This window comes from Halioglobus sp. D3-4, from assembly GCF_055809315.1.
On the sequence record NZ_CM147907.1, the window covers coordinates 4,838,195 to 4,950,146 of the forward strand.

Below are 111,952 nucleotides of genomic sequence, written 5' to 3' on the forward strand. Positions count from 1 at the left end.
TGCGCGGCCCAACAGTTCAGGGAGAGTGGTGCCGGCGGTGACAGAGTTTCGCGTGGTCGGCGAGGATGGCAGCACGATGCCGGCGGGCGAGCGCGGTGAACTGTGTATCAAGTCTCCCGCCAATATACTGGGCTACTGGAACAAGCCTGAGGCTACCGCCGAGGCATTTGTCGACGGCTGGTTTCACACCGGCGATGTGGCCTATCTGGATGAAGATGGCTTTGTCTACATCGTTGACCGAATCAAAGAAATCATTATTCGCGGCGGTGAGAATATCAGTTGCCCCGAGGTGGAGGCGGCCATCTATGCGCATCCCGCCATCCATGAGGCCGCAGTCTTTGGTTTGCCGGATGAGCGTCTCGGCGAGATCGTCGGCGCTGCTGTGGTGCTGCGCGAAGGCCAGCAGCTGACCGCCGAGGAACTGCGCAACTACCTGACGGAACATCTTGCCTCATTCAAGATACCGCTGCATATCTGGTTTCACAGCGAGCAATTACCGCGCATCGCCTCAGGCAAAATCTTCAAGCGGCAGCTCAAGGCTGATTACGCAGTGGAGCTGGCATCGCGCTAGCGCTCTGGCGTCATTTATTACAGACAATCGATACATTAACGGGATGGGAGAGAGAGTATGACAATGGAGTTGGGTATCAGTGCAAATGTGGCACCGCTTCTGGCGGAGGTAAAACAGTTTATTGAGGAAGAGATACACCCGGTTGAAAGTGACTATTTTGAGGATATCAGCGTCGGGGACCGGTGGACTTTTACAGACCGCCAGAACGACATCCGCGAGGGGCTGAAAACCAAGGCAAAAGCCAAAGGGCTGTGGAATTTCTTTCTCACCGGTGAATCTGGCTCGGGTCTGAATACGGTGGAGTATGCCTATCTCGCAGAGGAGATGGGCAAGTCGCATCTGGCTGCCGAGATTTTTAACTGCGCGGCGCCAGACACCGGCAATATGGAGGTGCTGCATAAGTACGGTACCGAGGAACAGAAAAAGCAATGGCTTGAACCGCTGATGAACGGGGACATCCGTTCTGCATTTGCAATGACCGAACCAGGGGTTGCCTCGTCCGATGCTACCAATGTCTCCACCACGGCGGTACTGGAGGGTGATGAGTGGGTGATCAATGGTGAGAAGCACTATATTTCTGGTGCCGGTGACCCGCGCTGCAAGATAATGATCGTGATGGTCAAAACTGACCCGGAGGCGCCCAAGCACTTGCAGCAATCGCAGATTCTGGTGCCGATGAATACCCCGGGTGTTGAGAACCTCCGCCCGATGAATGTGTTTTCGATGGACGATGCGCCGCACGGCCATATGCATCAGAAATTTACCAATGTGCGGGTGCCTAAAGAGAATATTATTCTCGGTGCTGGCCGTGGATTTGAGATCTCCCAGGGCCGTCTCGGGCCGGGCCGAATACACCACTGCATGCGCGCTATCGGCGCGGCGGAAAAAGCGCTGGAGCTGTTGTGTCAGCGCGCGGTATCCCGTACAGCGTTCGGCAAACCACTGGCGCGTTTGGGTGGTAACATCGACATCATCGCCAATGCGCGAATGGATATCGAGCAGGCGCGCTTGTTGACACTCAAGACTGCCTGGATGATGGACAATGTAGACGCTAAAGAAGCTCGCGTCTGGATTTCCATGATCAAGACCGCTGTGCCGAATATTTCAATCCGTATCGTCGATGAGGCGATTCAGATGTTCGGTGCGCTGGGCGTGTCGCAGGACACCCCGCTGGCGAATATGTATATGGCACAGCGAACCTTGCGCCTTGCGGATGGCCCCGACGCAGTGCACCGCATGGTCGTGGGCCGTAACGAGCTGAAAAAGTACGCTGAGCAGGATGGTGTGCGAGCAACCTTCAGGGATGGCTGATACACGCTGACTCCCTATGGACGGGTGGCGCCCGCTGTCCGTCCTGTTGTGTCCTGCATATTTATTGGGCCCTCTATAATATTGCGCTGATCTGCGGTAGCCTCTGGGCAATAAGTAAATAATAAGAGTGTGCTCCGATGGTGATATCCAATAGGCGATATTTCCTGTCCCTGTTTGCCGTGTCTCTTGCAGCGGCTGCACCTGGCCTGCTGGCGCAGGGCAATGCGCTGGAGGAAATCATTGTCACCGCGAATAAGCGTGAGGCCTCACTGATGGATAGTGCCGCATCGCTCAGTGCGTTTGATTCAGCCACGCTGAACCAGTTGGGTATTACCGGCGCCCAGGATCTTGTCGCGCATACACCATCGCTGTCGATAACCACCTTCCGGGTGAGTATTCGCGGCGTGGGGCGTCCGAATCTGGCGGTGGGCTCCGAGCCGGGCATCGGCATTTACTGGGACGGTGTCTACAACTCGGAAAACGACGTATTCGGCCTGTCTGAGTTCATGGACATAGAGCGCGTTGAGGTGTTGCGCGGGCCACAGGGTATTCTGTACGGACGCAACTCGGTAGGCGGCGCCATCAACTTCGTCAGCAAGCGACCCAATGCGCAGTGGGGCGGTACTGCGACGGCCCAGTTGACCAATTACGATGGCCGCCTGATACAGGGCTTGGTCAGTGGGCCGGTCACCGACAAGCTCAATGTTCTGGTGGGGGCTTCCTATATTAGCCATGAGGGGTATCAGAAAAATATTTACAACGGCAAGGACTACCAGGAGCAGCAGACCCCCTATGGCACATTCAGCCTGGAACACCAGACTACGGATCGCTGGAATACGGTCCTCAAGGTACTGGGGACAGATCAGAAGTACAGGCCGGCCAATGGGTATATGCTGGAGCCTTTTTCACGCGAATTGAATCAGCAGGTGGCCGATGATGAGACCGGGGAGCTCATCAGCCTGCCGGGCATGTTCCCTGCGCAGAATTTTGTCAATATGCGTCAGGGGCTGGCGATCTCCAACCCTGCGCTGGACAATGAAGACAGGGTGAAACAGGACCACGACCCCGAGGTGAAGATCCGTCGCTGGGCGGCCTTTCTCAACAGCGAATACAGCGCGGATACCTTTTCCCTGAAATACACCGGCGGCTACTCCCGATACTGGTTTGATTCCGACACCGACGCCGATGGCACTGCGGCGGAGGATTCGGGCGTGGATTGGAGCAAACTGTTGTTAAGTGGTATTCCCGTGTCCCGGTTTCCGGGGTCCCCCGGGTATGTACTGACTCCCGCCGAAATGACCTACGTGGTGAATCAGGAGGCCACCTTCGAGTCCCACGAACTGCAGTATTCCTCGGAGTGGGGGGGGGATTATTCGCTGCTGGGCGGACTTTACTATTACCACAGCGATGAGGAGCAGGTGGTGAGTTACCGCGAGTGGAACGATCAACTGATGGAGATGTACGCATTTCTGGGGAGCTTCGTAACCCCCGTGGTAAGCGATGACAACTACCTCTATCGCGGTGATGCGCACGTGGACACAAGGTCATATGCCACTTACGGTCAACTTACCTGGGACTGGCGCCCCGACACCGCACTGACATTTGGCCTGCGCTATTCGTATGACGACAAAAAAGGTGAGGACAATACCTTTGTGCAGTTTGTCGGCGACCCCGACGATCCCACAGTGTACAGAAAGCAGGATGATAGCTGGGACAAGTGGACATGGCGCGTGGGGGTGGACCACTACATCACGCAGGAGCAATTCCTGTACGCGTTCATCGCCACCGGTTACCGCTCGGGCGGTTTCAATTTCCAGAAACCTACCGCCAGCCCGCTGGTGGATGTGGTGAAACCGGAAGAAATCATTTCCTATGAAATGGGATATAAAGGGTCGCTGCTGCGAAACCGACTGAACCTGGCCGTGTCAGCCTACTATTACGATTACATGGATCTACAGGTGATCAAGCAGGACGTGGAAAACGGTATTGCCCTTAATACCTTCGAAAATGCCGATGATGCCCGCGCGATGGGACTGGAACTGGAGGCTTGGGCACTGCCGATTCCGGAGATCATGCTCAGCGCAACATATTCTTACAACAACACCGAGTTCAAGGATTTTTCCAGCAAGGACGCCAATGCCTGTACGCTGGGGCCTTATGCCGTGGGGGATACCCAGGCCCCGTTATGCACCGATGAACAGGATCTCAGTGGCAATGAGTTCGCACTGACGCCGGAGAACAAACTGTCGCTGAATGCCACTTATTTCTGGCAGATGTTCGAGCTGGACTGGTCGATCACCGGTAGCTATTACTACCAGGGCGAGCAGTGGATGACGCCCTTCAATAACCCCGAGTACGATAAGGTTGGCAGTTGGGACCGCTGGGACGCACGCCTCAATGCCGCCGCGCCTGATCTGGCGTGGGAAGTCACCGCGTTCGTCAAAAACATTACCGACGACCGGGAAATCGTCAACCGGGGTAGGCCCAGTACGGTAACGCACAACGCTCAAACCACGCTGACGGATCCGCGGATATACGGCATCAAACTGCAGTACAATTTTTAGGCCTGATACGGCGGGTAGATTTAGTCGCTCCGGGTGCGTTGGCGGGGTGTGTGCCGCGCGGCGGATACCCCGTTTGGCGGTCCCTGTCCAGCGGTGTGCAGGACAAAAAATACTTGAATGGACTAAATACATACTGTATGTTCAAATCCCTTTTTGAGTGACCAGTAGCACCACACTACTTCCCCGTCTGCGCGATTTTCGCCGTCAGGAACGCGGCCTGTGAAAATGCGATGGGAGTGTGTGAAATACCAAAGCTCGACTACACTAGATGGTTTCCGTGACAGCAACCGATTGCAGCACTTTTAATGAGGAGCACTCCATGGCAGTAAAAATCGTACCGAAGGAAGAAATGCTGGATGCCATTGGCACTAAGTTTGAGCCGGGCCCCTGGATTGAGGTCACGCAGGACCGGATCAACACCTTCGCCGACTGTACCGAAGATCACCAGTTTATTCACGTGGACGTTGAGGCGGCCAAAAATACGCCCTTTGGCGGCACTATCGCGCATGGCTTTTTGACCCTTTCGCTGCTGTCCAAGTTGGTAGAGGGTAGTGGTGTCGTTCCCGAAAATATTGTGATGGGCCTGAATTACGGTTTTGACAAGGTGCGCTTCCTGACGCCGGTGAGTGCGGGCAAGCGTGTGCGGGCCCATGCCGAAATTTCAGATGTCACGGAGAAGGACGGCGGCCGTTTTCTGGTGAAACAGACCATCTCTGTGGAGATAGAGGGCGAAGACAAGCCGGCGTTAATAGCCGAGTGGTTGACCATGGTCATTTGCGGCTGAGCGGCCGTTACATCCAATTTTTTTTTAGTTAGGGGATATCAGCAATGTCTATTCGATACGACGGAAAAGTGGCTATTGTTACTGGCGCAGGCCAGGGTCTGGGTCGCAGCCATGCGATAGAGCTGGCCAAGCGCGGTGCCAAGGTGGTCATCAACGATCTCGGCGGTGGTGTCGACGGTTCCGGTGGTTCTTCCGAGGCGGCTAAAGCGGTTGTAGCCGAGATAGAGGCACTGGGCGGTGAAGCCATTGCTAACGGAGCCAATGTTGCCAAGTACGACGAAGTAGAGGCCATGGTTAAACAGGCCATGGACAAGTGGGGCCGGGTGGATATTCTGGTCAACAACGCGGGCATCCTGCGCGACAAGAGTTTCGCCAAGGGCTCGCTGGAAGACTTCAAACTGGTATTGGACGTCCACCTGATGGGCAGTGTGAACTGCACCAAGGCCTGCTGGGAAATCATGCGTGAACAGGCTTACGGACGCATCGTGGTAACAACCTCCTCATCCGGCCTGTACGGCAACTTCGGGCAGACCAACTATGGCAGCGCCAAAATGGGCGTCATCGGCATGATGAACACACTCTCCCAGGAGGGGGCCAAATACGACATTAAAATCAATGCACTGGCACCAACAGCCGGCACGCGCATGACAGAGGGGTTGATCCCCGAGGAAGCGTTTGCCCTGCTGACTCCGGAGACAGTGACACCGGCGGTACTGTATATGGTGAGCGAAGAAGCGCCCACCAAGACAATCATCTGTGCCGGCGCTGGCGCCTACTCCGTGGCCAAGATCATTGAAACGGATGGCGTCTGGTTGAAGCCCGAAGAGCAGACACCCGAAGGTATTGCTGCGAACTGGGATGCCATCTCCTCTCCTGAGGGCGAAGCACAGCCCCAGGCCGGATTTGAACAGACCGTGAAACTCACGGGCAAGGCAATGGAAGGTCTGGGCCTGAACAAATAGCGAGTGACTCAGTGGCGTCCTCGCGGCGCCCTCACAACTGGAGAGATATCATATGAGAGAAGCAGTAATTGTATCGACCGCACGCACGCCTATTGCAAAGGCATTCCGTGGCGGTTTTAACAACCTCGGTGGCGCGACACTTGGCGCGGCTTCTGTGGCCGAAGTCGTCAAGCGCGCCGGGATCGATCCGGCCCGCGTAGAGGACGTGATTATGGGCTGTGCGCTGGAGCAGGGCGCAACCGGTTCCAATATCGCGCGCCAGATCGCGCTGCGCGCCGGTCTGCCCAATACCACATCCGGTATGACCATGGATCGCCAGTGCTCCTCCGGCCTGATGGCGGTAGCGACCGCAGCGAAACAGGTTATGTACGATGGCATGGATTGTGTGATTGGCGGCGGGCTGGAGTGCATCACGCTGGTACAGAACGAGCATATGAACCTGCACCGTATGGTGGACGAGGAATTGTTGGCGATAGAGCCCAATATGTTTGTGCCCATGCTGGAGACCGCTGAAATTGTTGCCGACCGCTACAACATCTCTCGCGATGCGATGGATGAGTACGGCCTGCAATCGCAGCAGCGCACGGCCGCCGCTTATGAAGCGGGCAAGTATGCCGATGAACTGGTTTCAGTGACCTGCGAGCGCACTGTCTGGGACAAGGCAACCGGTGAAGCCTCACTGGCTGAGAACACCGTATCTGCCGATGAAGGCCTGCGCGCCACTACGCTGGAAGGTCTGCAGGGCCTGCGTACGGTTGTTGAGGGTGGCACAATCACCGCAGGTAACGCCTCCCAGCTGTCCGACGGGTCTTCCGCGCAGCTGATCATGGATGCAAAAACGGCCGAGAAGGAAGGGCTGCAGCCACTGGGCTATTACCGCGGCATCGCGGTGGCCGGCTGTGCGCCGGATGAAATGGGTATCGGTCCGGTCTTTGCTGTGCCCAAACTGCTCAAGCAGCACGGGCTGAAGGTGGACGATATCGGCCTGTGGGAGTTAAACGAAGCGTTTGCGGTACAGGTGATCTACTGCCGCGATCAGTTGGGTATCGATAACGACAAGCTCAATGTTAACGGTGGCGCGATCTCCATTGGTCACCCCTATGGCATGAGTGGCTCCCGCATGATCGGGCACGCACTGATCGAGGGCAAACGGCGCGGCGTCAAATACGTGGTGGTCACCATGTGTGTGGGCGGCGGTATGGGTGCCGCAGGCCTGTTTGAAGTCGCCTGATACCCGGCTTGTTAGAACGGCGCCTGCGGGCGCCGTTCTTGTTTTAGACCGCGATTAATTTTCGTTCGCATAGAGGAAAGACAATGAAAGCAGTGATATGCAGGGAACACGGATTACCTGACAAACTGGAACTCGCGACAGACTGGCCAGAACCGGAAGCAGGTGAACACGACATACTGATCGATGTGAAGGCCGCCGGTCTCAATTTCCCCGACGTATTGATCATTCAGGGGAAATACCAGATGCAGCCGGACATGCCGTTTATTCCGGGCGGTGAATGCGCCGGTGTGGTGGCGGCAGTCGGAGAAAAAGTCAGCCGCTTCAAAGTGGGCGACAAGGTAATTTCCGCCGGGGGTTCGGGCGCGTTTTGCGAGAAAATTGCGGTTCACGAACTCGGCGCATTTCCGATGCCGGATGGGCTGAATTTCGAGCAGGCAGCCGGAGTCTGTATTACCTACTTTACCTCCTACTATGCCCTCAAGCAGCGCGCCGATCTGCAGTCGGGCGAAACCTTGTTGGTGTTGGGCGCCGCTGGTGGCGTCGGGACCAGTGCCATCGAACTGGGCAAGCAGATGGGCGCGAAGGTGATCGCGGCTGCCAGTACCGATGAGAAGCTCGAGCTGTGCAAAAAGCTGGGCGCCGACGAGGTGATCAACTACAGCAAGGAGAACCTCAAGGATGCCATCAAGGCGCTGACGGGGGGCAAAGGCGTAGACGTGGTGTACGACCCGGTAGGTGGCGATTACGCTGAGCCGGCGATTCGCGGCATGGCCTGGAACGGCCGCTACCTGGTGATCGGCTTTGCCAGCGGCCCCATTCCCAAAATCCCGCTCAACCTGACCCTGCTCAAGGGGTGTTCCGTGGTCGGTGTGTTCTGGGGCCGGTTTGTCGGTGAGGAGCCCGAGGTCAACCTCGCCAACATCGAGGCATTGTGGGAATTGTTTTCCAGCGGCAAAATTAGCCCGGTGGTGACCGACAGCTTTCCGATCGAACAGTATGAAGAGGCCTTTAACTGTATGATGGAGCGCCGCGCGCGCGGGAAGGTTATTCTCACTATGTGAGGCAACATCTGCACAGGGAGTACTGGACATGTACAGTTTCGAATTCAATACGGTGGCGCGCATCGTCAGTGGGGCGGGCAGCGCGCTGAAACTCGCAGACCAGTGCCGGTTGCTGGGGGTGGAGAGACCGCTGCTGGTCACTGATCCCGGGTTGATGGCAATCGGCCTCGTGCAGCCGGTGCTGGCCTCGCTGGAGCAGGCCGGATATGCACCACTGGTGTTTGATCAGGTGCGCGAGGATCCCCCGGAAGAGACCGTGTATGCAGCGGTGGAGTTGGCGCGCGGTGGCAGTGTTGACGGTGTTATTGCGGTTGGCGGCGGCAGTTCCATGGATGTGGCTAAGGTCGTGGCCGTATTGCTGGGTGGCAGCCAGTCACTGGCAGATATTTACGGCGTCGGCCAGGTGAGTGGCAACAGGCTGCCATTGATTCTGGTGCCGACGACTGCGGGTACCGGATCAGAGGTTACGCCCGTGGCAGTGATTACCACTGGCGAAACCACCAAGGCGGGTGTTTCCTCGCCTGTTCTGCTGCCGGATGTCGCGGTGCTGGATGCCGCGTTGACGCTGGGGCTGCCGCCTGCTGTCACTGCAATGACCGGGGTCGATGCAATGGTGCACGCCATTGAGGCCTATACCTCACGGCACAAGAAAAACCCGCTGTCCGACAACCTGGCCGTGCATGCGTTACAGCTGTTGTCTCGCAATATCCGCACTGCGGTGCTGGAGGGTTCGAATCAGCACGCGCGGGAAAACATGCTGCTCGGTGCCTGTCTCGCGGGGCAGGCATTTGCCAATGCCCCCGTGGCGGCGGTCCACGCGCTGGCCTATCCCCTCGGTGGGCACTACCACATCCCCCACGGTCTCAGTAACTCGTTGGTATTGCCCGCCGTGATGGAATTCAACGCACCGGAGGCGAGCACCCTATACGCTGAACTCGCCGAGGTCGTGACGGGGGCGCCGGTGGAGGGCAGCGCCGAGGCCAAAACTGCAGCGCTAATCGCCGCGTTGCGGGAGCTGATTGACGATGTCGCTCTGCCGGCAACCCTGCAGCAGGCGAATGTGCTGGAGAATGATCTGGAAATGCTGGCTACTGACGCCATGCTGCAGCAGCGACTGCTGGTGAATAACCCGCGCGAGGTCAACTACGATGACGCGCTGGCGATCTATCAGGCCGCCTATGGCGGCGCGGCATGAGTGCGTCAGAGCGGCCCTCCCGCGCCCACTACAAGGTGTTTTACCCGATCTCAACGCGGTGGTCGGACAACGATATCTACGGCCATGTGAACAATGTCGTTTACTACTCCTACTTTGATACGGCGGCTAACCGCTACCTGATAGAGGAGGGTGGCCTGGATATTGGCGACGGCAGCATCGTGGGCTATGTTGTGAACTCCGGCTGCGAGTATCACGCGCCCATCACTTACCCGGAAGCGGTGGAAGCAGGCGTCAGGGTAGATCGCCTCGGCAATAGCTCCGTGCAGTATGGCATCGCGATATTTAAAGCGGGCGAGGAGGAGGCGGTGGCGCACGGACATTTTGTGCACGTGTTCGTCGAGCGCGCTGAGAATCGCTCCGTGCCTATACCTCAGCAATTGCGAGAGGCGCTGGAACGCATCGCCTGATATCTCACCGGTGAGCAACATCGGGGCGCTCGCCAGGGCGTGATTGTAGTCCGCCGGCGAGGCCTTTGAGCCGTGTGCCTCAGCGGTCCTTTATAATAAAAATAATGAGTACGGCGAGGAAGACGCCCGCACTGAACAGCGGCGCCAACGGGCTGTGTATCTGGTAGAGCCCACCTGCACAGATCGGGCCTACCACGAAGCCGATGGCCGGGCAGGAACTCACCAGCCCCGCTGCGCCACCCTGTTCTTCCGGTGTGACGGCCAGTGACGCACCCGATGATATCGAGGGCATACACAGCGCCAAGCCTGTACCGAGAAAGGCCATTCCCACAGCCAGTACGGTGAATACCTCGAAGCCTGACACAATCACGGCGCCGACCAGCAGCGAACACAATCCGATACGGATAAACTGTGTCGGTTTGAGATTGACGCGCTGCATGACAGTCACCTGCGTGACAAACGTAAAAATGGCGGAGACCATCAAAGCGGCACCCGTCATTTGTGCAGTTTCAATGCCGCTCAGCTGCAGTTTGTCCTGCAGCTGAAACCCCAGCGTCTGCTGGATGCCGGAGAAGCCAATGAATAGCCCAACCGCAGTCGCCAATAGCAGCGCTATGCGGCGGTCTGAGTAGCGCAGTTTCACTGTCGTCGTGCGGCGCGTGAGTTGCGTCGGGGGTGTCGCTGGCAGGTTGCGCCACACCACCACGGCTGCCACTGCCGCGAGTCCGCCTGCGAAGTACAGCGGTGCCAGCAGGCCGAACGTGGCCAGCGCACCGCTGACGGCAGGCCCCAGTATGGTGCCCATACTGCTGGCCGTCCCTAGCTTGGCCATGGTTTTGGTGCGTTGGTCACGGCTGGTGTGATCGGCAGCATAGGCCATGCTGGCCGGGTTGGTGGCAGACATCACCATCGATTGGCTGCTGCGTGTTACCAGTAAAATGCCATACAAGGTCGCGCCACTGAGCAGGCCTGTCAGGCCGCCGTAAAATACGCTGGCGAACAGTATGGTGCCGATGGTGTAACCCACCAGCCCGGTGATGATAACGGGTTTGCGCCCGATGCGATCGCTGAAACGGCCCCAGTATGGGGCTGCGACGCCGAAGATCAATGCGGAGACGGCGATAATGGAAGTGATCTGCAACTCGCGCAGATTCACCTCCCGGCCCAGCGGGGCCAGGATGGCGAACACCAGCGACTGACCTATCCCGGTACCCATCAGGGCGAGGATAAGTACAGTCAACTGCTTGCGCGTCAGCTGCCCGGGTGATGCTGTATTCACAGCATTGGGCTACTTGAGCTCTGCAGAAGATTTCTCCAGCACTCTGCGCGCGACAATCAACTGCTGGATCTGCTGCGTTCCCTCGAAGATATCGAGGATTTTGGAATCGCGGGCAAATTTTTCCAGCAAGGTATTTTCGCTGTAGCCCAGACTCTGGCACAGGGCCACACAGCGCAGCGTGATGGCATTGCCTACTCGTCCGGCTTTTGCCTTGCACATGGAGGCCTCCATCGAGTTCGGCGTGCGGTTGTCCGCCATCCACGCCGCCTTCAGGACCAGCAAACGGGCGGCATTCCACTCGGCTTCCATCTGGCAAAGCTCGGCTTCTATCGCGCTGAGGTTACTGGGCTTCTTGTCGAACTTGAGCTCCACGCCCTCTGCCTTTAATAGCTCGCGAGCCATGTCCAGCGCGGCCCGCGAGGTACCGATCGCCATCGCAGCGACGGGTGGGCGGGTGTTGTCAAAGGTCTGCATCACGCCGCCAAAGGCCTTTTTGCGGCCCTCCGCGTCGGTTGCGACCTCTGCGCTGCCGAGGATATTGTCCTTTGGAATACGGCAGTCATTAAAGCTGATAGAGGCGGTATCGGACGCGCGGATACCCAGTTTGTGCTCCAGTCGTGTCACCTCGCAGCCTGGAGTGCCCTTTTCCACGATGAAGGATTTGATCGCCGCCTTGCCGAGGGATTTGTCCAGCGTCGCCCACACCACCAGGGTGTCGCTGCGCTCGCCATCGGTGACAAAAATCTTCTCGCCGTTGAGTACCCATTCGTCACCGTCGAGAACAGCCGTGGTATTGATGTTGGCCGAGTCAGAACCGGTGCCCGGCTCGGTGATACACATGGCCGCATAGCTGCCACCGTATTTTTTGACCTGTTCGGGTGTGCCCACGGCGGTGATCGCGGCATTGCCCAGTCCGCTACCGGGCATGGCCAGAAACAGGCCGACATCGCCCCAGCACAGTCCGAACAGGCCGACGACCGCGCCCATGTTGCCGCCATTGACGATCGTGCCCTCGGGAATGGGCTCGCGCGAACCTTTGGTTTGCGAGGCGCGGGCACCACTGATCAGCTGTGCAACTTCTTCCATCTCTTTAGGATAGGTGTGCTCTTCCTTGTCGTACTTGCGTGAATAGGGTCGGATCATGTGTTCAGCTAGCATCATCACCTGGCTGAAGGTTTCCTCGTGTTTTTTGGCGAGTTCCAGATTAATCATAGTGTGTAATCCTGTAAAAATTGTATGGGCTTAGACGCTGGCGACACCTTCGAGTATGTCGATGGCACGTAGGTTGCGATACCACATTTCCACCGGGTGCTCGCGGCAGAAGCCGTGACCGCCAAGTAACTGCACGCCATCGGTGCCGATTTTCATCGCGTGTTCCGCACAGAACACTTTTGCCAGATACGCCTGCTCGTGAAAATCCAGGCCCTGCTCCGCGCGCGCGGCTGCGCGCCATGTCATCAGCCGCATGGCCTCCAATTCAATGGCAATGTCGGCCACCATAAAAGCTACGGACTGGCGGTTGCTGATGGGTTCGCCAAAAGCCACTCGCTCGTTGACATACGGTTTCACATAATCCAGCACCGCCTGGCAGGTGCCGACAGCCAGTGCACAGAGGCCGATGCGGCTCAGGTCGGTAAATCGTTGCAGATCGAAGGCGCCGTCGCCCAGCAGGGCGTCCGCCGGCAGTTGCACATTGTCGAACTGCACCGTGGCGAGCTGCGCACCGAGTAGGCCCATATTGGACTCCGCTGTTCGGGTCATGCCATCGGGAGTGCCCTCGATGATGAAGGCCGCATCATCGCCGTTTTCCAGCCGTGCTGCGACCAGCATCAATTCGGCATCCATACCCAGCGGCACCATACTCTTTGTGCCCGACAGATTGAACCCATCGCCGCTGGCAGTTGCCGTGGTTGCGGGGGCAGAGGGCTCGAAGGTCGCGCGCGGTTCCAGCAGAGCGGTGGTGGCTGCTTTGAACTCGCCACTGCAAAAGAGTGGCAGGTACTTTTCGCGCTGGGCGTCCGAACCCTGATCCAGCAGCGTATTCACAAACGCCATCGGGGTGATGGACCCCAGTGCCAGAGACAGATCACCGTGGGAGAGGTCTTCAAAAATCAGCGCATTCGAGGTGGGTGAGCGTGTGACGCCGGCGCCACCAAGCGCTTCTGGAATGGGCAGTAGCGTGAGCCCCAGCTCGGCCGTTGCAGGGTAAAAATCCTGTGCTGTACTGGAACCTTCGTCAACAGGTTTTGCCCGCGTGCGAATTTCTGCGGCAGCAAAGCGCTGCATGCTCTCGCGATTCATGCGCTGCTCGTCTGTCAGCGTCAGGTCGAACAACAGGTCGGGTGCGGTATCGGTCATCGTCTCTCTCTCGGGTCAGGGGTTTACAGCGGTGAGGCTCGGGGCCTGTAACCCGCCAATCAGATAGTCCACCAGGTGGTCAAGCAGCGTGTCTTCGTCGAAATCACTGAGGTCGCCCAGCGGAGTGTGTGTGAGCCAGCTTACTTCTGCAATTCCGTGCAGGACGTTGGTGGTCATAAACATGAGTCGCAGTCGACGCACCGGTGCTGGCAGGTCGGGCAACTGTGATTCCAGTGCCCGGTCCACGTGTTGCCAAAACGGTGCAAACACCGCGTTGACCATTGTGGCGATGTCTGCATCATTCTCGCTGACCAGTCGCGACAGAAATTGTACGCCATTGGCACCCCAGTTCTGTCGCGCCGGCAGCTGTACCAGCGGCAGCAGGGTGTCCCGGCAGGCGCTGCGCAGCGAGCGTGCCGGTGTCTGCGCTGTTCGCAGCGCACCGGCGATGTGGCGCAGTTCCTGGGCGATCAACTCTACCAGCGCCTCTACCACACCGAGTTTGTTGTGGAAGTGGTAGTGCATTGCGGCGGAGTTTTTCGAGCCGGCCTCGGTACTGATGCGGCGCAGGGAGACCGCATGCAGCCCCTCGGTCGCGTACAATTTCAGCGCTGTCAGTAAAAGGCGTTCGCGTGTATCCGCGCCTTTTTCTTCCGCTGTGCGCGCGGGTGCTGTCATTTGCGCCTGAGTTGTTCAGTGTTACCCAGCGCGAGTATAAAACGGGTATAGCTCACGGGGAAAAGGCGGCTGATAATAGAGATGACGACGGCGTCCAGCCCGATCAGTAGGCGTTTCTTGCGCTTTTCGATCGCGTGAATGATTTTTTGCGCGGCGACCTCGGGGGTGGTCTTGGCGAGTTTTTCAAATTCGCGGCCACGCTCTTCGGGCGTCAGGCTCTCGTCACCGCCGCGCGCGACCCGTGCAATATTGGTCTTTATGCCACCGGGGTGAACGCAGCACACATGCACATTGCTTCCGGCCATTTCCTGACGCAGCGCCTCGGTGTATCCGCGCACCGCGAATTTTGCCGCGTTATAGGCGGACTGGGTGGGTACGCCGATCAGTCCGAACACCGAGGACAGATTTACCAGATGACCTTGCGCAGAGTTGCGCAGGAGCGGCAGGAAGGCCTGTGTGCCATAGACGACCCCCCAGAAATTGATGCCCATCAGCCACTCCTGATCCTCGTAGCTGCTTTCCTCGACGTTGGCCATCAGCGCTACGCCGGCATTGTTGATGACGATATCCACGTGGCCCTTGCTGCTGCCTATTCGATCGGCCCAGGCATGCATGCCCTCTTTGCTGGCCACGTCCAGCACCTCGGCATCGACAGGAATATCCTTGAGCGGCAGTGCTGTGATGGTTTCATTCAGTGCGTCGGAATTGATATCGCTCAGAAACAGTTCACATCCTTCGCGGTTTAATTGCATGGCCAGCGCGCGGCCGATGCCTGAACCCGCGCCAGTGATAACAGCGATTTTGCCTTTTGCGTATGCCATGATGCGCTCCGCAGTGGTTGAGGTGAGGTAATAATAGGCGCTTTTTATATTAAAGCAATTGCTTTACAGGGTCTTTTTTGGGTGTCGTACTGGTTGCGTGGGTCTGCGCTGAGTCGCCGTACTAAGCGTAAGGGTATAGGAATTACAGCCGACGAATCTGCTCGTCGGGCAGTTTATAGGGCTGAGGAGTCTGGACACATTCAGGCCCTTCCCCTACAATGCCACGCCAGATTACACACACTCGGCCAGCGCACCGGGTTGCAGTGTACCCCTGTGGTAAACCTGAGTTGTATTTCTATGATAAAAAGGCGAGATGCGGTTTCCCATCTCGCTTTTTTGCGAGCGCGCGACTGGCATTTTGCCCCTGACCGACGGAGGTTTTCTTGTCCATTGTGGCCATCTTAGCCCTTGAAGACGGTAGTATTTTCAAAGGTTTGGCAATCGGTGCTACTGGTACCTCGGTGGGCGAGGTGGTATTCAATACCGCGATGAGCGGCTATCAGGAAATCCTGACAGACCCCTCCTACGCCCGTCAGATTGTTACGCTTACCTACCCCCATATTGGCAATACCGGTACCAATGCAGAAGACGAGGAGTCTTCTGCTATCTGGGCGACCGGCCTGGTGATTCGCGATCTGCCATTGCTGGCAAGTAACTTTCGCAATCAGCAGGGTTTGTCCGAGTATCTCAAGCAGCGCAATATTGTGGCGATTGCCGATATCGACACCCGTCGACTGACGCGAATCCTGCGTGAAAAAGGCGCCCTGAATGGCTGCTTGATGGCGGGGGAGTCTGTAGATACGGATGAGGCCCTGAAACGCGCGCGAGAGTGTGCTGGCCTCAAAGGCATGGATCTGGCGAAGGAGGTCACTGCCGCATCCAAATACAGCTGGCGGGAAGGCAGTTGGACGCTGGAGGACGGCCATCGTGAGCGCTCGGACGCGGAGTTGTCCTGGCATGTCGTCGCCTACGACTATGGTGTCAAACGGAATATTCTGCGTATGCTGGTTGATCAGGGCTGTCGCATTACCGTTGTTCCGGCGCAGACGCCCGCGGAGGAGGTGCTGGCGATGAATCCGGATGGCATTTTCCTGTCTAATGGCCCCGGAGATCCAGAGCCCTGCGATTACGCGATAACTGCGATCAAGGCGTTTCTGGAGACGGATATTCCAGTCTTCGGCATCTGCCTGGGTCACCAGTTGCTGGCGCTAGCCAGTGGTGCCACCACGCTCAAAATGAAGTTTGGTCACCACGGTGCCAATCATCCGGTGCAGAATCTCGATGACGAAACCGTGTTGATCACCAGCCAGAACCACGGTTTTGCAGTGGATGAGGCGAGCCTGCCCGATAACCTGCGCGCCACGCACAAGTCGCTGTTCGATGGCAGCCTGCAGGGCATTCACCGCACTGACAAGCCTGCATTCAGTTTTCAGGGGCACCCGGAAGCCAGCCCCGGCCCTCATGATGCCGCCCCTCTATTCAGGCATTTTATTGATTTGATAACCGCACGCGCCGAGAAGAAGTAAGCCATCATGCCGAAGCGTACCGACTTAAAAAGCATCCTGATCATCGGCGCCGGCCCGATTGTTATCGGGCAAGCCTGCGAATTCGATTACTCCGGTGCCCAGGCCTGTAAAGCCCTGCGCGAAGAGGGTTACAGGGTTATTCTGGTGAACTCCAATCCGGCCACCATCATGACCGATCCAGCGATGGCCGATGCGACCTATATCGAGCCCATTGAATGGCGCACAGTGGCGCGAATAATTGAAGTCGAAAGGCCCGATGCCCTGCTGCCCACCATGGGTGGCCAGACCGCGCTTAACTGTGCCCTGGACCTGGCGCGCGAAGGCATACTGGAAAAGTTCGGCGTGGAGATGATCGGCGCGACCAAAGAGGCCATCGACAAGGCTGAGGATCGCCAGTTATTTGATCAGGCAATGAAGCGCATTGGTCTGGCGACACCGCGCTCTTCCACGGCCCACAGCCTGGAGGAAGCTTTTCAGGTTCAGGATTCCATCGGCTTTCCCTGCATTATCCGCCCCTCTTTCACCATGGGTGGTTCCGGTGGCGGCATCGCCTACAACCGCACTGAATTTGAAACGATCTGTCGGCGCGGGCTGGATCTCTCGCCCACCAATGAGTTGCTGATTGACGAGTCCCTGATCGGCTGGAAAGAGTATGAGATGGAGGTGGTTCGCGACAAAAAGGACAACTGCATCATCATCTGCTGTATCGAAAACTTCGATGCGATGGGCGTACACACCGGGGATTCCATCACAGTGGCCCCGGCCCAGACGCTGACCGACAAGGAGTACCAGATCATGCGCAACGCCTCGCTGGCGGTGCTGCGTGAAATCGGTGTGGAAACCGGTGGCTCCAACGTGCAATTCGGGCAGGACCCGAAAACCGGGCGTATGGTGATCATCGAGATGAACCCGCGGGTGTCGCGCTCCTCTGCGCTGGCCTCGAAGGCAACCGGATTTCCCATCGCCAAGGTCGCGGCAAAGCTGGCCGTTGGATTCACTCTGGATGAACTGCAGAATGACATAACCGGCGGTGCTACACCGGCCTCGTTCGAGCCCTCCATCGACTACGTGGTTACCAAGATCCCACGTTTTGCGTTTGAGAAATTCAGCGGGGCAGACAGCCACCTCACCACCCAGATGAAGTCAGTGGGTGAAGTGATGGCGATTGGCCGCACTTTTCAGGAGTCGCTGCAGAAAGCATTGCGCGGCCTCGAAGTCAGTTCGGCCGGCTTTGAACACCAGATCAATGTCGACGACCCCGATCAGCGTGGCGAACTGGTGGCGGAATTAACCAATCCCGGGCCGAACCGTATCTGGTTCGTCGGCGATGCATTTCGCGCCGGGATGAGTGTGGATGAGGTGTATCAGTACTCGGGAATCGACCCCTGGTTCCTGGTGCAAATTCAAGACCTGATCAGCACTGAGGACAGATTGAAAGCGGTCAAACTCACCGAGATTGATCACGCGCAGATGTTCGGCCTTAAGCGCAAAGGCTTTTCCGACGAGCGCCTGGCCGTCTTACTGGCCGCCTCTGAAGCACAGGTACGGCAGCATCGGCAGGCTCTGGGTGTGCGTCCGGTTTACAAGCGTGTTGACACCTGTGCTGCGGAATTCGCATCCGCGACAGCTTATATGTATTCCTCATACGAGGAAGAGTGCGAGGCAGCGCCTAGCGACAGAGACAAAATACTGATTCTCGGTGGAGGCCCCAACCGCATTGGCCAGGGTATTGAATTCGATTATTGCTGTGTGCACGCCGCATTGGCGCTGCGTGAAGACGGTTATGAGACCATCATGGTCAACTGTAATCCAGAAACCGTTTCTACTGATTACGATACCTCAGATCGCCTGTATTTCGAGCCGGTGACGCTGGAGGATGTGCTCGAGATCGTCGATCTGGAGAAGCCCAAGGGTGTGATCGTGCAGTTCGGTGGCCAGACACCGCTGAAACTGGCACGCGCGCTGGAAGCGCAGGGTGTGCCCATTATAGGTACCACCCCGGATGCCATCGATCGCGCAGAAGATCGCGAGCGTTTCCAGCAGATGATCCAGAAGTTGGATCTCAAGCAGCCGGTGAACACCACAGTCCGCAGTGTGGAAGCCGCGCTGGAAGCCGCTAGCAATATCGGCTATCCGCTGGTGGTGCGCCCCTCTTATGTACTGGGCGGTCGCGCCATGGAGATCGTGTACCGAGAAGAGGATCTGTTGCGGTATATGCGCGACGCAGTGCAGGTCTCGCACGAGTCGCCTGTGCTGTTGGACAGTTTTCTAAGCTCTGCAATTGAAGTGGATATCGATGCCGTCAGTGACGGCAGTGAAGTTGTGATCGGCGCCATCATGCAACATATCGAACAGGCGGGTGTGCACTCCGGTGACTCAGCCTGTTCGCTGCCACCGTACAGCCTTGATGCCGATCTGCAGGACGAAATGCGCGAGCAGGTGAAGAAGATGGCGCTGGAGTTGGGCGTCAAGGGCCTGATGAATGTGCAGCTGGCCTGGCAGGACAATGAAATCTACGTCATTGAGGTCAACCCTCGTGCCTCGCGTACCGTGCCGTTCGTGTCAAAAAGTATCGGTGTTTCGCTGGCCAAGGTTGCGGCGCGCTGTATGGCGGGACAGACACTGGCCGAACAGGGCTTTAACCGTGAGATCGTGCCTTCCTATTACTGTGTGAAAGAGGCGGTGTTGCCGTTCAATAAATTCCCCGGCGTCGACCCGATTCTCGGGCCGGAGATGAAATCGACCGGTGAAGTGATGGGTGTCGGTGACACTTTTGCCGAAGCTTTTGCCAAAGCCGAGCTGGCCGTAGGTAGCGGCGCGCCCAGCAGCGGTACGGCCCTGATCAGTGTTCGCGATGTGGACAAACCTGGCATCGTTGGAGTGGCTCGCGATCTTGCAGAGCTGGGCTTTACGTTGGCGGCAACGAGTGGCACAGCGCGGGTACTGGAGGAGGCGGGCCTGACGGTGCGTCATGTGTACAAGGTGCATGAGGGCCGTCCGCATATTGTCGACATGATCAAGAACGACGAGGCAGACTTTATTATCAATACTACGGAGGGGCGGCGCGCTATCGAGGATTCTTCATCCATTCGTGCCAGTGCTGAGGCGCACAGGGTGTTCTACACCACGACTCTGACGGCTGCGCAGGCGATTGTCATGGCGTTAAAATTCAAGGGCGAAATGACGGTGCGCCGCCTGCAGGATCTGCACAGGAGAGTTGAGGCATGAATAAGTTTCCGATGACAAAAGCCGGAGAAACAGCGCTGCGGGAGGAACTTGAGCGCCTCAAGAAAGTGGAGCGACCGCGCATTGTCGAGGCAATTGCCGAGGCGCGTGAGCACGGTGACCTGAAAGAGAACGCGGAGTATCACGCGGCGCGGGAGCAGCAGAGCTTCACCGAAGGCCGCATCATGGAGATTGAAGGCAAGCTGGGCAACGCCCAGGTGATCGATATCACTGCCATTCCCAAGACCGGCAAGGTGATCTTCGGTACGACGGTTGACCTGATCAACCTCGAAACAGACGAAACCGTGACCTATCGTATCGTCGGTGAGGATGAGGCCGACATCAAGAGCCACATGATCTCAGTAGGTTCGCCCATCGCCCGTGCCCTGATCGGCAAGGAGGAGGGTGAGGTGGTCATCGTCAAGGCACCCGGTGGCGACATCGAATACGAAATCGACCAGGTGCGACACGTCTAGAGCGCGCGTGACGTAAGTCCTATTTGCCTTTGAATACCGGTGGCCTGCGCTCTATGCGTGCCATCATTCCTTCGCCAAAATCCTCGGTGGCCATTGTCTTCGCAAGCGCCGCATTTTCCTGATCCAGTGCCTCACTTAGAGCTGCCACATAGGGCTGGTGCAGGCAGCGTTTCATCTCCCGGATGGACAGCAGGGGCGCCTTTGGCGGAATCAGGTTCAGTGCTTTATCGCGGGTGAAGGACAGCAGTTCATCGTGTGGTACTACCGCGTTGGCGATGCCCAGTTCTACTGCTTCCTGCGCAATGATGCGTTCCGGAAAAAACAGCAGTTCCTTGGCTTTCTGAAAACCCAGCAATCGCGGCAGGAAAAATGTGGACCCCAGCTCTGCCGCCAGCCCCAACTTGGCGAAAGGCAGCTGCAGCCAGGCGTGCTCGGAGAGATAAATCTGATCCGCCGCGGCCAGACACAGTGTAACAGCTCCGCCGATAGCCAGCCCGTTGATCGCTGCGAGAATGGGTTTATCGCAGTTGTACATTTTTAGTGTCGTGCGTTTTTGCGCGATATCGGTCAGGTCGATCTCCGCCATGACCTCAGGAGCCAACCCCTCAAAAGCATCAGGGTTGAAGTAGCCGCCGCTGCTGAAAGCCTCTTTGGTCGGATCGTCGGCATTTGGATCCTTTGCCCCCGTCAATATCATCGCGTAGGCAGAATCGTCAGACTGGAAGTGGTCAGTCGCGTAGGCGATCTCCAGAAATGTTACGGCGCTGAGGGCGTTTTTGCGCTTGGGCGTATTCAGGGTCAGCGTAACGATGCCCGCTTCGTCTTTGGAATAGATGATATCTTTGAAATCTTCAGGTTTCATACTGTTCAACCGGCTCCGGATAGGGTGAGTATATTTGCAGGACCACCTCTGGATAAGACAGTAAAGCTTGAGGCATCATCGGAATGCTTCAAGGCACTCACAAGCGGTGGCATGAGCGTGTTCAAGAAACGCATTCTGTCGCCCTTCTCAATAATTCGCAACTCGGCTAGTCGGGGCAGATTTATTTTTTGTCTTGAATACCAGGCTCTTGCGCCTAACCGGTGAGGGGCCTGCCGCGACCGCTACTCCGGCCGCTCATACTGAAACAACCTGACCTGCGCCAGCACCAGTTGCGCCAGCATGCCGACTAGCAACGCGTGGTTTTCTTTACGTATGCCCTCTAGTCCGGCGTTGATCTGGCGGTACAGGCAGTCGCGCTCCTCGTCGCTCAGGTGTGCTGGAAGGTCAACCGTAAAACTGTACTGCTCGGATTCGCTCAGTTGCGCATACATTTTGGTGAGCTGACTGGCAGCGAAATCAACCAGCTGTTCATCCGCGCCTTTGGCAGTGAGTAATTCACGTAGCTGGCGCTCCAAATACGCCAGGCCCTGCGCTTGTTGTGAAGGAAATTCGAGGATATCTCCCATACCGTAATGCCTACAATGGAGAGGCCCCATCATAGCGAATGTGTGGGCTCTGTGAAATGAGGGCTAAACCGGCTTTATCAGATTGGACAGCCGGGGATCGGGCGTGGGTGAGCGGCGCAGTAACAGGATAATATTGCCAACACTCTGTACCAGCTCTGCGCCAAACTGCGCGGTAATCTGCTGCGCCATTTCCACGCGAGCCTCGCGCGATCCCACCGCCAACTTGACCTTGATTAGCTCGTGGTCCGTCAGGGCTCTGTCCAGTTCCGCGATCACGTTCTCGCTGAGGCCCTTGCCGGCGACCGTGACGACGGGTTTCAGCTTGTGCCCAATCGCGCGCAGTTGTTTGATATCTTGATTTGCTTTCTTACTCATTACAGTTCCAAGGTACAATGGCCGCCAGCGGGGGCGGGCCATTCTACACAAGCCCTCTCACGCACGAAACTGAAATTACAGTGACTTCCAATGGCGAAAAAAAAATCCTCCAGTAAAGCATGGTTAAAAGAGCACCGTGATGACCCCTATGTGCAGCAGGCCCAGCGCGAGGGCTATCGCTCTCGGGCCTGCTACAAATTGCTTGAACTGCAGGAGAAAGACAGGCTGCTGCGCCGCGGTATGACAGTGTTGGACCTGGGGAGCGCGCCCGGCGGCTGGTCGCAGGTGGCGCTGGAGCAGGTGGGTGAAAGCGGGAAGGTGATCGCCTCGGATATCCTGCCGATGGATGCGCTGGATGGTGTCACCTTTATTCAGGGCGACTTTACCGAAGATGAGGCTTTCTCGCAGATTATTGAGGCGCTTGATGGCAAGCCGGTGGATGTGGTGATTTCAGATATGGCGCCGAATATGAGCGGTGTGTATGCCGTAGATCAGCCGCGCGCCATGTATCTGGTGGAACTGGCGCTGGATATGGCGCAGCAGGTGCTGGCTCCGAACGGTGCGTTTGTCGCCAAGGTGTTTCACGGAGAGGGCTTCGATGAGGTCTTCAGACAGACAAAGGGGGCATTTGCGAAAGTAGTGACGCGAAAACCCAAGGCCTCCAGGCCGCGCTCCAGAGAGGTCTACATGGTGGCGACAGAGTTTCGGGGGCAGTAGGCCCGGTACCGCCCAGCGCGGGGGGCAGAGTCAGCCTCAACGGCCGAATCGACGGCGGATCTAGCGCACAGTTGGTCGCTACGAACATGCTTGAAATATGGTGGGATCGCCCCAATTGTAGTAAATTGGCAGAAAGGGCGCGCTTGAATAGCGCGTAAAGCTTCGAGTCGCGCTGTTTATCCGCGCATCACCCATCAGAATTCAAGGGGATTGGGTGTGAATTCGACACCCGTGAGGCTGTCGCAACAGTCCCCGACTCCGCCCGTAGGCGGCGTCAGAGCTAAAGCTGGCGAAATTTTCCCGTGAGGAAACGGTATTGAACACTATGGTTAAAAATTTATTGCTCTGGTTGGTGATCGCGGCAGTACTCTTGTCGGTCTTCAACAATTTTAATATGCAGGGTGCGACCGAACAGGTCGGCTACTCAGAGTTGATTACCGAGATTCAGAACGATCAGGTGAAAAAAGTCGTCGTAGACGGTTTGACGATCTCGGGCGAGCGCTATGACGGCACCCGTTTTGAGACCATTCGACCCATGGTCGAAGATCCGAAACTGATCGATGACCTGCTTGAGCACAAGGTTGAAGTTGAGGGCCGCAAGCCCGAACAGCAGAGTGTGTGGACGCAGTTGCTGGTGGCGAGCTTCCCCATCCTTATTATTATCGCCGTTTTCATGTTTTTCATGCGCCAGATGCAGGGCGGTGGCGGCGGCCGCGGCGGCCCCATGAGCTTTGGTAAAAGCAAAGCAAAATTGCTGGGCGAAGATCAGATTACCACCACCTTCGCCGATGTTGCCGGCGTAGATGAAGCCAAGCAGGATGTACAGGAACTGGTGGAGTTCCTGCGCGATCCCAGCCGTTTCCAGAAGCTGGGTGGGCGCATCCCTCGCGGCGTGCTGATGGTGGGCCAGCCGGGTACCGGTAAAACACTGCTTGCCAAGGCGATTGCCGGCGAGGCTAAAGTACCGTTTTTCTCGATCTCGGGCTCTGACTTTGTCGAAATGTTTGTCGGCGTGGGTGCCTCCCGCGTGCGCGATATGTTCGATCAGGCGAAAAAGCAGTCGCCCTGCATTATCTTCATCGATGAAATCGACGCTGTGGGTCGTCACCGTGGCGCAGGCCTCGGTGGAGGTCACGATGAGCGCGAGCAGACACTCAACCAGTTGCTGGTGGAGATGGATGGCTTTGAGGTGAACGACGGTGTGATTGTGATTGCTGCCACTAACCGCCCGGATGTGCTGGATCCCGCGCTGCTGCGCCCGGGGCGTTTCGACCGCCAGGTGGTGGTGAGCCTGCCCGATATTCGCGGTCGCGAGCAGATACTGAAAGTGCACATGCGCAAGGTGCCGCTGGCAGAGGATGTGGAACCTTCCAAGATTGCACGCGGTACACCGGGGTTTTCTGGCGCAGACCTCGCTAACTTGGTCAACGAAGCCGCTTTGTTCGCAGCGCGCGGCAATGTTCGCACTGTCGGTATGAGCCAGTTTGAACTTGCCAAGGACAAAATCATGATGGGCGCTGAGCGCAAATCGATGGTTATGTCGGAGAATGAAAAGCGCAACACGGCTTACCACGAGGCGGGCCACGCAATCGTCGGCCGCCTGGTGCCGGAGCACGATCCGGTCTACAAGGTGAGTATTATTCCACGCGGAAGGGCACTGGGCGTGACAATGTTCCTGCCCGAGGAAGATCGCTACAGCCACAGTCGCCGGTTTATTATCAGTCAGATCTGCAGTCTCTTTGGCGGGCGTATCGCAGAGGAAATGACGCTCGGGAAAGACGGCGTGACCACCGGTGCATCGAATGATATCGAGCGCGCGACAGAGATTGCCCGCAAGATGGTCACCAAGTGGGGGCTGTCGGACAAGATGGGCCCGCTGATGTACGAAGAAGGCAGCGAAGAGGTCTTCCTGGGGCGCAGCGCCGGCCAGAATCACTTGGCTGTATCCGGCGAGACCGCCAAGGAAATCGATCACGAGGTGCGTCGAATCATCGATGAATGTTATGCCACTGCCCAGCAAATACTGGAGGAGAACGTCGAGAAATTGCACCTCATGGCCGAGGCATTGATGTTATATGAAACAATCGATTCTGATCAGATCGAAGACATTATGGCGGGGCGTCCGGCGCGAGAGCCCAGAGACTGGGGTGATTCCGGTGGCGATCCAACGCCCGGTGCCGATGTTAGCGCCACATCCGAGGACACCTCCGACAGGCCGATAGGTGGTCCCGCCGGGGAGCATTGACCTCGGTTGTAGTGTCAGACGCCATGCCACAACGCCGCCCGACGCTTGATTGCGCCGGGCGCAGCCTCGATTTGACGCGCCCTCTGGTCATGGGTGTCATCAATACTACACCCGATTCATTCTCCGACGGCGGTACGCTGTACAGCTGTTCCCGGCTGGATATTGATCGCGCCATGGCACGTGCCCGCGAGATGGTGGAGGCTGGGGCGGCCATCCTGGATATCGGTGGTGAATCCACCCGGCCCGGTGCCCAGCCGGTGACGCCAGATGAGGAAATGGACAGGGTTCTGCCACTGGTAGAGCGCATTACTGCAGAACTGGCGGTGGTCGTTTCTGTCGATACCAGTACGCCGGCGCTAATGCGCGCGGCTGCATTGGCCGGCGCCGGTATGATCAATGACGTGCGAGCACTCACTCGCGCTGGAGCACTTGAAGCTGCTGCATCTACCGATCTACCTATTTGCCTGATGCACATGCAGGGCGAGCCGGACAATATGCAGTTGGCGCCACAATATGTCGATGTTGTGACGCAGGTCAGAGATTTGCTACTCGACAGGGTGGCAGCGTGTGAGCGACTGGGTATAGTGCGGGAAAGATTGCTACTCGACCCCGGCTTCGGGTTTGGCAAGACCGTCAGCCACAACTTACAACTGCTGCGGGGTTTGCCGCAACTGGCCGCCCTGGGCTTCCCTTTGTTGGTTGGGCTGTCGCGTAAATCTATGATTGGCAAACTGTTGGGTCGGGATACAGGCGAGCGCCTGCCAGCGAGCCTGGCGTTGGCGGTTATGGCAGTGGAGCGTGGTGCTACGATAATAAGAGCGCACGATGTTGCCGCTACTGCAGACGCTGTTGCGATGTGGTCGGCGCTACAAGATCTGGGGGAGTTATGACGAAACGCTATTTTGGGACCGATGGTATCCGCGGCAAAGTGGGTGAGTTTCCCATCACGCCGGATTTCATGCTCAAGTTGGGCTGGGCCTGTGGTCGCGTCTTCACGCGCGAGTTTAATCGCGAGGGCGGTTGCCTGGTGATTATCGGCAAGGATACGCGTGTTTCGGGCTATATGTTTGAGTCTGCATTGGAAGCCGGGCTGGTTTCCGCTGGCGTCAATGTGAAGCTCCTGGGCCCCATGCCGACCCCCGCTGTTGCGCTGATGACCCGCAAACAGAATGCGGAGGCCGGTATTGTTATCAGCGCCTCACACAACCCCTTCTACGACAACGGTATCAAATTTTTTGGTGCCAATGGCTCCAAGCTTTCCGATGAGATAGAGCATGCAATCGAAGCTGAAATGGAGCTGGAGTTAACCACCGTTGCCTCGCGGCAGATCGGCAAGGTGGTGCGGGTAGAGGATGCTACCGGCCGCTATATCGAATTTTGCAAATCTACGGTACCTGAGGGTTTCAGCCTGCGCGGTCTGCGTATTGCGGTGGATTGTGCGCACGGTGCCACCTACCACATCGCACCCGCTGTGCTGAGTGAACTCGGTGCAGAAGTGGTCACCATGGGAGCAGAGCCTGACGGTTTCAATATCAATGAGGGCGTAGGCTCCACCGATATGGCCGCGCTGTCGAAACTTGTGAGGCAGCACAATGCCGATATCGGCATCGCCTACGATGGCGATGGCGACCGAGTACTGATGACGGACAGCACAGGCGAGGTCATCGACGGTGATGAGCTGGTGTATATCATTGCGATGCACCGCCTGGCAAATGGCCACAGCGATGCCGGCGTCGTGGGCACGCAGATGTCGAACCTGGGGCTTGAAATGGCTCTGAAGAAAGCCGGTCTGCAGTTTGAGCGCGCGCAGGTGGGCGATCGCTACGTGAAGGCTGCCATGGAAGCGAACGGTTGGCATCTCGGTGGGGAGTCATCGGGTCATATCATTTGCTCCGATGTCACCACCACGGGCGATGGCATCGTCGCCTCCCTGCAGGTGTTGATGGCGCTACAGGCAGCGCAGGGTGATCTGGCTGCATTACGCGCTGGTATTACCATGTATCCACAGACCATGATCAACGTCGAAATCGGCGGCAGGGTTGACCTGACACAATACCCCGCATTGACCACCGCTGTAGCAGCGATGGAGCAGCGCCTGGGGGCGGAGGGCAGGGTTCTGCTGCGCCCTTCCGGTACCGAGCCCAAGGTACGGGTTATGGTGGAGGGTCGCTGTCCCGACCAGGTTCCGCAGCTGTGTGCGGAGTTGGCCACCGAAGTCGAGCGGATTCTCGCCTGATGCAGCGACGGCGTGTGCAGCGCCGTGGCTCAATTCCATCCGGAACTTCCTTGTCACAGGCGGCTATCTTGGTTAAGATTGCCGCCGCTTTTTTCACCCGGAGATCATGATGCGCCAGCTTCTGGTTGTTGGTAACTGGAAGATGAACGGATCCAGGGCCAGTATCAATTCGCTGTTGGACGGCCTGTTGAGCGGGTCGGCAGTGGCCGGGACTGAAGTGGCTGTTTGCCCCACGTATGTACATCTTCCCCAGGTGCTGGAGTTGTGTGCAGCGTCCGCGATTTCAGTCGGGGCACAGGATTGCAGCCATATGCTGTCCGGCGCGTATACCGGTGAGGTCGCGCCTGGGATGCTCGCTGAGTTGGGATGTCGCTGGGTCATACTGGGGCACTCGGAGCGACGCCAGTATCATGGTGAATCCGATGCGCTAGTCGCCGCCAAGGTGGCGGTAGCGGTTGAGGCGGGGCTGCAACCCATTGTTTGTGTTGGAGAAACGCGCGAACAACGTGAGGCAGGTGAGGCGCAGCGTGTGGTCAGTGCCCAGTTGGAGGGCGCCCTGCAGGGGCAGGCCAATCTGGAGTCTCTGGTGGTGGCGTACGAACCGGTCTGGGCTATTGGCACCGGGCTGACCGCGACACCGGAACAGGCCCAGGAGATGCACGAGTGTATTCGCGCCTGCCTGGGCGGTATTGAAGGCGTGGGCGCCGAGGCTACGCGACTGTTGTACGGCGGTAGTGTAAAGGCGGATAATGCCGCGCAATTATTCGCACAGCCGGATATTGACGGTGCACTGGTGGGTGGAGCGGCGTTGAAGGCAGCAGATTTTACAGCGATTATAGCCGCCGCAGCGGCGTAACAAGCGATTCGACAATGTCCCCTGGAGGGACTCGATAGTTATGGAACAGATCATTTTGGCAGTGCACCTGGTTATCGCGTTAGCGATCATCGGGCTGATCATGCTGCAGCAGGGCAAGGGCGCAGACATGGGTGCATCATTTGGTGCCGGGGGCTCGCAGACGCTGTTTGGCAGCGACGGCGGCAGCAATGTATTGACCAAGGCCACGGCTTGGTTGGTGGTACTGTTTTTTGCGAGTAGTTTTGGACTGGCCTTACTGGCGAACCAGCGCTCCGTCGTCGAGGACGACCTGGGCCTGGCGATACCCACGAATGTGAAAGCTGAGATGGTGGCACCGGCAACAGAGGGCGAGTTGCCCGTTCTGGATGATACGCCGCCAGCTGCAACAGCACCCGGCGGGGAAGACCTGCCTCAGTTGGATTGAGATAACCGGAAGTTTTTAGCCGAAGTGGTGGAATTGGTAGACACGCCATCTTGAGGGGGTGGTGAGCTATGCTCGTGCGGGTTCAAGTCCCGCCTTCGGCACCATATCAATGTTTCAGGAAATTACATGAAACCCTTGAAGCCCAGCAATAGCTGGGTTTTTTGTGTCTGCTTACCACCCGAAGCGCTGTATCTATTCCTGTTCGTGGAATAAAGAGGGGCGAGAGCGACTTACACTGCGCATGGACACCTGCTGTTGCCATCGGCTGCTATTCAAACTGCCCGATGATCTTTCGCACGATTTTTCTGGCACCTGCGGATGACAGGTGGTCATCGTCGCGGTAGAAAATTTCTCCGTCTTCGTGGGTAATACACCGCCCCGTCAGCACTGAGTTACAGAATATTTTTCCTGGATAGATTCTCACCAGGTTTTCATTTGGCTCTATGGTGTCCAAAGCGTTGATGGTTCTCTGGTTGCGTTCCAGGAAAGCCTCGTAGCTTGTCGAGGCGACAGAATTATCAAGCCCGGAGTACGATTCGCTTTGATAGTGGTGAGTCAGATAGTCCGGTACATTCCATCCTGCCTCGGGTATTGGATATATCAGGATGACGGTCTTTCCTGCATCCAGCAGGGTTTCAACAGAGTCGATATAGCGCTGTGCGATCAAATCACGGTGCTCATATTTCTCGTGGTACAAATACATATCGTCTTCAACAATATCCAGGTGGGGCTTTCTTCCGCGCTCTTTGCCGCCCTCCTTGTTGTCGAATCGGGTGCCTTCCATTCCGAGCGTCCAGCGCGCCGCCAGAATGACATGCGTAATGTTGTCATCGTTAATGAGGTATTCGTAGGCCTTATTATTGTGGTCATAACAGATTGTTCTATCCGCCGTGTCGGCCCGGTAAACACCTGTAACCGGAGGGCAGGCAAACTCAGCGATCATCAGCAGCCCGGTATCTGTTCGTGAGAAAGCCTGTTGAAGCTCTTCTGCCAGCACCGTCGCATGCGAGTCCCCAAACAGGGCAGCTGAATGCGCCCCCCCTTGTACCAATAGGCAATAGCGATTGCGGCCTTCGAGCCAACTGTCCCGACACAGATCCTTCACTTTCGTCATTTGCTTTGCTGAATTAATACTATTAACAAACGCCTTCTCAAACCTGCCCTCGAAACCGTTTGTGAAATATCCGAGCGTGCCAAACGCAATAAACGCGACTGAACCTAAAGCGGTGCCAGTAAAAACCTGTGTTCTGGAAAAGTTGCTCCTGCGCCTGAATGGCGCCTCTACGTATTTCCAACTGAGGAATGCCAGTGCCAGTGACAGCAGTGATAGTGCTGACAGGATGGTGAAGCCTGGCTCGTAGGGGCTGGTATGCCTTGCAAACGCAAACAGTGGCTGATGCCAGAGATAGGCGCTGTAACTGATCAGCCCTATGCCTACCAGTAACTTCGAGCCCAGTAGTTTTCCCGCCGTTGTTTTGCTGGAGGCAAAAATGATTACCAGAGCGGTGCCGACGGTTGGGAGCAGCGCATAGAAGCCGGGGAAGGGCGTGTGTTCGTCAAAAGTGAGAACGGCATACGCGATCAGTGAGAGTCCGGCCCAGCCCATCACGTCGTCGACGGCATTGTGAGAAAGCATGGAGTCGATAAGCGCTTTTCGGTACAGAAAATAGAAGGCGATACCAGCGCCTATGGCCAGTTCCCAGCCCCGCGTCGGCAACAGGAAAAAGTTTGCGGAGGCATCTCTGGTCGAGGCCCACTGTGAAAGCAAAAGGCTTGCCAGGGCGATTGAGAAAAAGGAGATGAGAATCCAGCGCTTCCCGAGACGCCACAACAGAATGAGGAACAACGGGAAAAGGATATAGTACTGCTCCTCAACGGCCAGGCTCCATGTGTGTAACAGCGGCTTCAATTCATTTTCAATGTCCCAGTAGCCGGTTTCCTGCCAGAACAGGATGTTCGATGAAAAGAGCGAAACAGCGATCAGGCTCTCTGAGTAGTCCTTCATATGGGAAGGAGGCAGCCATAAGAGTGCGAGTAGTGTTGATACCAGAAGCACCAGGAACAGCGCTGGAATAATTCTTCGTGCCCTTCGGTCGTAGAAGTGGAGGATGGAGAATTTATCCTCTTCCATCTCTGACAAGATAATGGTGGTTATCAGATAACCGCTGATGACGAAGAATACATCGACACCGACAAACCCGCCGCTGAAGGCGGGAAACCCTGCGTGAAACAGTATTACGGGTAGTACAGCGAGAGCGCGCAGCCCATCTATTTCTCGCCTGTACTTCATTGGGTCCGGGTGATGTTCAAGTTAGCACCGGAAAAAGCTGCGTGGAAATATTCAGCTGTTCTAACAGTGCAGGGCAGGGTTTCGTCCATGAGTGACTCGGGGACTCCGCGTATAATGTTCGAATTCTACCCCAGCAAAACTGACTACTTGCCAAATTTCTACTCAGAGGTGCGAAGTAGGCTGACATGATGGTTTAGAGACAGCGCCAACATTAGCGGCGTCCAAGACGCAACCGCTCACCACGCCGCGCAGTAATGAGCGGGGGTGGGGGCTGGATGAAGCCTGGATGAAAGCCTTTCAGCAAGCAGTTGCCTTCTGTGAGGAGCGCCTATCGGTACTCGTCACCTGCTGCTTGGCGATGCGCACTTTACGGAGTGTCGGTTGCCTTCGCTACTCCGGAGCTCTGGCAGCCAGACAAGCCCCGTCTGCAGGCATGGCGCTTACTGAATATTACACTGCTTCTTGATCTCTGCGATCTTGGCGTCAAGCTTCTTGTTGTACTCACCGGTACCAATTTCGAAACTTTCCTTCTCACTGCCGCCAAACATATGCGCTACAGCGCCGATTGGAATAATGGAACCGGCGCCGTCTGCAATTTCCTGAGACGTGCGCGCTTTCTCGCTGTTCAGTGTTTTGATGTCAGCTTGTGCGGTGCTGCAATCGACGGATTTGGCGAGGTTGGCCTGTACTTCTTTCTGGGGTGCTGGCGCCTGGGAAGAGCAGCCAGCGAGCAGGGCAAGTGCAACTAGCCCCGTGGTCAGATACTTCATCATGAGTTTCCTTCTGTTGTTGGAGAACGGGTACGATTCGGGCTTGATCCGGTTAATGGATCCCGCAGCCGTCTCAACCGATTGTGGCACAGAAATGTTAAGAAAATTGAATTTTTTTGCTGACAGTTTTTCTATGGCTGGTGAGCTGGATGTTGCCCGATTTTATGATCCCGCCCACTTTGGTGGCTGGGTTTCAGGCGGAAATGATTCAGGAAAGCTGTCGCCTCAGCGATTGTAGTTATGCACCAAAATTGGGCGCGGAAAGTACCGCGGCCGGTTTGCGTGATAGAGGACCGGGCATTGGTAGTTTCTTCTCCTGTGATACACGCCATAGGTGCAAAACGGAGGAGCTTAATATGTCAGGTTTCTCCAGGTTCCGCTCATTCCAAAATACCAAAAAATGAAACACTCAATACTACGATAAAGTTTTGAAGTAATTTTGGTTCGCAAGCACACTTTGTGCTAATTTCAGCACTGGAAAGGATAATTACAGGGAAGGGATGCCGATCATGAAACACGCAGTGTTTAAATGGCTCGCTGGATGGGCGTTTGCCGTCAGCCAAAGTGTGTCAGCAGTCCCTATTACTGATACCGTCCTTGTCGGTACTCAGGAGTGGGCGCAGGTTGATTTATTCACCAATGTTAGCTGGAATACTGTGGCGGCTCAGTGCCCTGGGGGTGTTTGTTCCCCATTGGGCACACTCAACGGGTATGACCTGACTGGTTGGACCTGGGCGTCCATCGAAGCAGTGCAGTCATTGTTTAACACGTTTACGGGGCAAACTGACCCCGCTCCCAGCGATTATGTTGAAGTCAACTCCACCTGGGCCCCCGCTTTTGTGTCGCTATTTACACCGACGAAAACTTACCCTGAAGGGGGTGCCGTTGTGGCTGGCTGGTCATCCACGCCAGATTCAGACGCGCCTGGGTGGGCGTATGCCCCTTTCATTCGATACAAAGTGCTTCTCACGCCCTCGACCCCCCCTTTCGATACCGCCTTTACCTCAATCGGCATGGACAAGTCCCTCCACAGGCCCAGCGACGGTGTCTGGTTTGTTCGCGACAAGACCTCGGTGCCTGCGCCGGCAACGCTAATCCTTTTCGCTCTAGGATTGGTCGGCATGGGGATACCGCGCCGAATGTGTGGTGCCAAGGTTTAGCGCTCTCAATTCCGCCATAGTCCAACGGCGTTAGCGGTAGAGGTAGTCGCCATGCACAGCGGTGCTTTTCGAGGGCCGTTGGCTCCTGCTATTTCGCCAACAAGAAAGTGGGCCAATGAATATGCGTATGGAAAAATTGAGATATGGCCCCACTTTCTTCTCAGGCTATATAACCCACGTGTAATTGGAGCGTGCGTATATGATATCGACCAAGAGCATGTCCCAAAGACGAAATAGTGATTTATAAACTGTTTACGGCACTAGCCCTTACTCTCGCTTTAACGGGCTGTTATAGCGCGTTTTGGCAGGGCGTTGATCGCAAAATGACGACAACCCCCAATGGCCATGTTATTGGTATTAATTGCCACAACTGCTATGCAGAAGTGGAAGATGTTACGGAGACTCTATCCGCAATTCACGAAGCGCAAGCTGCCGGCGCCGATTTAATTGAGCTTGACCTGATATGGCGAGATGGAGACGTCGTTGTGAGTCATGATCCCACTAGTTCCCCCAGGACCCAATTTGCCTCCGTACTGGTCGACACCGCCCTGATTAATGGCGATCAAATACTTTTTATCGAGCTCAAAACAGCAACGTCAGACACTGACTTCACCAATGCTGTGATGCACGAACTGATGCTAAACGGTTACCTGGATAACGATGGTAGACCGGTTGTCATCCGATCATTTCAGGAATCGACGCTGGATGCGATGCGCAGTACTTTAATGGACTCTCTCTATTCGACCTATAGTGAGCGCGTCAGGTTGAGTTTGATCTATAGGGAGACATCCTTTGGCGCATTGCAAGCTTGGCAAAGCGACATTATCGAAAAATCCAGCAAATACCACATGGTAGAGTTTGATAAAGATACGGAAAATCTCTTCAGTTTGATATCAACCGCAAAGAATCAAGAGTTGGGAATTGGCCTATGGACTTTCACTACCTTCACCGAGGTGTGGGCAGCTGCGTATCGAAATGAGATTGATGCAATCGTAATAGAGGGTAGTGGGAGTAAGTCTCGAGTTGAAAATATCGTTTTGGCAAAACAGGCGGCAGAAGCTGACTCCAGCTTGATTTACACCAATTTGGATCGACAGAACGAAGAGAATTATCCGCACATCTGGTTCTTCAATGCGGATAAGGTTTCGTTTCGAGATCCGGCAACACCCAACTTCCCGCACTATGAATGGTTGGGTGAAACGGGTGAAGATCGGTTTGGTGGTTCATTTGTTTTTCGCAAGGATCTTGAGGAGCATGTACGACTTTATGATGAAGATAATGATACTGCAGGCGGCTTTTTTGTCTCGACAGTAGTCAACTTTGACGATCTGGCAATTGGCGCTTCAGAAACACAAGCTATCATTAGCAAGGCTGACGCAGGTGGCTTTGCGCTTGAGTTGAAGGGTAACCAATTACGTTTTGGTGTGTATGTCGGCGGCGCATATCACTATGCCTACTCTTCGACGGCAAACCTGAACACCACGGATTCCTACCATGTCATTGGTGCCTACGATGGCGATGGTGCCGTCCGCATGTGGGTAAATGGCTCCCATAACAAGGGCCCAACTCTTCAAGGTGGGGTAACACAGAACGATTCAGGTATTGCTATAGGCGCAGATCCTCAAGGAAATAACAATCAGCGTTTCCATTTTTCCGGGAAGATGCAGCTGGTCAATGTACAAAAATGGAATGGCTTCTGAACAATCAGCTCGGTGATTATCGAGACCAAGGAGACCAAGGGGTCAGAGTCCTTGATCCCATCACCCCTTGATCCTACAAATGTCGATTTCAAGGAGTATGACCGCTTGGTCCCACAAACCTGTGCTCTAATCTTTTGTTCATAGAACCCCTCCAAACTTTCCGCTAGCTTTACTCTGCATACTGATAAAAAAGGGTGAGAAGCATGCAACTGATCAAAGATCTTACACTTGCCGTCGTATTTGCTTTCGTTGCTGGTTGCAAAGTTGCAGTAATTGTCCCATCTGGCGGTGAAGTGACGTCAGACTCTGGCACACGCAATTGCTGGGGGAAAAACCTTTGTGAGTTTGATGTAACAGATAAGACCTTTAAAGAAACCTTCACAGCGGTCGCCAAGACGGGGTATGTGTTCTCCAGGTGGAGCGGAGGCCCGGGATTCCTGTGTGCAGATTCTGTTAGTCCGGTGTGTCAGGTCGATAATACCGTGCTTCCTGAAGGAAATGCCGGTATTGATGCGATTATTGAAGGCGGAAGTTTTTTCTACGTTATGCCCATTTTTGAGTTTGTTGGAATTGATACCGATGGCGATGGGGTCGTGGATCATTGGGATTTGGATGATGACAATGATGGGATTTTGGATGTTAATGATATATGCCCGCTGGTTGGGCCGAATGTGGACGGGATGGGGTGCCCTGAGCCGCTTCTGACTGACGCCGTTTCGGTGGGCGGAAAAATCTGGGCGCAGCCAGATCGGTTTGGGGCACTCTCGTGGGATGATATCAATGCAGTTTGCCCTGAGGGGGCATGTGCTGGAAATTTAGACGGTTATAATATGACAGGTTGGACCTGGGCTTCGATCGATGATGCAAATGATCTAGTTAATTCCTACATTGGTCGAATCCAATTGGTCGGACCCGATTCCTATTCGGAAGTCAATTCAAATTGGGCCCCGGAATTTTTTGAATCTGGTTTCCGTCCAACCCGAACAATTTTCACTGATCCTAAGGTATTTGAGGCCAAAACACGTGGCCGCTATGCATTAGGGGATACGTGGATCTGCGAGGAGTTTAGATTGACAGATTCTATAGCTCAAGATGCGGAGGATACCACCACGACTAGTAGTTTCAGTCCCTGTGGTGAGTCCACAGGAGCATTGTTCTGGCGTTCTGCACTATAATTTGTAAGCGATTATGCAATGCCCGGCTGAGGCGAGTATTGGTTACTGCTCTCTGCAGCAATTTATCCCTGTAAGCTTTAGCTCTTTCAATGATAGGCAGGGACCGCGGTGAAATTGAGGAAATGCCCTTTGTAATCGTTTCCATAGGCCGACACTTAATAGCCCGCGGGCTGTCCTTGCGTCTGGAATAGTGAGAGTGCAGAGCATTTGAATGAAAACATGGTGTGGCACTCTGCATGTTTCCTGGAGCTTTCCGTGATATTGAATTGCTCTGAGAATATTGCCCTCCCGTTATTGCATCCACATAGCACTTTCACTACAATCCCCCACCTTCAAATGGGGCGGCTACAGCAAGCCTCTGTCTGAATATGGCTGGCGTAGCTCAGTAGGTAGAGCAGCTGATTTGTAATCAGCCGGTCGGGGGTTCGATTCCTCTCGCCAGCTCCATTTTCAGATTCGTGGTCAAGCGCTGGAAATATAACGTAAAAATGACAATATCCGCGCGCGTGGGCAGATAGCGGCCCCGTCCGGAGTCGCCCGGATTTGAAGTCGATGTAAGTTAATAATTTTATTGGAATATGTTGTTGACATTGGGGCGACCCATCTGGACAATATGCCGCCTTTCGGAGGGGTTCCCGAGTGGCCAAAGGGATCAGACTGTAAATCTGACGCGCGAGCTTCGGTGGTTCGAATCCACCCCCCTCCACCATGATTGATTGAGCCGAAGTGGTGCGCCGTTCGGGAGTTGTTTTCAGGGAGTGAATTGCTGCCCTGGGGTAAATTACGTGGTTGATGTTGCTGCCATGTGGGTTGGAGGTATTTGTCGGATCAGTCCGCCGCCCGAAGCTGTTGAAGAATGGTTTTGAGTGAAATAGCAGCGGGTATAGTGCGGGTATAGTTCAGTGGTAGAACGTCAGCCTTCCAAGCTGAATATGCGGGTTCGATTCCCGCTACCCGCTCCAAAGTTGGGAAGGATGCGCTCATATAGCTCAGTCGGTAGAGCACTTCCTTGGTAAGGAAGAGGTCACCGGTTCAAATCCGGTTATGAGCTCCACTATTGGCCTAACTGATTGTGTTAGCTGGTTTAATTTTTTTTGATTGATTTGGCCCAAGGGCTTTATCGGGTGTTTGATAGGAGACCGTCGTAATGTCAAAAGAGTCATTTGAACGTAGTAAGCCCCACGTTAACGTAGGAACGATTGGTCACGTTGACCATGGTAAGACGACGCTGACAGCGGCTTTGACGCGCGTATGCGCTGAAGTCTGGGGTGGCGAGATGGTGGCGTTTGACGGTATCGACAACGCCCCGGAAGAAAAAGCGCGTGGTATAACCATTGCGACATCGCACGTGGAATACGAGTCTCCGAACCGTCACTACGCGCACGTTGACTGCCCCGGACACGCCGATTATGTGAAAAACATGATCACCGGTGCGGCGCAGATGGACGGTGCTATTCTGGTATGTGGTGCCACTGACGGCCCGATGCCGCAGACTCGTGAGCACATCCTGCTGTCTCGCCAGGTGGGTGTACCCTACATTGTGGTATTCCTGAACAAGGCTGACCTGCTGGCTGAAGACTGTGGCGGTGCGGACTCCGAAGAGTATGCTGAAATGAAAGAACTGGTTGAAATGGAGCTGCGCGAGCTGCTGGACCAGTACGAATTCCCGGGTGACGACACGCCGATCATCTGTGGTTCTGCACTGATGGCCCTGAACGGTGAAGACGAGCACGAGCTGGGCACCACCGCTGTGAAAGCGCTGGTTGAAACGCTGGATGCTTACATTCCTGAGCCGGAGCGCGCGATTGACCAGCCGTTCCTGATGCCGGTAGAGGACGTGTTCTCTATATCTGGTCGCGGTACGGTTGTTACCGGCCGTGTTGAGCGTGGCATTATCAAGGTTGGTGAGGAAATCGAGATCATCGGTATCCGCGACACGCAGAAAACCACCTGTACAGGTGTTGAGATGTTCCGCAAGCTGCTGGATGAAGGTCGCGCGGGCGAGAACGTCGGTGTCCTGCTGCGCGGTACCAAGCGTGAAGAAGTTGAGCGTGGTCAGGTACTGGCGAAGCCGGGTTCTGTAACGCCGCACACCAAGTTCGAGGCTGAGGTTTACATTCTGTCCAAGGACGAAGGTGGTCGTCACACGCCGTTTTTCAAGGGTTACCGCCCGCAGTTTTACTTCCGTACCACGGATGTGACAGGTGCGTGTGAGCTGCCAGAAGGTGTTGAGATGGTGATGCCGGGTGACAACGTGCAGATGGTAGCAACACTGATTGCACCGATTGCGATGGAAGATGGCTTGCGTTTCGCGATCCGCGAGGGTGGCCGTACTGTCGGCGCCGGCGTGGTAGCCAAGATCATCGAGTAAAGAAAGACCGGAGGCGGGCGCCATCACCTTTGGGTAGTGGTGTCTGTCCCCATCCGGGACGCCAGGCCGAGCCGCTTGAATGAGCAGTTCGGCTTCGTCGTCTCAGTGTGAGGTTTAGGCCAGTAGCTCAATTGGCAGAGCAGCGGTCTCCAAAACCGCAGGTTGGGGGTTCGATTCCCTCCTGGCCTGCCATTTATTGGCGGGGGCCGCGCCCGGTTGGCGCAGTCTAATGTAACAAGGTTAATTTGATGAGTGTGGAAACAACTGCGAGCAGGTTTGACGCGGTCAAGTGGACTGTCGTAATTGCACTGTTGGCAGTGGCGATAGTTGGCAACAGCTATTACAGCGACGAGTCACTGCTTTACCGGGTGCTGGGTATTCTGGCTATCTCTGCTGTGGCCGGTCTGGTGGCACTGCAGACAGCTAAGGGTGCCGCTTTCTGGGCGCTGGTTAAAGGCTCTCGCACTGAAATACGCAAGGTTGTTTGGCCCACGCGTCAGGAAACTGTGCAGACCACGATGATCGTGGTGGGGTTCGTTCTGCTGGTGGCGCTGTTGCTGTGGGGGCTGGATTCGCTCCTGGGGTGGTTGGTGTCGCTTGCGATTGTTTAACAGACAGAATAAGGGTTAGTTGATGGCAATGCGTTGGTACGTCATTCATGCCTATTCAGGGTATGAAAAGAAAGTTGCTACTGCCCTGAAGGAGCGCATCGAACTGCATAAGATGCAGGATCGATTTGGCGATGTGCTGGTGCCTACCGAAGAGGTTGTCGAAATGCGCGGCGGCCAGAAGCGCCGCAGTGAGCGAAAGTTTTTCCCAGGTTATGTCCTGGTACAGATGGAGCTGGGTGATGATACCTGGCATCTGGTGAAGGAAACCCCGCGTGTACTTGGGTTTATTGGTGGCAAGGCCGATGCGCCAGCGCCTATTACCGATAAAGAAGCGGCGGCAATATTACAGCGTGTTGAGGATGGTGTTGAAGCGCCCCGTCCCAAGACGCTGTTCGAGCCCGGCGAGATGGTGCGGGTTGTCGATGGTCCCTTCAACGATTTCAATGGTGTCGTTGAGGATGTTAATTACGAGAAGAGTCGCCTCAACGTGGCGGTGTTGATTTTCGGACGTTCCACTCCAGTGGAGTTGGAATTCAGTCAGGTCGAAAAAGCCTGATTGGGTAACTGAGTGTGGTGGCCTCGATCAGGTAACCGCCCACTCAATACACACACCGGCAGCGTTGCTGCCTTGATGGGGAGCCCCAGTAGGCCCGCGCGGTCGAAACGGCGTTTGTACCCGGGAGAAAAGAAATGGCTAAGAAAGTCCAGGCTTACATAAAGCTGCAGGTAAAAGCAGGTCAGGCCAACCCCAGTCCGCCAGTCGGGCCGGCATTGGGTCAGCACGGCGTCAACATCATGGAATTCTGCAAGGCGTTCAATGCTGAGACGCAGAGTGTTGAGCCCGGATTGCCTATCCCTGTGGTTATCACAGTATATGCAGACCGCTCCTTCACCTTTATCACCAAGACGCCGCCAGCTTCAGTGCTGCTGCTGAAGGCCGCAAAAATCAAGAAGGGTTCAGGTACGCCGAACACCAATAAGGTGGGCAAGGTAAATCGCGCCCAGTTGGAAGAGGTGGCTACCATGAAGTGGCCAGATCTGACCGCGGCCGATATGGACGCCGCTGTGCGCACTATTGCCGGCAGCGCACGCTCTGCTGGTATCGAAGTAGAAGGGGTGAACTAAGATGGCCAAGTTATCCAAGCGCGTACGAGTGTTCAAAGAGAAGGTTGACCCCCAGAAAGCCTACCCGCTCGAAGACGCAGTGAGTCTGTTGAAAGAATTTTCAACTGTGAAGTTCAATGAAACCGTAGAAGTGGCTGTCAATCTCGGGATCGATGCCCGTAAATCTGATCAGGCCGTGCGCGGTGCAACAACCCTGCCGTTCGGAACTGGTTCTGACGTTCGCGTTGCTGTGTTCACGCAAGGCGAAAACGCAGAAAAGGCGACTGCTGCAGGTGCTGATCTGGTGGGTATGGATGATCTGGCCGAGCAAATCAAAGGTGGCATGATGGACTTTGATGTCGTGATTGCTTCACCGGATGCGATGCGTGTTGTCGGTCAACTGGGCCAGGTTCTCGGTCCTCGCGGCCTGATGCCGAACCCCAAGACAGGCACTGTGACACCTGACGTGGAAACAGCTGTCAAGAATGCCAAAGCTGGCCAGGTGCGCTACCGCACAGACAAGAACGGCATCGTTCACGGCGGTATCGGCAAGATCAACTTTGAGCTTGATGCGATCAAGGGCAACCTTGAAGCATTGCTGGCTGACCTGAGGAAGGCCAAGCCGGTATCTGCCAAAGGTGTTTATCTCAAGAAAATCAGCCTGAGCACAACCATGGGTCCAGGTATCACTATCGACCAGGGGTCGGTAACAGATTGATCGGGTCGCCCTCACGAGGGGCGGCTTCTCAATTACCTCTATGGATGGAGGTGTTGTAGGCCAGCACAAGCACCCCCGGGTGCGTTCTGGTCCACTTTGAGGTCTTTGGATAAGGCATCGGGCGATCAGCCCATATAGCTGAGTACTAAAGGCCATCAAAGACCGTAGGTGCCAATTCCGATGAAGTTTGTCGGAGGCGGTTTAATCGCGGCACGCCTGTTTAAGGTATGTCAAAGCCTACGCAGATGGTGAACGAGTTCACCAGGCAAAGCGGTGTCGGTATAGGTTTGTCGACATTTAAGTGTGCTGCCCGACTTGAAGCTTTTTGTTGGTCGGCAGTACAAATTTAGCAATCCAGGAGTAACTCCAGTGGCAATAGGACTCGAAGACAAGAAAGCGATCGTAGCTGAAGTTAACGAGACAGCCACCAGTGCACTGTCCCTTGTTATCGCCGACTCGCGCGGCGTAACTGTGGATGGAATGACGGCCTTGCGCAAATCCGCGCGTGAAAACGAGGTGACACTCCGTGTAGTGCGGAACACCTTGGCGAAGCGCGCTTTGGAAGGAACTGACTACGAGTGCGTTAACGACTCGTTGGCCGGTCCCTCCCTGTTTGGATTCTCGATGGAGGATCCAGGTGCAGCGGCTCGACTTTTCAAAGACTTCGCTAAAGAAAACGAAGCATTTGAAATCAAGGCATTGGCGGTAAGCGGCCAGATGCTGGGTGCAGATCAGTTGGATGTGCTCGCCAAGTTGCCTACGCGTGATCAGGCACTCTCTATGTTGATGAGTGTGATGAAGGCGCCGGCGACCAAGCTGGTTCAAACAATGAATGAAGTACCTGGAAAACTGGTTCGCACACTCGCAGCAGTACGCGATCAGAAAGAGGCAGCGGCGTAAGCCACTGTCGTGAATATCTAATCAGCTATATAGGAGATAAGAGTCATGGCTCTGTCTAAAGACGATATATTGGAAGCAATTGCCGAAATGAGCGTAATGGACATCGTGTCCCTCATCGAAGCAATGGAAGAAAAGTTTGGTGTAACTGCAGCAGCTGCTGTAGCAGCTGCTCCTGCCGCTGCTGGCGGTGGTGATGCAGGTGCTTCTGCCGAAGAGCAGACTGATTTTGACGTGATCCTCACCGCTGCCGGCGAGAAGAAAGTGAACGTCATCAAGGTTGTTCGCGCAGTGACATCTTTGGGTCTGAAGGAAGCTAAAGGTCTGGTTGACGGCGCGCCTTCCCCCATTAAAGAAGGTGTTCCCAAGGCGGAAGCTGAAGACATCAAGAAGCAGCTTGAAGAAGCTGGTGGTACCGCTGAACTCAAGTAAGTTTGGCAAAAGTCCGGTTTTTGGCCGGCTAGGTCAAGGCTGGTGGGCATATTGCCTACCGGCCTTTTCCCGCTTCAAGAAAAGAGATTTTGTCAGGGCCGGTGCACTCATTGCACCGCCTTATTTTAGCCCTTTTTGGGCTAGTTGATTGCCTTTACAGCAATCGAACGCTAATCACGCTGGGGAGTACTGATGGCATACTCGTACACTGAGAAAAAACGTATCCGTAAAGATTTCGGCGAACTGCCGAGAGTGATGGATGTACCTTACCTGCTCGCGATCCAAATGGATTCTTACCGGAAGTTTACCCAGCAGGGTACGCCATTGGAGGAGCGGGGCGATTACGGCCTGCATGCCGCTTTCAAATCTGTATTCCCAATTGTCAGCTACAGCGGCAATGCCGCGCTGGAGTATGTCGACTACAAACTGGGTAAGCCCATCTTCGATGTCAATGAGTGTCAGTTGCGTGGCGTTACGTATTCCTGTTCCCTGCGTGTAAAAGTCCGCTTGATCATTTACGACAAAGAGTCTTCCAACAAGACGATCAAGGATATCAAAGAGCAGGAAGTGTATATGGGGGAAATCCCCCTGATGACAGATAACGGTACCTTCGTTATCAATGGTACTGAGCGAGTTATTGTTTCGCAGTTGCACCGTTCCCCGGGTGTGTTCTTTGATCACGACAAAGGTAAAACCCACTCGTCGGGCAAGTTGCTGTATTCGGCCAGGGTGATTCCCTACCGTGGCTCCTGGCTCGACTTCGAATTCGACCCCAAGGACATGGTATTCGTCCGTATCGATCGCCGCCGCAAGCTCCCCGCTACCATTTTGCTGCGCGCGCTGGGCTACGAGACCGAGGAAATCCTCGATATGTTCTACGATACCAATACCTTCCATGTCGCGAAGGATGGTAGCTATACAATGACGCTGATTCCGGAGCGTCTGCGCGGGGATGTCGCGACATTTGACATCAAGGCTGGCAAGAAGCTGGTGGTAGAGCAGGGTCGTCGTATTACAGCTCGGCATATTCGTGAACTCGAAGAGGCCAATGTCACTGAGCTGGTGATCCCTGTCGATTATCTGTACGGCCGCTCGCTGGCCAAAGACGTGGTGGATACCAAGACGGGTGAAGTCATCGTCGAGTGTAACAGCGAGCTGAATGAAGAGATTCTCGAGAAACTGAATGAGGTCAACGTAAAGACGATCGAGACCATCTACACCAATGAACTGGACTGCGGTCCTTTCATCTCCGACACGCTGCGCCAGGATTCCACACGCAACGAACTGGAAGCGCTGGTAGAAATCTACCGTATGATGCGCCCCGGTGAGCCGCCCACCAAGGAATCTGCTGAGAACCTGTTCCAGAACCTGTTCTTCTCCGCAGACCGTTACGACCTGTCTGCCGTTGGCCGCATGAAGTTCAACCGCCGACTCGGTCGTGAAGAAGTTACCGGCAGTGGTGTGCTCGATCGCGAGGACATCGTGGATGTACTGCGTACACTGGTTGGTATCCGTAACGGTAAAGGCATGGTGGATGACATTGACCACCTCGGTAACCGTCGTGTGCGCAGTGTTGGCGAAATGGCTGAAAACCAGTTCCGTGTCGGCCTGGTACGTGTCGAGCGAGCGGTGAAAGAGCGTTTGTCGATGGCGGAAAGCGAAGGCCTGATGCCGCAGGATCTGATCAATGCCAAACCGGTATCGGCTGCGGTCAAGGAGTTCTTCGGTTCCAGCCAGCTGTCCCAGTTCATGGATCAGAACAACCCGCTGTCGGAGGTCACACACAAACGCCGCGTATCGGCGCTTGGGCCCGGTGGTTTGACACGCGAGCGCGCTGGCTTTGAAGTGCGCGACGTACACCCCACGCACTACGGTCGAGTTTGCCCCATTGAGACGCCTGAAGGTCCGAACATCGGGCTTATCAACTCTCTGGCGACGTATGCCCGTACCAACGATTACGGTTTTCTGGAAAGCCCGTATCGCAAAGTGGTCGACGGCAAAGTGACCGAGGACATTGAGTACTTGTCCGCGATCAACGAGGCTGAGCACGTTATTGCACAGGCCTCTGCGACACTCGACAAGAACATGCAGTTTGTCGACGACCTGATTCCCGTTCGCCACATGAACGAATTCACGGTGATGCCGCCTGAGCGGGTGGATTACATGGATGTGTCTCCCAAGCAGGTGGTTTCTGTGGCGGCAGCCCTGATTCCGTTCCTGGAGCACGATGACGCGAACCGTGCACTGATGGGTTCCAACATGCAGCGTCAGGCCGTTCCGACACTGCAGGCACAGAAACCGCTGGTTGGTACGGGTATGGAGCGCTACGTCGCAGCTGACTCAGGCGTTTGTGTGGTTGCAGACCGCTCCGGTGTGGTCGATTCAGCAGATGCCAGCCGCATTGTGGTGCGGGTCAATGAGAAGGATGTCGGCGTGGACGAAGCGCCGGTGGATATCTACAACCTGACTAAATACACGCGTTCCAACCAGAACACCTGTATTAACCAGCGTCCTATCGTCAAGGCAGGCGATGTCATTTCGCGCGGCGATATCCTGGCGGACGGGCCTTCCATTGATTTGGGTGAGCTCGCACTCGGCCAGAACATGCGCATCGCGTTCATGCCGTGGAATGGATATAACTTCGAGGACTCCATTCTGGTGTCCGAGCGAGTAGTGAAAGAAGATCGCTTCACCACCATTCATATTCAGGAACTTACCTGTATAGCCCGTGATACCAAACTGGGCTCGGAAGAAATCTCCGGCGACATACCCAATGTCGGTGAGGGTGCCCTGTCCAAGCTGGACGAGTCGGGCATTGTTTATATCGGTGCGGAAGTGGAAGCGGGCGATATTCTGGTGGGCAAGGTGACACCCAAGGGGGAAACCCAGCTCACGCCGGAGGAAAAACTCCTGCGTGCGATCTTCGGCGAGAAAGCGTCTGATGTAAAAGACACATCACTGCGCGTTCCCACCAGTACCAAGGGAACGGTTATTGATGTGCAGGTCTTCACCCGTGACGGCCTGGAAAAGGACGCGCGTGCGCAGCAGATCGAAAAGCATCAGCTGGACGAATACCGTAAGGATCTGAAAGAAGAGTTCCGGATATTTGAAGAGGCGACGTTTGCTCACCTCGGCAGTATGCTCAAGGGTAAAAGCACAGTCAGTGGTGGCGGTTTGTCCAAGGGTACTACGCTGACAGATAAAGTGCTGGAAGAGCTGGACCGCGAGCAGTGGTTTAAGCTGAAGATGTCCGATGCCAAGCTGAACGAAGCGCTGGCTTCGGCGCAGCGTCAGTTGGAAGAGCAAAACAAATTGCTCGAGGATCGTTTCGAGGACAAGAAAGGCAAACTGCAAAGCGGAGATGATCTCGCTCCCGGTGTATTGAAAATCGTCAAGGTCTATCTCGCCATCAAACGCCGTATCCAGCCGGGTGACAAGATGGCCGGACGTCACGGTAACAAAGGTGTGATCTCGGTGATTATGCCGGTGGAGGACATGCCTTATGATGAGAAAGGTGAGCCAGTTGATATCGTCCTGAACCCCCTGGGTGTGCCCTCGCGTATGAACGTGGGCCAGATTCTTGAAACCCACCTTGGTATGGCTGCCAAGGGCTTGGGCGACAAGATCAACACGATGATCGCAGAGCAGAGAAAAGTCGCGGAAGTTCGCAAATTTCTTGAGGCTGTCTACAACAATGGTGACGGGCGTACCGAGGACATCAAGTCCTTCAGTGACGCCGAAGTGATGGAGTTGGCGCGTAATCTGGCCGATGGCGTCCCGATGGCAACACCGGTGTTTGACGGTGCGGCTGAAGACTCCATCAAGAGCTTGCTGAAACTGGCAGATTTGCCGGAGAGCGGTCAGTTCACCTTGTACGACGGGCGCAGCGGCGAGACATTTGATCGCCCTGTGACGGTCGGTTACATGTACATGCTGAAACTGAACCACCTGGTAGACGACAAGATGCATGCGCGTTCAACAGGTTCCTACAGTCTGGTCACGCAGCAACCGCTCGGTGGTAAAGCGCAGTTCGGTGGCCAGCGATTCGGTGAGATGGAGGTCTGGGCGCTGGAAGCCTATGGCGCAGCCTACACCTTGCAGGAAATGCTGACGGTCAAGTCTGATGACGTGGCCGGACGAACCAAGATGTACAAGAACATTGTCGATGGTGATCATCGTATGGAGCCGGGCATGCCCGAGTCCTTTAATGTGTTGATTAAGGAAATACGTTCTCTGGCGATCGATATCGATCTCGAGAACGATTAAAAAACGTAAACATTGGACTTGGTGGCAGGTGCGCTGGATTTCCACGCACTGCCTGGAAGTAAAAACCTCGTGGAGGAAACGCCTTGAAAGACTTACTTAATCTGTTGAAGTCCCAGGGACAGAATGATGAGTTCGACTCAATTCGAATTGGACTGGCATCGCCGGAGCTGATCCGCTCCTGGTCATTTGGTGAAGTGAAAAAGCCCGAGACCATTAACTATCGAACCTTCAAGCCAGAGCGTGATGGCCTGTTCTGCGCCAAGATATTTGGCCCGGTAAAAGACTATGAGTGTCTGTGCGGGAAGTATAAGCGCCTCAAGCACCGCGGTGTTATCTGTGAAAAGTGTGGCGTGGAAGTGGCGCTGGCTAAGGTACGACGCGAGCGCATGGGTCACATTGAGCTGGCGAGCCCTGTTGCACACATTTGGTTCCTCAAGTCGCTGCCGTCACGTATCGGTCTGCTGCTGGATATGACGCTGCGCGATATCGAGCGTGTGCTCTACTTTGAATCCTATGTCGTAACTGACCCTGGTATGACTACGCTGGAGCAAAGCCAGCTGCTCTCCGATGAGCAGTACTACGAAGCGATGGAAGAGTTTGGCGATGAGTTCTCCGCCAAGATGGGTGCCGAGGCAATCCAGGATCTGATGATGCAGTTGGATTTGCAGCAGGAAATCGCCTCACTGCGGGAAGAAATTCCGGTTACCAATTCCGAAACCAAGATCAAGAAACTGTCCAAGCGTCTTAAGTTGATGGAGGCCTTTGCCGGGTCAGGTAACAAGCCCCAGTGGATGGTGCTGAATGTATTGCCTGTGTTGCCGCCTGATCTGCGCCCGTTGGTGCCGCTGGACGGAGGCCGCTTCGCCACGTCCGACCTGAACGACCTCTACCGCCGGGTGATCAACCGCAACAACCGACTGAAGCGTCTGCTGGATCTCAACGCGCCCGATATCATCGTGCGCAACGAGAAGCGCATGCTGCAGGAGTCTGTGGATGCGCTGCTGGACAACGGTCGTCGCGGCCGTGCCATCACCGGTTCCAACAAGCGTCCGCTGAAATCACTGGCAGACATGATCAAGGGTAAACAGGGTCGCTTCCGCCAGAACCTGTTGGGTAAGCGTGTCGACTACTCCGGTCGTTCTGTGATCGTGGTGGGGCCAACGCTGAAATTGCACCAGTGTGGTCTGCCCAAGAAAATGGCGCTGGAACTGTTCAAGCCTTTTATATTCGGCAAGCTCGAAGCCCGTGGCCTGGCCACGACTATCAAGGCCGCCAAGAAAATGGTCGAGCGCGAGCCGCCGGAAGTGTGGGATATCCTGGCCGAGGTTATTCGCGAGCACCCCGTGCTTCTCAACCGCGCGCCCACCCTGCACCGTCTGGGTATCCAGGCGTTTGAGCCGGTACTGATCGAGGGTAAGGCGATTCAGCTGCACCCGCTGGTCTGTGCAGCGTATAACGCCGACTTCGACGGTGACCAAATGGCTGTACACGTGCCGCTTACCATCGAAGCGCAGCTGGAAGCCCGCGCACTGATGATGTCTACCAACAACATCCTGTCGCCCGCCAGCGGTGAGCCTATCATCGTTCCCTCACAGGACGTGGTGTTGGGGTTGTACTACATGACGCGTGAACGTGTGAACGCCAAGGGCGAGGGCATGGCTTTTGCCAATGTCTCCGAGGTGCACCGCGCTTACGTCAGTGGGCATGTGCACCTGCAGGCCCGTGTGAAGGTGCGCATTGAGGAAGAGGAAAGGACCGACGAAGGCGAAACGATCAAGCGTACCTTCGTGGCTGATACTACTGTGGGCCGTGCGCTGCTGTGGGAAATAGTTCCCGCCGGCATCGTGTTTGAGATGGTCAACCAGAACATGGCCAAGAAAGCGATCTCCAGGATCATCAACCAGTGCTATCGCCTGGTCGGCCTGAAGGCCACGGTCATCTTCGCCGATAAGCTCATGTACACCGGTTACGAGTATTCAACCCGCTCCGGCTCATCCATTGGTGTGAATGATTTCGTCATTCCGCAGGAAAAAGCTGGCCTGATCGATCGCGCTGACGCCGAAGTGAAGGAAATTGAAAACCAGTACGCGCAAGGTCTGGTGACTCAGGGTGAGAAATACAACAAGGTGATCGATATTTGGTCGCGCGCCAACGACCTGGTTTCCAAGTCGATGATGGAGGGTCTGTCCACCGAGCCCGTGATAAATCGCGATGGCGAGGAAGAGCAGCAGGCATCATTCAACTCTGTGTACATCTACGCCGACTCCGGTGCCCGGGGTTCCCCCGCTCAGATTCGTCAGTTGGCCGGTATGCGTGGTTTGATGGCCAAGCCGGACGGCTCGATTATTGAGACGCCCATTACCGCCAACTTCCGCGAGGGCCTGAACGTACTGCAGTACTTCATCTCCACGCACGGTGCGCGTAAAGGTCTGGCGGATACCGCTCTGAAAACGGCCAACTCCGGTTACCTGACACGTCGTCTGGTGGATGTGGCTCAGGATCTGGTGGTAACGGAAGAGGATTGCGGCACCGATTACGGATTGCTGATGACGCCGGTTATCGACGGTGGTGACATCATCGAGTCGCTGGGTGATCGGGTATTGGGGCGCCTTGTGGTCAAGGATGTGCTCAAGCCGGGTAGCAGTGATGAAATTGCCATCACTGCCGGCACGATGCTCGACGAGTTGTGGATCAAGCGTCTGGAAGAAATGGGTATCGACGAGATTGAGGTGCGCTCACCCATCACCTGTGAGACTCGCCACGGTATCTGTTCGGCCTGTTACGGTCGAGACCTGGCACGCGGACACCGTATTAACATGGGCGAGTCGGTCGGTGTTGTTGCGGCCCAGTCCATCGGTGAGCCCGGCACACAGTTGACCATGCGTACTTTCCACATCGGTGGTGCGGCATCGAGAGCGACCGCTCAGGACAATATCGAAGTCATGAATGACGGTGTTGTCAGATTGCACAACCTGAAGACGGTAGAACGCGTCGACGGTGACCTGGTTGCTGTCAGCCGCTCCGGTGAGCTGTCTGTACTCGATGTGCGCGGTCGTGAGCGGGAGCGCTATAAGCTGCCCTACGGTGCACTGCTGAAGGTCAAGGACAACCAGGAAGTCACCAAGGGTTCCAGGGTGGCCAGCTGGGATCCGCATACCCACCCCATCATTACTGAAGTGGCGGGTACCGCCAAGTTCAGCGGTATGGAAGAGGGTATTACCATTAAGCGCCAGACTGACGATCTGACTGGTTTGTCCAGTATCTCTGTGATGGAGGCTGGTGAGCGCCCGGCAGCGGGTAAAGATATTCGCCCGGCCATCAGCCTGGTCGACAGCAAAGGTAAGGAACTGTGCCTGGCCGGAACCAATGTGCCTGCTCACTACTTCCTGCCGCCGGATGCCCAGGTTAGCCTGGAAGACGGTGCGAAGATCAATACCGGTGACATCATCGCCCGTATTCCTCAGGAAGGCTCCAAGACCCGGGATATCACCGGTGGTCTGCCACGTGTTGCTGACCTGTTCGAAGCGCGTAAGCCGAAAGAACCGGCTATCCTGGCTGAGATTTCCGGTACCGTCAGCTTCGGTAAGGAAACAAAGGGCAAGCGCCGCCTGATGATCACGCCAACTAACAACGCTACGTTGCCGGATGGCTCTGATCACTACGAGGCTTTGATCCCCAAATGGCGACATATGTCTGTCTTTGAGGGTGAGAACGTCGAAAAAGGTGAAGTGGTATCAGAGGGGGCTCCCAGCCCGCACGATATCCTGCGCCTGAAAGGCATCAAGGAACTCGCGAAGTACATCGTCAACGAGATTCAGGAAGTCTACCGACTGCAGGGCGTGAAGATTAACGATAAGCACATCGAAGTTATCGTTCGTCAGATGCTGCGCAAAGTGATCGTTACCTCATCAGGCGATTCAAACCTGATCAAGGGCGAGCAGGTCGAGTACACGACGCTGCTGGAAGAGAACGAGCGTCTGCTGGCAGAGAACCTGGTGCCAGCTACTGGCGAGAGAGAGCTGCTGGGTATCACCAAGGCCTCACTGGCAACAGAGAGCTTCATCTCTGCGGCCTCCTTCCAGGAGACCACCCGCGTACTGACAGAAGCGGCGGTCACCGGCAAACGCGATTACCTGCGCGGGCTGAAGGAGAACGTGGTTGTTGGACGCCTGATCCCCGCCGGTACTGGTCTTGCCTATCACGCGGAGCGCAAGCGTACACGCGATAGCCAGACTGAAGCCACTGTCTCTGCGCAGGAGATCGAAGCGGCGCTGACTGAGGCTCTGTTGGCTGATAGCTAACCCTTAGCTGTTGCACTACTCGAAGGGGCATCGGTGATACCGGTGCCCCTTTTCTTTTTCTGGTCGGTCGCGGTGTATCGCAAAATCTGGAGCCGATTAGCCAATCGTCAATCGTCAATTGTTTCGTAGTGGTCCACGGGCTCGTATCCCGGCAGGTGTTTCAGTCGCTCCCGGGGTGCCGGACCAACGAATTCGCTTGGTGAAACGCCTGCCGGGATACGAGCCCTGGCATCGCGATGCTGCGGGAGGTGATTTGCGAGGGATCAGGGATCAGGGATCAGGTTGCGGGGCGCGTATAGTCTGTTTTTTCGATCTGGATGGGTGGCATGTGCTGAGGGTGCGGGTAGGAAGGTGTTTCTCACCAAGCGAATTCCGTGGAGCGACTGAGAAGCACCTTCCTACCCGCACCCGTCGGGCGGAGTACCCACACCCAGCAATAGAATCAAGCAAAAGCGCCCATGCGCAATCCTGCGTCTTCAGTTGTGCCAAGAGCCCATTCAGAGTCATCGATATTGGGACACAAACAAACTAAGCCCCAACTGAGCCACTACAGGCGGCCTGTCCGGGTTGACTCTACAGCGCGGCGTCTATAGAATGCCGCCTCCTCTTTGTAGGGGTGGTTTCGCGCACGCTGTCGTTTGGGTGAAGTGAACCCCGCTCAGAGTTGGATTGTGACCATAAGGGTCATGAGAAAAACTATATTTGGAGTTGTAAATAGATGGCAACGGTCAATCAATTGGTTCGTAAGCCTCGGAAACGCAAAGTAGAGAAGAGTGGTGTGCCTGCATTGCAGAGCTGCCCGCAGCGCCGTGGCGTCTGCACTCGCGTTTACACGACTACACCGAAGAAGCCGAATTCCGCGCTGCGTAAAGTCTGCCGTGTGCGCCTGACCAACGGTTATGAGGTTTCCTCATACATCGGTGGTGAAGGTCACAACCTGCAGGAGCACAGTGTGGTTCTGATTCGCGGTGGTCGTGTAAAAGACTTGCCTGGTGTGCGTTATCACACCGTGCGTGGCAGCCTGGACACCTCTGGAGTATCTGATCGTCGTAACGGTCGCTCCAAGTACGGTGCCAAGCGTCCCAAGTAAGCGAACTCTACCGGCGTAACCACGCTGACACAGAAATGTAAGTAAGGCCGAAACCCTGCCTCCCCCGCATATGTTGCAGGTTGGTGTTCGGGTCACCTGAAGAGAGAAGGTATATACCATGCCCAGAAGACGAATTGTCGCCAAGCGCGAAATCCTGCCGGATCCCAAATTTGGCAACGTGACTTTGGCAAAGTTTATGAATCACGTAATGATCAGCGGCAAAAAATCCGTTGCTGAAACTATCGTATACGGTGCACTTGATATCGTGAAGGAGCGTCTGAATACAGACCCTCTGGAAGCGTTTGATCTGGCACTGGAGAACATCGCCCCCATGGTAGAGGTTAAGGCCCGCCGTGTCGGTGGTGCGACCTATCAGGTACCCGTAGAGGTTCGCCCCTCGCGTCGCGTAGCACTGTCTATGCGCTGGTTGGTGGAATACTCACGTAATCGTGGTGAGAAGTCCATGCGCCAGCGTCTGGCCGGTGAAATTATCGATGCCTCACAGGGTAAAGGTAATGCGGTCAAGAAGCGTGAAGACGTGCACCGTATGGCTGAAGCCAACAAGGCCTTCTCGCACTACCGGTTCTAATTATTCGCCCGACAACATTTTATTGGGGAATTATCCGTGGCTCGTAAAACACCCATCAGCCGGTACCGTAATATTGGCATCTGTGCTCACGTGGACGCCGGTAAAACGACGACCACTGAGCGGGTGCTGTTCTATACGGGCCTTTCCCACAAAATTGGTGAAGTCCATGACGGCGCAGCCACCATGGACTGGATGGAACAGGAGCAGGAACGCGGTATTACCATTACCTCCGCCGCGACCACCTGTTTCTGGAAGGGTATGGATGCCCAGTTTGAAGAACACCGCATCAACATCATCGATACGCCCGGACACGTCGATTTCACCATTGAGGTGGAGCGCTCACTGCGTGTGCTGGACGGTGCCGTAGTGGTCTTGTGTGGCTCATCCGGCGTCCAGCCGCAGACTGAGACAGTATGGCGTCAGGCCAACAAGTATGAAGTTCCGCGCATGGTGTTCGTCAACAAGATGGACCGCGCCGGTGCCGACTTCCATATGGTAGTGAAGCAACTGCGTGAGCGCCTCGGTGCCAATGCGGTGCCGCTGCAAATGACGATTGGCGCTGAAGAGGATTTCAAAGGCGTCATCGACCTCGTCAAGAATAAGGCGATCCTGTGGAGTGAAGCCGACCAGGGTATGACGTTTGAGTACGCTGAGGTTCCCGAAGACCTGGTGGATGAAGTCGCAGAGATGCGTGAGTACATGATGGAAGCGGCGGCGGAAGCCAACGATGAATTCATGGAAAAATACCTCGAAGAGGGAACGCTTTCTGAAGCTGAGATCAAGCAGGGCATTCGTGCGCGCACCCTGGCGAATGAGATTATTCCTGTGTTGGGAGGTTCTGCATTTAAGAACAAAGGCGTCCAGGCCATGTTGGACGCAGTAATTGAATACATGCCTTCTCCCACCGAAGTAAAGGCCATCGAGGGCACTCTGCTCGATAAGGCGGACACCATTGAGCATCGCGAAGCGGATGATGACGCTCCCTTTGCGGCATTGGCGTTCAAGATTGCCACCGATCCCTTTGTCGGCACTCTCACCTTTTTCCGTGTGTACTCCGGTAAATTGATCAGTGGCACCGGCGTTTATAACTCGGTGAAAGAGAAGAAAGAGCGCGTTGGCCGAATGGTGCAGATGCACGCTAACAGTCGCGAGGAAATCAAGGAAGTATTGGCCGGTGATATCGCGGCAGCTATCGGCCTCAAGGATGTGACCACCGGTGACACTCTGTGCGATGCCGACAACCCCATCGTACTTGAGCGTATGGTGTTCCCCGAGCCGGTAATCTCGGTGGCGGTGGAACCGCGGTCCAAGCCCGATCAGGAGAAGATGGGTATCGCTTTGGGCAAACTGGCTCAGGAAGACCCCTCGTTTCGTGTGCACACAGACGAGGAATCTGGACAGACCATTATTTCCGGGATGGGTGAGCTCCACCTGGATGTACTGGTCGATCGCATGCGCCGTGAGTTCAGCGTAGAGGCCAATATCGGTAAGCCGCAGGTGGCTTACCGCGAAGCGATTCGCAATACCTCGGAAATTGAAGGCAAGTTTGTCCGCCAGTCCGGTGGTCGCGGTCAGTACGGCCATGTCTGGATCAAGTTTGAGCCGGGCGAAGATGGCAATGCAGAGGGGCTGGAGTTCGTTAACGAAATCGTCGGCGGCACCGTGCCCCGTGAGTACATCCCTGCCGTACAAAAAGGTATTGAAGAGCAGATGCAGAACGGCGTGCTGGCAGGTTATCCTTTGCTGGGACTGAAGGCGACGTTGTACGACGGCTCGTTTCATGATGTGGATTCAAATGAAATGGCGTTCAAGATAGCGGCATCGATGGCCACCAAGCAGCTGGCGCAGAAAGGTGGTGCCGTATTGCTTGAGCCGATTATGGCTGTTGAAGTAGTGACGCCGGAAGAAAACATGGGTGATGTTGTCGGCGACCTGAATCGTCGTCGCGGGCTGATCGGTGGAATGACCGAGAATTCATCAGGTAAAGTGATTGATGCAGAAGTACCCCTGGCGGAGATGTTTGGATACGCTACTGATCTGCGATCAGCGACCCAGGGCCGGGCCACGTATACCATGGAGTTTTCCAAGTATGCCGAAGCCCCGAGTAATGTCGCGCAGGATATTATCTCCAGAAACCAAACCGGCTGATTCTGAAGATCCAGCCACCGCTATTTATGCTATTTCAACGAGGTGAATAAAAGTGTCAAAAGAATCATTTGAGCGCAGTAAGCCCCACGTCAACGTGGGAACGATCGGTCACGTTGACCATGGTAAGACGACGCTGACAGCGGCTTTGACGCGCGTATGCGCTGAAGTCTGGGGTGGCGAGATGGTGGCGTTTGACGGTATCGACAACGCCCCGGAAGAAAAAGCGCGTGGTATAACCATTGCGACATCGCACGTGGAATACGAGTCTCCGAACCGTCACTACGCGCACGTTGACTGCCCCGGACACGCCGATTATGTGAAAAACATGATCACCGGTGCGGCGCAGATGGACGGTGCTATTCTGGTATGTGGTGCCACTGACGGCCCGATGCCGCAGACTCGTGAGCACATCCTGCTGTCTCGCCAGGTGGGTGTACCCTACATTGTGGTATTCCTGAACAAGGCTGACCTGCTGGCTGAAGACTGTGGCGGTGCGGACTCCGAAGAGTATGCTGAAATGAAAGAACTGGTTGAAATGGAGCTGCGCGAGCTGCTGGACCAGTACGAATTCCCGGGTGACGACACGCCGATCATCTGTGGTTCTGCACTGATGGCCCTGAACGGTGAAGACGAGCACGAGCTGGGCACCACCGCTGTGAAAGCGCTGGTTGAAACGCTGGATGCTTACATTCCTGAGCCGGAGCGCGCGATTGACCAGCCGTTCCTGATGCCGGTAGAGGACGTGTTCTCTATATCTGGTCGCGGTACGGTTGTTACCGGCCGTGTTGAGCGTGGCATTATCAAGGTTGGTGAGGAAATCGAGATCATCGGTATCCGCGACACGCAGAAAACCACCTGTACAGGTGTTGAGATGTTCCGCAAGCTGCTGGATGAAGGTCGCGCGGGCGAGAACGTCGGTGTCCTGCTGCGCGGTACCAAGCGTGAAGAAGTTGAGCGTGGTCAGGTACTGGCGAAGCCGGGTTCTGTAACGCCGCACACCAAGTTCGAGGCTGAGGTTTACATTCTGTCCAAGGACGAAGGTGGTCGTCACACGCCGTTCTTCAAAGGTTACCGCCCGCAGTTTTACTTCCGTACCACGGATGTGACAGGTGCGTGTGAGCTGCCAGAAGGTGTTGAGATGGTGATGCCGGGTGACAACGTGCAGATGGTAGCAACACTGATTGCACCGATTGCGATGGAAGATGGCTTGCGTTTCGCGATCCGCGAAGGTGGCCGTACTGTCGGCGCCGGCGTGGTAGCCAAGATCATCGAGTAGAACCATCGAGAGAGAGCCGGCGGCTAAATACATGCCGCCCCTTCGAAAGCCCGGCCTTGTGCCGGGCTTTTTTGTGAGGGAGCTTTTCAGTCAGCTCGATGTGGCAGGCGTTTATTGCGGTGGAGTGTTGGCGCGAAATTTGAGCGCTGTATGGGTGGGGCTGTTCCGGGCGGGAGAGCCTGCTCCTCTTAATGGCCACGCCGAGTTCAAGTCACCTAGAAGGTGCTGCTCGGGTACCCTCTAATAACTGCTGTTCTTATCCGAGATCTGCTCATTCAATGTGAGGAAATCATAGAGCACGCCAATCATAAAGATTCCGCCCGTACACAGGTATAGCAGGCCGGTAAAAATTTTCCCCATATAAAACCGGTGGATGCCCAAAAAGCCGATAAACGTCAGTAGTACCCAGGTGAGGTCGTAGTTGACCGGGCCCGCAACAAAGCGTCGTTCTGCCTCGCGTTCCATCGAGGGTATCAGGAACAGATCTATAATCCAGCCGATAAAAAACAATCCCAGCGTAAAAAACCATATGACGCCGGTGACTTGCTTGCCGTAATAGAAACGGTGCGCTCCAATAAATCCAAAAATCCACAGTAGGTAACCCAGCAGTAACGAATGGGTGGACTGGTTGGTTTGCATTTGAACTCCTGCTCTGTGTCTGTCGCCACATGGTCATCCTTCCTTGTGTTGGCGTCAAGCCCGTCCAATTGTGCGATCGGAGCAGGTTTATGCTGACATGGATCAAGGCCTGATAACGGTTGCAGGTTAAGCTGGTAGAAATCTCACAGGGTAGGTGCGGCGTACTTTACGCCGCCAGATAGAGGAGAAGATAGAATGTCTGTAGAACACCATGACCTGATTCACGAGTTTCCCGAGCTGAAGGAGCGTATTCATGAACTCAAGGTATCGGATACGCATTTTCGCAGCCTGTTTGATGAATACCATGATCTGACGCGTGAGATCGAAAAGATGGAGGATGAAGTCACACCGGTATCATCGCAGACGGAAGAGGCTGCCAAAGTAAGGCGACTCCACCTGAAGGATGAGCTCTATCGCCTGCTAACAGCCGCTTGAGATACTGGGGAGGGTAACAATGGCGTATGAAGCAGTACAAGCGGAACTGGAGGCGCGCCTGGCCGCGTTGCAGGCGCGATTTTCAAGTCTGAAGCGGCATGTCACCCAGTCACACTCCAGCGATTCTTCCGAGCAGGCGCAGGAGCGGGAAAACGACGAGGTCGTTGATGTCATCGCCAATGAGACCGAGGCATCAATTCGTACCGTTCAGGCGGCGCTGGAGCGGGTTGAGGCGGGCACTTATGGCCACTGTGAAGCCTGTGGTGAGCCTATTGGCGAGGGCAGGCTATCGGCGATTCCAGAGGCCACTCGCTGTGTCAGCTGCGCCCCTTGATATCGTGTTTGGGAACCTGTCGGCGAGGTAGGGTCAGGTGCAATACCTGACGCTACCAGGTGTGTAAGTTGTGCCATCTGGCGGGCACTAAAATTTCTGATGGCTGACTTTGCCATTGGTGACTATCTCGGAGTTACCCTATTCCGGAAAGACGGGTCTAGCCAATCATGGCCTGGAGCAGGCACAATGCGTGAAAAACGCCATTTCTTGTTGTACTCCACAGCGCAGGATGTCGTGCGGTCCGCTTGATGTGAGGTTCGTACCGATGTGGTGTTTGGCCAGGAAACTGTAGATTTGACAAACCGCGCCGAAAATTCCCAAACGTCGAAAACTGTGAACAGGCCGCTACTGCGCCGGGTGATATTGTTGTTCTTTTTGCCATCGGCTGCATTTGCGATCTGGTTCTGGTGGAATATCAGTGCCTACTCTTCGACGGACAAAGCGATTCAGCGGGTGGTCGTTTATCCCGGCGCAAGTGATGCAGCTATCGGCCATCTGCTGTATGGCCGTGGGCTCATTGAGTCGGATACGGCGTACCGTTTGTACCTCCGGCTGGTGGGGCTTCGCGGGAAGATGCAGGCTGGGACTTATGAGATCTCCCCGGCGATGAGTGTAGCGCGCATCGCGGAAAAGTTTAGTACAGGGGATGTGGTCACTGGTGTATTAACCATTCTGCCAGCGCAACGATTAAGCCAGGTGAAAGCGCAGTTTGTTTCCGCGGGGTACTCAGAGCAGGCAGTGGATGAGGCACTGAATCCAACGAATTACGAAGGACATCCAGCGCTGGCAGGAAAGCCACCATTGGCTAATTTGGAAGGCTATTTGCATGCTGAGAGCTATCACTACACCAGCGCAACGCCACTGAGTAACATCATTGATGCGTCGCTTGGGTTGACAGCGGCGCTTTTCACCGACGACATCAAGCGGGGCCTTGAGGAGCAGGGATTAACACAGCATCAGGGTGTGATATTGGCATCCATTATAGAGCAGGAGGTGAATGACCCTGATGTTATGCCGACAGTCGCCCAGGTGTTCCTCCGCCGACTAAAGGTTGGAATGGAGCTTGGCTCCGATGTCACCGCTTACTATGGAGCCTCGCTAAACGGTGTCAGGAGGGCAGTGACTGTCGATACGCCTTACAACACCAGAATTCATTCAGGTTTCCCTCCTGGTCCCATAGGGAACATCAGTGCAGATTCGCTAAATGCGGTAGCCAGGCCGGCTACGACAGACTATCTCTACTTTGTTGCGGGGGATGATGGCAAGACCTACTTTTCCCGCAGCAAAGTCGAACATGAATCCATGAAGGCAAAGTACTGTAAAGTGCTTTGCCAGCTCGACTAACAGCCTCTGTGAATATGATATCCCGGCGCTAGACCAGTTCCGTTTACGGATGGGTAGATCACGGCCACATTAGCCGCCGCAGTGTGTTTTCGGCTCTGTTCCCACAGCAAAATACTCCTCGCGGACGTCCGGGCAGCTCGCACAGGCCAGAGTGCCCGCGCTGGGACACACCTTGAGTTTCACAATACCTTCGGGTACTTCAAACTGGTGAGGTTCTGATTGCATCAACAAGTCTCTCATGACGGCGTTCCAGATAGTCGATGCGCCGTGCGAGCCAGAGTGGATAAAGCGCATTGGCCCACCGTCATTGTTGCCCATCCATACGGCGACCAAGCGGTCCGTGGTGTAGCCGATAGCCCAGTTGTCCCTGAGTAAATCTGAAGTGCCGGTTTTGGCCGCCACTTGATGACCGTTGATATTCTGATCTGATGAAAGTCCGAAGGCGGGTGCCCGAGCGTCATTATCTGAGAGTATGTCGCTGATGAGAAACGCAGTCTGCGGGCGGAATACCGGAGTCGTATTGCAGCCACTGCTTGTAGTGGCGCAGCTGTTTTCATATAGCAGTGCGCCGTGCATATCAGTGATGGTAAGTAGCGGATTCGGTTCAACAGTGGAGCCCTCATTGGCGAAAGCGCTATACATTTCAGCGAGATCCAGCATGCGAACTTCCGCACTGCCCAGCGTCAGGGCATAGCGGTATTCGTTGTGCCCCGTCCAATTGTTGATTCCTGCAGCCTTGGCCTTGTCAACAAATTCAAGTACTCCATTGCTGGCTAATTCTTTCACGGCCGGAATGTTGTAGGACGAGGCGAGCGCGGTTCTCAAGGTGACCGCACCGTGGAAACTGGAGTCATCATTTCGCGGTTGGTAGTTGTCCTCGCCAGGAATTGCAAACTCCACCGGCTGGTCCAGGATAATTGACATTGGTGTTTTGCCATTTTCTAACGACATCGCATAGTTGAGTGGCTTGATCGCAGAGCCAGGCTGCCTGTATTGCAATACGACGTTCACCTGTCCATCATTTTCTGTATCGAAGTAGTCGACGCTGCCGACCATACTCAGTATTTCCCCGCTACGCGGAACGGTTACGAGCAGGGCGCCGTTTCCCACCCTGTAGCGGAACAGGCTTTTGACATAGGTCTTCAGCCTCTCCTGTACGTCCTCCTGTAGGCGCAGGTCGAGAGTGGAGGTGATTTGTAGTCCATCCTGGTAGAGCCTGTCCTCGCCGAATTTTTCGATCAGCAATCCCCTGATAAACATCACGAAATGGGGAGCCAATATTTTGACTGTGCCCGGTGAAATACTGGGCTCTGTAGCAGAGAGCGTATCAAACTGATTTTTTGAGATAAAACCGGCTTCCAGCATGCTGCTGAGAACCTGCCGCTGTCGTTCAATTGAGCGAGTGGGTTCTGCCCCGAATGGGCTGTACGTGCTGGGTGCCTTCAGTAATCCGGCGAGTAGAGCGCCTTCTGCTGTTGTCAGGCTGTGAGCGGATTTGTTGAAGTATTTCCATGCAGCAGCTTCAATGCCATGTACCGCGCCACCATAGGAAACATCGTTCAGGTACATTTCGAGTATCTGCTTTTTGGTAAAGACAAGCTCTACCCAAACCGATAACACGAGTTCGCGAATTTTTCGCGTGATTCGCTGTTCCCTTGAGAGAAGGCGGTTCTTTACCAATTGCTGCGTAATCGTGGAGCCGCCCTGAAGCGCAGAGCTATCAGCATAGTTCTCTAGTAGGGCGCGTAAAATACCTGTGAGGGAAAAGCCCCAGTGGTGAAAAAAATGCTGATCTTCGATCGCTATCGTCGCGTCAATCGCAGCTTGGGATATCTGCGACAGGCTTACAGGAATTCGATGCGCGTCTTTGTAGAAGTAATAAAGGGCTTTACCGTTTCTGTCGTATATTACGCTCGATGTTGTGGGTTGCTGTAGAACAAGTTGCTGCGGCGAGGGTAAGCCTCGAAAGACGACGACATAAAGTAGCACCGCCACGAAGATGACTAAGAGATGCGCGAATTTTTTTCGATGGGTCAGGATGGTACTAAAACTCCAGTCGTTTACCCTGCACCACGAAGCTGCTTCAAATTGTTTGGCCTTGAACGACTGGAGTTGTTAGATGCTCAAGTGGGAGGGGTTCGGCAATCGGTGTAGCAAAGGCCATTCTCATCAGTGGTGATCACTGCATTCTCCCGGCACTGTACTACGCCGTCTATGGCACCATTGTCGATGTCAGGGCATGCGCCGGGAGTAATCGAAACAAGCCGCTGGTTCACTCCTGAACGATTCTCGAATATGTTGAGTCTGCCATTGCTTATAGGAACCGAGCCGCCTTCAGGGGAGTCCAGGACTCTAAAACTGACGCCGCCGCCATCAGCGTAGGCGTCAGAAACGAGCTTGACGCTAAGTGTGCCGGTGGCGATAGCGCAGACCGCCAGCACCCCGACAATCTTGCTGAGATGCTTTTTACGATCAAATCCCATCCATTTGGCGGCGACCAGCAGTAGTACAATCGACAACAGTAAAGCTGCTGTTGTGAGAGTAGGGATGGCTGCTGCCCCAGCACCAGGGCTGACGGGCTGGTAAACGATTTGCGCCCAGGAAAGATTGGGTATTGCCAGAAGGGTCAAAAAAAGAGTGGTTGTGACGCTATTGTGTTTATTCATTGTCGTGTCTCGGGAAAGGGTTGCAATTACTATACTGATGCTGCCCGCCCCCCGTCAATTCTGCGGGTAGGCGAGAAAAGCCTGCTAGAGGTCGCAGATGAAGAACCCGCACCAGCGGTCCTGTATCCCGAACGTGTTTGTATCGATCCTGCTGTAGCGACCGTCCGTCCATGCTCTGCGAGTCATAGCTAGTGAAATCTGGCTCTCAGGCTGGTCGATAACGTTATGAAAGGGATGATGGTTCGCGTTGAAAGGTGTATAACTATTTGGAATAACAGTTGCTGTGTCCTGCTACCGCCTTATCCTTATATAGATGTTGCAACGCGGCGGTTGGCCCCAGAACCAGTGCTTACGCTTCTTGCCCAGTGTTTGGTATTTAATTAAAAACCCTTCTTGACATGGCCGGAGGGCATCATTAGAATTCGCGTTCCTTTTTCAGGGGGTCCCACTGCGGGCCTCTGGTTTTTTATTGTTTGGAGTAGCATCAGGTGCAGAATCAGCGCATTCGAATTCGCCTAAAAGCCTTTGACCATCGACTGATAGATTCGTCTACCCAGGAGATTGTGGAAACAGCCCGCCGAACAGGTGCGCTGGTCAAGGGTCCGATTCCCCTTCCTACGCGGAAAGAAAAGTTTACTGTGCTGATTTCACCGCACGTTAACAAGGATGCTCGTGACCAGTACGAAATTCGTACGCACAAGCGCCTGTTGGACATCGTGGAGCCCACTGAGAAGACTGTGGACGCCCTGATGAAGTTAGACCTGGCAGCAGGTGTGGAAGTACAGATTAGTCTTGGTTAACTACAAAAAATTGTAGCAAGACCTGCTTGGGGCAGGAGCCCCGAGTGTGTAACGCCCAGTTCTTCTTTGAGATAACCGGGCGGCCATAGAGGGTAAGCCCCGTACACTGAGAGGTTAGTAAGATGACTATTGGTTTAGTCGGCCGTAAGTCCGGCATGACGCGCGTTTTTACCGAAGACGGCGTTTCAATTCCAGTAACCGTAGTGGAGGTGACTCCAAACCGCGTTACTCAAATCAAAGAGATCGATAGCGATGGCTATCGTGCGATTCAGGTTACTGCGGGAAGCCGCAAGGCCTCCAGAGTTAGCAAAGCCCAGGCGGGACAGTTCGCGAAAGCGGGTGTGGAAGCTGGAAGGGGCTTGTGGGAATTTCGTCTGGCTGATGCCGATGAGGCGCCAGAAGTGGGTTCGGAGCTCACGGTAGAGCGTTTCAGTGCGGGCCAGAAGGTCGATGTGGCGGGAAAATCCAAGGGTAAGGGCTTCCAGGGTGTCATCAAGCGCTGGAACTTCTCCATGCAGGATGCCACTCACGGTAACTCGCTGTCGCATCGTGCGCCTGGTTCAATCGGGCAGAACCAGACTCCCGGTCGGGTTTGGAAAGGCAAGAAGATGTCTGGTCACATGGGTGCCGCAAATGTCACCACCCAGGGGCTGGAAATCGTCCGAGTAGATGCCGAGCGAAATTTATTGCTTATCAAGGGGGCCGTACCTGGGGCGCCCGGCGGAGACGTTATCGTCCGTCCCGCAGTCAAAGCATAAGGTTAGGGGGTCTCTAACGTGGAATTAAATGTAGTTAAGGCGGGTAGCAACGAAGCGGGCACAGTGTCGGTTTCAGATGTTACTTTCGCACGAGAATACAATGAAGACTTGGTGCACCAGGTAGTAACTGCTTTTCTGGCAGGTGCGCGCCAGGGAACCAGGGCGCAGAAAACGCGCGCTGCTGTCAGTGGTGGTGGCAAGAAGCCATGGCGTCAAAAAGGTACAGGCCGCGCACGTGCTGGTACATCCAGCTCGCCCATTTGGCGTACCGGTGGCGTAACATTTGCTGCGCAGCCGCAGGATCACTCACAGAAAGTGAACCGCAAGATGTACCGCGCAGCCATGCGCTCAATTATGTCTGAGTTGGCGCGTCAGGATCGTTTGTTGGTTGTTGAGAGTCTGGATATTGAGGCGCCCAAAACCAAGTTGCTGGCCAAGCAGCTCGGTGAGTTTGGTCTGGATAATGTCCTGATCGTCTCCGCAGAAGTTGGTGAAAACCTGTATCTTGCGGCCCGCAACCTGCACAAGGTTGACGTGCGTGACGTTGAAGGTATTGATCCGCTCAGCCTCATCGGTCACGACAAGGTTATGGTCACAGTTGACGCTGTGAAGAAAATAGAGGAGATGCTGGGATGAACCAGGAGCGCATATTTCAGGTGCTGGTAGGTCCACACGCTTCTGAGAAAGCCGCAATTGTGGCTGATGAGAGCAACCAGTATGTTTTCCGTGTGGCGATTGATGCCACCAAGGCAGAAGTCAAGAAATCTGTCGAGCAGTTGTTCAAGGTTAAGGTCAGTGACGTAAATACCCTGCGTGTCAAGGGTAAGGTGAAGCGCAATCGGTTTGGCTTCAGCACGAAAACGACCTGGAAAAAAGCATACGTGCGACTGGAGCAGGGTCATGATATCGACTTTGCCGTGGCGGATTAAGGAGCAGGAGCGAAATGGCAGTTTTAAAAAGTAAGCCCACTTCCGCCGGTCGTCGCCATGTCGTCCGGGTGGTCAGTGAAGATCTACATAAGGGTGCGCCCTATGCCCCCCTGTTAGAGAATCAAACCAGAAATGGCGGCCGTAACAACAATGGTCGGATTACCACGCGTCATGTGGGTGGTGGGCATAAACAGCACTACCGCATTATCGATTTCAAGCGCACTAAAGACGGTATTCCCGCAAAAGTAGAGCGCCTTGAGTACGATCCCAACCGTACAGCGCATATTGCTTTGTTGCTGTTCGCCGATGGTGAGCGTCGCTACATCATTGCGCCCCGTGGTGTGAAAGCGGGAGAGGTGCTGCAGTCGGGTTCCGCTGCGCCTATCAAGGCCGGCAACTGCCTGCCGCTGCGTAACATACCGGTGGGCTCGGTGGTTCATTGTATTGAGTTGAAGCCGGGCAAGGGTGCGCAGCTGGCGCGATCCGCCGGTGCCTCTGTTCAGGTTGTTGCGCGTGAGGGGCAGTACGCCACTCTGCGTCTGCGCTCCGGTGAGATGCGCAAAGTATTAGCTGATTGTCGCGCTACGCTCGGCGAGGTTTCAAACTCTGAGCACAACCTGCGCAAACTGGGTAAGGCTGGTGCGAGTCGCTGGCGTGGTGTCAGGCCAACCGTCCGCGGTGTGGCGATGAACCCGGTTGATCACCCGCACGGTGGTGGTGAAGGTCGTACTTCGGGCGGTCGTCATCCAGTTAGCCCTTGGGGTACTCCGGCCAAAGGCTACAAGACGCGAAAGAACAAGCGTACGGATAATCTGATCGTACGCCGTCGTGGTAAGAAATAAGACCGGTCGTTAGAGACAAGAGACTAGAGGAATATATTGTGCCGCGTTCACTGAAAAAAGGTCCGTTTATCGACCTTCACCTGATGAAGAAAGTTGAAGCTGCCGTAGAGAGCAACGATCGTCGACCGATCAAGACCTGGTCACGTCGCTCTATGATTTCGCCCGATATGGTTGGTTTGACCATCGCTGTGCACAACGGTCGACAGCATGTGCCGGTGATCATCAGTGAAGACATGGTGGGACATAAGCTTGGGGAATTTGCGGCAACCCGCACGTTCCGAGGCCATATCGTAGACAAAGCGGCCAGGCGTTAAGCGCTAATCGTTGCGAGGTTAAGGAAATGGAAGTAGCAGCAAAATTGAAAGGCGCACAGATTTCGCCACAAAAGGTTCGCCTGGTGGCGGATCAAGTGCGAGGTCTGGGTGTTGAGGAAGCTCTCGGGTTGCTGGAATTCAGCACCAAGAAAGCCGCTCACATTGTCAAGAAATTGCTCGACTCAGCGATAGCCAACGCTGAGAACAATGAAGGTGCGGATGTCGACGAGTTAAAGGTGTCCAGCATTTTTGTAGACGAAGGTATGACTATGAAGCGCCTGCGACCGCGAGCTAAAGGCCGCGCGGATCGTATTTTGAAGCGCAGCTGTCATATCACTATAAAAGTTGCAGACAGCGACCGCTGAGTTCAGGAGAAGACTAAATGGGTCAGAAAGTACATCCAACCGGCATACGCCTGGGAATTGTCAAAGATCATACTTCAATCTGGTATGCAGACAAAAACTATGGCAAGCAGCTGATTACTGATTTGGAAGCGCGTGCTTATATCGAGAAAGCGTTGGACCATGCGTCAGTCAGCCGCATAGTGATAGAGCGCCCGGCACAGACTGCGCGTATTACCATTCACACTGCCCGTCCGGGTATTGTTATTGGTAAGAAGGGTGAAGATGTCGACAAGCTGCGCAAGGAGCTGACCCAGAAAATGGGTGTGCCAGTGCACATCAACATCGAAGAGATTCGCAAGCCGGATCTGGATGCCAGGCTGGTGGCGCAGAATGTTGCACAGCAACTGGAGCGCCGTGTGATGTTTCGTCGCGCTATGAAGCGAGTGGTGCAGAACGCCATGCGCCAGGGCGCTGAAGGCATCAAAGTGCAAATTGGCGGTCGTCTCGGCGGCGCTGAAATCGCACGCTCGGAGTGGTATCGCGAAGGTCGTGTACCTCTGCATACGCTGCGCGCAGACATCGATTACGCCACCTACGAAGCCGCGACAACGTACGGCATCCTGGGTGTGAAGGTATGGATATTCAAAGGTGAAGTCATTGGCACTGAAGGCCAGGAAGACAGCGCCAAGAAGACAGCAACTAATTAAGGGTTACGCAGATGCTACAACCAAAGCGTACAAAATTTCGCAAAATGATGAAGGGCCGCAATCGCGGCCTGGCAGATCGCGGCAGTAAAGTGAGCTTCGGCGAGTACGGGTTGAAGGCAACCGGACGTGGCCGCCTTACAGCACGCCAGATCGAAGCGGCTCGTCGTGCGATGACTCGTCACATCAAGCGTGGCGGTAAAATCTGGATCCGTGTCTTTCCCGACAAACCGATTACCGGTAAGCCGTTGGAAGTACGTCAGGGTAAAGGTAAGGGTAACGTTGAATACTGGGTAGCCCAGATCAAGCCAGGCAAAGTGCTCTATGAGCTGCAGGGTGTATCTGAAGAGCTGGCGCGCGAGGCCTTTGAACTGGCATCTGCGAAGATCCCCATCGCTACTCAATTTGTTAAACGGACGGTGATGTAATGAAAGCAAGCGAGTTACGTGCAAAATCATCTGAAGAGCTGAGCAAGGAGTTGCTGACTCTGCGCGAGGAGCAATTCAAGTTGCGTATGCAAAGAACGACTGGCCAGTTGGGTCAGACACACTTGCTGAAGCTGAATCAGCGCGACATTGCTCGAGTAAAAACTCTACTCACTGAAAAGGCAGGTAACTGAATATGTCAGCTGCAGAGAAGCGTACAAGAGTGGCAACCGGTAAGGTTGTCAGCAACAAAATGGACAAAACGATTACTGTTTTGATCGAGCGCCGGGAGAAGCACCCTGTGTATGGCAAGTACATTACTCGATCTTCGAAAGTACATGCCCATGACGAAGGCAATCAGTGTGGCATTGGCGATACTGTGACTGTTGCCGAAACGCGCCCTATTTCCAAAAGCAAGACCTGGAAATTGTTGGAAGTAGTAACGGTGGCCACGCAGGTCTGACCGAACAACAGCAGGAATGGGTTAGCGGCGTGGCCGCAAGTGGGAGTAAGAAATGATTCAGACACAGTCGTATTTGGAAGTTGCCGATAACAGCGGTGCACGTCGAGTGATGTGTATCAAGGTACTGGGTGGTTCCAAACGTCGTTACGCTCGGGTTGGGGACTTGATAAAAGTCACCATTAAGGAAGCAAACCCTCGCGGTAAGGTTAAAAAGGGCCAGGTGATGACCGCCGTGGTTGTGCGTACACGTAAAGGTGTTCGTCGTCCCGATGGTTCGCTTATCAAGTTTGACGATAATGCAGCCGTCCTTTTGAACGCGCAGGAAGCCCCGTTGGGCACACGTATTTTTGGGCCTGTCACTCGGGAGCTCCGGGGTGAGAAGTTCATGAAGATCATTTCCTTGGCCCCGGAAGTTATTTAGTCCACCGGAAAGGGATAGGTAGAGTAATGTTGAAAATCAAAAGCGAAGACGAAGTTATTATCCTGGCCGGTAAAGACAAGGGCAAACGGGGTAAGGTGCGCAGGGTACTGGACGACAGCAGAGTGATTGTCTCCGGCATCAACATGGTTAAGAAGCATACCAAAGCTAATCCGCAGGCTGGAGTGGCTGGCGGTATTCTCGAGAACGAGAGCCCCATTCAAATTTCCAATGTGGCGATTTTTAATCCCAGCACCAGCAAAGCTGATCGAGTTGGTTTTAAAGTAAGCGGCGAGCGTAAGGTTCGAATTTTCAAATCAAGTGGCGAGGAGATTGACTCCTAGGTCCCGGTGGCTGGCTAGTCAATAGGTAGAAGACATGGCAACGTTGAAAGACAAGTACAAGAGCGAAATTGTTCCTCAGCTGAAAGAACAACTCGGTCTGGCTAATGTAATGGAAGTTCCACGAGTCACCAAGATCACGCTGAATATGGGCGTTGGTGAGGCGCTGGGCGATAAGAAAGTGTTGGAAAATGCCGTAGCGGATATGGAAAAAATCGCTGGCCAGAAGGTTGTCGTAACCAAGGCCAGGAAATCCATCGCCGGCTTCAAGGTTCGCGATGGCTGGCCTATCGGCTGCAAGGTGACCCTGCGTTCAGATCGTATGTATGAGTTTCTGGAGCGTCTGATCAGTGTTGCTATCCCACGTATCCGCGATTTTCGCGGCATCAGCCCGAAGTCTTTTGACGGGCGCGGCAATTTTGCAATGGGTGTGTCCGAGCAGATCATTTTCCCGGAAATTGAGTACGACAAGGTGGATGCGCTGCGTGGTATGGATATCACTATAACCACTACCGCTCGTACGGACGATGAAGGCCGCGCACTGTTGCGTGCTTTCCAGTTCCCACTGAAGGATTAAGAGGCTTTTATAGATGGCTAAGAAATCAATGATTGCGCGCGAGAACAAGCGCACAAAAATTGTTGCTCGATATTCAGCGAAGCGAGCGGCACTGAAGGCGATTCTGGACGACGTAAATGCTTCCGATGACGAAAAATGGGAAGCGCAGATCAAGTTGCAGAAGCTGCCTCGTGATGCCAGCCCGGTTCGCCAGCGGCGACGCTGCCAGGTTACCGGCCGCCCGCACGGAGTATATCGTAAATTTGGCCTCTGCCGAAACAAATTGCGTGAAGCTGCCATGCGCGGCGACGTGCCCGGTCTTGTTAAATCGAGCTGGTAACCAGCAAGATTTTCTACGGAGATGAATAGATTATGAGTATGCAAGATCCGCTGTCAGATATGCTGACCCGTATTCGCAACGCGCAGATGGCTGGCAAGACTCGTGTGGAAATGCCCGGCTCCAAATTGAAAGCCGCTGTAGCTCAGGTGCTGCAGGAAGAGGGCTATGTAGCCAGTTTCAATGCGTCATCCGATGGTGGTAAGCCGCGGTTGTCGATCGAATTGAAATACTATCTTGGCAAACCCGTGATTGCAGAGCTGGATCGTGCCAGCCGCCCGGGATTGCGCAAGTACAGTAGTTCCACTGAGCTTCCATCAGTTCGGTCTGGCCTGGGTGTAGCGATTATTTCTACCTCAAAAGGTGTTATGTCCGATCGCGCAGCGCGCGCAGCCGGCATCGGTGGCGAAGTGCTCTGCACTGTTTACTAAAACCAGGTTTGATTTAGAGAGTATTTCGAAATGTCTAGAGTCGCAAAAGATCCAATACCGCTGCCCAAAGGTGTAGAGGTAAAGCTTGATGGTAGCGACCTCACAGTAAAAGGCGGCAAAGGTTCTCTGGCGCTTTCACTGACTGAAGGTATTGAGTTCACCCAGGAAGATAATGTCCTGAGCTTTTCCTATGCCAATGACAAGCTGGGCGCTATGGCGGGAACAACCCGCGCGCTAGTGAACAACATGGTCAAGGGTGTGAGTGAAGGTTGGGAGAAGACCCTGCTCCTGAATGGTGTGGGTTATCGTGCCAAGGTCACAGGTAACGTAGTCAATTTGTCGGTAGGTTTGTCACACCCGGTTGACTATACATTGCCTGAAGGTGTCTCTGCAGAAAGCCCGAGCCCGACTGAGGTTGTTTTGAAAGGCATTGATAAACACGCGGTAGGCCAGGCGGCAGCGGAGCTTCGCGGTTTCCGTCCACCCGAGCCTTATAAAGGTAAGGGCATTCGCTATTCTGATGAGTATGTCCGTCGTAAAGAAGCCAAGAAAAAGTAGGTAATTGAGATGAGTGCAAAGAATGATTCAAGGTTACGTCGCGCTCGCCGTGCTCGTGCCCGTATGCGTGATCTGGGAATGAGCCGCTTAAGCGTGCATCGAACGCCCAGGCATATTTACGCACAGATTATTGCCCCAGCTGGTGACAAGGTTCTGGCCAGCGCTTCTACTCTCGATTCAGATCTGCGTAAGAGCGCGACTGGCAATATCACGGCGGCCGCAGCAGTGGGTCAACTGGTTGCGAAGCGTGCCAAGGAAGCGGGCGTTGAGAAGGTGGCCTTCGATCGCGGTGGATACAAGTATCATGGTCGAGTTAAGGCGTTGGCTGATGCCGCTCGTGAGACTGGACTGGAATTCTAGGGTATAGATATGGCTTTTAACGATCAGAAAAAGCAGCAACAGGAAGGCGACCTCCAGGAGAAACTGGTTCAGGTCAACCGTGTGGCCAAAGTGGTCAAGGGTGGCCGGATTTTCAGTTTTACTGCCCTGACAGTGGTCGGAGACGGTAACGGTAAGGTTGGTTTTGGTCGTGGTAAAGCACGCGAGGTTCCGGTTGCCATTCAAAAGGCAATGGAGGCAGCACGCCGTAACATGATTGATGTCGATTTGAACAACGGCACAATCCAGTATGCGGTCAAAGCGAATCACGGTGCTTCGAAAGTCTATATGCAACCGGCATCTGAAGGTACTGGCGTTATCGCTGGTGGCGCGATGCGAGCGGTGTTGGAGATTGCCGGCGTTCACAACGTATTGGCCAAGTGCTACGGCTCGACCAACCCGGTCAATGTGGTAAGAGCGACGTTCAACGGCCTGCGAGAGATGTCCTCGCCAGAGGCTATCGCCGCAAAACGCGGCAAGACTGTCGAAGAAATTCTGAATTAATTAACAGGTTGGCTAGTCATGGCTAAAGCATCAATTAGGGTCACCCAGGTCAAGAGCTCCTACGGTCGCCTGAAAAAACACAGAGCGTGTATCGCGGGGCTAGGTTTGCGCCGTATTGGTCACACCGTTGAGGTTGAAGATACCCCCTCGGTTCGAGGCATGATCAACCGGGTTCATTACCTGGTAAGGGTAGAGGAGTAAGTTATGTCAGACGTTATGCGACTCAATGGTCTGAGTCCTTCCCCGGGTGCCCGAAAAAGCGCCAAGCGTGTAGGTCGAGGTATCGGTAGCGGTACCGGCAAAACCGCAGGACGCGGTCATAAGGGACAGAAGTCTCGTTCCGGCGGCAGTGTACGGCCCGGTTTTGAGGGTGGCCAGATGCCACTGCAGAAACGCTTGCCGAAGTACGGCTTCACCTCGCGTATCGCGCGCACTACTGCGCAGATTCGTTTGGGTGAGCTGAATGCTGTCGAGGGCGATACTATTGATCTGGCTGCACTGAAAAGTGCCGATCTGGTAAAAGACAATGTATTGCGTGCCCGCGTTTTTCTGTCCGGCGAGCTGACTAAAGCCGTGACTGTGAAGGGTCTGGTGGTTACCAAAGGTGCGCGTGAAGCTATTGAAAGCGCCGGCGGGAAAGTAGAGGACTAGATGGCAACCGGACAGGCACCTGCAGTAAACAAGGCCGGCTTGAGCGAGCTTTTTTCGCGGCTGCGTTTTGTGTTGCTGGCCATTCTGGTCTATAGGATCGGCACACATATTCCTGTGCCGGGCATAGATCCCAATCAGTTGGCCGCGCTGTTCAACCAGAACCAGGGAACCATCCTGGGTCTGGCGAATATGTTTTCCGGTGGTGCTCTGGAGAGGATGAGTATCCTCGCTCTGGGTATTATGCCGTACATTTCTGCGTCCATTATCATGCAGTTGATGTCGGCCGTGACGCCGCAGTTGGAGGCGTTGAAGAAAGAGGGCGAATCCGGACGTCGCAAAATCAGTCAATACACGCGCTATCTGACCGTGGTGCTGGCGATTATTCAGGCGACGGGTATGACAGTCGGTATGGCCAATCAGGGTATGTCATATGATACCTCGATTGTGTTTTACGTGATTGCCATTACCTCGCTGGTCACCGGTGCTGTCTTTATGATGTGGCTGGGCGAGCAGATTACTGAGAAGGGCGTGGGTAACGGTATATCCCTGCTGATCTTTGCCGGCATTGTTGCCGGGCTGCCGGCTGCGATAGGCCAGTCGCTGGAGCAGGCCAGACAGGGCGAACTGAATATATTGGTTCTGCTGTTTATCCTGACACTGGCGATCGCAGTGATAGCCATGATCGTGTTCATCGAACGTGGTCAGCGACGTATCACAGTGAATTACGCCAAGCGCCAGCAGGGTCGCAAGATGTATCAGGCCCAGAGCTCGCATCTGCCGTTGAAGGTGAATATGGCCGGGGTTATTCCCGCCATTTTCGCCAGCAGCATATTGCTGTTTCCGGCATCGATTGCGCAGTGGTTCGGCTCCAGCGGATCTGCAGACTGGTTGCAGGATCTGGCAGTGGCTATTGGCCCCGGTCAACCCTTGAACATATTGTTGTTCACTGTGTTTATCGTATTTTTCTGCTTTTTCTACACGGCTTTGATGTTCAACCCGGTAGAAGTGGCAGATAACCTGAAGCGCTCTGGGGCATTCGTGCCCGGGATTCGCCCAGGTGAAAAGACCGCTGATTATATCGACGGTGTCTTGACCCGGTTGACCGTGTTCGGCGCCGCTTATATTGCGTTGGTCTGTTTGATGCCACAGTTTCTGGTTGTCATGTGGAACGTGCCCTTTTATTTGGGCGGCACCTCGCTGCTGATAGTTGTGGTAGTTGTGATGGATTTTATGGCCCAGGTACAGAGTCATTTGATGTCACACCAATACGACTCAGTGATGAAAAAAGCCAATTTGAAGAACTATGGTGGAACAGGGCGGGTCAGGTAGTTTTACCCGGGTTGCCCAAGTAGGAGTAGGTGTTATGAAAGTACGTGCATCAGTAAAGACAATTTGTAGAAACTGTAAGGTAGTGCGACGCAAAGGCGTTGTCCGGGTTATCTGTAAGACAGATCCCAGGCACAAGCAGCGTCAAGGCTAAGGTCAGCCGCTTAACGGTTGATTTTTACTAACGATATCGCTAGACTGCTGCGCCTTTTGCGTACGCCCCGACTGACAGTTAAGTCCAGTCCGGGTTTTGAACAGGGCCGCAGCTACCGCGAAGACACATGATTGGAGAAAGTTGAATGGCTCGTATTGCCGGCGTCAACATACCAGATAACAAGCACACTGTTATCGCATTGACATACATTTATGGTGTGGGTCGCAGTCAGGCCCGCCGCCTTTGCGCAGACACTGGCGTCGGCGAAGCTGTCAAAATCAGCGAGTTGACCGAGCAGGAGATGGATGCTCTTCGCACGCGAGTAGGAGAGATGGTGGTAGAGGGTGACTTGCGTCGCGAACTCTCCATGAATATCAAGCGTTTGATGGATCTGGGCTGTAACCGCGGCCTGCGTCACCGTCGGGGCCTACCCCTGCGTGGACAACGTACCAAGACCAACGCCCGTACCCGTAAAGGTCCGCGCAAGCCGATTCGCAAGTAAGTATTAGATTCTGCGAATCCTTTTTAGTGTAGCTGCACCACAGTGCAGTGTTGATATTAAAGCAGGAAATCAAGTATGGCCAAGCCAGGTGCAAAGAGCACTCGAAAGAAAATTACCAAGACTGTTGTCGACGGTATTGCGCATATTCATGCCTCTTTCAACAACACCATTATCACCATCACCGATCGTCAGGGTAATACTCTGAGTTGGGCGACTTCAGGGGGCTCCGGTTTTCGCGGCTCTCGTAAGAGCACCCCATTTGCGGCGCAGGTAGCTGCGGAGCGAGCTGGTGAGGCAGCCAAAGAGTACGGGCTGAAGAATCTGGATGTGCAGGTCAAGGGCCCAGGACCGGGTCGCGAGTCTGCAGTTCGCGCGCTTAACTCCTGCGGTTACAAAATTAGCAATATTACTGACGTCACACCGATTCCACACAACGGTTGTCGTCCCCCCAAGAAACGTCGCGTATAACGCTCACAGGATAGAATTGACATGGCTCGATATATTGGACCCAAGTGCAAACTCTCCCGTCGTGAAGGAACGGACCTGTTCCTGAAAAGCGGGGTTCGCTCGTTGGAAAGTAAGTGTAAAGCAGAAGCAATCCCTGGTCAGCACGGTGCTCGCAGAGGCCGGCTTTCAGATTATGGTGTGCAGTTGCGTGAAAAGCAGAAGGTTCGTCGTATTTATGGCGTACTGGAGAAGCAATTCCGCAATTACTACAAAGAGGCTGCCCGACTGAAAGGCGCTACAGGTGAAAACCTGCTGCAACTGCTGGAGAGCCGGCTGGACAATGTAGTTTACCGTATGGGTTTTGGTTCAACTCGCTCTGAGTCCCGCCAATTGGTGTCGCACAAATCCATTTTGGTAAATGGCGTAGTTGTTAACATCCCCTCTTATCAGGTGAAGGCCGGAGATGTTGTATCCCTGCGCGAAAAAGCCAAGAAGCAGTTGCGTGTGCAAGCCGCTCTTGCGCTGGCTTCTCACCGCGGTGATTCCGAGTGGATAGACGTTAACAGCGAGAAGTTGGAAGGAGTATTCAAGGCAGTGCCGGATCGTCAGGATCTGTCCTCCGAGATCAACGAAAACTTGATCGTCGAACTTTACTCCAAGTAATCCACCCAAGGATCAACTTACAAGACAGGTGCCCCAATGCAGAGTGCAGTTAACGAATTTTTAACGCCCCGTGTAATCAATGTTGATGAAAAGAACAGCACGCGCTCCCAGGTCACTCTGGAGCCGCTTGAGCGTGGTTTTGGCCACACTCTTGGTAATGCGCTGCGTCGTATATTGCTTTCTTCCATGCCCGGTTGCGCTATCACAGAAGCGGAAATCGATGGTGTGCTGCACGAGTACAGCGCCATCGAAGGTGTTCAGGAAGACGTTATTGAGATTCTTCTGAACCTGAAGGGTGTCGCTCTGGTCATGAGCGGCAAAGAAGAAGCTGAAGTGACCTTGAGCAAAAAGGGTCCTGGCGTGGTAACTGCTGGCGACATACAGGTGGATCACGATATCGAAATCCGCAATCCGGACCACGTTATCTGCCACCTGAACGAAGGTGCGGAGATCAATATGCGATTGACCGTTTCGCTGGGTCGGGGTTACTCGCCTGCCGACTCGCGTATCAATCCGGAAGAAGAAACACGCTCCATCGGTCGTTTGCAGCTGGATGCTTCTTTTTCACCCGTGTACCGGGTCTCCTATGTTGTTGAAGCCGCGCGGGTTGAGCAGCGCACAGACCTCGACAAGCTGGTTCTCGATCTGGAAACCAATGGCACAATCGATCCTGAGGAAGCGATTCGTCGCGCAGCAACCATCCTGCAACAGCAGTTGGCGGTGTTTGTCGACCTCGAAAGTGAGTCAGAGTCCGAGTCTGTTGTGGAAGAGGATGAAGTTGATCCAATCCTGCTGCGCCCTGTTGATGACCTGGAACTGACCGTGCGCTCGGCGAATTGCCTCAAGGCAGAGAATATTTACTACATCGGTGATCTGGTGCAGCGCACAGAGGTCGAGTTGCTGAAAACCCCCAACCTGGGTAAGAAGTCACTCACCGAGATCAAGGATGTTCTGGCCTCACGTGGTTTGTCTCTGGGTATGCGCCTGGATAACTGGCCGCCAGCTAGCCTGAAAAACGATGATCGGGTTCTGAGCGCGTAAGTGCATCCCGAGCAGAAGATAGATAGCAATATAGATAGCAGTGCTCTCAAAGCACAGTAGAAATAGCACCGTAAAATAGGAAAGCAAAAATGCGTCATCGTCACAGTGGACGTCAACTGAATCGCAACAGCTCTCACCGCAAAGCCATGTTTCGCAACATGACGGTATCACTGGTAGAGCACGAGCTGATCAAGACAACTTTGCCCAAGGCGAAGGAACTGCGCAGCTTTGCTGAGCCGTTGATTACGTTGGCCAAGAAAGACAGTGTTGCAAACCGCCGTCTGGCGTTCGACAGAACGCGCGATGATGCGGCTGTAGGCAAGCTGTTCAATGAATTGGGGCCTCGCTACCAGGAGCGTCCTGGCGGTTATATCCGTATTCTCAAGTGCGGCTTCCGCGCCGGTGACAAGGCCCCCATGGCCTATGTTGAACTGGTTGATCGACCCCAGCCTGAGGTTGAGGAAGACGACGAGGATTGATAGCCGGACGTTAAGTGCCTCGCTATAAAACCCCCGACATCGTCGGGGGTTTTTTGCTATATGCCCCCGTCAACTCAAGCTGCCTTCGGGCTATTGCGTTTCTTCAGCATCGGTTTCAGAAACTTTCCTGTATAAGAACCCTTTGTCTTCGCGACATCCTCCGGTGTGCCGCTGGCAATGATGGTACCACCGCCACTGCCACCCTCAGGGCCCAGGTCGACAACCCAGTCAGCCGTCTTGATTACATCAAGATTGTGCTCGATGATAACCACGGTATTGCCGTGATCCCGCAATCGGTGCAATACCTCCAGTAACTGCTTGATATCTTCGAAATGTAAACCGGTGGTAGGCTCATCGAGTATGTAGAGCGTCTTGCCAGTATCGCGCTTTGACAGCTCCCGCGACAGTTTGATCCGCTGGGCCTCACCGCCCGACAGTGTGGTGGCGGCCTGTCCCAGGCGAATATAGGAAAGGCCGACATCCATCAGGGTCTGCAGCTTACGGGCGATGGCAGTCACGGGCTCAAAGAATGGCAGTGCGTCCTCCACAGTCATATCCAGCACTTCATGGATATTCTTGCCCTTGTATCGCACCTCAAGTGTCTCGCGGTTGTACCGGCGCCCTTTACAAATGTCGCAGGGCACATAGATATCGGGCAGAAAGTGCATCTCCACCTTGGTCACGCCATCACCCTGGCAGGCTTCACAGCGCCCGCCTTTCACGTTGAAGCTGAATCGTCCGGGCTTATAGCCTCTGGAGCGCGCTTCCTGGGTGCCCGCGAACAGTTCGCGCACAGGGGTGAAAATGCCGGTGTAGGTGGCGGGGTTGGAGCGTGGAGTGCGCCCGATGGGACTCTGGTCGATATCGATACACTTATCGATCAAATCCATGCCGCTGATGGATTCAAACGGCGCCGGGGTCAGGGTAGAGGCGCCATTCAATTCTGTGGCTGCCAGCGGATAAAGCGTGCCATTGATCAGTGAGGACTTGCCTGAGCCTGAGACACCGGTGATACAGGTGAGTAGGCCCAGAGGGATCTCCAGCGTGACCGATTGCAGGTTGTTGCCGGTCGCGCCGGTCAGGACAAGTTGCCGCTTGGGATCGCGCTTTGTGCGCTGTCGCGGTATGACAATTTCCCGCGCGCCGCTGAGATAGGCGCCGGTGAGTGAGGCCTCACTATTGAGAATGTCGTCAAGCGTGCCCGAGGCAACAACTTGCCCGCCATGGATGCCGGCTCCCGGCCCTATATCAATAATATGGTCGGCACTGCGGATAGCATCCTCGTCGTGCTCTACCACCAGTACGGTGTTCCCCATATCGCGCAAATGGGTGAGGGTCGCCAGCAGGCGCTCGTTATCGCGTTGATGCAGGCCTATCGAGGGTTCGTCGAGAATATACATGACGCCCACTAGCCCGGCGCCGATCTGTGATGCCAGTCGGATGCGCTGCGCTTCACCCCCGGACAGTGTTTCCGCGCTGCGATTCAGGGACAGGTAGTTCAGGCCGACATCCACCAGAAAGCGGTAACGCGCGCGCAGCTCCTTGAGAATCTTGCTGGCAATCTCGCCGAGGCGGCCCTCCAGTTTGAGCTGGTTGAAGTAGACTTCCGCTTCGCCCACCGGCATGGCGGTGATGGAGGGGAGGTCGTAGTTGTCGATAAACACATGGCGCGCGTCGCGGCGCAGGCGGGTGCCTTCGCAGTCGGGGCAGGGCTGGGTGGCCAGGAACTTGGACAGCTCTTCGCGCACAGATTGCGACTCGGTGTCGCGGTAGCGGCGTTCCATATTGGGCAGGATGCCCTCGAACACATGTGTCCGTTTGAAGACATCGCCGCGGTCATTGATATAGGAGAACGCGATTTCCTGTTTACCGCTGCCGTGCAAGATGATCTGCTGGTGTTTTTTGCTCAATTCGTTAAACGGCGTATCGATGTTGAAGCCGTAGTGTTCGGCCAGCGAGGTCAGCATGTGGAAATAATAGACATTGCGTCGGTCCCAGCCGCGAATAGCACCTTCGGCCAGGCTCGACTCCGGGTACAGAATCAGCCGTTCCTCGTCGAAAAATTGCTTAACACCGAGGCCGTCGCAGCCGCTGCACGCTCCCGCCGGGTTGTTGAAGGAAAACATCCGGGGCTCTAACTCGTCGATGCTGTGGCCGCACTCGGGGCAGGCGAAGCGGGCCGAAAAGCTCATTTCCTTGTCCTCTTCATCCATGTAGCTGATCGAGGCCTGCCCGTCGGTCAGCGCAAGGGCTGTCTCGAAGGATTCAGCCAGCCGGATGCCCAGGTCCTTACGGACCTTGAAGCGGTCGACTACCACTTCAATACGATGCTTCTTCTTTTTGTCCAATGCGGGGGCATCGTCGAGGTCTGTGACGATGCCATCGATACGCGCACGCACGAAACCACTGGCGCGCAGCTCCTCTAGTATGTGCAGGTGTTCGCCCTTGCGGTCTCGCACCACCGTCGCAAGGAGCATGAGTTTCGTATCTTCAGGCAGCGCCAGCACCGCGTCCACCATCTGGCTGACGGTCTGGGCCTGCAGGGACAATCCGTGATCCGGGCAGCGCGGCTCGCCTACCCGTGCATAGAGCAGGCGCAGGTAGTCGTATATCTCGGTAATCGTTCCCACGGTTGAGCGGGGGTTGTGCGAGGTGGACTTCTGCTCGATGGAAATGGCCGGTGACAGCCCCTCGATATGATCGACATCGGGCTTCTCCATCAGTGACAGGAATTGTCTTGCGTAGGTGGACAGGGACTCCACGTAGCGCCGCTGACCCTCAGCGTAAAGCGTGTCAAAAGCCAGAGAGGATTTCCCCGACCCGGACAGGCCCGTTACAACAACCAGTTTGTCCCTGGGGATGTCGAGGTCGATGTTCTTGAGATTGTGGGTGCGTGCCCCGCGTACCTGAATGGTGTCCATATGACCTCTGATGCTGCGTCGAAACCGAAACCGAACAGTATATGCCTTTAGTCGCAGGCGTGGCAAAAAGAGGGCTTTTTATTTCATCCGGCATGGCTGTTTGGTGTCCCCAGCGATGCGGAACTGGTAACATTCACCGCTGGCTTTTGCAGCATTTCTGGTGATTAACCCGCAGTGATTACTGAACATCCCATGACAGTGCAGGAGCGACGTTCCGTTGCTTCGCTGGCGCTCTTATACTGTTTCCGCATGCTGGGGCTGTTCATGGTGCTGCCGCTACTGGCCCTCTATGCCGCGGATTTGCCCGGCTCGACGCCCGTGCTGATAGGGCTGGCGCTAGGTACCTATGGCCTGACCCAGGCCCTGCTCCAGATTCCCCTCGGCTGGCTCTCTGACCAGATCGGCCGCAAGCCTGTGATCATTGCGGGGCTGCTGCTTTTCGCACTCGGCAGCGTGATTGCGGCGATCGCCGACAGTATGGGTGGTATTATTTTGGGCCGCACCCTGCAGGGGGCGGGCGCGATAGCCAGTACCGTGCTGGCGCTGGTAGCGGATCTGACGCGCGAAGAGCAACGCACCAAGGCGATGGCCGCAGTGGGGATGAGCATTGGTCTGTCCTTTGCCGTAGCACTGGTGTTAGGGCCGGTCGTGGCGTCGGTCGGGGGCCTACCGCTGGTATTCTGGTTCACGGCACTGCTTGCTTTTGTCGGCATTGCCATCGTCCTGCTGCTGGTGCCTTCAGCACCTGCCATCCCGGCTGAGGACAGCGGAGCAACTGCCAGGCTGGGGTTGATGCGGCGCAGCCTCGGTGATGCCGTGCTGTTGCGGCTCAACTTCGGCGTGTTTGTATTGCACTTCATTTTAACAGCCAGTTTTTTAGTCGTTCCAGGCTTGCTGGAGCAGTCGTTCGGTGTTGGCAGGGACCAGCACTGGATGGTGTATCTGCCGGTGTTGGTGCTATCGCTGGTCGGTATGGTGCCGCTGATGGTTCTGGCGGAGAAAGGCGGGCGGCTACAGCAGGTGTTCCTTCTCGGTATCGCGCTGGTGATCGCCGCCACTGCCGTGCTGGATTTCACCTCAAGCGCTGTGTTGTTTTACGGGGCGCTGTGGCTGTTCTTCGTCGGTTTCAATTATCTTGAGGCCACGCTGCCCTCGCTGCTCAGTAAATCGGTCTCTGCCAAGGGCAAAGGCACGGCAATGGGCGTCTATTCCACCTGTCAGTTTATGGGGGCATTCGCCGGTGGCGCTGGCGGCGGGTGGCTGCTGCAGTACTTCGGCGAGTATGCACTGACCGGGGCCTGTCTTCTGCTCGCCGCGGCCTGGTGGCTGTTGGTATTCCGAGCGCCGGCCCCGGTCGCTGCAGAAAAAATCGCCTCCAGTCCGGTAACGGGTATATAGGGCGGAGCAGCGTTCAGAGATCACTGACAACGTCGTAAATTGCGTGCTCACCAGTTGGCCTCGCCCTGGCAGGATTTGGCGGACAATGGCCGGCTATGTTGTCGCAATTGCACGAGTGGGTTGCTATAGTCGACTCCAAATCCGTATCGAATACGTAGAATTAATGAGGAAAGAATATGGCCACGCGCGGCATCAATAAAGTCATACTGGTAGGTAACCTGGGCAACGATCCGGAAATCCGGTACTCCCAGAGCGGTGCAGCCATTACCAATATTTCCATAGCGACGTCCGAGACATGGAAAGACAAGCAGACAGGCCAGCCGCAGGAGCGCACGGAGTGGCACCGGGTGGTGTTTTTCAATCGCCTGGCCGAAATTGCCGGAGAGTATTTGCGCAAGGGCTCCAAGGTGTATGTGGAAGGCAGCCTGCGCACGCGGAAGTGGCAGGATAAGGAGGGCCAGGATCGCTACACCACCGAGATAGTGGGCAATGAAATGCAGATGCTCGATAGCCGTGGTGCCGGGCAGGGCGGTGGCCAACCCGACTATGGTGAGCCGCAGCGGGCGCCGCAGGGTGGCGGTGGCCAGCCCGGTTATGGCGGCGCTCCCCAGGGCGGAGCTCCGCGGCCCGCAGCCCAGCCCGCAGGCGCCCCAGCCCCTGCTGATTACGGCAACTTCGATGACGACATCCCTTTTTGACAGCGTATTTGCCAGTAGTTGGGGTCGCCCGGTCGATTAGGTGTAACAGTTAAGGTGCGCGTACTTTTATTGGGTTCTGATACGCCTCTGGGCATGGCGCTGCTGCAGCGCCAGGCGCTACAGGGGCGTCATGAAATGGTACCGATGAGTCGGTCGGCCTGTCGCTGGAAAAGCGAACGGCAGGCGAAAAAAGGCGTCACTCGAGCCAAAAGCGATATTGTAGTGGATGTGCGGATTGAGGCCGCCGGTGACGGCGGTATCCAGATTCAGGAGCTGGATATTCAGCGCTGCCACTGGGTGGCAAAAAGCTGTCAGCGCACCGCCACGCCCTATCTGTATGTTTCCAGTTCACGCGTGTTTTCCGGGCAGTTGGACCGACCCTACACTGAGCAGGACCTTCCGGATAACGAGGAAAACGTGGGTGAATTGCTGGCGCGCGCAGAGCGTACCGTGGCCGAAGCCTGTGATCATCACCTCATCCTGCGCTTTGGCCCGATCTTCTCGGATGAGGGCACCAACCTCATCACCCAGATGTTGGGGCCGCTGCGGGAGGGTGATAGCCTGATTCTGGACAACAACCTGCGCGGCTCGCCGGTGGCCGCCGATGATGGCGCGCGGGTGATACTGGCGCTGTTGGACCAGCTGGGTACCGGGTTGCAGCCCTGGGGTGTTTATAACTACGGTAGTTCCGACACGGCCACTTACTATGAGTTCGCCGAGGCGCTGCTGGCGGCGGCTTCGCAGTTTTCTGAATTCAGCGCTTCGGCGGTGCAGCTGGAGCGTGAGCCCGAGGGTTTGCCGCCCCTGAGCCGGACACTCGACTGCACCAAAATTCGCAATACCTTCGCTATCAGGCAGGTTCCCTGGCGCAGTGCGATTGGCGATTTGGTGAAACATTATTACGACGTAAAGCAGGAGGAGTCCAAGGGTGGCTAGCGCAGAAGACCTGGGTGCCGTGCATTTATCGATAGCCGTATTAACGGTGTCTGATACCCGTACCGGTGAGAACGATACCTCCGGTGACTATCTGGCAGAGGCGCTGCAGGAGCAGGGTCACCGCACTGCCGCGCGCGCAATTGTTCGCGATGATATTTACCAGATACGCGCTGTGCTGTCGGCGTGGATAGCCGATGCAGATATTGACGTAGTGCTGGTGACTGGCGGTACTGGTTTCTCCGGCCGCGACTCCACGCCGGAGGCGGTTCAGCCCTTGTTTGATAAGGAAGTCGATGGCTTCGGTGAGGTGTTCCGAGCTCTCTCATTCGACGAGATTGGGTCTTCCACCATTCAATCGCGGGCCGTGGCTGGCTTTGCGAACGATACGGTCATCTTCTGTATGCCGGGTTCTACAGGCGCCTGTAAAACAGCGTGGAATGGCATTATCCGGGAGCAGTTGGACAGTCGCCACAAGCCCTGCAATTTTGTCGGTGTGCTGGGGGTGAGGGACGCGCACAAGTGAGTGCTTTAATGCCACTTGCCGACGCGCTGGCTCGTGTGCTGGCGCTGGCTAGCCCAGTATCCGAAACCATTGAGGTACCATTGCTGGATGCGCTGGGGCGGGTACTGGCCAAAGATGTAGTCTCAACACTGGATGTTCCGCCGTTAGACAACAGTGCGATGGACGGCTACGCACTGCGCGCCTGTGACGCCGGCAGGCCCCTGCCTGTCAGCCAGCGTATCCCAGCCGGCGCGGTGGGCGAACCACTGGCACCGCTTACGGCTGCGCGCATCTTTACGGGCGCACCTGTTCCCGAGGGTGCTGACGCGGTGGTGATGCAGGAGAACTGTACACTATCGTCCGAAGAGGTGGCGGTCTCGGGTGCGGTCGAGGTCGGACAGAATATTCGTCCGCGCGGCCAGGATATTGCTGCCGGTGAAACTGTCCTGTTCAGCGGGCGTGTGCTGCGCCCCCAGGACATGGGGTTGCTGGCCTCCGTCGGGCGCAATAGTGTGCTTGTCTACCGTCCGCTGCGGGTTGCAGTGCTCTCAACGGGTGACGAACTGGTTGAGCCAGGTAGTGCAGAATTGCCCCCGGGCGCTATCTACAATTCCAATCGCTACACGCTGGCCGGTTTGCTACGTGCGCTCAATCTGGAGCTCGTTGACTGCGGAATTGTTGCGGATACGCCCGAGGAGACCGCGCAGGCATTGCAGGGTGCCGCTGCACGTGCCGACTGTGTCATTACCACTGGCGGGGTGTCTGTGGGCGAGGAGGATCACGTCCGGAGTCAGGTGCAGCGGCTCGGTCAACTAGACCTGTGGAAGCTTGCGATCAAACCGGGGAAGCCATTGGCCTTCGGTCGTATTGGAGAAACGCCCTTTATCGGATTGCCAGGCAACCCAACGTCGGTATTTGTCACTTTTTGTCTGGTTGCCAGACCCTTTCTGTTAAAGCTGCAGGGGGTTGCCGAAGTAGGGCTGCCGCGCCTGCAGGCCCGCGCAGATTTCTCTGTACCCCGGCCCGGGACGCGGCAGGACTATCTACGGGTGACATTGGAAAATACAGCGCGGGGCCTGCAGGCCTCGCGATACTCCAACCAGAGCTCGGGTGTCCTCAGTTCGGTCAGTCACAGCAATGCGTTGGCCGTGATCCCGGTTGGTGCCACGGTGACGCGTGGCGATATGGTGGAAGTTATGCTGCTGGACCTGGCCGCAGGTTGAGCGTGCCGCCGGCAGCGTCGCGGTGGATCAGTCGACGTATTTTTGAAACACCAGCGATGCGTTAGTACCGCCAAAACCGAAGCTGTTGGACATGACCCGCTGCAGGTCAACACCGTCGTGACGCTCCATCGCTATAGGCAGCCCGGTGGCTTCCGGATCCAGTTCTTCGATATTGGCCGAAGCGGCGATAAAGCCGCGCTGTTGCATCAGCAGCGAGTAGATCGCTTCCTGCACACCCGCCGCGCCCAGTGAATGGCCGGACAGGGACTTGGTCGAACCGATTACCGGGATATCTGTCTGTCCCTCGTAAACTGCCCGGATGGCCTTTAACTCCTGGATATCACCGGCGGGTGTACTGGTGCCGTGTGCGTTGATGTAGTTCACCGGACCGTCGACGGTGCTCAGCGCCTGCTGCATGCAGCGCACCGCGCCTTCGCCCGACGGTGCGACCATATCGTAGCCGTCAGAGGTGGCACCGTAGCCCACCAGTTCGGCGTAGATTTTCGCGCCGCGGGCTCTGGCATGTTCCAACTCCTCAACCACCAGCATGCCGCCGCCGCCGGCAATCACGAAGCCGTCGCGGTTTGCATCGTAGGCGCGCGAGGCCTGTTCCGGCGAGTCGTTATATTTCGTGGAGAGTGCACCCATGGCGTCAAATAGACAGCTTAGCGTCCAGTGTAATTCTTCACCACCGCCGGCGAACACCACATCCTGCTTGCCCAGTTGAATCTGCTCCATCGCGTTGCCGATACAGTGGGCGCTGGTGGAGCAGGCGGAAGAAATGGAGTAGTTCACGCCTTTGATTTTGAACGGGGTGGCCAGGCACGCCGATACTGTACTGCCCATGGTCTGTGTGACCCGATAGGGACCGACGCGACGCAGGCCCCGTTCACGCAGTATGTCGGATGCCTCAGTCTGGCTGGACGAGGAGGCGCCGCCGGATCCGGCGATAATCCCGGTGCGGACGTTGGAGACCATCTCCGGTGTGAGCCCGGAATCATCGATCGCCTGCTGCATGGAGATGTAGGCATAAGCCGCCGCATGGCCCATAAAGCGCAGTTGTTTGCGGTCTATTTGTGCGGCGATATCAATATCAGGCGAGCCGGATATATGTGAGCGCATGCCGACATCAATCTGCTCCTGGCTTTGGCTGATGCCAGAGCGGCCCTCAAAAAGGGCTGCAGCGACGCTGTCCGCGTCGTTGCCCAGACAAGAGACAATACCCAGTCCTGTGATGACTACTCTTTTACCCATAGAGTTAGAAAGACTCCGTTGATTTAAAAAGGCCGACTCTCAGGTCTTTTGCGGTATAGATCTCGGTGCCGTCCACAGAAAGACCACCATCGGCTATTCCCATAATCAGTTTGCGTTCGATGACGCGCCTGATATTAATGTTATAGACAATTTTGCTGGCGCTGGGCAGTATCTGCCCGCTGAATTTTACCTCGCCACAGCCCAGTGCGCGACCACGCCCTGGATTGCCCCGCCAACCCAGGAAGAAACCTACGAGCTGCCACATAGCGTCCAGCCCCAGGCAGCCTGGCATCACCGGATCGCCGGGAAAGTGGCATTCGAAAAACCACAGATCTGGATTGATATCCAGTTCTGCAATGATCTCGCCTTTGCCATAACCTCCGCCCTCAGAGCTGATGTGTGCGATGCGGTCAATCATAAGCATGCCGTCGGTCGGCAATTGGGCATTGCCAGGCCCGAAGAGCTCACCCTTGCCACATGCGATGAGTTCGTCTTTGGAGTAGGAAGGTTTGCCGGTCATAGAGGTTCCAGAGTGGATTGGATTAGGGCGTTGCTTGAGTCGCACACCGGGTGGCGACACAAACTGATTTCTCGCCCTGAGCATGGGGAAAATCGGTGATGCGCTGTATTCTAATACCTGAGAGACACAAGTCCAGTGGTTTGAACCAAATCGCGGGTCGGCTGCAGCGGAGGCGGTGAGGCCTAACGTAAGTCGCCTGTCATTAGGCTGTCATTTGCAGTAGGTATAGATAGGCCCCGCAGTGCGAAGATTTAAGTGTTGCGCGTATACAGCCCCATTATTTTTGCAAATGCGCCATTTCGGGGCGAACAGTGCGCCGTCTCACGTTTTGGGCGGATTGAAAATGGCTTTTGCTGGCCAAGGTTATCGCCTTCCGATAACATGCAAAGAGTGTGCGCACCCAGTGGGGAGAGGTGCAAAATACTAACAACAGCGCAAGCGATTAGGGCGAGCTCAAGGGATTCAGATGTTAACACCAGTACTTCTATCCGGGGGCGTCGGCAGCCGTCTATGGCCCGTTTCTCGGGAGACACACCCGAAACAGTTTTTGCCTCTGGTCGGCGAGATCACCATGCTGCAGGAAACCTTGCGGCGCACAGTGGGCCTTGAGGCCGCGCCTCCTCTGGTGGTGTGCAATGAAGAACACCGCTTTATGGTGGCGGAACAACTGCGACAGTTGGATGTGCAGTCCGGCGCATTGATTCTCGAGCCGCAAGGCCGCAATACGGCACCCGCAGTAGCGCTGGCTGCACTGCACGCTGTCACTGCTGATCCGGAGGCTGTTTTGCTGGTGTTGCCAGCCGATCACCTGATCAAGGATGTCGATGCATTTGTGTCATCAGTAGGCAAGGCGTTGCCAATGGCTTCCGAGGGGCGACTGATGACATTCGGCGTAGTTCCAACCGCTCCCGAAACCGGGTATGGCTATATCAAGTGTGGCTCAGCGCTTGGAGAAGATCTCTATAAACTTGAGCGTTTTGTCGAGAAGCCTGATGTTGCCACTGCACAGGAATACCTGGATAACGGCGGCTATCTTTGGAATAGCGGTATGTTCCTTTTGCGCGCACAGAGCTATCTGGACGAGTTGCAAGCGCTGGCCCCTGATATGCTGGAGTGTTGCCAGCTGGCGATGGCAGAGTCCACTGTCGATACGGCTTTCGTCCGTCCCCAGGCAGAGGCTTTTATGCGCTGTCCGAGTGACAGCATTGACTATGCCGTGATGGAAAAAACCAGTGCCGGCGGTGTCGTTTCGCTGGATTGTGGTTGGAGCGATGTCGGTGCGTGGTCGGCGCTTTGGGAGGTTGCAGAGCGCGATGCCAAGGGCAATGTACTTCGCGGTGATGTCATAGCGGATAATTGTAGCGGCAGCTATTTTCGCAGTGATTCGCGCCTTATTGCGGCCACCGGCGTGAATGATCTTGTGGTGGTAGAGACCACCGATGCAATACTCGTGGCCGATCGTGAAAAAGTTCAGGATGTGAAAAACATCGTGAATCAGCTGAAGAAGCAGCAGCGCACCGAGGCATCCCTGCATCGACGTGTAGATCGCCCTTGGGGTTCCTACGAGTCACTGGTTTCGTCAGATCGGTTTCAGGTAAAGCGTATCGTTGTCGGACCGGGGCAGCGCCTGTCACTGCAGATGCACCATCACCGCGCAGAGCACTGGATTGTCGTCAAAGGTACGGCTGAGGTGACCTGTGAGGACAAGGTGTTCATGCTGGCGGAGGATGAATCGACCTATATTCCGCTGGGCCATAAACACCGTCTGGCAAATCCGGGGCATATACCCTTGGAAATTATTGAAGTGCAGTCTGGCGCCTATCTGGGTGAGGACGACATCGTGCGCTTTGAAGACGTATACGGCCGCGACAAGTGATGATTCTGCGGTATGGAGAGATATAGCTTTGATTAAAAAATGTTTGTTCCCCGTTGCGGGCTATGGAACCCGTTTTCTGCCCGCCACCAAGAGTATGCCCAAGGAAATGCTTCCTGTGGTCAACAAGCCGCTGGTTCAGTATGGCGTGGAGGAGGCCATCGCGGCGGGTATGACGACCTGTGCCATGGTCACCGGGCGCGGTAAGCGCGCTATCGCTGATCACTTCGATATCAGTTATGAATTGGAGCACCAGATTTCTGGTACCGGCAAGGAAGCGGCGCTTGACAGTATTCGCAATGTACTGGACAAGGGCGTCTTCACCACCGTGCGTCAGCGCGAAATGAAGGGTCTGGGGCACGCCATCCTCACCGGAGAAGCACTGATCGGGAATGAACCGTTTGGGGTGCTTTTGTCGGACGACCTGTGTGTGAACGACGGTGATGGTGTTCTCGCGCAGATGGCGGAGTTGTACAAACAGTTCCGTTGTTCCATCGTCGCCATTCAGGAGGTCCCCGCCGACCAGACTCACAAATATGGGGTAATTGACGGGAAAAGCTTGAAAGAAGGTATTTACAGCGTAGAGAAAATGGTGGAAAAGCCACAGCCAGAGGATGCGCCGTCCAATCTGGCGATTATCGGGCGCTATATTTTGACACCAGATATTTTCGACATCATCCGCGAGACGGGCCCCGGCGCCAATGGCGAAATTCAGCTTACTGATGCACTGCAATCGCAAGCGGAAAAGGGATGTGTTATTGCCTACAAGTTCAAGGGCCGGCGCTTTGATTGTGGCAGTGTTCCCGGCTTCGTAGAGGCGACGAATTTTGTTTACGAAAACTATTACCAGAAAAGTTAAGAGAGCCCTGAGTGCAAGAAATCACCTGTTTCAAAGCTTATGATGTACGCGGCCGCGTACCCGATCAGCTCAACGAAGATATTGCCAGGCGTATCGGTCGCGCCTTTGCTGAAGTTGTCAAACCGCAAAAAGTGGTTGTCGGGCACGACATTCGGTTGACCAGCGAGGCTATAAAAGCGGCGCTCACAGAAGGTCTGCTGGAACAAGGTGTGGATGTATACGATATCGGGCTGTGCGGTACAGAGGAAATTTATTTCGCCACGTCCCATGCCCAAATGGACGGCGGTATTGCGGTGACCGCCAGCCACAACCCGAAAGATTACAATGGCATGAAATTCGTGCGCGAGGAGTCGCGGCCGATTTCCGGCGATACCGGGCTCTTCGATATCAAGGCACTGGCTGAGCGCAACGAGTTTACCGCAGCGCCAACGCCGGGAACGCTACATGCGCTGGATGCATCCGAAGCCTATGTGCAGCACCTGCTGTCCTATGTCGATGTGGCGAGCTTGCAGCCGCTGAAAATCGTGGTGGACGCCGGCAATGGCGGTGCCGGGCGGGTGGTGGATCTGCTGGAGCCTCACCTGCCGTTCGAATTTATTAAGCTGCACCACGAACCGGACGGCAATTTCCCCAATGGTGTGCCCAATCCCTTGCTGCCGGAGAATCGGACGGCGGCGATTGAGGCCGTGCGCAAGAACGATGCTGATCTGGGGCTGGGTTGGGACGGCGACTTTGACCGGTGCTTCTTTTTTGACGAACACGGGGAGTTTATCGAAGGGTATTACGTCGTTGGGTTGTTGGCAGAGGCTTTTCTGAAGAAAAGTGGCCCCGCTCGTATCGTGCATGACCCACGTCTGACCTGGAACACTGTTGATATCGTGACATCGCAGGGTGGCGAGGCCGTGCAGAGTAAAACCGGACACGCATTTATCAAAGAGCGTATGAGATTGGAAAACGCGGTGTATGGCGGCGAGATGAGCGCACACCACTACTTCCGTGATTTCGCCTACTGTGACAGCGGTATGATTCCCTGGTTGCTGGTGACCGGTCTCATCAGCCAAAGTGGCCGCGGGCTGTCAACACTGGTGGCGGAGCGCGTGGCGGCATTTCCCTGCAGCGGCGAGATCAACCGCACCATCGAAGATCCGGCGAGTGTGCTGTCCAAAATTGAAGAGGCCTACGCCGGGCAGGCCGAATCGGTCGAGCGCGTGGATGGTTTGAGCATGTCCATGGACGGCTGGCGTTTCAACCTGCGTATGTCCAACACCGAGCCCGTGGTCAGGCTGAATGTCGAAAGTCGGGCCGACCACGACCTGATGGAAAGCAAAACAGCGGAATTGCTGGCGCTGATCGACGCCTGACAGCGCGCCGCGGCGAGCGCTATTTCTGCGCGTCCTTCCACAGCTTGATCAATCGTTCGGTAGCGGCATCCATGGAGGTGCCGTCCTCGGCGGCACCGGTCAGGCGCCCCAGTATATCGGTGCTGATTTCCTTGCCCAGTTCCACCCCCCATTGATCGAAAGAGTTGATTCGCCATATCTGGCCACTGCAGAACGTGCGGTGTTCATACAGGGCCAGCAGTGCCCCTAGAGAGTGCGGTGTTAGTGACTCCATCGTGATAACACTGCTGGGCCGGTTGCCCGGCATTACCAGATGCGGTGCCAGTCGCGTCACTTCTGCTTCGTCGAGTCCCCGTTCGGTCAGGGCTTTCGTGGCGTCTTCCAGCGAGCGGCCCACCATCAGTGTGCGGCTTTGCGCCAGGCAGTTTGCCACCAGTATGCGGTGCTGCAGTATTGCGCCGGTATGGGTGTTCAGGGGCAGGATAAAGTCTACCGGACACAGCAGGGTGCCCTGATGTAATAGCTGGTGAAAGGAGTGCTGCCCCATCGTGCCCGCCGAGCCCCAGAGTACGGGCGCGGTGGCATAATCCAGTGGCTGGCCGTCGATGCTGACGTGTTTGCCGTTGCTCTCCATGGTCAGCTGCTGCAAAAAATCCGGGAAACGCTGCAGGCTGTGATCGTAGGGCAGCACCACGTGGTTGCTCGCGCCGAAGAAAATACAGTACCAGATCTCCAGTAGACTCAGCAGAATTGGCAGGTTGGCCTGTGCGTCGGTGTGGCGAAAGTGCTGGTCCATCGCCTCTGCGCCGGCGAGGAACTCCGAGAACCGCTCCCAGCCAACCGCAATAGCGCAGCTGAGCCCGACTGCAGACCATACAGAGTAGCGCCCGCCCACCCAGTCCCACATCGGCAGGCAATTGGCCGCTGAAATACCGAAATCCTGCGCGGCCTGCAGATTGGTAGTAACGGCCAGAAAGTGTTTGTCCAGATCCGCCGTGGTCGCGCCGGCATTGAGCATCCAGGCGCGCGCAGCCATACCATTGGCCAAGGTTTCTTCCGTGCGAAAAGTTTTGGAACAAATGATGAAGGCGGTGGTGGCTGGCTCCAGCCCGGCCAGCGTGTCGAACAGATCGGCCGGATCCACATTGGAGACGTAGTGGCACCGCACCTTGCCGTGAAAGGGTCGCAATGCCTGCGTCACCAGGCGCGGACCGAGATCGGACCCGCCTATACCTATGTTGACGACGTCGGTAATGGCCGCGCCCGAATAGCCGCTGTGTTCGCCGCAGTACAGCCGCTGCGCCATCACCTGCATGCGCTCTCTGGCACTGCACACTTGTGCGTATCGCTCTGGTTGGTCGCCGCCGCTGCTCGCTCGCAGAAGCGTGTGAAGCGCCGGGCGATCCTCGGTGTTGTTGATATGAACACCCGTGAACAACTGCTCAATGCTTTCCGGTATCCCGGCCTGCTGCGCCAACTGCAGCAGTGAGGACAGCGCACTGGCGCTCAGCAGGTGCTTGGAGTAATCCAGCTGGATTCCGGCGGCGGATGCATGGAAGGACTCCGCGCGATTGCCATCTGCGTCAAAAAGGCCCTCCAGCGATGCAAACTGGAGTTTTGTCGCATGGTCTTTAAGTGTGGTGTAAGCGGGCAGATCCGGTAGAAGTGCACGTGCCGTCATTGTTGGTTTCCGCTGGGAAGTCGTCGGGGGGTCCAGTATAGGAAGTGCGGTTTTCCCGCGCAAACGCGAGGCGTCAAACATTGCTGGAGCAAGTGCGAAAACTCAGTGTTCGCGATTGATCGCCAGTTCTGTCACGCTTGCCAGCGCACTGCGTGGCTCACTGTCCGGTAGTACAGACAGGTTCTCAAGTGCCAGATCGCTGTAACGCCGTGCCTGGGCGCGGGTGTACTCCAGCGCGCCACAGCGCTGTATCGCCGTGATAATCTGTTCGATATTGGCTGTGCTCTTCTGCGTAATCGCTTCGCGCACCACGGCCTGTTCACTGGCGTTGCCCTCGCGCAGGGTGTGTATCAGCGGCAGGGTGACCTTGCCTTCCATGAGGTCATCACCGACATTCTTGCCCATCGTGGCGGGGTCGCCATCGTAGTCCAGCGCGTCATCGACCATCTGGAAGGCTATGCCGAGATTGAGGCCGAATTCCCGCAGCGCGTTCCTGGTTTGCTCATCCTGCCCCGAGAGGGTGGCCGCGCCATAACAGGCCGCCGCGAACAGAATGGCGGTTTTGCGCGTGATTACATCGAGATACTGCGCCTCGGTGGTATCGGGGTCGCCCGCGCGTGTCAGTTGCAGCACCTCACCTTCGGCGATGGTATTGGTGGTCTGGGCCATGTGGTCCAGAATGTCCATATCCGCCAATTGCACCATCAGTTGAAATGCGCGCGTGTACAGGAAATCGCCGACCAGCACTGAGGGCGCATTGCCAAACTCGGCATTGGCGGTGGGCCTGCCGCGACGCAGCGTCGACAGGTCGACCACGTCGTCGTGTAGCAGCGTCGCCGTGTGAATAAATTCGATAATGGCTGCCAGCGTGATGTGCCGGTCTTCACAACGGCCGAGCGCGGCGCCAGTGAGCAGTACCAGCAGGGGGCGGAGGCGTTTGCCGCCGGCGTCGACGATGTAGTGCCCGACGTTCTCCACCATGGCGACATTTGAGTGGAGTTGATCAATGATGAGCTGGTTGACCAGTTCAAATTCTTGAGCGACGGTGGCGCGTATCTGCTGCATAGGGGACAGGGGATTAAAAAGTGCCCGCGCATGCTAGGGTGCCAATATCGGCGTGTCAAGCTGTGTCGCACTGGCGATGGGTGCACAGAGCGTTTGCAACTCCTTGTTTTTAGATAAAATTAACGCTTGCTCCACCCTGCTGATTTGCGTAAAATCGCCGGCTCTCCGGACCTCGCTGCGGGCAATCGTGGTGGTCGCGGGTAAACTCAACTGTTTGTGCCTGACTCTGCCCCCTTGTTTTATAAGGGTTTATTTAACTGCGAGCAGGCTAATTAAACGGAGCACGCTATGTATGCAGTAATCGAAAGCGGTGGTAAGCAGCACCGTGTCGTCGAGGGCGAAACCCTCAAGCTGGAAAAAATCGAAGTAGCCCCGGGTGAAACGATCGAATTCGATAAAGTTCTGATGGTGGGCGGCGATACGATAAAAATCGGTACCCCGCTGGTTGCCGGCGGTGTCGTCACTGCCGAAGTGGTTGCACAGGGCCGTCACAAGAAGGTCAAAATCGTTAAATTCAATCGCCGTAAGCACTATCGTAGAGAGACTGGCCATCGTCAGTGGTTTACCGAAGTGAAGATAACCGGTATCAAGGCTTAAGGGAGGGCTTGGACAATGGCACACAAAAAAGCTGGTGGTAGTACTCGTAACGGACGCGATTCGGTCAGTAAGCGACTGGGCGTCAAGTGCTTTGGCGGTGAGACTGTGAAAGCCGGAAACATCATCGTGCGTCAGCGTGGCACACGCTTTCACGCGGGCGACAATGTCGGTATCGGTAAGGATCATACCCTGTTTGCCAAGGCTGACGGCAAGGTTGAATTCATTGCCCGGGGGCCGAAGAATCGCAAGTTTGTGCAGGTGGTGAGCGCCTGAGTCGGCGGTACCAATTGTAGGGATCAGGGCCTCGTCGATTGACGGGGCTTTTTTTTATCTGCTTACGGGCGGATTTCCAGAGAGGTTTCCAGTAGTAGATTCGCTAATGTACTGGCCGGTCGCGCGACGTGGCAGACTGAGTGAACGGCCGCGAGTTTGTCAGCGCTTACGGGCTGCCTGCGCAACTCGACAAAAATTGCTGCGCAATTTTATGGACTCAAACAGTGCTCGCAGAAAGCCCCCGTAAGCGCTGACAAACTCAAGCTGCGGCCTTATTGTTCACTCAGTCTGCCACGTCGCGCGCCCTCTTCTTCACTACTATTTCGCGTTTGTCAGATAATATACGCGCGTTATTCTAGGGCACCGGGAACAGTTTGAAGCTATTCCAGCTGTGACAGGTGGTATGCTGTGATGGTAAAGGAAGTCGAGCTCAAACCTCCATGGAGGGTCTGCCCCTCTTTACGGGTGGGGGTTCACGGCGGGTCCTGTAAGGCAAACCGCTTCAAACCCGTAGCCGGAACGAAACAGATAGCGAAGTTATTCTCGAAGAAGTCGGTCTTGAAGAAGCCGTTCGCCGAAAAGGTAAAGATAAATGAAGTTTGTTGATGAAGTGAGTATCAACGTTTACGCCGGCAAGGGCGGCAACGGCTGCATGAGCTTTCGGCGCGAGAAGTATATTGAGCGCGGTGGCCCAGACGGCGGTGATGGCGGTGACGGCGGCAGTGTTGTGGTGGAGGCCGATGAGTCACTGAACACGCTGGTAGACTATCGTTTTACGCGCAACTATCGCGCTCTGGATGGCGAGAAGGGACAGAGTAGGAACTGCACCGGTAAGAGTGCAGAGGATCTTGTGCTGCGTGTGCCTGTGGGCACCACCATTATCGACGAGGATCTGGGTGAGGTGCTCGGTGATTTGTCCGAGGCGGGGCAGAGACTGGTTGTGGCACAGGGTGGCTTTCACGGTCTGGGCAATACGCGCTATAAGTCCAGCACCAACCGAGCGCCGCGCCAGACATCGCACGGTAGTGAGGGCGAGTTCCGCAGTTTGAAATTCGAGCTGAAAGTACTGGCCGATGTCGGTTTGTTGGGGTTGCCCAATGCCGGCAAGTCGACACTCATCCGGGCGGTGTCATCGGCCAAGCCCAAGGTGGCCGATTATCCCTTTACGACACTGGTACCGAATCTGGGCGTGGTCAGCGTTGAGGCCCACCGCAGTTTTGTAATGGCCGATATACCAGGGTTGATAGAGGGCGCATCGGAAGGGGCCGGGTTGGGCATACGGTTTCTCAAACACCTGACACGCAATCGCATTCTCCTGCATCTGGTGGATATGGCACCGTACGATGGGGTGGAGCCGGCCGATGCTGCGTTGAGTATTGCGCGCGAGCTTGAGCGCTTCAGCCCGACGCTGGCAAAGCGCGAACGCTGGCTGGTGTTGAACAAAAGCGATCTGCTGGACGAGGAAACGCTGGAGCAGCGCCGAGTTGCGGTGCTGGAGGCACTGGACTGGCAGGGCCCTGTGTACACGATATCGGCCATCTCTGCCAATGGCACTGCCGCATTGTGCGGAGATCTGATGAGTTATATTGAGGAGTGTCGCGAGCGGGAGGAGGCAGACCCTGAGTTGCGTGTGGCAGAGGCGGCCCTGCAGCGCGCTATGCAGGTGGAAGCCAGGCAGCGTATCGAGGAGTTGCGCACCGCGCTGCGGTCGCGCTCGGATGCGGAAGAAGACGGTGATGATGACGATGACTTCGATGTCGAAGTCGAGTATCGAGAGTAGGAAGGCCAATGACTGAACGAAGTGAAATTGCCCGCTCGCGCCGCTGGGTGGTGAAGGTGGGCAGCGCGCTGCTGACGGACGATGGCCGGGGATTGGATGAGCGCATTATCGGCTCACTGGTGGAGCAACTGGCACAGTTACGCTCGGCGGGTCATGAGGTGGTGTTGGTTTCCAGCGGCGCTGTGGCGGCGGGTATTGTGCGTCTGGGCTGGACAGCGCGGCCCCATTTGTTACACGAGTTGCAAGCTGCTGCGGCCGTCGGCCAGTCCATTCTGGTGCAGAGCTATGAAGCGGGGTTCAAGCGTCACAATATTGCGACGGCGCAGGTGTTGCTGGTACACGATGATGTTCTCGCACGCGATCGCTACCTCAATGCCCGCGGTACGTTGAATACCCTGCTGAAACTGGGTGTGCTGCCGATTGTGAATGAAAATGACACGGTGGTTACCGATGAGATCCGCTTTGGCGACAACGACACGCTGGCTGCGCTGGTGGCGAACCTGATCGATGCGGAAGTACTGGTATTACTCACCGATCAGAAAGGGCTCTACCGCGAGGACCCGAGGCATAATGAAGCGGCCGAGCTGGTCGACACCTGTGACGTACAGGATCCCAGCCTGGATGAGATGGCCGGCGAAGGCGGCGCCCTGGGCCGCGGCGGCATGGTGACGAAACTGCGTGCCGCGCGTCTGGCGGCCCGTTCCGGCACCGAGACGGTGATTGCGTCGGGGCGCAGGGAGAATGTGCTCGGTATCATCGCCGCTGGAAGCAACGAGGGTACCTGGTTGCGCACGGGCAAGCAGCCGGAGAACGCCCGCAAGCAGTGGCTGGCCGGCATGGTGCAAACAGCCGGCAGTGTCGAGCTGGATGATGGCGCAGTGCGGGTCCTGCGCGAATCCGGTCGCAGCCTGTTGTCAGTGGGGGTGCGCGAGGTGCGCGGGAACTTTTCGCGCGGGGACATGGTGTCCTGTCGCAATGCCGAGGGCCGTGAGGTGGCACGTGGCCTCGTCAACTATAGCGCGGAGGAGACGCGTCGCATCATGGGGTCGCCGTCGCGGGAAATAGAATCCATCCTCGGCTACCAGCTGGATGAGGAATTGATCCACCGGGATAACCTGGTGCTGCTATAGACACAAACCGTCGAATGCCCTAGTCTTCGCCTGCCGCCACAATGCGGCAATTCTCAGGGCGGGGTGAAAGTCCCCACCGGCGGTAATCGTTGCTACACGTAGCGTAGCCCGCGGGCGCTCCTGCCTTTGCAGGAGGACAAGCAGATCCGGTGCGATTCCGGAGCCGACAGTCATAGTCTGGTTATGAGAATAAGGTCTGTTGATTTTCCATCCCACTCTGGAGCGGTAGTCGCCCTTATTTGCCCTGTTGTTTAACTTTCTTTTATAAGGGAAAACAGCAGATGAAAACACTCACTATTGATACTCAAAGTATTGTTCACCAACCTCGGGTTGCGCTTATTCTTGCGCGTTGGCATCACGATATTGTCGATCAGTTCAGGGATTCGTTTCTGGCGGAGTTCCAGGCCATCGACGGCCGGGAAGTCGCGATGTTTGAAGTCCCCGGCGCATTTGAAATTCCGCTATTGGCAAAACAACTGGCTACAACCGGTGACTATGCTGCCATCGTCGCTGCCGGCCTTGTCGTTGACGGCGGTATCTACCGCCACGAATTTGTTGCATCAGCGGTGATAGACGGCCTGATGCAGGCACAGCTGGATACCGGTGTGCCGATCTTTACTGGCGTACTGACCCCCAAGGATTTCATCAGTGAGGGCCAGCCTGAGTTCTTCAAGGAGCACTTTGTGATCAAAGGCAGAGAAGCTGCGCAGGCATGCGGTCAGACGCTGTCTCGCTACCGGCAGTTGAGTGCGGCCTAGGGCCAGAATGCGGCGGATGATGTTGCATGGATAGCAGACGTATCAATCTGCAGCCCGTTTTGAAGGGCAGTACTATCGCCCTTCGACCGCTGGTGCCGGCGGATTTCGAGGCGCTTCAGCGCGCCGCATCCGACCCTGCGATATGGGCGCTGCATCCGGATTCCACGCGCTACCAGCGGGAGGTCTTTCGGGAGCGTTTTTTTGACGGTGCAATCTCCAGCCGTGGCGCATTGGCGGTGGAGGAGATAGCCACAGGCCGAATCATTGGGTCCAGCCGCTTTTACGAATGGCGGCGGGATACGGCCGAGATTTCTATCGGCTATACGTTTCTGGTGCGTGACCACTGGGGGGCGGGCACCAACGCCGAGCTGAAAGATCTGATGCTGAGCCACATCTATCAGTGGGCCGATGTGGTCTGGTTTCACGTGGGCAGGGAAAACATGCGCTCGCGCCGGGCTGTGGAAAAGCTCGGAGCAAGCCTTTCCCATCAGAAAAACAGGGCGCTTAAGGGGAAGCCCTTTGTGCAGCTCTACTATTGCCTTCGTGAGCCGCAGTATCTCTCGAGAAAACGCGCTGAACCACAATACTAGTCGTCTGGATCAGAATGCTGGTGTGGTCCGTCTGCGCATCAGCTCAACCAGCGGCCCAGCGAAGTCTTCACCCACAGGAAGTTCATCAGCTTTTTCATCCCCTCCACGCTTTTAGCGCTGTAGGGGTAACCGTTCTGCATCTTTCCGCCGAAGCGGTCGATGACGATGGGCATTTCGTGGCAGTAGCCGCGCAGCCCTTTTTTGCCGTTGACCTGGCCAACGCCGGAGTTTTTACGACCGCCAAAGGGCGCGGCAGGGATACCGTAGCTCACCGCCATATCGTTGACGCTGCAAGCTCCGGTGTCGATGGCACTGGCCAGCCGGTAGCCTTTTTCCTTGTCCTTGGTCCAGACATTGCCATTGAGTCCGAATTCGGAGTCATTGGCCAATGCCAGCGCCTGCGCTTCACTGTCCACTTTCTGGATACACAATATCGGCCCAAAGGTCTCCAGCAGCATGATGTCCATAGTGTTGTCGACTTCTGTGATGACCGTCGGCTCGTAGTAAAGGCCCGGCAGATCGGGGTTGCGTCGGCCCCCCATCAGGATAGCGGCACCCTTGGCGCGGGCGTCCTCGACGTGTGCTTCGATGATGGCCATCTGGCGATCCCAGAATACCGCGCCGATATCCTCGTCCCAGCCGTGCTGTGAACCCTGTCGTAGGCTCTTGCCCTTTTCCAGCACGAGTTTCAGGAATTCGTCATAGACCTCTTTCACCACATAGATACGCTCTGTGCCACAGCAGTAGTGTCCGGTGTTCATGCAGGAGCCGACCCAGGCGCCGTCTGCGGCCCGATCCAGATCGGCATCGGCGCACACAATCATCGCGTCATTGCCGCCCAGTTCGAGCGTGCAGGGGATCAGTTGGCTGGCGCAGGCCTCGGCGACATTGCGTCCGGTCGCAACCGAACCGGTAAATGAGACCTTGTCGACGCCGCCGCGCACAATGGCTGCACCGGTTTCGCCATCGCCTAGCAAAACTTGCAACACGCCTTCGGGCAGTCCGGCCTGACGGAAGATATCCTCGGCCAGTTTGGCGGAGTAGGGCGTTACTTCGGAGCCTTTGGCTACCACGGTGTTGCCGGCCAGTATCGCCTGCGTTGCCTGATTCATCAGCAGCACAAACGGGCCGTTCCAGGGCGTGATCAGGCCGATGACGCCCAGTGGCTTGTACAGGATGCGCAATTGCTTCATCAGGCCCAGAATGCCGTGGACTTTGCGCTTGCGCGGCTTGAGGAATTTCTCTGCATTTTTTGCGTAGTAGCACAGCTGGTCCGCCACCGAAAAAACTTCCATGCTCATCGCATCAGTGGGCGCTTTGCCCGTCTCCCGGACCACGGTCTCTATGACTTCGTCCTGGCGTTCCAGCAGGACCTTTAGCGCGCGCTCCACAATGGCAGCTCTGTCTTTCATCGGCGTAGCCGCCCAGGTCGGCTGTGCGGCTCTGGCCTTGGAGATGGCTGCAGCCACGTCCTCGGTATTGGCGCAGATCAGTTCTCCGATGGGCTCCAGCGTGACGGGGCTGCGCAGCTGCAGGTGGCGGTGAGAGTCATTGGATTCAATCGGTTCGTAGATAGACATGGCGTCCTCCTCACATGATATGGCTAAACTAATGATCATTAGTTTGGGTGTCAATGCCTTTTGCCGGTGCCGAACGTGGATCAGAAAATTATTGTGGACCGGTAATACAGCTTGTACCACTGTGTCTTGCCAGAATGTTGGTTTAGCTAGCCGCTGCGATTACAACGCCGGTTGAATGTGGAATAATGCGCCGCGTTGAAACCTAACCCCCAACTGAGCGCGTGCCGGTGTCGCCAACATTACTGCTGATTGTTTACTGTCTGGCCATTGCCGGCTTCTCGCTGGTCGGGGGGCTTCTGCCCAGCTTGATAAGGATGACTCACACCCGCACCCAGGTGGTGATGAGTTTGGTCTCAGGGCTGATGCTGGGGGTGGCGTTCTATCACCTGTTGCCCCACAGTGTGGCGTTGGCCAGCGAATCCGGGGGTGTCGACACCACCGTCTGGTGGCTGATGATCGGCCTGATTGTGATGCTGTTGCTGCTCCGTGTATTTCATTTCCATCAGCACGACTTTAGTCTCGAGGCGGGTGCTCAGCTCGAGCACGAGCACAGCCACAGCCACAGCCACGATCATGGCCATTCAGTTCACGGGCTAAGCTGGGTGGGACTGGCACTGGGCCTGGCGGTGCACACGTTGATTGACGGGGTTGCGCTAGGTGCAGTGATGCATGCCGGTAGCCACGCCAGCGGTGTGCTGGGTATCGGTGTGTTTCTGGCAATATTGCTGCACAAACCGCTGGATGCAATGTCCATCGTCACAGTTATGCAGGCCGGCGGCTGGAGCAAGGGCGCGAGGGCTGCTACCAATGTAGTATTTGCGCTGATGTGTCCGCTGGGGGCGATGTTGTTTTTCTTCGGCGTCGACGTAGTGGATGCGGGTCGCGATCACCTCGTGGCCGTGGCACTGGCATTCTCCGCCGGGGCATTTATCTGTATCGCCTTGAGTGACCTGCTGCCGGAGGTGCACTTTCACAGCCACGATCGCGGCAAACTGACACTGGCGTTTCTTCTCGGGATTGCGTTAGCCTATGCAATCGGCAGCGTGGAGCCGGCCGGTGTCCATATGGCGCCACATTAAACAGAGGTGAGCGGGAATGGTTAAACGCATAATCTATCCGCCGATCTGGCTGGTATTCGGCCTGATTGTCATTTTCGCCTGCAATGAGTACTTTCCCGGCGCGAGATTTACCAGTGTTACCTGGCAGTTGGTGGGCGGCGTACTGATTATGATCGGGCTGGGTCTGCTGGTGATTGCCAACGGTCTGTTTACACGTGCGGGCACGGGGGTGATACCGTTTCGCAATGTCTCCGCGCTGGTAACAGACGGCATTTACCGCTACACGCGTAACCCGATGTATCTGGGCATGTTGGCGGTCCTGCTGGGGTGTGCACTCACTGTGGGTGCGGCGTTTGCGCTGCTGGTTCCGCCGGTATTTGCGGTTATTATCGAACTGCGTTTTATCCGTCCAGAGGAGGCAATGTTGCGTGAAATATTCCCGCAAGATTACCCCGCCTATTGTGAGCGGGTAAGGCGTTGGCTATAGTCGAAAAAGCGGCTACCCTATATGTAGTGCCCGGCGTCGCTGGTATTTTTAGCGGGGTACAGGAAAGTTGACCCAACCACTCAGGAGTAACCATGAATAAAAAAATTGTAGCGGGCTTGTGTCTTTGGGGTTTATCCAGTTTCGCCCTGGCGGCGGATACCGACCCCAACCAGTGTCTGGAGTGCCACGAACCGATTGAGGACTGGGCCGGCATGACGGTCGACGAGATCATCGTGGAAGCCAAGGCTCCTGAGAACAAACGTCACGAGGCTAATCAGGCACTCACGGATGAAGAATTGCGCCTGATGATCGCCAGGCTAATTCCTCTCGACGACGACAGCTGAACCTCGAAAAACCCTACACTGGCCTGCCCGGTTTGCGCCGGTCAGGTCAACGCCAGCCCCCCGTTGAATGCCAGAACTGAGTCTGGCCTAAGTATGATCCAGCCATCCTGCCAGGTGCTCATTGACAATCTGCGTCAATGCCGCGATATGGTCTGAGGAGCTGTTTAAACATGGAATATACTGGTACTGCTCGCCACCGGCAGCGAGAAAATAGTCCCTGTTCTCAACCGCCAGTTCCTCGAGTGTTTCCAGACAGTCCGCCGCGAATCCGGGCGCAATAACCTGCACTGTTTTAATACCCTGCTCCGGCAATTCCTGAAGGATGGCGTCGGTGTAGGGCTTTAGCCACTCCTCCCGGCCAAAGCGTGATTGAAACGTCGTCTTGTACGCGTCCTCCGCCAGCCCCAGTTCAGCTGCAACCAGTCGCGAGGTTTTCAGACATTCACAGTGGTAGGGGTCGCCCTGATCCAGATAGCGCTGTGGCACACCGTGATAGGAAAACAGGAGAACATCGGCAGTGCCGTGCTCGGTGCGATATGCCCGCACGCTGTTGGCAATCGCGCTGATATAGGCGGGGTGATCATGATAGTGATTGATCATACGCAGCTCGGGCAGCCAGCGCCTGCGGGTGAAATCGGCCGCCAGCGCATCGAAGGTGGAGGCGGTGGTCGAACAACTGTACTGGGGATACAGCGGCAGTACTAACAGTCTACGCACGCCTCGCTCCAGCATACCCTGCAGGACATCGGGAATGGCGGGCGTGCCATAGCGCATCGCGAACTCCACGATGACCTCATCGCCATACGCACGGTTCATCGCATCGCGCAGACCTGCTGTCTGGTCCTGTGTGTGAAACAGCAGGGGAGAGCCACGTTCCGTCCAGACGCTGCGATAGGCTTTTGCGGAACGCCCCGGGCGGATATTCAGAATGACGCCGTTGAGGATAAACCACCACAGTAGGCGCGGTATCTCTACAACCCTCGGGTCCGACAGGAACTCCTTTAGAAAAACCCGTAGCGCCTTGCGCTGCGGTGCCTGAGGAGTGCCCAGATTGGTCAGCAGAATCCCTGTGCGTGGGCGTTGCTCGTGGTCGAAGTTCTCTGTGCCGATATATTTCATGCGTTGGACGATATACGTTTGCCTGCGCAAAGCCAAGTAGTGCGGTTGGACGGGGGCGTTTTTCGATGCCGGCTGTCACAGGCAAATGGCATCCCCGGCGCCTGAATCCTCGGCAGTCAGGCGGCCGCGGGATTCAGGTGCGCGTCAGACAGCTACGACAAGTAAGCCCTCAGGGGATGTCGTGTACTTCGGTGACATCGGCATTGCGGCCCTCACCGTGGCACACACTGCAGGTTTCTACTACGGTGCCGGCGTCAATCGCCGCCTGCGTGGTACTGAAGCTACCGCCCTGCAAAGTCATGTGCGACGCCGCTTCTGTATCGTCATGGCAACTCGAGCATGCCGCAGTTACCGGTGTCACAACGGTGTCGTCAACCGGGCTTTGCAGGTCGACGCCGGTGTCGATGGTGGTCGCCAGTACACCACTGGGCAAAGGCAGAGTGTAGCCATCATCCGTGTGGCAGGCGATGCAGTTTGCGAGGTTACCGGGGTACTGCACATGTTCCTCGTCATAGACATAGGTAGTGAAGCCGCGAAAGCCGACAATCTGCAGAGGGTCTTCGCGCATGCCGGCAGCGTGGATGCCGTGCACCATAGTTTTGAAGTCGATGGATTCCTCCGTCTTGCCATCAGTGGGAGGCGTGGACGCTATTGCCCTCACGTCACGATCGGTATTGCGCGGGTTGTGGCAGGTGACACAGCTATTGATATCGTCTGTGCGGTTGCTGCCGTGCAGGCTAAGCACCTGGTGGCAGGCCAGGCAATTATCCAGTTCAACCGATGTCCGCCGAGGTACGGCAACGCCGTCGGGTTCGTCGATTGAAAAGAATGCATGAACGTTGGTCAGGGGTACCTGCGAAGGGGATTCACCCGACTCCAACTCAATCGACAGGCGTCCCTCGACCACCGTCGCACCACTGCCGGTGGCAGGAATGAAAGGCTGCTCACTGCCATCGGGTATGGCCACTGGCATGGTGACACTGAAGCTGCCATCGCCGTTAGCGGTTGCCCCAGTCAGGGCGCTGACAGAAACGGAGCTGGCGTTGTCGGAGTCATTGCCGGTATTGGTATAATCGCTAGTGCTCCAGGCGGTGCGCACATTGATCGATGCGCCACTGAATACCGGGTCTGTGAGGATGTCGTAATCCTGCCCGGTCTCCGGGTTGCTGATTTTAAAACTCACAACCGGATTTTCGCCCTGCATGCTGTTGTCAACAGAGAGCACTTCCGCCATGAATTGTTTACTAGCCACTACCGAAAGTATTTCGTGGCTGTCCTGGATGCTGCCGGCAATGCCGCCCGTGGAGTGGCAACTGTCGCAGTTGCTATCGTCCGGTTGCCCTCCGGCGTGTCGGCTAAAATCCACATCGTCGTGGCAACTGCCACAGGCCGCCGCAGTGGCGTAGAGCGACCAGTTGTCGCCCTGGGCGGTCTCGGTCAGCTCATAGTCCAGATCTGCGCCTGTGGCGGAGCCGACATGGCAGTTCACGCAGTTGCGGATGTCCTGCGGGAAGTGCACATCGGAGTAATCGTGCGGCGTGTTGCGGAAACCATAGATCACATACGGCTCGCCCATTTCCACGCTGGGCAGGTTTGCGCCGCGGTGTATCTTGTGAACCATAACTTTGAAATCAACGGTATTGGTGCTGTCCGGGTCGACGGAACCGGCGTTGTGGCAGGTGACGCAATATTTGACTTCCTGTCGGCCGCCGCCGTGTATAGCAAGAGGGTCGTGGCAGCGGTTGCAGTTGGCCGTGGCGGCGATATCCATAGTGAAGATGCCATCGGTCGCTCCGGTGGCCGGTAGCCAGTCGTGCGAGGGGTTGGCTTTGCCAGGCGCATTGTCAAACTGGATCGCCACGCGGTGGGTCAGGTTCGGGTCGTAGCTGAGGTCCAGCCCCTCCGCTTCAGCTTGCGCCAGCACATCTTCAGGCAGGTTGGTGAGACTTGTCGCGTAGCGATAGCTGTACATGCCGTCGCCGAGATTGGTGAACTCGCCATCGGTCTCATAGGTACCCTGCAACTTCGGCTCAGTGCCGATGCCCACCTGCGGCGCGGCGACTGTATTGATATAGGATTGCCAGGTGCCGGTGGAACTGCCCAGCGGGCTGGTTTCAAGTTTGGCGATGACAAAGCGCACGTCATCGGCAGTCAGGTCAGTGATCGCAACATTATCCGCGTCACTCAACTGGAACTGTATGACTGCCTGCATATCCGCATTCAGGGCCGCGTCTGTGATGTACGCGTTCAACACCTCGGCCTGTGCATAGGGATTTGTCGTAGGCGTGGGTGGAATCGGTGTTGGTGGTACCGGCTGGTTGGGGGGAGCCGGGCCTGGTTCCACGCCAGAGGCGCTGTTGCCTCCACCGCCGCCACAGGCGACAAGCAGGCCGACCAGCCCCGCCAAGATCCAGGTGCGTGCGAAAGTGTGCATTGTCTTCCTCCCCCGGCGCTACTGCCAGCTGTAAATGACGGACGCGCCTATGTAGTGAATATCTTCATCCGGATTGCTCTGCCCTAAGGTCAGCACCTTTGAAATAGTGTCTGCCTGCACATCCTCCCAGGCCCAATCATCGGATTTGAACGAGTAATACTGATAGTCCAGTTGCAGGGACAGGTTGTCCCGCAGTTGCCAAATTCCGCTGGCCTGCACGTGATGCATGGTGGTGTTTACATCGGGCAGGTCCGAGGCAGTGACGGTACTCCCCGGTTGCGTAGAGACATCCTGCCTGGCCTGGGTATCGACATAGCTGTAATCCAGCGTGAGCTGTATTTCCGGTGCTACCTGCCACTCGAGGTTTGCGCCCAGCGTGATGCTGTCGTCGGTACTGTTAACATCCCAGTCCTGGTCCGGGTCACTGGCCTGAGGCAGCGGGGGATAGATCGCAAACGCATCTTTTTCTGCTCCGCCGCGAAATGCTCGGCTGCTCTGGTCAGCCTCGTAGCGGTCATAGCCGGTATAGATGCTCCCGAACAGTTTGTCAGACAGGGCGTAGCTGGCACTGAAGTTCGCGCGGTACCACTTGGAGCTGGTCAGGCCGAGGGCGCTCTTGTTGTAGTCATCGTCCTGCCATTGCAGGTTCAGGCTCAAATTCCAGCGCGATGTGGGCAGGTAGTTAAAATCGGCGCCACTTTCCCAGCGTTCACGATTTGCCATGTAGTACTTCATCAGCAGCGGGTGATTGATATAGCGCTGGTTGTCCGGCGTGGCATTGATCAGCTGTGTATCCAGTAGTGCGTAGTAATCCTGTGCCCATTCGTAGGTGGAGGCCGCGCGGTCGGCGTATCCAAGGTATACACTGCTGCTGAAATTGGACCACGGCCTGATACGGTATTTAAGTGTGTAGCGATCTTCCTCGGTCTTTTCAACCTCGGCGTTGCGTCGCTTCACTTCCTCGTAAGCGTACTCGGCGGTTAACTTGCTGCGCAGTGGCAGGCGATAGCTGGCTTCAATGCCCCCCGTCTGCGAGGTGTAATCGTGGTCGGTGTTGTAGACCGTCTGCGGTGACGCCGGCTGGTTACTGCCGTCGCCGCGCACATAGAGATAGCCGTTTCTGTCGGTGTTGTAATCCCGGTCACGCAGTTTATAAAACAGTTCGGCATGTAATTTCGGCAGGGGGTTCAGCAGCAGGCGCAAGTTACCTGTGCTGATATCCACCGCGCCGTCAAAATCGCTTGCTGGTTCCGGCACGGTGACCACGAGAGCATCATTCACCGTGTATAGCGGATAGTCCTGATTTTGGGCTGCGCGTGCGTAGCTGCCATCAAATTGCAGTCGTACTTTTGGTGAGAACAGGTAGTGGCCAATCAGGCGACCACTGGTCTGGTCGTTGTCGGGCGCCAGCCCCATACCGCCGGTACCATTGGGATACATTACATCGGTACCGAAGGCGTTGTAGGGGTTCTGCCAGACCAGCAGATCGTCGTCGTTGTCAAACTTCGAGTAGGCGACCTCGCCGTTGAGATGCAGTCGCTCGCCATCGTAGGCGAGACTGAGATCGAATTCTGTCGTGGCGTAATCAATCGGCGAACGCAATAGAACTGCATCGGCACCCGAACCGTCGATATAGATTGCCGCGCCCGTATCGCCATGCCCTTCCTTCTCTTCGTAGGAGAGGTTGCTGCGCAGGCGCCATTGATCATTGATACGGGTATCGAGGCCGATAAAGACCTTGTCGCGGTTGATGACGCGGTCGAAGTCACGCAGGGATTCATCGAGAGTTGAGAACTCATCCGTGCTCTGGCCTGTTACCCAGTTACCCGGCAAATACTGTGTGACATTGCCGCGAAAAGGCGTCTGGCCACTGTCGTTGCGTACCTGTTGCTGTGAGTCAAAGCCCACGGTGAGCCGCAGGCGGTCGGCATTCCCCCAGACCAGCTCGCCCTCTCGCGTATCCAGTCCCAGATTCGTCATGGAGAGTTGCCAGTAGTTGTCGCCTTCGTGAAAATCTTGCCAGTACAGGTCGGCGATGGCGTTCACGCCCTGCTTGCTTAGCCCGTTGTACTCGCCGAACATATAGTTGTCCTGGCTGGTATACCCCAGCCCGATCCGGGCGCTGTTACCAGAGGCAGTCGCACTGCTGGTGGATGAAGGCAGATTCTGCAGTGCCAGAGGTGTGTTATTGGCAGCGGCTTCTTCACTGCTGGTATCTGCCGCGCCGACGAACGGGGCATAGCTGGCCATCGCCAACACGTAGGCTATGCCTATCGGGTTCCTTTGGCGCCCTCTGCTGCTCATCGTGTCAGCCGCGCGCCGGAGGGGTGATTCGAGCCGTGTACCCGGCTGTGGCAATTCAAGCAGTTTTTACCCAGTATGTTCTGGCTGGCGGTACCAGTGGACAGGCTCTCACTGCCATAGGGCACACTGGGGTGGAAGGCCGCCGCATGACACTGCTGACACAGCGCCGGGCCCCTGGCGGTGAGCAGAGGCTCATTGACGGAGCCATGCGGTCGATGGCACAGGGCACAATCTTCCGCCGCCGGCGGATGTTCCCACAGGAAGGGGCCGCGCTTGTCCTGGTGGCAGCTGAAGCAGTTGTCGTTAAGCGTTACCTGATGTAGGTCTGCTTCACCCGTACCCCCGTGGGGATTATGGCAGTCAGTACAGGCGGTTTTTCCCTCCACAATCGGGTGGCGTGACGGCAGGTGCAGTTCGGCGCGTACCTGCGTATGGCAATTCAGGCACAATTGCTGGGAGGTGTCGCCGCGGGTGAGCGTCTCGGGTTGGTGTGCGCGGTGACAGTCGTTGCAGGCCAGATCTTCCTGTTGATGGGAGCTGCCCATCCACAGCAGTAGATCGTCATTGTTATGACAGCTTTGGCAACCGCCGTTGCGAGTTTCTGCATCGGAGGGCCACTGTGGGCCAAAACTGATATCCGGTGGCGCCTTCCTGCCTCTGCGATCGTGCGCTTCGCTGGTTCCGTGACAGGCTGTGCAACTGGCCGCGCCACCACCTTGCAGAGAGCCGTGTACGGTACTGAAAATCGCGTGGACAGAAGAATCGGCATCCGCCTGATGGCAGTCCAGACATCCCGGTTCGCTCTCGGCGGCAACAGCACTGTGCATTAGCAGCGCAGCGCATACACCAAGCAGTGTTCTGAGTATGGTTGTCGTCATGCCTGACCCACGCTGTAATTTATTTGGTATTGCGCTCTCCGGTGAACCAATCCCTTGCCGGATAGTCCCGACACGCTCTTGCAGTGCAACGGGTGGTCTTTCATTGTCATCATATTATGACATCTGCGCCCAGTATCGTGCATCTGAACTGGAGTTTATACGCGGCAGAGGCCAACATGGGAGGGCTTCTTGATCCAGATCAATATTTCTTCCCCCGCTTTCAGGCGATGGCTAGTCCTGCGGGTGTGCAATACCCGCGTGGCAGTCGATGCAGGACTTGTCCTTCCTGCGCTCGGGCTGGTGGAAACGCGCCGCCATTTTGCCCTGTAGATCGGGCTTCATACGCTCCATGTTGTGGCAGTTGCGACACTCCTGCGAGTCGTTGGCCTGCATGCGCGCGATCTCCCGCGCTTTCATTGCCGGCAAATGGGCTGCGTATTTTTCGGGCGTATCGATAATGCCGGTCATTGTGCCCCACACTTCCCTGGCGGCCTCTACCTTACGAATCATTTTCGGTACGAACTCTTTTGGCAGGTGACAGTCGGAGCAGGTGGCTGTTACGCCGGTTCGATTACTGTAGTGGGGTGTGGTTTTCAGTTGCGCGTACGGAATGTCCATCTCGTGGCAACTGACACAGAATTCCTCAGTACTGGTGGCGTGCATGGTGGTGTCAAAGGCCAGCAGGCCGAAAATGCCCACGGCGATACCGATGCATACAAGACTGAGCACCGAAAGAGACGCTGAGGGTTTGCGTAGCTTTGCCAACCATCCTTTACGGGGGCTATCATCCATGTTCAACATCTCGCGCTGTGTGACAATCTGCTGTTTCGGATAATACTTACGTAGAACTTGAGGCGCAATATCCCTACGAAAATTACCAGTTTAGTACAGTAGGGTATCGAGCAGTACGCCAACGAGAAAAAGCGAGGTGAAGCGGCGTGTGTGACTGAATGCGAGAGCGGAAAACCACAGCGGCCAGACACTGGCAGGGAACCAGCCGGGGGGTGATTCTGGCTTGCTGCTGCGCAATTCATTAAACAGCATTGGCAGGCGCGGTAGGTTGAGCAACACCAGCAATAGCGGCCAGTGGAAACTGCCCGTCAGTACGAGGATGACACACAGTATGTATTGCGCACAGACCATTACGCTGATGGCGCGCCGCGACATTTTCTCACCGATGATCACTGGCAGCGTATTCACTCCCTTGGCTCTGTCGGCTTCCAGTTTGTCCGTGTGTTTGCCGAACAGCACGGTGGTGGGGCCCAGCGCGAACACCACGCTGAGCCAGGCGACATCCGCGCTCCAGCTTCCGCTCAGGACATAGTAGGTGCCGCCCACCATCAGCGGCCCCCAGACCAGAAGAACGGCGGGTTCACCCAGTCCGTAGTACTTCAGTGGCCAAGTGTAGAACAGCACGAAAAAAGAGCCGGCCAGCATCAGGTCCAGCGTAAGGCCGGCGCGCTGGAACACGAGCCAGCCACCGAGCAACAGTGCGACGCCTGCAGTTACGCCGAGATAGCGCCAGAACTGGCGCTCATTCATCAGGCCGTCTTCCAGTACATGCACGCCATACTGATTGCGGTAGTAGTTGTCCTTGTCGATACCGCGGCGCGAGTCGGTGTAGTCGTTGAGCAGGTTGTTGGTGGCATGTGCGAACAGCAGGCCGAGGACGGCCGCAAGCCATAGGTCCCACTGGAAATACCCAGCTCTCCAGGCCATCAGGCCGCCCAGGGCTGCGGCTGTGAATGTCATGAATAAGACCGAGGCGCGACAGGCGACCAGCCATTTCGCTACTGGGTCCAACTCCTGCCACTCACTGTGTGACAATTTAGGCATCTGCCCCAGAGCACGGCCCCACATTCTGATATCAATCATTGATGGTTGGATTCCTCAAGGTATCGCGTGCTAGTTTTGGGGAAAACCCGGGTAAAGTAAACGGATGGATTTTGAATTGAAAGCCGCCGCTGTGTTCGCGCTGACAGATTTCGAAGTATCTCGATAATGTGTATTCGCCAGGGTAAGCCCGACCAGGGTCATCAATTTCGAGTTGAGCCAAACCATACAGCAGTTTCAGTGGGAGGAAGCGCGGGTGATTGAGGAACTGGACAAGAAGAAGCGCCGCAACTACCCGCAGAGCGATGCAGGGGCAGTTACCTGCCAGCCTAAACTGATAACGCGCTGGAGAGCCCGGTGTGCAGGCGGTGGCCAGGCGGTGGCGAACAGTGTAAACGAGCACCCTGAGCGCATTCCAATCCGCCCATTGTGAATGCAAACAGGCGGTTTCCACCGCCCGGTTAGTCCAGTGGTTGTACTACGTAGGGATTACCGCCCAGTGCGTTGGAAATATCGGCTATCGCTTTCTGTGCCCGCACGCTGTTACCCGCAGCATCCAGCCGCGGTGAGATCACCGCTATGCCGAACTTCCCCGGGGATACCGCAATAATGCCGCCGCCCACACCGCTCTTCGCCGGCAGGCCAGTACGATAAAGCCATTTGCCGGAATCGTCGTACAGGCCGGCAGTGGCCATCACTGCGAGAATTTCAGGGACATTCTCAATGTTCGCGACCTGTTTGCCGGTGACGGGGTTTTTTCCGCCATTCGCCAGTGTGGCGGCCATGTATGCCAGATCCTGCGTATTCACTCCCACAGAGCATTGGCGGGTGTAGATATCGGTCGCCTGCAGTGCGTCGCCCTCGATACGGCCGTAGGCATACATCAGCATCGCCAGCGCCTGGTTTCGCTGGTTGGTTTCGGCTTCCGAGACATACACGTCTTCCAGCACGGTCAGCTTGCGTCCGGCGAACTCACTGTAGTAACCAAGCAGGCTGGACCAGATCTCATCATAGTTGTCGCCCTTCACCATGCCTGTGGCGGCAATGGCGCCGGGGTTCACCAGTGGGTTCATCTCGGCACCTTGGTACTGCTCAATCGCGACAATGGAATTGAACACCTGACCAGTAGCGTCGACCCCCATATTGTCGTAGATCGATTGCGGGCCGGATTCATCCATGACTTTGGCCATAGTGAATACCTTGGAAATAGACTGTATGGAGACTTCGGTTTTGATATCACCTGCGGTATACATTGTGCCGTCAGTCGTCACCAGTGCGATTCCATAGAGTTCGGGGTTCACTTTTGCCAGTGCCGGGATGTAATCGGCGTTGGCACCCTCTTCGAGGTTTTTGTAGTCAGCGTAGGCCTTGTCGATAGCCGCCTGTATTGCAGCCGCTTCTGTCGTGGCTGCAATGGATGGTCCGCTCAGGATCAGCAGCAACAGGCAGGTCAGCCAGGTTGTGGCTAAGTTTGGTGAGTCGGCGTTAGATCTATTCATGGTCATATCTCCATTCTTGGCCCGGTATTTCTTGCGCATCACTGGCACCTTCCCCCGTTTTTTGTCCTGCTCACTGGGTCTGCCCCTGGTTACCGGGCGGCGTTGGGTTATCATTCGCGGCGGGCGTTACCAGCGGCTGAATGCCTTCGGTATCTGACAGTGGAATCATCAGGGTGCATCGGGTTCCTCCCTTCGGGACAGTGTTGATATCGAGCCAGCCGTCGAACGGGATCAGTTGCTCCTGGATGCTCAGCAAGCCATAGGCCCGCTGCTGCAGAACGTCGGCGAGATCAAACCCCACTCCCGCATCCGAAATCGAGACTTCCAGTCGCCGATTGGTTATCGCGATTGTTACTTCTGCCTTGCGAACACCGGCATGCTTACTCACATTCAATAGCAATTCCCGTGCCGTTCGAAACAGTACCCCGCTGATATCGGCCGACATGGGCGTCGCGGGAAGAGTCCCGGAAACGTCCACCTGCAAGTGATAGTTCTCCTCCATCCAGCGTCCCAACCACTGCAGCGCTGCAACGAAACCCTGCCCGTAAAGAATCGGGGGGGCAAGCTCCATGGTGAGTGAACGTGTACCATCCATCGCCTGCTCGAGTATTGATACGATTTGTCGGCCGGTCTCAATGGGGTCCCAGCTGTGCAACTCGTCGGTCAGCATCTCTGCCTTAATTTTTGCTGCCGCCAGTAGCTGCTGGTGGTTGTCGTGAAGCAACCGCGCAATGCGTTTTCGCTCGTTCTCCTCTGCCAGTGTCAGCTTTCTGGCTAATTCCCGAAACTGGACATTTCTCTCCAGCAGTTCGCTGCAGGCTGCTTCCAATTCTTCGGTGCGCTGTGCCACTCTGCTCTCTAGCGTCTTGTTAAGTTCGAGTAGCTCGAGCTCCATTAGTTTGCGTTGTGTAATATCGCGGGAGATCGCCTGCTCGAAGCTGGCGTTGCCGAGCGTGAAGGTATTCAGGGTTATTTCGGCCACAACCGGGCTGCCATCAGATTTCTCACCGTGCCACTCGTATGTCTGGGGCGTGCCGGAGCGAGCTGCCTGCACCATCTCCTCAAGAAACTGGCGAGAGGATTTTCCTCCGGGCTGGGTTGGCGAGAAGAAAGAGAACAGAGGTCTGGAGCAGACTTCCTCTCGCGTGAATCCGTACAGTTCCAGTAGCTTATTGTTGCAATCAATGATCTGGAAATCTTTTAGTATAGCTATGGCATCACCGGCGTTCTCAAACAATGTGCGAAAGCGCACCTCGCTGTTGCGCAGTTCGGCCTTCATGTTTTCCTGTTGCGTGACATCCACCACGGTGGCGGCATAGTAGCGAATGCTGTTGTCCGGCTCTCTGATAGCAAAGGGATTCACGATCACCGGAAACCGCGTTCCATTTTTATGCATAAACGTCAGTTCAATCTGCGCGAGATCGCCCTTTAGTGTTCTGGCAAAGGCCGACTGAATGCGCTCGCGTTCCTCCGGCGGCCAGTACAGGTGGGTGGGGTTGGAGCCGACCAGTTCTTCGGCTGTAAAACCCGTCATCCGGCACAGTGCGGGATTGACGTCCACATGG

Annotated in this window: 111 protein-coding genes, 6 tRNA genes and 1 riboswitch (2 of these 118 cut by a window edge); of the genes, 90 read left to right on the forward strand and 27 right to left on the reverse strand. The window is 55.8% G+C overall.

The features are described from left to right. The 9 genes from AC0L6S_RS21340 to AC0L6S_RS21380 all read left to right on the forward strand — a co-directional run. Positions 1–571: the final stretch of a class I adenylate-forming enzyme family protein gene (locus tag AC0L6S_RS21340; protein ID WP_473426126.1), read on the forward strand. 1,133 nt of this gene lie to the left of the window's left edge; 571 of the gene's 1,704 nt are visible here — the last part of the coding sequence; its start codon lies beyond the left edge, outside the window; the stop codon is at positions 569–571. Between the two features lie 63 nt (positions 572–634). Continuing rightward, positions 635–1,882, forward strand: a complete 1,248-nt coding sequence (locus AC0L6S_RS21345) for an acyl-CoA dehydrogenase family protein (protein ID WP_473428669.1) — start codon at positions 635–637, stop codon at positions 1,880–1,882. 137 nt (positions 1,883–2,019) lie between these two features. Further along, on the forward strand, positions 2,020–4,446 hold the full coding sequence (locus AC0L6S_RS21350) for a TonB-dependent receptor (protein ID WP_473426127.1): 2,427 nt from the start codon (positions 2,020–2,022) through the stop codon (positions 4,444–4,446). Positions 4,447–4,765: 319 nt separating this feature from the next. Next, complete coding sequence (locus AC0L6S_RS21355; protein WP_473426128.1) at positions 4,766–5,230, forward strand: MaoC family dehydratase; 465 nt, start codon at positions 4,766–4,768, stop codon at positions 5,228–5,230. A gap of 44 nt (positions 5,231–5,274) precedes the next feature. Beyond that, positions 5,275–6,192, forward strand: coding sequence for an SDR family NAD(P)-dependent oxidoreductase (locus tag AC0L6S_RS21360; protein WP_473426129.1), 918 nt, complete (start codon positions 5,275–5,277; stop codon positions 6,190–6,192). A 52-nt stretch (positions 6,193–6,244) separates the two neighbouring features. After that, positions 6,245–7,423 carry an acetyl-CoA C-acyltransferase gene (locus AC0L6S_RS21365; protein WP_473426130.1) on the forward strand — a complete coding sequence of 393 codons (1,179 nt, stop codon included), beginning with the start codon at positions 6,245–6,247 and terminating at the stop codon, positions 7,421–7,423. 83 nt (positions 7,424–7,506) lie between these two features. Beyond that, positions 7,507–8,484: an NADPH:quinone oxidoreductase family protein gene (locus AC0L6S_RS21370; protein ID WP_473426131.1), complete on the forward strand. Its 978-nt coding sequence runs from the start codon at positions 7,507–7,509 to the stop codon at positions 8,482–8,484. A 28-nt stretch (positions 8,485–8,512) separates the two neighbouring features. After that, complete coding sequence (locus AC0L6S_RS21375) at positions 8,513–9,679, forward strand: iron-containing alcohol dehydrogenase (RefSeq protein WP_473426132.1); 1,167 nt, start codon at positions 8,513–8,515, stop codon at positions 9,677–9,679. Next, on the forward strand, positions 9,676–10,107 hold the full coding sequence (locus AC0L6S_RS21380; protein ID WP_473426133.1) for an acyl-CoA thioesterase: 432 nt from the start codon (positions 9,676–9,678) through the stop codon (positions 10,105–10,107). The genes AC0L6S_RS21375 and AC0L6S_RS21380 overlap by 4 nt, the downstream gene beginning before the upstream one ends. A 79-nt stretch (positions 10,108–10,186) precedes the next feature. Here the strand turns inward: AC0L6S_RS21380 and AC0L6S_RS21385 are convergent, their stop codons facing one another. From AC0L6S_RS21385 to AC0L6S_RS21405, 5 genes are read right to left on the reverse strand one after another with little or no spacing between them, the layout of a single operon-like run. Continuing rightward, complete coding sequence (locus AC0L6S_RS21385; protein ID WP_473426134.1) at positions 10,187–11,386, reverse strand: MFS transporter; 1,200 nt, start codon at positions 11,384–11,386, stop codon at positions 10,187–10,189. Between the two features lie 9 nt (positions 11,387–11,395). Further along, positions 11,396–12,598: an acyl-CoA dehydrogenase family protein gene (locus AC0L6S_RS21390; protein WP_473426135.1), complete on the reverse strand. Its 1,203-nt coding sequence runs from the start codon at positions 12,596–12,598 to the stop codon at positions 11,396–11,398. Positions 12,599–12,628: 30 nt separating this feature from the next. Continuing rightward, complete coding sequence (locus AC0L6S_RS21395) at positions 12,629–13,744, reverse strand: acyl-CoA dehydrogenase family protein (RefSeq protein ID WP_473426136.1); 1,116 nt, start codon at positions 13,742–13,744, stop codon at positions 12,629–12,631. 15 nt (positions 13,745–13,759) lie between these two features. Beyond that, positions 13,760–14,422 carry a TetR/AcrR family transcriptional regulator gene (locus AC0L6S_RS21400; protein WP_473426137.1) on the reverse strand — a complete coding sequence of 221 codons (663 nt, stop codon included), beginning with the start codon at positions 14,420–14,422 and terminating at the stop codon, positions 13,760–13,762. Further along, positions 14,419–15,243 carry an SDR family NAD(P)-dependent oxidoreductase gene (locus AC0L6S_RS21405; protein ID WP_473426138.1) on the reverse strand — a complete coding sequence of 275 codons (825 nt, stop codon included), beginning with the start codon at positions 15,241–15,243 and terminating at the stop codon, positions 14,419–14,421. Before AC0L6S_RS21405 ends, AC0L6S_RS21400 begins: the two co-directional genes overlap by 4 nt. A 383-nt stretch (positions 15,244–15,626) precedes the next feature. Between AC0L6S_RS21405 and carA the strand changes: the two genes are divergently transcribed. The 3 genes from carA to greA are packed head-to-tail and all read left to right on the forward strand — an operon-like array spanning position 15,627 to position 20,470. Further along, the gene (carA, locus tag AC0L6S_RS21410; protein WP_473426139.1) at positions 15,627–16,769 is read left to right on the forward strand and encodes a glutamine-hydrolyzing carbamoyl-phosphate synthase small subunit; all 1,143 of its coding nucleotides are present in this window, start codon (positions 15,627–15,629) and stop codon (positions 16,767–16,769) included. A gap of 6 nt (positions 16,770–16,775) precedes the next feature. Next, positions 16,776–19,997: a carbamoyl-phosphate synthase large subunit gene (gene carB / locus AC0L6S_RS21415; protein ID WP_473426140.1), complete on the forward strand. Its 3,222-nt coding sequence runs from the start codon at positions 16,776–16,778 to the stop codon at positions 19,995–19,997. Next, a complete protein-coding gene (greA, locus tag AC0L6S_RS21420) occupies positions 19,994–20,470 on the forward strand; it encodes a transcription elongation factor GreA (protein WP_473426141.1) in 477 nt (158 codons plus the stop codon). Before carB ends, greA begins: the two co-directional genes overlap by 4 nt. A gap of 19 nt (positions 20,471–20,489) precedes the next feature. On the opposite strand, the gene AC0L6S_RS21425 is transcribed toward greA, so the two are convergent. The 3 genes from AC0L6S_RS21425 to AC0L6S_RS21435 form a co-directional block, all read right to left on the reverse strand. Further along, a complete protein-coding gene (locus AC0L6S_RS21425; protein ID WP_473426142.1) occupies positions 20,490–21,332 on the reverse strand; it encodes an enoyl-CoA hydratase/isomerase family protein in 843 nt (280 codons plus the stop codon). A 242-nt stretch (positions 21,333–21,574) separates the two neighbouring features. Further along, complete coding sequence (locus AC0L6S_RS21430) at positions 21,575–21,919, reverse strand: hypothetical protein (protein WP_473426143.1); 345 nt, start codon at positions 21,917–21,919, stop codon at positions 21,575–21,577. A 63-nt stretch (positions 21,920–21,982) separates the two neighbouring features. Continuing rightward, positions 21,983–22,294, reverse strand: a complete 312-nt coding sequence (locus AC0L6S_RS21435) for a YhbY family RNA-binding protein (RefSeq protein WP_473426145.1) — start codon at positions 22,292–22,294, stop codon at positions 21,983–21,985. Between the two features lie 90 nt (positions 22,295–22,384). Here AC0L6S_RS21435 and rlmE point away from each other — a divergent pair, with 90 nt between their 5' ends. From rlmE to AC0L6S_RS21470, 7 genes are all read left to right on the forward strand, one after another. Continuing rightward, positions 22,385–23,011, forward strand: a complete 627-nt coding sequence (gene rlmE / locus AC0L6S_RS21440) for a 23S rRNA (uridine(2552)-2'-O)-methyltransferase RlmE (protein WP_473426146.1) — start codon at positions 22,385–22,387, stop codon at positions 23,009–23,011. Between the two features lie 325 nt (positions 23,012–23,336). Beyond that, positions 23,337–25,256 (forward strand): ATP-dependent zinc metalloprotease FtsH, encoded by a 1,920-nt coding sequence (gene ftsH, locus AC0L6S_RS21445; RefSeq protein ID WP_473428672.1) that lies wholly within the window; start codon positions 23,337–23,339, stop codon positions 25,254–25,256. A gap of 23 nt (positions 25,257–25,279) precedes the next feature. Continuing rightward, positions 25,280–26,146 carry a dihydropteroate synthase gene (gene folP / locus AC0L6S_RS21450; protein WP_473426147.1) on the forward strand — a complete coding sequence of 289 codons (867 nt, stop codon included), beginning with the start codon at positions 25,280–25,282 and terminating at the stop codon, positions 26,144–26,146. Next, positions 26,143–27,492 (forward strand): phosphoglucosamine mutase, encoded by a 1,350-nt coding sequence (gene glmM / locus AC0L6S_RS21455; RefSeq protein ID WP_473426148.1) that lies wholly within the window; start codon positions 26,143–26,145, stop codon positions 27,490–27,492. The genes folP and glmM overlap by 4 nt, the downstream gene beginning before the upstream one ends. 109 nt (positions 27,493–27,601) lie before the next feature. Then, positions 27,602–28,348, forward strand: a complete 747-nt coding sequence (gene tpiA, locus AC0L6S_RS21460; protein ID WP_473426149.1) for a triose-phosphate isomerase — start codon at positions 27,602–27,604, stop codon at positions 28,346–28,348. A gap of 40 nt (positions 28,349–28,388) precedes the next feature. Continuing rightward, positions 28,389–28,772: a preprotein translocase subunit SecG gene (gene secG, locus AC0L6S_RS21465; protein WP_473426150.1), complete on the forward strand. Its 384-nt coding sequence runs from the start codon at positions 28,389–28,391 to the stop codon at positions 28,770–28,772. 18 nt (positions 28,773–28,790) lie between these two features. Beyond that, positions 28,791–28,876: transfer RNA gene (locus AC0L6S_RS21470), tRNA-Leu, on the forward strand. 164 nt (positions 28,877–29,040) lie between these two features. Here the strand turns inward: AC0L6S_RS21470 and AC0L6S_RS21475 are convergent. Then, complete coding sequence (locus AC0L6S_RS21475; protein ID WP_473426151.1) at positions 29,041–31,062, reverse strand: acyltransferase family protein; 2,022 nt, start codon at positions 31,060–31,062, stop codon at positions 29,041–29,043. Between the two features lie 440 nt (positions 31,063–31,502). Further along, positions 31,503–31,832, reverse strand: coding sequence for a hypothetical protein (locus AC0L6S_RS21480; RefSeq protein ID WP_473426152.1), 330 nt, complete (start codon positions 31,830–31,832; stop codon positions 31,503–31,505). 1 nt (position 31,833) lies between these two features. Here AC0L6S_RS21480 and AC0L6S_RS21485 point away from each other — a divergent pair, with 1 nt between their 5' ends. The 22 genes from AC0L6S_RS21485 (at position 31,834) to tuf (AC0L6S_RS21590) (ending at position 55,670) form a co-directional block, all read left to right on the forward strand. Continuing rightward, the gene (locus AC0L6S_RS21485; RefSeq protein WP_473426153.1) at positions 31,834–32,070 is read left to right on the forward strand and encodes a hypothetical protein; all 237 of its coding nucleotides are present in this window, start codon (positions 31,834–31,836) and stop codon (positions 32,068–32,070) included. Positions 32,071–32,341: 271 nt separating this feature from the next. Beyond that, positions 32,342–32,992, forward strand: a complete 651-nt coding sequence (locus tag AC0L6S_RS21490) for a PEP-CTERM sorting domain-containing protein (protein ID WP_473426154.1) — start codon at positions 32,342–32,344, stop codon at positions 32,990–32,992. 236 nt (positions 32,993–33,228) lie between these two features. Then, positions 33,229–34,692: a LamG-like jellyroll fold domain-containing protein gene (locus AC0L6S_RS21495; protein ID WP_473426155.1), complete on the forward strand. Its 1,464-nt coding sequence runs from the start codon at positions 33,229–33,231 to the stop codon at positions 34,690–34,692. Between the two features lie 203 nt (positions 34,693–34,895). Then, positions 34,896–35,867: a hypothetical protein gene (locus AC0L6S_RS21500; protein WP_473426156.1), complete on the forward strand. Its 972-nt coding sequence runs from the start codon at positions 34,896–34,898 to the stop codon at positions 35,865–35,867. Positions 35,868–36,238: 371 nt separating this feature from the next. Beyond that, positions 36,239–36,314, forward strand: a tRNA-Thr gene (locus AC0L6S_RS21505). 178 nt (positions 36,315–36,492) lie between these two features. Continuing rightward, a tRNA-Tyr gene (locus tag AC0L6S_RS21510) sits at positions 36,493–36,576 on the forward strand. Positions 36,577–36,755: 179 nt separating this feature from the next. Continuing rightward, positions 36,756–36,829, forward strand: a tRNA-Gly gene (locus AC0L6S_RS21515). Positions 36,830–36,845: 16 nt separating this feature from the next. Further along, positions 36,846–36,921, forward strand: a tRNA-Thr gene (locus tag AC0L6S_RS21520). A 93-nt stretch (positions 36,922–37,014) separates the two neighbouring features. Beyond that, positions 37,015–38,238, forward strand: coding sequence for an elongation factor Tu (tuf, locus tag AC0L6S_RS21525; protein WP_473426157.1), 1,224 nt, complete (start codon positions 37,015–37,017; stop codon positions 38,236–38,238). 116 nt (positions 38,239–38,354) lie between these two features. Beyond that, positions 38,355–38,430 (forward strand) — tRNA-Trp (locus AC0L6S_RS21530). Between the two features lie 56 nt (positions 38,431–38,486). Next, complete coding sequence (gene secE, locus AC0L6S_RS21535) at positions 38,487–38,849, forward strand: preprotein translocase subunit SecE (RefSeq protein WP_473426158.1); 363 nt, start codon at positions 38,487–38,489, stop codon at positions 38,847–38,849. A 22-nt stretch (positions 38,850–38,871) separates the two neighbouring features. Next, the gene (gene nusG, locus AC0L6S_RS21540) at positions 38,872–39,405 is read left to right on the forward strand and encodes a transcription termination/antitermination protein NusG (protein WP_159171135.1); all 534 of its coding nucleotides are present in this window, start codon (positions 38,872–38,874) and stop codon (positions 39,403–39,405) included. Positions 39,406–39,539: 134 nt separating this feature from the next. Beyond that, positions 39,540–39,974, forward strand: a complete 435-nt coding sequence (gene rplK / locus AC0L6S_RS21545; RefSeq protein ID WP_473426159.1) for a 50S ribosomal protein L11 — start codon at positions 39,540–39,542, stop codon at positions 39,972–39,974. A 1-nt stretch (position 39,975) separates the two neighbouring features. Continuing rightward, on the forward strand, positions 39,976–40,671 hold the full coding sequence (gene rplA / locus AC0L6S_RS21550; protein WP_473426160.1) for a 50S ribosomal protein L1: 696 nt from the start codon (positions 39,976–39,978) through the stop codon (positions 40,669–40,671). A gap of 369 nt (positions 40,672–41,040) precedes the next feature. Beyond that, positions 41,041–41,571, forward strand: coding sequence for a 50S ribosomal protein L10 (rplJ, locus tag AC0L6S_RS21555; protein ID WP_473426161.1), 531 nt, complete (start codon positions 41,041–41,043; stop codon positions 41,569–41,571). Positions 41,572–41,616: 45 nt separating this feature from the next. Then, entirely contained in the window at positions 41,617–42,000 is a 384-nt protein-coding gene (gene rplL / locus AC0L6S_RS21560) for a 50S ribosomal protein L7/L12 (protein WP_473426162.1), read from the forward strand. A gap of 192 nt (positions 42,001–42,192) precedes the next feature. Further along, positions 42,193–46,266: a DNA-directed RNA polymerase subunit beta gene (gene rpoB / locus AC0L6S_RS21565; protein ID WP_473426163.1), complete on the forward strand. Its 4,074-nt coding sequence runs from the start codon at positions 42,193–42,195 to the stop codon at positions 46,264–46,266. An 83-nt stretch (positions 46,267–46,349) separates the two neighbouring features. After that, positions 46,350–50,567, forward strand: a complete 4,218-nt coding sequence (gene rpoC, locus AC0L6S_RS21570; protein ID WP_473426164.1) for a DNA-directed RNA polymerase subunit beta' — start codon at positions 46,350–46,352, stop codon at positions 50,565–50,567. A gap of 718 nt (positions 50,568–51,285) precedes the next feature. Further along, entirely contained in the window at positions 51,286–51,657 is a 372-nt protein-coding gene (gene rpsL / locus AC0L6S_RS21575) for a 30S ribosomal protein S12 (RefSeq protein ID WP_159171142.1), read from the forward strand. Between the two features lie 118 nt (positions 51,658–51,775). Then, complete coding sequence (gene rpsG / locus AC0L6S_RS21580) at positions 51,776–52,246, forward strand: 30S ribosomal protein S7 (protein WP_473426165.1); 471 nt, start codon at positions 51,776–51,778, stop codon at positions 52,244–52,246. Between the two features lie 36 nt (positions 52,247–52,282). Continuing rightward, complete coding sequence (fusA, locus tag AC0L6S_RS21585; protein WP_473426166.1) at positions 52,283–54,394, forward strand: elongation factor G; 2,112 nt, start codon at positions 52,283–52,285, stop codon at positions 54,392–54,394. Positions 54,395–54,446: 52 nt separating this feature from the next. Beyond that, on the forward strand, positions 54,447–55,670 hold the full coding sequence (gene tuf, locus AC0L6S_RS21590) for an elongation factor Tu (RefSeq protein WP_473426157.1): 1,224 nt from the start codon (positions 54,447–54,449) through the stop codon (positions 55,668–55,670). Positions 55,671–55,910: 240 nt separating this feature from the next. Here tuf (AC0L6S_RS21590) and AC0L6S_RS21595 read toward each other — a convergent pair whose 3' ends face one another. Next, positions 55,911–56,309, reverse strand: a complete 399-nt coding sequence (locus AC0L6S_RS21595) for an NINE protein (protein WP_473426167.1) — start codon at positions 56,307–56,309, stop codon at positions 55,911–55,913. Between the two features lie 195 nt (positions 56,310–56,504). Between AC0L6S_RS21595 and AC0L6S_RS21600 the strand changes: the two genes are divergently transcribed. From AC0L6S_RS21600 to mltG, 3 genes are all read left to right on the forward strand, one after another. After that, entirely contained in the window at positions 56,505–56,744 is a 240-nt protein-coding gene (locus AC0L6S_RS21600; RefSeq protein ID WP_473426168.1) for a YdcH family protein, read from the forward strand. Between the two features lie 19 nt (positions 56,745–56,763). Continuing rightward, entirely contained in the window at positions 56,764–57,078 is a 315-nt protein-coding gene (locus AC0L6S_RS21605) for a TraR/DksA family transcriptional regulator (protein ID WP_473426169.1), read from the forward strand. A 294-nt stretch (positions 57,079–57,372) separates the two neighbouring features. Further along, on the forward strand, positions 57,373–58,422 hold the full coding sequence (mltG, locus tag AC0L6S_RS21610; protein WP_473426170.1) for an endolytic transglycosylase MltG: 1,050 nt from the start codon (positions 57,373–57,375) through the stop codon (positions 58,420–58,422). A gap of 69 nt (positions 58,423–58,491) precedes the next feature. Here mltG and AC0L6S_RS21615 read toward each other — a convergent pair whose 3' ends face one another. Together AC0L6S_RS21615 and AC0L6S_RS21620 are read right to left on the reverse strand one after the other, a co-directional pair. Next, positions 58,492–60,417 (reverse strand): transglycosylase domain-containing protein, encoded by a 1,926-nt coding sequence (locus AC0L6S_RS21615; protein ID WP_473426171.1) that lies wholly within the window; start codon positions 60,415–60,417, stop codon positions 58,492–58,494. A 128-nt stretch (positions 60,418–60,545) separates the two neighbouring features. Further along, a complete protein-coding gene (locus tag AC0L6S_RS21620; RefSeq protein ID WP_473426172.1) occupies positions 60,546–61,088 on the reverse strand; it encodes a midcut-by-XrtH protein in 543 nt (180 codons plus the stop codon). 488 nt (positions 61,089–61,576) lie between these two features. Between AC0L6S_RS21620 and rpsJ the strand changes: the two genes are divergently transcribed. The 28 genes from rpsJ to rplQ all read left to right on the forward strand — a co-directional run bounded on the left by rpsJ (position 61,577) and on the right by rplQ (position 75,453). Then, the gene (gene rpsJ / locus AC0L6S_RS21625) at positions 61,577–61,888 is read left to right on the forward strand and encodes a 30S ribosomal protein S10 (protein ID WP_473426173.1); all 312 of its coding nucleotides are present in this window, start codon (positions 61,577–61,579) and stop codon (positions 61,886–61,888) included. A gap of 122 nt (positions 61,889–62,010) precedes the next feature. Beyond that, on the forward strand, positions 62,011–62,646 hold the full coding sequence (gene rplC, locus AC0L6S_RS21630) for a 50S ribosomal protein L3 (protein ID WP_473426174.1): 636 nt from the start codon (positions 62,011–62,013) through the stop codon (positions 62,644–62,646). An 18-nt stretch (positions 62,647–62,664) separates the two neighbouring features. Further along, positions 62,665–63,282 carry a 50S ribosomal protein L4 gene (gene rplD, locus AC0L6S_RS21635; RefSeq protein ID WP_473426176.1) on the forward strand — a complete coding sequence of 206 codons (618 nt, stop codon included), beginning with the start codon at positions 62,665–62,667 and terminating at the stop codon, positions 63,280–63,282. Then, positions 63,279–63,575, forward strand: coding sequence for a 50S ribosomal protein L23 (rplW, locus tag AC0L6S_RS21640; protein WP_473426177.1), 297 nt, complete (start codon positions 63,279–63,281; stop codon positions 63,573–63,575). Before rplD ends, rplW begins: the two co-directional genes overlap by 4 nt. Positions 63,576–63,589: 14 nt before the next feature. Then, positions 63,590–64,417 (forward strand): 50S ribosomal protein L2, encoded by an 828-nt coding sequence (rplB, locus tag AC0L6S_RS21645; RefSeq protein ID WP_473426178.1) that lies wholly within the window; start codon positions 63,590–63,592, stop codon positions 64,415–64,417. A 38-nt stretch (positions 64,418–64,455) separates the two neighbouring features. Then, positions 64,456–64,731 (forward strand): 30S ribosomal protein S19, encoded by a 276-nt coding sequence (gene rpsS, locus AC0L6S_RS21650; RefSeq protein ID WP_473426179.1) that lies wholly within the window; start codon positions 64,456–64,458, stop codon positions 64,729–64,731. A gap of 26 nt (positions 64,732–64,757) precedes the next feature. Beyond that, the gene (rplV, locus tag AC0L6S_RS21655; RefSeq protein ID WP_473426180.1) at positions 64,758–65,096 is read left to right on the forward strand and encodes a 50S ribosomal protein L22; all 339 of its coding nucleotides are present in this window, start codon (positions 64,758–64,760) and stop codon (positions 65,094–65,096) included. Between the two features lie 17 nt (positions 65,097–65,113). Next, positions 65,114–65,782 carry a 30S ribosomal protein S3 gene (rpsC, locus tag AC0L6S_RS21660; protein ID WP_473426181.1) on the forward strand — a complete coding sequence of 223 codons (669 nt, stop codon included), beginning with the start codon at positions 65,114–65,116 and terminating at the stop codon, positions 65,780–65,782. 11 nt (positions 65,783–65,793) lie between these two features. Then, a complete protein-coding gene (gene rplP / locus AC0L6S_RS21665; RefSeq protein ID WP_473426182.1) occupies positions 65,794–66,207 on the forward strand; it encodes a 50S ribosomal protein L16 in 414 nt (137 codons plus the stop codon). Continuing rightward, on the forward strand, positions 66,207–66,398 hold the full coding sequence (gene rpmC / locus AC0L6S_RS21670) for a 50S ribosomal protein L29 (RefSeq protein WP_473426183.1): 192 nt from the start codon (positions 66,207–66,209) through the stop codon (positions 66,396–66,398). Before rplP ends, rpmC begins: the two co-directional genes overlap by 1 nt. Positions 66,399–66,400: 2 nt before the next feature. Beyond that, the gene (gene rpsQ / locus AC0L6S_RS21675) at positions 66,401–66,667 is read left to right on the forward strand and encodes a 30S ribosomal protein S17 (protein WP_159171160.1); all 267 of its coding nucleotides are present in this window, start codon (positions 66,401–66,403) and stop codon (positions 66,665–66,667) included. Between the two features lie 52 nt (positions 66,668–66,719). Continuing rightward, entirely contained in the window at positions 66,720–67,088 is a 369-nt protein-coding gene (gene rplN / locus AC0L6S_RS21680; RefSeq protein ID WP_159171161.1) for a 50S ribosomal protein L14, read from the forward strand. Between the two features lie 26 nt (positions 67,089–67,114). Continuing rightward, positions 67,115–67,429 carry a 50S ribosomal protein L24 gene (rplX, locus tag AC0L6S_RS21685; protein ID WP_473426184.1) on the forward strand — a complete coding sequence of 105 codons (315 nt, stop codon included), beginning with the start codon at positions 67,115–67,117 and terminating at the stop codon, positions 67,427–67,429. Between the two features lie 34 nt (positions 67,430–67,463). Further along, positions 67,464–68,003 (forward strand): 50S ribosomal protein L5, encoded by a 540-nt coding sequence (gene rplE, locus AC0L6S_RS21690; RefSeq protein WP_473426185.1) that lies wholly within the window; start codon positions 67,464–67,466, stop codon positions 68,001–68,003. A 13-nt stretch (positions 68,004–68,016) separates the two neighbouring features. Continuing rightward, positions 68,017–68,322, forward strand: a complete 306-nt coding sequence (gene rpsN / locus AC0L6S_RS21695; protein WP_473426186.1) for a 30S ribosomal protein S14 — start codon at positions 68,017–68,019, stop codon at positions 68,320–68,322. Positions 68,323–68,354: 32 nt separating this feature from the next. Next, a complete protein-coding gene (rpsH, locus tag AC0L6S_RS21700; protein ID WP_473426187.1) occupies positions 68,355–68,750 on the forward strand; it encodes a 30S ribosomal protein S8 in 396 nt (131 codons plus the stop codon). 30 nt (positions 68,751–68,780) lie between these two features. Beyond that, a complete protein-coding gene (rplF, locus tag AC0L6S_RS21705; RefSeq protein WP_473426188.1) occupies positions 68,781–69,308 on the forward strand; it encodes a 50S ribosomal protein L6 in 528 nt (175 codons plus the stop codon). Positions 69,309–69,317: 9 nt separating this feature from the next. After that, positions 69,318–69,668 (forward strand): 50S ribosomal protein L18, encoded by a 351-nt coding sequence (gene rplR, locus AC0L6S_RS21710; protein WP_473426190.1) that lies wholly within the window; start codon positions 69,318–69,320, stop codon positions 69,666–69,668. 9 nt (positions 69,669–69,677) lie between these two features. After that, positions 69,678–70,190, forward strand: a complete 513-nt coding sequence (gene rpsE, locus AC0L6S_RS21715) for a 30S ribosomal protein S5 (protein WP_473426191.1) — start codon at positions 69,678–69,680, stop codon at positions 70,188–70,190. A gap of 18 nt (positions 70,191–70,208) precedes the next feature. After that, complete coding sequence (rpmD, locus tag AC0L6S_RS21720; RefSeq protein ID WP_473426192.1) at positions 70,209–70,391, forward strand: 50S ribosomal protein L30; 183 nt, start codon at positions 70,209–70,211, stop codon at positions 70,389–70,391. A 15-nt stretch (positions 70,392–70,406) separates the two neighbouring features. Further along, entirely contained in the window at positions 70,407–70,841 is a 435-nt protein-coding gene (rplO, locus tag AC0L6S_RS21725; protein ID WP_473428674.1) for a 50S ribosomal protein L15, read from the forward strand. Further along, the gene (secY, locus tag AC0L6S_RS21730; protein WP_473426193.1) at positions 70,842–72,170 is read left to right on the forward strand and encodes a preprotein translocase subunit SecY; all 1,329 of its coding nucleotides are present in this window, start codon (positions 70,842–70,844) and stop codon (positions 72,168–72,170) included. 34 nt (positions 72,171–72,204) lie between these two features. After that, positions 72,205–72,321 (forward strand): 50S ribosomal protein L36, encoded by a 117-nt coding sequence (gene rpmJ, locus AC0L6S_RS21735; RefSeq protein WP_159171171.1) that lies wholly within the window; start codon positions 72,205–72,207, stop codon positions 72,319–72,321. A gap of 145 nt (positions 72,322–72,466) precedes the next feature. Then, on the forward strand, positions 72,467–72,823 hold the full coding sequence (gene rpsM, locus AC0L6S_RS21740) for a 30S ribosomal protein S13 (protein ID WP_473426194.1): 357 nt from the start codon (positions 72,467–72,469) through the stop codon (positions 72,821–72,823). A gap of 75 nt (positions 72,824–72,898) precedes the next feature. Further along, positions 72,899–73,291 carry a 30S ribosomal protein S11 gene (gene rpsK, locus AC0L6S_RS21745; protein WP_473426195.1) on the forward strand — a complete coding sequence of 131 codons (393 nt, stop codon included), beginning with the start codon at positions 72,899–72,901 and terminating at the stop codon, positions 73,289–73,291. 21 nt (positions 73,292–73,312) lie between these two features. Further along, the gene (rpsD, locus tag AC0L6S_RS21750; RefSeq protein WP_159171174.1) at positions 73,313–73,933 is read left to right on the forward strand and encodes a 30S ribosomal protein S4; all 621 of its coding nucleotides are present in this window, start codon (positions 73,313–73,315) and stop codon (positions 73,931–73,933) included. 36 nt (positions 73,934–73,969) lie between these two features. Next, positions 73,970–74,974, forward strand: a complete 1,005-nt coding sequence (locus AC0L6S_RS21755; RefSeq protein WP_473426196.1) for a DNA-directed RNA polymerase subunit alpha — start codon at positions 73,970–73,972, stop codon at positions 74,972–74,974. A gap of 89 nt (positions 74,975–75,063) precedes the next feature. After that, positions 75,064–75,453, forward strand: coding sequence for a 50S ribosomal protein L17 (rplQ, locus tag AC0L6S_RS21760; RefSeq protein WP_473426197.1), 390 nt, complete (start codon positions 75,064–75,066; stop codon positions 75,451–75,453). A gap of 74 nt (positions 75,454–75,527) precedes the next feature. Here the strand turns inward: rplQ and uvrA are convergent, their stop codons facing one another. Beyond that, complete coding sequence (gene uvrA / locus AC0L6S_RS21765; protein ID WP_473426198.1) at positions 75,528–78,374, reverse strand: excinuclease ABC subunit UvrA; 2,847 nt, start codon at positions 78,372–78,374, stop codon at positions 75,528–75,530. Between the two features lie 174 nt (positions 78,375–78,548). On the opposite strand from uvrA, the gene AC0L6S_RS21770 reads away from it, so the two are divergent. The 5 genes from AC0L6S_RS21770 to AC0L6S_RS21790 all read left to right on the forward strand — a co-directional run bounded on the left by AC0L6S_RS21770 (position 78,549) and on the right by AC0L6S_RS21790 (position 83,131). Further along, positions 78,549–79,772 (forward strand): MFS transporter, encoded by a 1,224-nt coding sequence (locus tag AC0L6S_RS21770; RefSeq protein WP_473426199.1) that lies wholly within the window; start codon positions 78,549–78,551, stop codon positions 79,770–79,772. Positions 79,773–79,948: 176 nt separating this feature from the next. Beyond that, complete coding sequence (ssb, locus tag AC0L6S_RS21775) at positions 79,949–80,470, forward strand: single-stranded DNA-binding protein (protein WP_473426200.1); 522 nt, start codon at positions 79,949–79,951, stop codon at positions 80,468–80,470. 54 nt (positions 80,471–80,524) lie between these two features. Continuing rightward, on the forward strand, positions 80,525–81,406 hold the full coding sequence (locus AC0L6S_RS21780) for an SDR family oxidoreductase (protein ID WP_473426201.1): 882 nt from the start codon (positions 80,525–80,527) through the stop codon (positions 81,404–81,406). Then, positions 81,399–81,929 carry a molybdenum cofactor biosynthesis protein B gene (moaB, locus tag AC0L6S_RS21785; protein WP_473426202.1) on the forward strand — a complete coding sequence of 177 codons (531 nt, stop codon included), beginning with the start codon at positions 81,399–81,401 and terminating at the stop codon, positions 81,927–81,929. Before AC0L6S_RS21780 ends, moaB begins: the two co-directional genes overlap by 8 nt. Before the next feature lie 8 nt (positions 81,930–81,937). Beyond that, positions 81,938–83,131 carry a molybdopterin molybdotransferase MoeA gene (locus AC0L6S_RS21790; RefSeq protein WP_473426204.1) on the forward strand — a complete coding sequence of 398 codons (1,194 nt, stop codon included), beginning with the start codon at positions 81,938–81,940 and terminating at the stop codon, positions 83,129–83,131. A gap of 27 nt (positions 83,132–83,158) precedes the next feature. Here AC0L6S_RS21790 and fabB read toward each other — a convergent pair whose 3' ends face one another. Together fabB and fabA are read right to left on the reverse strand one after the other, a co-directional pair. Then, positions 83,159–84,385 (reverse strand): beta-ketoacyl-ACP synthase I, encoded by a 1,227-nt coding sequence (gene fabB, locus AC0L6S_RS21795; protein WP_473426205.1) that lies wholly within the window; start codon positions 84,383–84,385, stop codon positions 83,159–83,161. A gap of 4 nt (positions 84,386–84,389) precedes the next feature. Continuing rightward, entirely contained in the window at positions 84,390–84,905 is a 516-nt protein-coding gene (gene fabA, locus AC0L6S_RS21800; RefSeq protein ID WP_473426206.1) for a 3-hydroxyacyl-[acyl-carrier-protein] dehydratase FabA, read from the reverse strand. A 466-nt stretch (positions 84,906–85,371) separates the two neighbouring features. Between fabA and AC0L6S_RS21805 the strand changes: the two genes are divergently transcribed. Genes AC0L6S_RS21805 through AC0L6S_RS21815 form a run of 3 tightly spaced genes read left to right on the forward strand, consistent with a single transcriptional unit; the run spans position 85,372 to position 88,998 of the window. Further along, entirely contained in the window at positions 85,372–86,781 is a 1,410-nt protein-coding gene (locus AC0L6S_RS21805) for a mannose-1-phosphate guanylyltransferase/mannose-6-phosphate isomerase (RefSeq protein ID WP_473426207.1), read from the forward strand. Between the two features lie 28 nt (positions 86,782–86,809). Next, the gene (gene galU / locus AC0L6S_RS21810; protein WP_473426208.1) at positions 86,810–87,637 is read left to right on the forward strand and encodes a UTP--glucose-1-phosphate uridylyltransferase GalU; all 828 of its coding nucleotides are present in this window, start codon (positions 86,810–86,812) and stop codon (positions 87,635–87,637) included. 11 nt (positions 87,638–87,648) lie between these two features. After that, on the forward strand, positions 87,649–88,998 hold the full coding sequence (locus AC0L6S_RS21815) for a phosphohexomutase domain-containing protein (RefSeq protein WP_473426209.1): 1,350 nt from the start codon (positions 87,649–87,651) through the stop codon (positions 88,996–88,998). A gap of 19 nt (positions 88,999–89,017) precedes the next feature. Here AC0L6S_RS21815 and pgi read toward each other — a convergent pair whose 3' ends face one another. Together pgi and AC0L6S_RS21825 are read right to left on the reverse strand one after the other, a co-directional pair. Continuing rightward, positions 89,018–90,658: a glucose-6-phosphate isomerase gene (gene pgi / locus AC0L6S_RS21820; RefSeq protein ID WP_473426210.1), complete on the reverse strand. Its 1,641-nt coding sequence runs from the start codon at positions 90,656–90,658 to the stop codon at positions 89,018–89,020. Between the two features lie 102 nt (positions 90,659–90,760). Beyond that, positions 90,761–91,723 carry a polyprenyl synthetase family protein gene (locus AC0L6S_RS21825; protein ID WP_473426211.1) on the reverse strand — a complete coding sequence of 321 codons (963 nt, stop codon included), beginning with the start codon at positions 91,721–91,723 and terminating at the stop codon, positions 90,761–90,763. Between the two features lie 288 nt (positions 91,724–92,011). Between AC0L6S_RS21825 and rplU the strand changes: the two genes are divergently transcribed. From rplU to AC0L6S_RS21855, 6 genes are all read left to right on the forward strand, one after another. Beyond that, positions 92,012–92,320, forward strand: a complete 309-nt coding sequence (rplU, locus tag AC0L6S_RS21830) for a 50S ribosomal protein L21 (RefSeq protein WP_473426212.1) — start codon at positions 92,012–92,014, stop codon at positions 92,318–92,320. Between the two features lie 15 nt (positions 92,321–92,335). Further along, on the forward strand, positions 92,336–92,593 hold the full coding sequence (gene rpmA / locus AC0L6S_RS21835; RefSeq protein ID WP_473426213.1) for a 50S ribosomal protein L27: 258 nt from the start codon (positions 92,336–92,338) through the stop codon (positions 92,591–92,593). 592 nt (positions 92,594–93,185) lie between these two features. Beyond that, positions 93,186–94,373 (forward strand): Obg family GTPase CgtA, encoded by a 1,188-nt coding sequence (gene cgtA, locus AC0L6S_RS21840; RefSeq protein WP_473426214.1) that lies wholly within the window; start codon positions 93,186–93,188, stop codon positions 94,371–94,373. Positions 94,374–94,381: 8 nt separating this feature from the next. Further along, on the forward strand, positions 94,382–95,503 hold the full coding sequence (gene proB / locus AC0L6S_RS21845) for a glutamate 5-kinase (RefSeq protein WP_473426215.1): 1,122 nt from the start codon (positions 94,382–94,384) through the stop codon (positions 95,501–95,503). A 45-nt stretch (positions 95,504–95,548) separates the two neighbouring features. Beyond that, positions 95,549–95,700: riboswitch (FMN riboswitch) on the forward strand. An 84-nt stretch (positions 95,701–95,784) separates the two neighbouring features. Continuing rightward, on the forward strand, positions 95,785–96,261 hold the full coding sequence (locus AC0L6S_RS21850; RefSeq protein ID WP_473426216.1) for a 6,7-dimethyl-8-ribityllumazine synthase: 477 nt from the start codon (positions 95,785–95,787) through the stop codon (positions 96,259–96,261). A gap of 26 nt (positions 96,262–96,287) precedes the next feature. Next, positions 96,288–96,851, forward strand: a complete 564-nt coding sequence (locus AC0L6S_RS21855) for a GNAT family N-acetyltransferase (protein WP_473426217.1) — start codon at positions 96,288–96,290, stop codon at positions 96,849–96,851. A gap of 38 nt (positions 96,852–96,889) precedes the next feature. On the opposite strand, the gene AC0L6S_RS21860 is transcribed toward AC0L6S_RS21855, so the two are convergent. Next, positions 96,890–98,431: an aldehyde dehydrogenase family protein gene (locus AC0L6S_RS21860; RefSeq protein WP_473426218.1), complete on the reverse strand. Its 1,542-nt coding sequence runs from the start codon at positions 98,429–98,431 to the stop codon at positions 96,890–96,892. Positions 98,432–98,658: 227 nt separating this feature from the next. Between AC0L6S_RS21860 and AC0L6S_RS21865 the strand changes: the two genes are divergently transcribed. The 3 genes from AC0L6S_RS21865 to AC0L6S_RS21875 all read left to right on the forward strand — a co-directional run bounded on the left by AC0L6S_RS21865 (position 98,659) and on the right by AC0L6S_RS21875 (position 100,320). Continuing rightward, a complete protein-coding gene (locus tag AC0L6S_RS21865; protein WP_473426219.1) occupies positions 98,659–99,510 on the forward strand; it encodes a ZIP family metal transporter in 852 nt (283 codons plus the stop codon). A 16-nt stretch (positions 99,511–99,526) separates the two neighbouring features. After that, positions 99,527–99,976, forward strand: coding sequence for a methyltransferase family protein (locus AC0L6S_RS21870; RefSeq protein ID WP_473426220.1), 450 nt, complete (start codon positions 99,527–99,529; stop codon positions 99,974–99,976). A 92-nt stretch (positions 99,977–100,068) separates the two neighbouring features. Next, positions 100,069–100,320, forward strand: a complete 252-nt coding sequence (locus tag AC0L6S_RS21875) for a hypothetical protein (protein WP_473426221.1) — start codon at positions 100,069–100,071, stop codon at positions 100,318–100,320. Between the two features lie 87 nt (positions 100,321–100,407). Here the strand turns inward: AC0L6S_RS21875 and hemH are convergent, their stop codons facing one another. The 6 genes from hemH to AC0L6S_RS21905 form a co-directional block, all read right to left on the reverse strand. Continuing rightward, on the reverse strand, positions 100,408–101,439 hold the full coding sequence (gene hemH, locus AC0L6S_RS21880; RefSeq protein ID WP_473426222.1) for a ferrochelatase: 1,032 nt from the start codon (positions 101,437–101,439) through the stop codon (positions 100,408–100,410). 169 nt (positions 101,440–101,608) lie between these two features. After that, positions 101,609–103,873 (reverse strand): OmcA/MtrC family decaheme c-type cytochrome, encoded by a 2,265-nt coding sequence (locus AC0L6S_RS21885; RefSeq protein WP_473426223.1) that lies wholly within the window; start codon positions 103,871–103,873, stop codon positions 101,609–101,611. Between the two features lie 18 nt (positions 103,874–103,891). Then, positions 103,892–106,177, reverse strand: coding sequence for an MtrB/PioB family decaheme-associated outer membrane protein (locus AC0L6S_RS21890; RefSeq protein ID WP_473426224.1), 2,286 nt, complete (start codon positions 106,175–106,177; stop codon positions 103,892–103,894). Next, positions 106,174–107,055, reverse strand: a complete 882-nt coding sequence (locus AC0L6S_RS21895; RefSeq protein ID WP_473426225.1) for a DmsE family decaheme c-type cytochrome — start codon at positions 107,053–107,055, stop codon at positions 106,174–106,176. The genes AC0L6S_RS21890 and AC0L6S_RS21895 overlap by 4 nt, the downstream gene beginning before the upstream one ends. A 231-nt stretch (positions 107,056–107,286) precedes the next feature. Continuing rightward, positions 107,287–107,847: a NapC/NirT family cytochrome c gene (locus tag AC0L6S_RS21900; protein WP_473426226.1), complete on the reverse strand. Its 561-nt coding sequence runs from the start codon at positions 107,845–107,847 to the stop codon at positions 107,287–107,289. Between the two features lie 90 nt (positions 107,848–107,937). Beyond that, positions 107,938–108,930, reverse strand: a complete 993-nt coding sequence (locus AC0L6S_RS21905) for a prenyltransferase (protein ID WP_473426227.1) — start codon at positions 108,928–108,930, stop codon at positions 107,938–107,940. Between the two features lie 172 nt (positions 108,931–109,102). Between AC0L6S_RS21905 and AC0L6S_RS21910 the strand changes: the two genes are divergently transcribed. Then, the gene (locus AC0L6S_RS21910) at positions 109,103–109,321 is read left to right on the forward strand and encodes a hypothetical protein (protein ID WP_473426228.1); all 219 of its coding nucleotides are present in this window, start codon (positions 109,103–109,105) and stop codon (positions 109,319–109,321) included. 28 nt (positions 109,322–109,349) lie between these two features. On the opposite strand, the gene glsA is transcribed toward AC0L6S_RS21910, so the two are convergent. Continuing rightward, complete coding sequence (gene glsA / locus AC0L6S_RS21915; protein ID WP_473426229.1) at positions 109,350–110,387, reverse strand: glutaminase A; 1,038 nt, start codon at positions 110,385–110,387, stop codon at positions 109,350–109,352. 70 nt (positions 110,388–110,457) lie between these two features. Further along, positions 110,458–111,952, reverse strand: partial view of a PAS domain-containing sensor histidine kinase gene (locus AC0L6S_RS21920; RefSeq protein ID WP_473426230.1) — the 3' portion only. Its footprint extends 191 nt past the window's final position; the window shows 1,495 of its 1,686 coding nt (coding positions 192–1,686); its start codon lies off the right edge, out of view; its stop codon occupies positions 110,458–110,460.

What these genes read in the sequence shown, in the direction of transcription:
- AC0L6S_RS21345 (WP_473428669.1), top strand. Translation starts at nt 635, where the DNA reads ATGGAGTTGGGTATCAGTGCAAATGTGGCACCGCTTCTGGCGGAGGTA.
- AC0L6S_RS21350 (WP_473426127.1), top strand. Translation starts at nt 2,020, where the DNA reads ATGGTGATATCCAATAGGCGATATTTCCTGTCCCTGTTTGCCGTGTCT.
- AC0L6S_RS21355 (WP_473426128.1), top strand. Translation starts at nt 4,766, where the DNA reads ATGGCAGTAAAAATCGTACCGAAGGAAGAAATGCTGGATGCCATTGGC.
- AC0L6S_RS21360 (WP_473426129.1), top strand. Translation starts at nt 5,275, where the DNA reads ATGTCTATTCGATACGACGGAAAAGTGGCTATTGTTACTGGCGCAGGC.
- AC0L6S_RS21365 (WP_473426130.1), top strand. Translation starts at nt 6,245, where the DNA reads ATGAGAGAAGCAGTAATTGTATCGACCGCACGCACGCCTATTGCAAAG.
- AC0L6S_RS21370 (WP_473426131.1), top strand. Translation starts at nt 7,507, where the DNA reads ATGAAAGCAGTGATATGCAGGGAACACGGATTACCTGACAAACTGGAA.
- AC0L6S_RS21375 (WP_473426132.1), top strand. Translation starts at nt 8,513, where the DNA reads ATGTACAGTTTCGAATTCAATACGGTGGCGCGCATCGTCAGTGGGGCG.
- AC0L6S_RS21380 (WP_473426133.1), top strand. Translation starts at nt 9,676, where the DNA reads ATGAGTGCGTCAGAGCGGCCCTCCCGCGCCCACTACAAGGTGTTTTAC.
- AC0L6S_RS21390 (WP_473426135.1), bottom strand. Translation starts at nt 12,598, where the DNA reads ATGATTAATCTGGAACTCGCCAAAAAACACGAGGAAACCTTCAGCCAG.
- AC0L6S_RS21395 (WP_473426136.1), bottom strand. Translation starts at nt 13,744, where the DNA reads ATGACCGATACCGCACCCGACCTGTTGTTCGACCTGACGCTGACAGAC.
- AC0L6S_RS21400 (WP_473426137.1), bottom strand. Translation starts at nt 14,422, where the DNA reads ATGACAGCACCCGCGCGCACAGCGGAAGAAAAAGGCGCGGATACACGC.
- AC0L6S_RS21405 (WP_473426138.1), bottom strand. Translation starts at nt 15,243, where the DNA reads ATGGCATACGCAAAAGGCAAAATCGCTGTTATCACTGGCGCGGGTTCA.
- carB (WP_473426140.1), top strand. Translation starts at nt 16,776, where the DNA reads ATGCCGAAGCGTACCGACTTAAAAAGCATCCTGATCATCGGCGCCGGC.
- greA (WP_473426141.1), top strand. Translation starts at nt 19,994, where the DNA reads ATGAATAAGTTTCCGATGACAAAAGCCGGAGAAACAGCGCTGCGGGAG.
- AC0L6S_RS21425 (WP_473426142.1), bottom strand. Translation starts at nt 21,332, where the DNA reads ATGAAACCTGAAGATTTCAAAGATATCATCTATTCCAAAGACGAAGCG.
- AC0L6S_RS21430 (WP_473426143.1), bottom strand. Translation starts at nt 21,919, where the DNA reads ATGGGAGATATCCTCGAATTTCCTTCACAACAAGCGCAGGGCCTGGCG.
- AC0L6S_RS21435 (WP_473426145.1), bottom strand. Translation starts at nt 22,294, where the DNA reads ATGAGTAAGAAAGCAAATCAAGATATCAAACAACTGCGCGCGATTGGG.
- rlmE (WP_473426146.1), top strand. Translation starts at nt 22,385, where the DNA reads ATGGCGAAAAAAAAATCCTCCAGTAAAGCATGGTTAAAAGAGCACCGT.
- ftsH (WP_473428672.1), top strand. Translation starts at nt 23,337, where the DNA reads ATGGTTAAAAATTTATTGCTCTGGTTGGTGATCGCGGCAGTACTCTTG.
- folP (WP_473426147.1), top strand. Translation starts at nt 25,280, where the DNA reads ATGCCACAACGCCGCCCGACGCTTGATTGCGCCGGGCGCAGCCTCGAT.
- glmM (WP_473426148.1), top strand. Translation starts at nt 26,143, where the DNA reads ATGACGAAACGCTATTTTGGGACCGATGGTATCCGCGGCAAAGTGGGT.
- tpiA (WP_473426149.1), top strand. Translation starts at nt 27,602, where the DNA reads ATGCGCCAGCTTCTGGTTGTTGGTAACTGGAAGATGAACGGATCCAGG.
- secG (WP_473426150.1), top strand. Translation starts at nt 28,389, where the DNA reads ATGGAACAGATCATTTTGGCAGTGCACCTGGTTATCGCGTTAGCGATC.
- AC0L6S_RS21475 (WP_473426151.1), bottom strand. Translation starts at nt 31,062, where the DNA reads ATGAAGTACAGGCGAGAAATAGATGGGCTGCGCGCTCTCGCTGTACTA.
- AC0L6S_RS21480 (WP_473426152.1), bottom strand. Translation starts at nt 31,832, where the DNA reads ATGAAGTATCTGACCACGGGGCTAGTTGCACTTGCCCTGCTCGCTGGC.
- AC0L6S_RS21485 (WP_473426153.1), top strand. Translation starts at nt 31,834, where the DNA reads ATGAGTTTCCTTCTGTTGTTGGAGAACGGGTACGATTCGGGCTTGATC.
- AC0L6S_RS21490 (WP_473426154.1), top strand. Translation starts at nt 32,342, where the DNA reads ATGAAACACGCAGTGTTTAAATGGCTCGCTGGATGGGCGTTTGCCGTC.
- AC0L6S_RS21500 (WP_473426156.1), top strand. Translation starts at nt 34,896, where the DNA reads ATGCAACTGATCAAAGATCTTACACTTGCCGTCGTATTTGCTTTCGTT.
- tuf (WP_473426157.1), top strand. Translation starts at nt 37,015, where the DNA reads ATGTCAAAAGAGTCATTTGAACGTAGTAAGCCCCACGTTAACGTAGGA.
- secE (WP_473426158.1), top strand. Translation starts at nt 38,487, where the DNA reads ATGAGTGTGGAAACAACTGCGAGCAGGTTTGACGCGGTCAAGTGGACT.
- nusG (WP_159171135.1), top strand. Translation starts at nt 38,872, where the DNA reads ATGGCAATGCGTTGGTACGTCATTCATGCCTATTCAGGGTATGAAAAG.
- rplK (WP_473426159.1), top strand. Translation starts at nt 39,540, where the DNA reads ATGGCTAAGAAAGTCCAGGCTTACATAAAGCTGCAGGTAAAAGCAGGT.
- rplA (WP_473426160.1), top strand. Translation starts at nt 39,976, where the DNA reads ATGGCCAAGTTATCCAAGCGCGTACGAGTGTTCAAAGAGAAGGTTGAC.
- rplL (WP_473426162.1), top strand. Translation starts at nt 41,617, where the DNA reads ATGGCTCTGTCTAAAGACGATATATTGGAAGCAATTGCCGAAATGAGC.
- rpoB (WP_473426163.1), top strand. Translation starts at nt 42,193, where the DNA reads ATGGCATACTCGTACACTGAGAAAAAACGTATCCGTAAAGATTTCGGC.
- rpsL (WP_159171142.1), top strand. Translation starts at nt 51,286, where the DNA reads ATGGCAACGGTCAATCAATTGGTTCGTAAGCCTCGGAAACGCAAAGTA.
- rpsG (WP_473426165.1), top strand. Translation starts at nt 51,776, where the DNA reads ATGCCCAGAAGACGAATTGTCGCCAAGCGCGAAATCCTGCCGGATCCC.
- AC0L6S_RS21595 (WP_473426167.1), bottom strand. Translation starts at nt 56,309, where the DNA reads ATGCAAACCAACCAGTCCACCCATTCGTTACTGCTGGGTTACCTACTG.
- AC0L6S_RS21600 (WP_473426168.1), top strand. Translation starts at nt 56,505, where the DNA reads ATGTCTGTAGAACACCATGACCTGATTCACGAGTTTCCCGAGCTGAAG.
- AC0L6S_RS21605 (WP_473426169.1), top strand. Translation starts at nt 56,764, where the DNA reads ATGGCGTATGAAGCAGTACAAGCGGAACTGGAGGCGCGCCTGGCCGCG.
- AC0L6S_RS21620 (WP_473426172.1), bottom strand. Translation starts at nt 61,088, where the DNA reads ATGAATAAACACAATAGCGTCACAACCACTCTTTTTTTGACCCTTCTG.
- rplC (WP_473426174.1), top strand. Translation starts at nt 62,011, where the DNA reads ATGACTATTGGTTTAGTCGGCCGTAAGTCCGGCATGACGCGCGTTTTT.
- rplW (WP_473426177.1), top strand. Translation starts at nt 63,279, where the DNA reads ATGAACCAGGAGCGCATATTTCAGGTGCTGGTAGGTCCACACGCTTCT.
- rplB (WP_473426178.1), top strand. Translation starts at nt 63,590, where the DNA reads ATGGCAGTTTTAAAAAGTAAGCCCACTTCCGCCGGTCGTCGCCATGTC.
- rplV (WP_473426180.1), top strand. Translation starts at nt 64,758, where the DNA reads ATGGAAGTAGCAGCAAAATTGAAAGGCGCACAGATTTCGCCACAAAAG.
- rpsC (WP_473426181.1), top strand. Translation starts at nt 65,114, where the DNA reads ATGGGTCAGAAAGTACATCCAACCGGCATACGCCTGGGAATTGTCAAA.
- rplP (WP_473426182.1), top strand. Translation starts at nt 65,794, where the DNA reads ATGCTACAACCAAAGCGTACAAAATTTCGCAAAATGATGAAGGGCCGC.
- rpmC (WP_473426183.1), top strand. Translation starts at nt 66,207, where the DNA reads ATGAAAGCAAGCGAGTTACGTGCAAAATCATCTGAAGAGCTGAGCAAG.
- rpsQ (WP_159171160.1), top strand. Translation starts at nt 66,401, where the DNA reads ATGTCAGCTGCAGAGAAGCGTACAAGAGTGGCAACCGGTAAGGTTGTC.
- rplN (WP_159171161.1), top strand. Translation starts at nt 66,720, where the DNA reads ATGATTCAGACACAGTCGTATTTGGAAGTTGCCGATAACAGCGGTGCA.
- rplX (WP_473426184.1), top strand. Translation starts at nt 67,115, where the DNA reads ATGTTGAAAATCAAAAGCGAAGACGAAGTTATTATCCTGGCCGGTAAA.
- rplE (WP_473426185.1), top strand. Translation starts at nt 67,464, where the DNA reads ATGGCAACGTTGAAAGACAAGTACAAGAGCGAAATTGTTCCTCAGCTG.
- rpsN (WP_473426186.1), top strand. Translation starts at nt 68,017, where the DNA reads ATGGCTAAGAAATCAATGATTGCGCGCGAGAACAAGCGCACAAAAATT.
- rpsH (WP_473426187.1), top strand. Translation starts at nt 68,355, where the DNA reads ATGAGTATGCAAGATCCGCTGTCAGATATGCTGACCCGTATTCGCAAC.
- rplF (WP_473426188.1), top strand. Translation starts at nt 68,781, where the DNA reads ATGTCTAGAGTCGCAAAAGATCCAATACCGCTGCCCAAAGGTGTAGAG.
- rplR (WP_473426190.1), top strand. Translation starts at nt 69,318, where the DNA reads ATGAGTGCAAAGAATGATTCAAGGTTACGTCGCGCTCGCCGTGCTCGT.
- rpsE (WP_473426191.1), top strand. Translation starts at nt 69,678, where the DNA reads ATGGCTTTTAACGATCAGAAAAAGCAGCAACAGGAAGGCGACCTCCAG.
- rpmD (WP_473426192.1), top strand. Translation starts at nt 70,209, where the DNA reads ATGGCTAAAGCATCAATTAGGGTCACCCAGGTCAAGAGCTCCTACGGT.
- rplO (WP_473428674.1), top strand. Translation starts at nt 70,407, where the DNA reads ATGCGACTCAATGGTCTGAGTCCTTCCCCGGGTGCCCGAAAAAGCGCC.
- secY (WP_473426193.1), top strand. Translation starts at nt 70,842, where the DNA reads ATGGCAACCGGACAGGCACCTGCAGTAAACAAGGCCGGCTTGAGCGAG.
- rpmJ (WP_159171171.1), top strand. Translation starts at nt 72,205, where the DNA reads ATGAAAGTACGTGCATCAGTAAAGACAATTTGTAGAAACTGTAAGGTA.
- rpsM (WP_473426194.1), top strand. Translation starts at nt 72,467, where the DNA reads ATGGCTCGTATTGCCGGCGTCAACATACCAGATAACAAGCACACTGTT.
- rpsK (WP_473426195.1), top strand. Translation starts at nt 72,899, where the DNA reads ATGGCCAAGCCAGGTGCAAAGAGCACTCGAAAGAAAATTACCAAGACT.
- rpsD (WP_159171174.1), top strand. Translation starts at nt 73,313, where the DNA reads ATGGCTCGATATATTGGACCCAAGTGCAAACTCTCCCGTCGTGAAGGA.
- AC0L6S_RS21755 (WP_473426196.1), top strand. Translation starts at nt 73,970, where the DNA reads ATGCAGAGTGCAGTTAACGAATTTTTAACGCCCCGTGTAATCAATGTT.
- rplQ (WP_473426197.1), top strand. Translation starts at nt 75,064, where the DNA reads ATGCGTCATCGTCACAGTGGACGTCAACTGAATCGCAACAGCTCTCAC.
- uvrA (WP_473426198.1), bottom strand. Translation starts at nt 78,374, where the DNA reads ATGGACACCATTCAGGTACGCGGGGCACGCACCCACAATCTCAAGAAC.
- ssb (WP_473426200.1), top strand. Translation starts at nt 79,949, where the DNA reads ATGGCCACGCGCGGCATCAATAAAGTCATACTGGTAGGTAACCTGGGC.
- AC0L6S_RS21790 (WP_473426204.1), top strand. Translation starts at nt 81,938, where the DNA reads ATGCCACTTGCCGACGCGCTGGCTCGTGTGCTGGCGCTGGCTAGCCCA.
- fabB (WP_473426205.1), bottom strand. Translation starts at nt 84,385, where the DNA reads ATGGGTAAAAGAGTAGTCATCACAGGACTGGGTATTGTCTCTTGTCTG.
- fabA (WP_473426206.1), bottom strand. Translation starts at nt 84,905, where the DNA reads ATGACCGGCAAACCTTCCTACTCCAAAGACGAACTCATCGCATGTGGC.
- AC0L6S_RS21805 (WP_473426207.1), top strand. Translation starts at nt 85,372, where the DNA reads ATGTTAACACCAGTACTTCTATCCGGGGGCGTCGGCAGCCGTCTATGG.
- pgi (WP_473426210.1), bottom strand. Translation starts at nt 90,658, where the DNA reads ATGACGGCACGTGCACTTCTACCGGATCTGCCCGCTTACACCACACTT.
- AC0L6S_RS21825 (WP_473426211.1), bottom strand. Translation starts at nt 91,723, where the DNA reads ATGCAGCAGATACGCGCCACCGTCGCTCAAGAATTTGAACTGGTCAAC.
- rplU (WP_473426212.1), top strand. Translation starts at nt 92,012, where the DNA reads ATGTATGCAGTAATCGAAAGCGGTGGTAAGCAGCACCGTGTCGTCGAG.
- rpmA (WP_473426213.1), top strand. Translation starts at nt 92,336, where the DNA reads ATGGCACACAAAAAAGCTGGTGGTAGTACTCGTAACGGACGCGATTCG.
- cgtA (WP_473426214.1), top strand. Translation starts at nt 93,186, where the DNA reads ATGAAGTTTGTTGATGAAGTGAGTATCAACGTTTACGCCGGCAAGGGC.
- proB (WP_473426215.1), top strand. Translation starts at nt 94,382, where the DNA reads ATGACTGAACGAAGTGAAATTGCCCGCTCGCGCCGCTGGGTGGTGAAG.
- AC0L6S_RS21850 (WP_473426216.1), top strand. Translation starts at nt 95,785, where the DNA reads ATGAAAACACTCACTATTGATACTCAAAGTATTGTTCACCAACCTCGG.
- AC0L6S_RS21855 (WP_473426217.1), top strand. Translation starts at nt 96,288, where the DNA reads ATGGATAGCAGACGTATCAATCTGCAGCCCGTTTTGAAGGGCAGTACT.
- AC0L6S_RS21860 (WP_473426218.1), bottom strand. Translation starts at nt 98,431, where the DNA reads ATGTCTATCTACGAACCGATTGAATCCAATGACTCTCACCGCCACCTG.
- AC0L6S_RS21870 (WP_473426220.1), top strand. Translation starts at nt 99,527, where the DNA reads ATGGTTAAACGCATAATCTATCCGCCGATCTGGCTGGTATTCGGCCTG.
- AC0L6S_RS21875 (WP_473426221.1), top strand. Translation starts at nt 100,069, where the DNA reads ATGAATAAAAAAATTGTAGCGGGCTTGTGTCTTTGGGGTTTATCCAGT.
- hemH (WP_473426222.1), bottom strand. Translation starts at nt 101,439, where the DNA reads ATGAAATATATCGGCACAGAGAACTTCGACCACGAGCAACGCCCACGC.
- AC0L6S_RS21885 (WP_473426223.1), bottom strand. Translation starts at nt 103,873, where the DNA reads ATGCACACTTTCGCACGCACCTGGATCTTGGCGGGGCTGGTCGGCCTG.
- AC0L6S_RS21890 (WP_473426224.1), bottom strand. Translation starts at nt 106,177, where the DNA reads ATGAGCAGCAGAGGGCGCCAAAGGAACCCGATAGGCATAGCCTACGTG.
- AC0L6S_RS21895 (WP_473426225.1), bottom strand. Translation starts at nt 107,055, where the DNA reads ATGACGACAACCATACTCAGAACACTGCTTGGTGTATGCGCTGCGCTG.
- AC0L6S_RS21900 (WP_473426226.1), bottom strand. Translation starts at nt 107,847, where the DNA reads ATGGATGATAGCCCCCGTAAAGGATGGTTGGCAAAGCTACGCAAACCC.
- AC0L6S_RS21905 (WP_473426227.1), bottom strand. Translation starts at nt 108,930, where the DNA reads ATGATTGATATCAGAATGTGGGGCCGTGCTCTGGGGCAGATGCCTAAA.
- glsA (WP_473426229.1), bottom strand. Translation starts at nt 110,387, where the DNA reads ATGAATAGATCTAACGCCGACTCACCAAACTTAGCCACAACCTGGCTG.